The sequence below is a fragment of the Peribacillus deserti genome, from assembly GCF_016909175.1.
Taxonomy (GTDB): domain Bacteria; phylum Bacillota; class Bacilli; order Bacillales; family DSM-1321; genus Paraperibacillus; species Paraperibacillus deserti.
The window spans coordinates 1-115,343 of sequence record NZ_JAFBFI010000010.1; the positions used below are offsets into that span (position 1 = coordinate 1).

The 115,343-nt window shown below is 40.1% G+C and carries 117 protein-coding genes, 1 tRNA gene, 1 pseudogene and 2 riboswitches (1 of these 121 running past the window's edge); of the genes and pseudogenes, 79 read left to right on the forward strand and 40 right to left on the reverse strand.

Annotated features, from left to right (window positions below; translation table 11 throughout):
• Positions 1–114 precede the first annotated feature (114 nt).
• Entirely contained in the window at positions 115–792 is a 678-nt protein-coding gene (locus tag JOC77_RS21605) for a lytic transglycosylase domain-containing protein (protein ID WP_338047218.1), read from the reverse strand.
• Between the two features lie 41 nt (positions 793–833).
• On the reverse strand, positions 834–1,412 hold the full coding sequence (locus tag JOC77_RS11690; RefSeq protein WP_204543469.1) for a CYTH domain-containing protein: 579 nt from the start codon (positions 1,410–1,412) through the stop codon (positions 834–836).
• A 184-nt stretch (positions 1,413–1,596) separates the two neighbouring features.
• Between JOC77_RS11690 and yjbM the strand changes: the two genes are divergently transcribed.
• From yjbM to JOC77_RS11705, 3 genes are read left to right on the forward strand one after another with little or no spacing between them, the layout of a single operon-like run.
• Positions 1,597–2,229, forward strand: a complete 633-nt coding sequence (yjbM, locus tag JOC77_RS11695; RefSeq protein ID WP_204543471.1) for a GTP diphosphokinase — start codon at positions 1,597–1,599, stop codon at positions 2,227–2,229.
• 27 nt (positions 2,230–2,256) lie between these two features.
• A complete protein-coding gene (locus tag JOC77_RS11700) occupies positions 2,257–3,051 on the forward strand; it encodes an NAD kinase (RefSeq protein WP_204543473.1) in 795 nt (264 codons plus the stop codon).
• A gap of 12 nt (positions 3,052–3,063) precedes the next feature.
• On the forward strand, positions 3,064–3,990 hold the full coding sequence (locus JOC77_RS11705; RefSeq protein ID WP_239558733.1) for an RluA family pseudouridine synthase: 927 nt from the start codon (positions 3,064–3,066) through the stop codon (positions 3,988–3,990).
• Between the two features lie 413 nt (positions 3,991–4,403).
• On the opposite strand, the gene JOC77_RS11710 is transcribed toward JOC77_RS11705, so the two are convergent.
• Positions 4,404–4,892, reverse strand: a complete 489-nt coding sequence (locus JOC77_RS11710; RefSeq protein WP_204543475.1) for a CarD family transcriptional regulator — start codon at positions 4,890–4,892, stop codon at positions 4,404–4,406.
• A gap of 137 nt (positions 4,893–5,029) precedes the next feature.
• Entirely contained in the window at positions 5,030–5,770 is a 741-nt protein-coding gene (gene prpE / locus JOC77_RS11715; RefSeq protein ID WP_204543477.1) for a bis(5'-nucleosyl)-tetraphosphatase PrpE, read from the reverse strand.
• A gap of 356 nt (positions 5,771–6,126) precedes the next feature.
• Here prpE and mgtE point away from each other — a divergent pair, with 356 nt between their 5' ends.
• The 3 genes from mgtE to JOC77_RS11730 all read left to right on the forward strand — a co-directional run bounded on the left by mgtE (position 6,127) and on the right by JOC77_RS11730 (position 9,411).
• Positions 6,127–7,500: a magnesium transporter gene (gene mgtE / locus JOC77_RS11720; protein WP_204543479.1), complete on the forward strand. Its 1,374-nt coding sequence runs from the start codon at positions 6,127–6,129 to the stop codon at positions 7,498–7,500.
• A gap of 270 nt (positions 7,501–7,770) precedes the next feature.
• Positions 7,771–8,547, forward strand: a complete 777-nt coding sequence (gene fabI, locus JOC77_RS11725; protein ID WP_204543481.1) for an enoyl-ACP reductase FabI — start codon at positions 7,771–7,773, stop codon at positions 8,545–8,547.
• 123 nt (positions 8,548–8,670) lie between these two features.
• On the forward strand, positions 8,671–9,411 hold the full coding sequence (locus JOC77_RS11730; protein WP_204543483.1) for a CotO family spore coat protein: 741 nt from the start codon (positions 8,671–8,673) through the stop codon (positions 9,409–9,411).
• A 605-nt stretch (positions 9,412–10,016) separates the two neighbouring features.
• Here the strand turns inward: JOC77_RS11730 and JOC77_RS11735 are convergent.
• Complete coding sequence (locus JOC77_RS11735; protein WP_204543485.1) at positions 10,017–10,628, reverse strand: CotY/CotZ family spore coat protein; 612 nt, start codon at positions 10,626–10,628, stop codon at positions 10,017–10,019.
• A 120-nt stretch (positions 10,629–10,748) separates the two neighbouring features.
• Here JOC77_RS11735 and JOC77_RS11740 point away from each other — a divergent pair, with 120 nt between their 5' ends.
• From JOC77_RS11740 to JOC77_RS21610, 14 genes are all read left to right on the forward strand, one after another.
• Positions 10,749–11,108: a DUF1360 domain-containing protein gene (locus tag JOC77_RS11740; RefSeq protein ID WP_204543487.1), complete on the forward strand. Its 360-nt coding sequence runs from the start codon at positions 10,749–10,751 to the stop codon at positions 11,106–11,108.
• Between the two features lie 609 nt (positions 11,109–11,717).
• On the forward strand, positions 11,718–11,987 hold the full coding sequence (locus JOC77_RS11745; RefSeq protein ID WP_204543489.1) for a hypothetical protein: 270 nt from the start codon (positions 11,718–11,720) through the stop codon (positions 11,985–11,987).
• A gap of 58 nt (positions 11,988–12,045) precedes the next feature.
• Positions 12,046–12,999, forward strand: a complete 954-nt coding sequence (locus tag JOC77_RS21735; protein WP_204543490.1) for a glycosyltransferase family protein — start codon at positions 12,046–12,048, stop codon at positions 12,997–12,999.
• Between the two features lie 140 nt (positions 13,000–13,139).
• On the forward strand, positions 13,140–14,234 hold the full coding sequence (gene wecB, locus JOC77_RS11755; RefSeq protein WP_204543492.1) for a non-hydrolyzing UDP-N-acetylglucosamine 2-epimerase: 1,095 nt from the start codon (positions 13,140–13,142) through the stop codon (positions 14,232–14,234).
• Entirely contained in the window at positions 14,224–15,210 is a 987-nt protein-coding gene (locus JOC77_RS11760) for a polysaccharide biosynthesis protein (RefSeq protein WP_204543494.1), read from the forward strand. The genes wecB and JOC77_RS11760 overlap by 11 nt, the downstream gene beginning before the upstream one ends.
• The gene (locus tag JOC77_RS11765) at positions 15,207–16,037 is read left to right on the forward strand and encodes a dTDP-4-dehydrorhamnose reductase family protein (protein WP_204543495.1); all 831 of its coding nucleotides are present in this window, start codon (positions 15,207–15,209) and stop codon (positions 16,035–16,037) included. Before JOC77_RS11760 ends, JOC77_RS11765 begins: the two co-directional genes overlap by 4 nt.
• Entirely contained in the window at positions 16,030–16,947 is a 918-nt protein-coding gene (locus JOC77_RS11770) for an NAD-dependent epimerase/dehydratase family protein (protein ID WP_204543497.1), read from the forward strand. The genes JOC77_RS11765 and JOC77_RS11770 overlap by 8 nt, the downstream gene beginning before the upstream one ends.
• On the forward strand, positions 16,944–17,666 hold the full coding sequence (locus JOC77_RS11775) for a glycosyltransferase family 2 protein (protein ID WP_204543499.1): 723 nt from the start codon (positions 16,944–16,946) through the stop codon (positions 17,664–17,666). Before JOC77_RS11770 ends, JOC77_RS11775 begins: the two co-directional genes overlap by 4 nt.
• Before the next feature lie 46 nt (positions 17,667–17,712).
• Positions 17,713–18,324 (forward strand): adenylyl-sulfate kinase, encoded by a 612-nt coding sequence (gene cysC, locus JOC77_RS11780; RefSeq protein WP_204543501.1) that lies wholly within the window; start codon positions 17,713–17,715, stop codon positions 18,322–18,324.
• 149 nt (positions 18,325–18,473) lie between these two features.
• Complete coding sequence (locus tag JOC77_RS11785; protein WP_239558727.1) at positions 18,474–18,956, forward strand: sporulation protein; 483 nt, start codon at positions 18,474–18,476, stop codon at positions 18,954–18,956.
• Positions 18,957–18,972: 16 nt separating this feature from the next.
• Positions 18,973–19,443 (forward strand): stage V sporulation protein AC, encoded by a 471-nt coding sequence (gene spoVAC, locus JOC77_RS11790; protein WP_204543502.1) that lies wholly within the window; start codon positions 18,973–18,975, stop codon positions 19,441–19,443.
• 4 nt (positions 19,444–19,447) lie between these two features.
• Positions 19,448–20,467 carry a stage V sporulation protein AD gene (spoVAD, locus tag JOC77_RS11795; RefSeq protein WP_204543504.1) on the forward strand — a complete coding sequence of 340 codons (1,020 nt, stop codon included), beginning with the start codon at positions 19,448–19,450 and terminating at the stop codon, positions 20,465–20,467.
• A gap of 42 nt (positions 20,468–20,509) precedes the next feature.
• Entirely contained in the window at positions 20,510–20,866 is a 357-nt protein-coding gene (gene spoVAE / locus JOC77_RS11800) for a stage V sporulation protein AE (RefSeq protein ID WP_204543506.1), read from the forward strand.
• Between the two features lie 115 nt (positions 20,867–20,981).
• Entirely contained in the window at positions 20,982–21,107 is a 126-nt protein-coding gene (locus tag JOC77_RS21610; protein ID WP_204543512.1) for a YjcZ family sporulation protein, read from the forward strand.
• A 92-nt stretch (positions 21,108–21,199) separates the two neighbouring features.
• On the opposite strand, the gene JOC77_RS11810 is transcribed toward JOC77_RS21610, so the two are convergent.
• A complete protein-coding gene (locus JOC77_RS11810; protein WP_204543514.1) occupies positions 21,200–22,030 on the reverse strand; it encodes a hypothetical protein in 831 nt (276 codons plus the stop codon).
• Positions 22,031–22,367: 337 nt separating this feature from the next.
• On the opposite strand from JOC77_RS11810, the gene spoVIF reads away from it, so the two are divergent.
• Positions 22,368–22,625, forward strand: a complete 258-nt coding sequence (gene spoVIF, locus JOC77_RS11815; protein ID WP_204543516.1) for a sporulation-specific transcription regulator SpoVIF — start codon at positions 22,368–22,370, stop codon at positions 22,623–22,625.
• Positions 22,626–22,660: 35 nt separating this feature from the next.
• On the opposite strand, the gene JOC77_RS11820 is transcribed toward spoVIF, so the two are convergent.
• Positions 22,661–24,955, reverse strand: coding sequence for an ATP-dependent helicase (locus tag JOC77_RS11820; protein ID WP_204543518.1), 2,295 nt, complete (start codon positions 24,953–24,955; stop codon positions 22,661–22,663).
• Between the two features lie 188 nt (positions 24,956–25,143).
• Here JOC77_RS11820 and JOC77_RS11825 point away from each other — a divergent pair, with 188 nt between their 5' ends.
• Positions 25,144–25,449 (forward strand): hypothetical protein, encoded by a 306-nt coding sequence (locus JOC77_RS11825; RefSeq protein ID WP_204543520.1) that lies wholly within the window; start codon positions 25,144–25,146, stop codon positions 25,447–25,449.
• Between the two features lie 190 nt (positions 25,450–25,639).
• Positions 25,640–26,419, forward strand: a complete 780-nt coding sequence (locus JOC77_RS11830) for a hypothetical protein (RefSeq protein WP_204543522.1) — start codon at positions 25,640–25,642, stop codon at positions 26,417–26,419.
• A 108-nt stretch (positions 26,420–26,527) separates the two neighbouring features.
• On the opposite strand, the gene JOC77_RS11835 is transcribed toward JOC77_RS11830, so the two are convergent.
• The 4 genes from JOC77_RS11835 to JOC77_RS11850 form a co-directional block, all read right to left on the reverse strand.
• The gene (locus JOC77_RS11835; protein WP_204543523.1) at positions 26,528–26,950 is read right to left on the reverse strand and encodes a GNAT family N-acetyltransferase; all 423 of its coding nucleotides are present in this window, start codon (positions 26,948–26,950) and stop codon (positions 26,528–26,530) included.
• 3 nt (positions 26,951–26,953) lie between these two features.
• Entirely contained in the window at positions 26,954–27,469 is a 516-nt protein-coding gene (locus JOC77_RS11840; protein WP_204543525.1) for a YjcG family protein, read from the reverse strand.
• 86 nt (positions 27,470–27,555) lie between these two features.
• The gene (locus JOC77_RS11845; protein ID WP_204543527.1) at positions 27,556–28,284 is read right to left on the reverse strand and encodes an alpha/beta hydrolase; all 729 of its coding nucleotides are present in this window, start codon (positions 28,282–28,284) and stop codon (positions 27,556–27,558) included.
• 465 nt (positions 28,285–28,749) lie between these two features.
• Positions 28,750–28,977 (reverse strand): WYL domain-containing protein, encoded by a 228-nt coding sequence (locus tag JOC77_RS11850; protein WP_204543529.1) that lies wholly within the window; start codon positions 28,975–28,977, stop codon positions 28,750–28,752.
• 196 nt (positions 28,978–29,173) lie between these two features.
• On the opposite strand from JOC77_RS11850, the gene JOC77_RS11855 reads away from it, so the two are divergent.
• The 3 genes from JOC77_RS11855 (at position 29,174) to treR (ending at position 32,333) form a co-directional block, all read left to right on the forward strand.
• Positions 29,174–29,245: transfer RNA gene (locus tag JOC77_RS11855), tRNA-Val, on the forward strand.
• A gap of 844 nt (positions 29,246–30,089) precedes the next feature.
• A complete protein-coding gene (gene treP, locus JOC77_RS11860; protein ID WP_204543538.1) occupies positions 30,090–31,523 on the forward strand; it encodes a PTS system trehalose-specific EIIBC component in 1,434 nt (477 codons plus the stop codon).
• A 93-nt stretch (positions 31,524–31,616) separates the two neighbouring features.
• Complete coding sequence (treR, locus tag JOC77_RS11865; protein ID WP_204543540.1) at positions 31,617–32,333, forward strand: trehalose operon repressor; 717 nt, start codon at positions 31,617–31,619, stop codon at positions 32,331–32,333.
• Between the two features lie 626 nt (positions 32,334–32,959).
• Here treR and JOC77_RS11870 read toward each other — a convergent pair.
• The 5 genes from JOC77_RS11870 to JOC77_RS11890 form a co-directional block, all read right to left on the reverse strand.
• Positions 32,960–33,622, reverse strand: a complete 663-nt coding sequence (locus JOC77_RS11870) for an amino acid ABC transporter permease (RefSeq protein WP_204543542.1) — start codon at positions 33,620–33,622, stop codon at positions 32,960–32,962.
• 12 nt (positions 33,623–33,634) lie between these two features.
• Positions 33,635–34,273 (reverse strand): amino acid ABC transporter permease, encoded by a 639-nt coding sequence (locus JOC77_RS11875; RefSeq protein ID WP_204543544.1) that lies wholly within the window; start codon positions 34,271–34,273, stop codon positions 33,635–33,637.
• Positions 34,274–34,357: 84 nt separating this feature from the next.
• Complete coding sequence (locus JOC77_RS11880; protein WP_204543546.1) at positions 34,358–35,161, reverse strand: transporter substrate-binding domain-containing protein; 804 nt, start codon at positions 35,159–35,161, stop codon at positions 34,358–34,360.
• Between the two features lie 14 nt (positions 35,162–35,175).
• Complete coding sequence (locus JOC77_RS11885) at positions 35,176–35,904, reverse strand: amino acid ABC transporter ATP-binding protein (protein ID WP_204543548.1); 729 nt, start codon at positions 35,902–35,904, stop codon at positions 35,176–35,178.
• 313 nt (positions 35,905–36,217) lie between these two features.
• Complete coding sequence (locus JOC77_RS11890) at positions 36,218–37,165, reverse strand: ABC transporter substrate-binding protein (RefSeq protein WP_338047219.1); 948 nt, start codon at positions 37,163–37,165, stop codon at positions 36,218–36,220.
• Positions 37,166–37,367: 202 nt separating this feature from the next.
• On the opposite strand from JOC77_RS11890, the gene JOC77_RS11895 reads away from it, so the two are divergent.
• Genes JOC77_RS11895 through JOC77_RS11910 form a run of 4 tightly spaced genes read left to right on the forward strand, consistent with a single transcriptional unit; the run spans position 37,368 to position 40,943 of the window.
• The gene (locus JOC77_RS11895; RefSeq protein WP_338047220.1) at positions 37,368–38,402 is read left to right on the forward strand and encodes a FecCD family ABC transporter permease; all 1,035 of its coding nucleotides are present in this window, start codon (positions 37,368–37,370) and stop codon (positions 38,400–38,402) included.
• Between the two features lie 5 nt (positions 38,403–38,407).
• Positions 38,408–39,409: a FecCD family ABC transporter permease gene (locus tag JOC77_RS11900; protein WP_204543549.1), complete on the forward strand. Its 1,002-nt coding sequence runs from the start codon at positions 38,408–38,410 to the stop codon at positions 39,407–39,409.
• Between the two features lie 12 nt (positions 39,410–39,421).
• Positions 39,422–40,207 carry an ABC transporter ATP-binding protein gene (locus tag JOC77_RS11905; RefSeq protein ID WP_204543551.1) on the forward strand — a complete coding sequence of 262 codons (786 nt, stop codon included), beginning with the start codon at positions 39,422–39,424 and terminating at the stop codon, positions 40,205–40,207.
• Between the two features lie 13 nt (positions 40,208–40,220).
• Complete coding sequence (locus JOC77_RS11910; RefSeq protein WP_204543553.1) at positions 40,221–40,943, forward strand: (2Fe-2S)-binding protein; 723 nt, start codon at positions 40,221–40,223, stop codon at positions 40,941–40,943.
• Positions 40,944–41,628: 685 nt separating this feature from the next.
• On the opposite strand, the gene JOC77_RS11915 is transcribed toward JOC77_RS11910, so the two are convergent.
• A complete protein-coding gene (locus JOC77_RS11915; protein ID WP_204543555.1) occupies positions 41,629–42,357 on the reverse strand; it encodes an NAD-dependent protein deacylase in 729 nt (242 codons plus the stop codon).
• Between the two features lie 238 nt (positions 42,358–42,595).
• Between JOC77_RS11915 and JOC77_RS11920 the strand changes: the two genes are divergently transcribed.
• Positions 42,596–42,868 carry a hypothetical protein gene (locus JOC77_RS11920; protein ID WP_204543556.1) on the forward strand — a complete coding sequence of 91 codons (273 nt, stop codon included), beginning with the start codon at positions 42,596–42,598 and terminating at the stop codon, positions 42,866–42,868.
• An 88-nt stretch (positions 42,869–42,956) separates the two neighbouring features.
• Here the strand turns inward: JOC77_RS11920 and JOC77_RS11925 are convergent, their stop codons facing one another.
• On the reverse strand, positions 42,957–43,625 hold the full coding sequence (locus JOC77_RS11925) for a C40 family peptidase (RefSeq protein ID WP_204543558.1): 669 nt from the start codon (positions 43,623–43,625) through the stop codon (positions 42,957–42,959).
• 522 nt (positions 43,626–44,147) lie between these two features.
• Here JOC77_RS11925 and JOC77_RS11930 point away from each other — a divergent pair.
• Both JOC77_RS11930 and JOC77_RS11935 read left to right on the forward strand, forming a co-directional pair.
• Positions 44,148–44,681: a Rok-like winged helix domain-containing protein gene (locus JOC77_RS11930; protein WP_204543560.1), complete on the forward strand. Its 534-nt coding sequence runs from the start codon at positions 44,148–44,150 to the stop codon at positions 44,679–44,681.
• A gap of 188 nt (positions 44,682–44,869) precedes the next feature.
• Positions 44,870–45,085, forward strand: a complete 216-nt coding sequence (locus tag JOC77_RS11935; RefSeq protein WP_204543562.1) for a hypothetical protein — start codon at positions 44,870–44,872, stop codon at positions 45,083–45,085.
• 258 nt (positions 45,086–45,343) lie between these two features.
• Here JOC77_RS11935 and JOC77_RS11940 read toward each other — a convergent pair whose 3' ends face one another.
• Positions 45,344–45,796: a hypothetical protein gene (locus JOC77_RS11940; protein WP_204543564.1), complete on the reverse strand. Its 453-nt coding sequence runs from the start codon at positions 45,794–45,796 to the stop codon at positions 45,344–45,346.
• Positions 45,797–45,940: 144 nt separating this feature from the next.
• On the opposite strand from JOC77_RS11940, the gene JOC77_RS11945 reads away from it, so the two are divergent.
• From JOC77_RS11945 to JOC77_RS11965, 5 genes are all read left to right on the forward strand, one after another.
• Positions 45,941–46,252 (forward strand): hypothetical protein, encoded by a 312-nt coding sequence (locus JOC77_RS11945; protein ID WP_239558728.1) that lies wholly within the window; start codon positions 45,941–45,943, stop codon positions 46,250–46,252.
• Between the two features lie 12 nt (positions 46,253–46,264).
• Entirely contained in the window at positions 46,265–46,588 is a 324-nt protein-coding gene (locus tag JOC77_RS11950; RefSeq protein WP_204543566.1) for a hypothetical protein, read from the forward strand.
• A gap of 18 nt (positions 46,589–46,606) precedes the next feature.
• On the forward strand, positions 46,607–50,233 hold the full coding sequence (locus JOC77_RS11955) for a cupredoxin domain-containing protein (protein ID WP_204543567.1): 3,627 nt from the start codon (positions 46,607–46,609) through the stop codon (positions 50,231–50,233).
• Positions 50,234–50,306: 73 nt separating this feature from the next.
• The gene (locus JOC77_RS11960) at positions 50,307–50,723 is read left to right on the forward strand and encodes a hypothetical protein (protein ID WP_204543569.1); all 417 of its coding nucleotides are present in this window, start codon (positions 50,307–50,309) and stop codon (positions 50,721–50,723) included.
• Complete coding sequence (locus JOC77_RS11965; RefSeq protein ID WP_204543571.1) at positions 50,720–51,466, forward strand: hypothetical protein; 747 nt, start codon at positions 50,720–50,722, stop codon at positions 51,464–51,466. The genes JOC77_RS11960 and JOC77_RS11965 overlap by 4 nt, the downstream gene beginning before the upstream one ends.
• A 28-nt stretch (positions 51,467–51,494) precedes the next feature.
• Here JOC77_RS11965 and JOC77_RS11970 read toward each other — a convergent pair whose 3' ends face one another.
• Together JOC77_RS11970 and JOC77_RS11975 are read right to left on the reverse strand one after the other, a co-directional pair.
• Entirely contained in the window at positions 51,495–51,947 is a 453-nt protein-coding gene (locus JOC77_RS11970) for a hypothetical protein (protein WP_204543573.1), read from the reverse strand.
• Positions 51,948–51,951: 4 nt separating this feature from the next.
• Positions 51,952–52,371, reverse strand: coding sequence for a hypothetical protein (locus tag JOC77_RS11975; protein WP_204543575.1), 420 nt, complete (start codon positions 52,369–52,371; stop codon positions 51,952–51,954).
• Positions 52,372–52,486: 115 nt separating this feature from the next.
• Here JOC77_RS11975 and JOC77_RS11980 point away from each other — a divergent pair, with 115 nt between their 5' ends.
• The 15 genes from JOC77_RS11980 (at position 52,487) to JOC77_RS12050 (ending at position 69,195) form a co-directional block, all read left to right on the forward strand.
• Complete coding sequence (locus JOC77_RS11980) at positions 52,487–53,191, forward strand: hypothetical protein (protein WP_204543577.1); 705 nt, start codon at positions 52,487–52,489, stop codon at positions 53,189–53,191.
• 218 nt (positions 53,192–53,409) lie between these two features.
• Positions 53,410–54,234 (forward strand): M55 family metallopeptidase, encoded by an 825-nt coding sequence (locus JOC77_RS11985; protein ID WP_204543579.1) that lies wholly within the window; start codon positions 53,410–53,412, stop codon positions 54,232–54,234.
• 13 nt (positions 54,235–54,247) lie between these two features.
• On the forward strand, positions 54,248–55,177 hold the full coding sequence (locus tag JOC77_RS11990) for an ABC transporter permease subunit (RefSeq protein ID WP_204543581.1): 930 nt from the start codon (positions 54,248–54,250) through the stop codon (positions 55,175–55,177).
• Positions 55,174–56,133 carry an ABC transporter permease gene (locus JOC77_RS11995; RefSeq protein ID WP_204543583.1) on the forward strand — a complete coding sequence of 320 codons (960 nt, stop codon included), beginning with the start codon at positions 55,174–55,176 and terminating at the stop codon, positions 56,131–56,133. Before JOC77_RS11990 ends, JOC77_RS11995 begins: the two co-directional genes overlap by 4 nt.
• 4 nt (positions 56,134–56,137) lie before the next feature.
• Positions 56,138–57,136 carry an ABC transporter ATP-binding protein gene (locus tag JOC77_RS12000; RefSeq protein WP_204543585.1) on the forward strand — a complete coding sequence of 333 codons (999 nt, stop codon included), beginning with the start codon at positions 56,138–56,140 and terminating at the stop codon, positions 57,134–57,136.
• A gap of 36 nt (positions 57,137–57,172) precedes the next feature.
• A complete protein-coding gene (locus tag JOC77_RS12005) occupies positions 57,173–58,801 on the forward strand; it encodes a peptide ABC transporter substrate-binding protein (protein WP_204543587.1) in 1,629 nt (542 codons plus the stop codon).
• 143 nt (positions 58,802–58,944) lie between these two features.
• The gene (locus JOC77_RS12010) at positions 58,945–59,865 is read left to right on the forward strand and encodes a S66 peptidase family protein (RefSeq protein ID WP_204543589.1); all 921 of its coding nucleotides are present in this window, start codon (positions 58,945–58,947) and stop codon (positions 59,863–59,865) included.
• Between the two features lie 47 nt (positions 59,866–59,912).
• Positions 59,913–60,992: a mandelate racemase/muconate lactonizing enzyme family protein gene (locus JOC77_RS12015; protein ID WP_204543591.1), complete on the forward strand. Its 1,080-nt coding sequence runs from the start codon at positions 59,913–59,915 to the stop codon at positions 60,990–60,992.
• Between the two features lie 17 nt (positions 60,993–61,009).
• Positions 61,010–61,933: a C40 family peptidase gene (locus tag JOC77_RS12020; protein ID WP_204543593.1), complete on the forward strand. Its 924-nt coding sequence runs from the start codon at positions 61,010–61,012 to the stop codon at positions 61,931–61,933.
• Between the two features lie 3 nt (positions 61,934–61,936).
• The gene (locus JOC77_RS12025; RefSeq protein WP_204543601.1) at positions 61,937–62,947 is read left to right on the forward strand and encodes an ABC transporter ATP-binding protein; all 1,011 of its coding nucleotides are present in this window, start codon (positions 61,937–61,939) and stop codon (positions 62,945–62,947) included.
• A 12-nt stretch (positions 62,948–62,959) separates the two neighbouring features.
• Positions 62,960–63,748, forward strand: coding sequence for a serine hydrolase (locus JOC77_RS12030; protein WP_204543603.1), 789 nt, complete (start codon positions 62,960–62,962; stop codon positions 63,746–63,748).
• 285 nt (positions 63,749–64,033) lie between these two features.
• Positions 64,034–66,283, forward strand: a complete 2,250-nt coding sequence (locus JOC77_RS12035; RefSeq protein WP_204543609.1) for a phosphodiester glycosidase family protein — start codon at positions 64,034–64,036, stop codon at positions 66,281–66,283.
• A gap of 176 nt (positions 66,284–66,459) precedes the next feature.
• Entirely contained in the window at positions 66,460–67,713 is a 1,254-nt protein-coding gene (locus JOC77_RS12040; RefSeq protein ID WP_204543616.1) for a M24 family metallopeptidase, read from the forward strand.
• A 120-nt stretch (positions 67,714–67,833) separates the two neighbouring features.
• Complete coding sequence (locus tag JOC77_RS12045; protein ID WP_204543618.1) at positions 67,834–68,547, forward strand: DUF459 domain-containing protein; 714 nt, start codon at positions 67,834–67,836, stop codon at positions 68,545–68,547.
• A 96-nt stretch (positions 68,548–68,643) separates the two neighbouring features.
• Entirely contained in the window at positions 68,644–69,195 is a 552-nt protein-coding gene (locus JOC77_RS12050) for a M15 family metallopeptidase (RefSeq protein ID WP_338047221.1), read from the forward strand.
• A 69-nt stretch (positions 69,196–69,264) separates the two neighbouring features.
• Here the strand turns inward: JOC77_RS12050 and JOC77_RS12055 are convergent, their stop codons facing one another.
• The gene (locus JOC77_RS12055; RefSeq protein ID WP_204543620.1) at positions 69,265–69,687 is read right to left on the reverse strand and encodes a pyridoxamine 5'-phosphate oxidase family protein; all 423 of its coding nucleotides are present in this window, start codon (positions 69,685–69,687) and stop codon (positions 69,265–69,267) included.
• 150 nt (positions 69,688–69,837) lie between these two features.
• Here JOC77_RS12055 and JOC77_RS12060 point away from each other — a divergent pair, with 150 nt between their 5' ends.
• The 3 genes from JOC77_RS12060 to JOC77_RS12070 all read left to right on the forward strand — a co-directional run bounded on the left by JOC77_RS12060 (position 69,838) and on the right by JOC77_RS12070 (position 72,714).
• A complete protein-coding gene (locus tag JOC77_RS12060; protein WP_239558729.1) occupies positions 69,838–70,569 on the forward strand; it encodes a gamma-glutamyl-gamma-aminobutyrate hydrolase family protein in 732 nt (243 codons plus the stop codon).
• A 210-nt stretch (positions 70,570–70,779) separates the two neighbouring features.
• A complete protein-coding gene (locus tag JOC77_RS12065; protein WP_204543622.1) occupies positions 70,780–72,273 on the forward strand; it encodes a UDP-N-acetylmuramoyl-L-alanyl-D-glutamate--2,6-diaminopimelate ligase in 1,494 nt (497 codons plus the stop codon).
• 114 nt (positions 72,274–72,387) lie between these two features.
• A complete protein-coding gene (locus tag JOC77_RS12070) occupies positions 72,388–72,714 on the forward strand; it encodes a DUF3243 domain-containing protein (protein ID WP_204543624.1) in 327 nt (108 codons plus the stop codon).
• A gap of 31 nt (positions 72,715–72,745) precedes the next feature.
• Here JOC77_RS12070 and JOC77_RS12075 read toward each other — a convergent pair whose 3' ends face one another.
• Complete coding sequence (locus tag JOC77_RS12075; protein WP_204543804.1) at positions 72,746–73,324, reverse strand: ElyC/SanA/YdcF family protein; 579 nt, start codon at positions 73,322–73,324, stop codon at positions 72,746–72,748.
• A 31-nt stretch (positions 73,325–73,355) separates the two neighbouring features.
• A complete protein-coding gene (locus JOC77_RS12080) occupies positions 73,356–74,141 on the reverse strand; it encodes a GNAT family N-acetyltransferase (protein ID WP_204543626.1) in 786 nt (261 codons plus the stop codon).
• A gap of 418 nt (positions 74,142–74,559) precedes the next feature.
• On the opposite strand from JOC77_RS12080, the gene JOC77_RS12085 reads away from it, so the two are divergent.
• Positions 74,560–75,093 carry a DUF2179 domain-containing protein gene (locus JOC77_RS12085; protein ID WP_204543628.1) on the forward strand — a complete coding sequence of 178 codons (534 nt, stop codon included), beginning with the start codon at positions 74,560–74,562 and terminating at the stop codon, positions 75,091–75,093.
• A gap of 65 nt (positions 75,094–75,158) precedes the next feature.
• On the opposite strand, the gene JOC77_RS12090 is transcribed toward JOC77_RS12085, so the two are convergent.
• The 6 genes from JOC77_RS12090 to JOC77_RS12115 all read right to left on the reverse strand — a co-directional run bounded on the left by JOC77_RS12090 (position 75,159) and on the right by JOC77_RS12115 (position 80,059).
• Positions 75,159–75,818 carry an ABC transporter permease gene (locus JOC77_RS12090; RefSeq protein WP_204543630.1) on the reverse strand — a complete coding sequence of 220 codons (660 nt, stop codon included), beginning with the start codon at positions 75,816–75,818 and terminating at the stop codon, positions 75,159–75,161.
• Complete coding sequence (locus JOC77_RS12095; protein ID WP_338047222.1) at positions 75,818–76,741, reverse strand: glycine betaine ABC transporter substrate-binding protein; 924 nt, start codon at positions 76,739–76,741, stop codon at positions 75,818–75,820. Before JOC77_RS12095 ends, JOC77_RS12090 begins: the two co-directional genes overlap by 1 nt.
• Positions 76,742–76,757: 16 nt before the next feature.
• Entirely contained in the window at positions 76,758–77,402 is a 645-nt protein-coding gene (locus JOC77_RS12100; protein WP_204543632.1) for an ABC transporter permease, read from the reverse strand.
• 1 nt (position 77,403) lies between these two features.
• On the reverse strand, positions 77,404–78,570 hold the full coding sequence (locus JOC77_RS12105) for an ABC transporter ATP-binding protein (protein WP_204543633.1): 1,167 nt from the start codon (positions 78,568–78,570) through the stop codon (positions 77,404–77,406).
• 212 nt (positions 78,571–78,782) lie between these two features.
• A complete protein-coding gene (locus JOC77_RS12110) occupies positions 78,783–79,103 on the reverse strand; it encodes a hypothetical protein (protein ID WP_204543635.1) in 321 nt (106 codons plus the stop codon).
• Positions 79,104–79,234: 131 nt separating this feature from the next.
• A complete protein-coding gene (locus tag JOC77_RS12115; protein WP_204543637.1) occupies positions 79,235–80,059 on the reverse strand; it encodes a glycerophosphodiester phosphodiesterase family protein in 825 nt (274 codons plus the stop codon).
• A gap of 182 nt (positions 80,060–80,241) precedes the next feature.
• On the opposite strand from JOC77_RS12115, the gene JOC77_RS12120 reads away from it, so the two are divergent.
• The 5 genes from JOC77_RS12120 (at position 80,242) to JOC77_RS12140 (ending at position 83,002) form a co-directional block, all read left to right on the forward strand.
• Positions 80,242–80,388, forward strand: coding sequence for a hypothetical protein (locus tag JOC77_RS12120; RefSeq protein ID WP_204543639.1), 147 nt, complete (start codon positions 80,242–80,244; stop codon positions 80,386–80,388).
• A 453-nt stretch (positions 80,389–80,841) separates the two neighbouring features.
• Complete coding sequence (locus JOC77_RS12125) at positions 80,842–81,060, forward strand: DUF1659 domain-containing protein (RefSeq protein WP_204543641.1); 219 nt, start codon at positions 80,842–80,844, stop codon at positions 81,058–81,060.
• Positions 81,061–81,091: 31 nt separating this feature from the next.
• The gene (locus JOC77_RS12130; protein ID WP_204543644.1) at positions 81,092–81,310 is read left to right on the forward strand and encodes a DUF2922 domain-containing protein; all 219 of its coding nucleotides are present in this window, start codon (positions 81,092–81,094) and stop codon (positions 81,308–81,310) included.
• A gap of 70 nt (positions 81,311–81,380) precedes the next feature.
• Positions 81,381–81,530 carry a YvrJ family protein gene (locus JOC77_RS12135; RefSeq protein WP_204543646.1) on the forward strand — a complete coding sequence of 50 codons (150 nt, stop codon included), beginning with the start codon at positions 81,381–81,383 and terminating at the stop codon, positions 81,528–81,530.
• A 158-nt stretch (positions 81,531–81,688) separates the two neighbouring features.
• Positions 81,689–83,002: an MFS transporter gene (locus JOC77_RS12140; RefSeq protein WP_204543648.1), complete on the forward strand. Its 1,314-nt coding sequence runs from the start codon at positions 81,689–81,691 to the stop codon at positions 83,000–83,002.
• A gap of 101 nt (positions 83,003–83,103) precedes the next feature.
• Here the strand turns inward: JOC77_RS12140 and cspD are convergent, their stop codons facing one another.
• On the reverse strand, positions 83,104–83,307 hold the full coding sequence (cspD, locus tag JOC77_RS12145; RefSeq protein WP_101641245.1) for a cold-shock protein CspD: 204 nt from the start codon (positions 83,305–83,307) through the stop codon (positions 83,104–83,106).
• 453 nt (positions 83,308–83,760) lie between these two features.
• Between cspD and JOC77_RS12150 the strand changes: the two genes are divergently transcribed.
• From JOC77_RS12150 to JOC77_RS12175, 6 genes are all read left to right on the forward strand, one after another.
• A complete protein-coding gene (locus tag JOC77_RS12150) occupies positions 83,761–84,387 on the forward strand; it encodes an FMN-dependent NADH-azoreductase (RefSeq protein WP_204543649.1) in 627 nt (208 codons plus the stop codon).
• A gap of 248 nt (positions 84,388–84,635) precedes the next feature.
• Positions 84,636–86,213 (forward strand): peptide chain release factor 3, encoded by a 1,578-nt coding sequence (locus JOC77_RS12155; protein ID WP_204543651.1) that lies wholly within the window; start codon positions 84,636–84,638, stop codon positions 86,211–86,213.
• Positions 86,214–87,153: 940 nt separating this feature from the next.
• The gene (nhaC, locus tag JOC77_RS12160) at positions 87,154–88,572 is read left to right on the forward strand and encodes a Na+/H+ antiporter NhaC (protein ID WP_204543653.1); all 1,419 of its coding nucleotides are present in this window, start codon (positions 87,154–87,156) and stop codon (positions 88,570–88,572) included.
• Between the two features lie 238 nt (positions 88,573–88,810).
• Entirely contained in the window at positions 88,811–89,182 is a 372-nt protein-coding gene (locus JOC77_RS12165) for a hypothetical protein (RefSeq protein ID WP_204543655.1), read from the forward strand.
• A 239-nt stretch (positions 89,183–89,421) separates the two neighbouring features.
• Positions 89,422–90,195, forward strand: a complete 774-nt coding sequence (locus tag JOC77_RS12170; RefSeq protein ID WP_204543657.1) for a TerC family protein — start codon at positions 89,422–89,424, stop codon at positions 90,193–90,195.
• 423 nt (positions 90,196–90,618) lie between these two features.
• Positions 90,619–91,272, forward strand: coding sequence for a protein kinase family protein (locus tag JOC77_RS12175; RefSeq protein WP_204543659.1), 654 nt, complete (start codon positions 90,619–90,621; stop codon positions 91,270–91,272).
• Positions 91,273–91,552: 280 nt separating this feature from the next.
• Here JOC77_RS12175 and JOC77_RS12180 read toward each other — a convergent pair whose 3' ends face one another.
• Positions 91,553–92,950 (reverse strand): amino acid permease, encoded by a 1,398-nt coding sequence (locus JOC77_RS12180; protein ID WP_204543660.1) that lies wholly within the window; start codon positions 92,948–92,950, stop codon positions 91,553–91,555.
• 618 nt (positions 92,951–93,568) lie between these two features.
• On the opposite strand from JOC77_RS12180, the gene JOC77_RS12185 reads away from it, so the two are divergent.
• The 3 genes from JOC77_RS12185 to JOC77_RS12195 all read left to right on the forward strand — a co-directional run bounded on the left by JOC77_RS12185 (position 93,569) and on the right by JOC77_RS12195 (position 96,726).
• Complete coding sequence (locus tag JOC77_RS12185) at positions 93,569–94,714, forward strand: DUF5667 domain-containing protein (RefSeq protein ID WP_204543662.1); 1,146 nt, start codon at positions 93,569–93,571, stop codon at positions 94,712–94,714.
• Between the two features lie 120 nt (positions 94,715–94,834).
• Complete coding sequence (gene sigI / locus JOC77_RS12190; protein ID WP_338047223.1) at positions 94,835–95,587, forward strand: RNA polymerase sigma factor SigI; 753 nt, start codon at positions 94,835–94,837, stop codon at positions 95,585–95,587.
• On the forward strand, positions 95,584–96,726 hold the full coding sequence (locus JOC77_RS12195; protein WP_204543666.1) for an anti-sigma factor domain-containing protein: 1,143 nt from the start codon (positions 95,584–95,586) through the stop codon (positions 96,724–96,726). The genes sigI and JOC77_RS12195 overlap by 4 nt, the downstream gene beginning before the upstream one ends.
• A 125-nt stretch (positions 96,727–96,851) precedes the next feature.
• Here the strand turns inward: JOC77_RS12195 and JOC77_RS12200 are convergent, their stop codons facing one another.
• A complete protein-coding gene (locus JOC77_RS12200; protein ID WP_204543668.1) occupies positions 96,852–97,043 on the reverse strand; it encodes an alpha/beta-type small acid-soluble spore protein in 192 nt (63 codons plus the stop codon).
• Between the two features lie 303 nt (positions 97,044–97,346).
• Between JOC77_RS12200 and JOC77_RS12205 the strand changes: the two genes are divergently transcribed.
• A complete protein-coding gene (locus JOC77_RS12205; RefSeq protein ID WP_204543670.1) occupies positions 97,347–98,180 on the forward strand; it encodes an NAD(P)/FAD-dependent oxidoreductase in 834 nt (277 codons plus the stop codon).
• A 22-nt stretch (positions 98,181–98,202) separates the two neighbouring features.
• Entirely contained in the window at positions 98,203–98,355 is a 153-nt protein-coding gene (locus JOC77_RS12210) for a hypothetical protein (protein ID WP_204543672.1), read from the forward strand.
• Positions 98,356–98,422: 67 nt separating this feature from the next.
• Here JOC77_RS12210 and JOC77_RS12215 read toward each other — a convergent pair whose 3' ends face one another.
• Positions 98,423–99,745, reverse strand: coding sequence for a (Fe-S)-binding protein (locus JOC77_RS12215; protein ID WP_377337344.1), 1,323 nt, complete (start codon positions 99,743–99,745; stop codon positions 98,423–98,425).
• Positions 99,742–101,154 (reverse strand): annotated as a pseudogene (glcD, locus tag JOC77_RS12220) (glycolate oxidase subunit GlcD). Before glcD ends, JOC77_RS12215 begins: the two are co-directional and overlap by 4 nt.
• A 183-nt stretch (positions 101,155–101,337) precedes the next feature.
• Here glcD and JOC77_RS12225 point away from each other — a divergent pair.
• On the forward strand, positions 101,338–101,499 hold the full coding sequence (locus tag JOC77_RS12225; RefSeq protein WP_204543674.1) for a hypothetical protein: 162 nt from the start codon (positions 101,338–101,340) through the stop codon (positions 101,497–101,499).
• The gene (locus tag JOC77_RS12230) at positions 101,499–101,663 is read left to right on the forward strand and encodes a hypothetical protein (RefSeq protein ID WP_204543675.1); all 165 of its coding nucleotides are present in this window, start codon (positions 101,499–101,501) and stop codon (positions 101,661–101,663) included. The genes JOC77_RS12225 and JOC77_RS12230 overlap by 1 nt, the downstream gene beginning before the upstream one ends.
• A gap of 537 nt (positions 101,664–102,200) precedes the next feature.
• Here the strand turns inward: JOC77_RS12230 and JOC77_RS12235 are convergent.
• Both JOC77_RS12235 and JOC77_RS12240 read right to left on the reverse strand, forming a co-directional pair.
• Entirely contained in the window at positions 102,201–103,949 is a 1,749-nt protein-coding gene (locus tag JOC77_RS12235; protein WP_204543676.1) for a B12-binding domain-containing radical SAM protein, read from the reverse strand.
• 638 nt (positions 103,950–104,587) lie between these two features.
• On the reverse strand, positions 104,588–105,640 hold the full coding sequence (locus JOC77_RS12240; protein ID WP_204543677.1) for an acyltransferase family protein: 1,053 nt from the start codon (positions 105,638–105,640) through the stop codon (positions 104,588–104,590).
• Positions 105,641–105,927: 287 nt separating this feature from the next.
• Between JOC77_RS12240 and JOC77_RS12245 the strand changes: the two genes are divergently transcribed.
• Together JOC77_RS12245 and JOC77_RS12250 are read left to right on the forward strand one after the other, a co-directional pair.
• Positions 105,928–108,114: a PAS domain-containing sensor histidine kinase gene (locus tag JOC77_RS12245; protein ID WP_204543678.1), complete on the forward strand. Its 2,187-nt coding sequence runs from the start codon at positions 105,928–105,930 to the stop codon at positions 108,112–108,114.
• 2 nt (positions 108,115–108,116) lie between these two features.
• Positions 108,117–108,617 carry a methylated-DNA--[protein]-cysteine S-methyltransferase gene (locus tag JOC77_RS12250; protein ID WP_204543680.1) on the forward strand — a complete coding sequence of 167 codons (501 nt, stop codon included), beginning with the start codon at positions 108,117–108,119 and terminating at the stop codon, positions 108,615–108,617.
• 385 nt (positions 108,618–109,002) lie between these two features.
• On the opposite strand, the gene mtnA is transcribed toward JOC77_RS12250, so the two are convergent.
• The 3 genes from mtnA to JOC77_RS12265 form a co-directional block, all read right to left on the reverse strand.
• Positions 109,003–110,052 carry an S-methyl-5-thioribose-1-phosphate isomerase gene (mtnA, locus tag JOC77_RS12255; protein WP_377337378.1) on the reverse strand — a complete coding sequence of 350 codons (1,050 nt, stop codon included), beginning with the start codon at positions 110,050–110,052 and terminating at the stop codon, positions 109,003–109,005.
• Positions 110,053–110,071: 19 nt separating this feature from the next.
• Entirely contained in the window at positions 110,072–111,277 is a 1,206-nt protein-coding gene (gene mtnK / locus JOC77_RS12260) for an S-methyl-5-thioribose kinase (protein ID WP_204543683.1), read from the reverse strand.
• Between the two features lie 179 nt (positions 111,278–111,456).
• A riboswitch (SAM riboswitch) is annotated at positions 111,457–111,604 on the reverse strand.
• Positions 111,605–111,691: 87 nt separating this feature from the next.
• Positions 111,692–112,477, reverse strand: a complete 786-nt coding sequence (locus JOC77_RS12265) for a carbon-nitrogen family hydrolase (protein WP_204543685.1) — start codon at positions 112,475–112,477, stop codon at positions 111,692–111,694.
• Between the two features lie 115 nt (positions 112,478–112,592).
• Here JOC77_RS12265 and JOC77_RS12270 point away from each other — a divergent pair, with 115 nt between their 5' ends.
• Together JOC77_RS12270 and mtnW are read left to right on the forward strand one after the other, a co-directional pair.
• Positions 112,593–113,768, forward strand: coding sequence for a pyridoxal phosphate-dependent aminotransferase (locus JOC77_RS12270; RefSeq protein WP_239558730.1), 1,176 nt, complete (start codon positions 112,593–112,595; stop codon positions 113,766–113,768).
• A gap of 197 nt (positions 113,769–113,965) precedes the next feature.
• Positions 113,966–114,117: riboswitch (SAM riboswitch) on the forward strand.
• Positions 114,118–114,205: 88 nt separating this feature from the next.
• Positions 114,206–115,343, forward strand: partial view of a 2,3-diketo-5-methylthiopentyl-1-phosphate enolase gene (gene mtnW / locus JOC77_RS12275; RefSeq protein ID WP_204543687.1) — the 5' portion only. Its footprint extends 110 nt past the window's final position; only the first 1,138 of its 1,248 coding nucleotides appear in the window; the start codon lies at positions 114,206–114,208; the stop codon falls past the right edge of the window.

The following is a 115,343-nucleotide window of genomic DNA, read 5'->3' on the forward strand; positions in this document are numbered from 1 at the left end:
GGATTAAATAAAATGACCCCGGTACAATACCGGGATCATTTATTAGCAGCATAGGGCCTTTTTATTAAACTGTCCATTTTAGGGGTTACAGTTCAAGGGTGGCGGGCATCTTAATTAAGCGTTATAGAAATTCATGACCTTTGCTACATAGTTTTGAGTTTCTTTAAAAGGGGGAATTCCGTTGTACTTATTCACATTTCCCGGACCGGCATTATAGGCTGCCAAAGCCAATTCATTGTTTCCGTTATATTGATCAAGCATCTTGCGCAAATATTTGCTTCCCCCCATGATATTTTCATAAGGATCCAAAATATTATTTACGCCGAGCTCCCGGGCTGTCCCAGGCATAAGCTGCATCAATCCCGAGGCACCAGCAGGGCTTGATGCAAGGTGGTCAAAATTAGATTCCTGTTTGATAACAGCTTTAATCAGCTTTGAGGGAATATTATATAAAGCAGATGCTTCATCGATGATCGAATCAAATTTCCCGTTTGCAGACTCTTTTAACTTAACTGGTGCCATCAGAGGAGGCAGAGAAGGAGAAAAGCTTAATGCATGGCTGACTTGTGTTTTTTCTTCAACCATCTCTATAATATTTTCCAGAGTATTCAATGTTTTTCCAAGCATGGAACTGCCTTGTGATGGATCTTTGCTTTGTTCGTTTAAAAAACTTCCTAATAACTCCTGAAATAAGCCGGCTGTTGTGGATTCAGCGCCGTTTTTTGATTGATTTCCGGACAAATTTTGAAGGGAATGAATATTTAGTAAGGATTGCAAATCCTGAATCTTCACGGAATCACCGCCTGTCAATTTATACATTCTATAATTAAGCTCTAACGGCCAAATTTTGCTTGATAAAATCGTTTAACTTTATTTTCGGCTGCTCTTGCAGGAATGTTTAGTGTTTTTAATAATTGGTAAAAATTGCTTTCTCCCTTTTTGAAATCCTGCACTTCATATTCTAATTCATAATCCTCATTTCCTAAATAAGTACTATGATCAAATACAAGGATCCCAGCTTTGTATGGAACCTCCGCTCTAGCCGTTCTAAGAGTTCCAAAGTACTCCAGTTCAACTGGATTAATATGCAATGATTGAATAATCCGATAAACAGCTCCATTTGGAATAACGCCGCCTTTAATGATATTTCCTGCTTTTTCTTCTGCCAATGGTTCGTGGGATTCCAGTAAGCCATGATCAGCAGGCTGTTTTAAGGTGAGTGTAAAGTTTCCTTTTTTATGGCGGATTCTAAGTGCACATCCCTTTTCTTTTAGCTGAAAAGAAGGCGTATCGAAATAATGATTTTCCTGGACGATAAAATCTTTTTCTGAAATACCAAAGTGTTGAACCGTATGTTTAAATTCCTTCTGGGTAAGCAGATTTTTAAACTCTATTTCCAGCTCCTGATTCATGTGATTTCCTCCGGACATTAAATATAGGGTAAGCCATATACATTATCCCCTTCAGAAATAGAAACATCAATCCTTATGAAACAAGATAAGGATATGGTAAAATAATACCGTCTAATTAGCTGCTGTTAACAATGTAAAAAGCGAAAAGAAAAGAAATAGAATGGGTATAATGGCAGGTGGGTATATGAAGCACTGGGACGAATTTCTATCCCCGTATAAACAGGCAGTAGAAGAGTTAAAGGTAAAGTTGAGAGGCATGAGAAGCCAATTCGAGCTGGAAAACAGCCACTCACCAATTGAATTTGTGACTGGAAGGGTAAAGCCGATAGCAAGTATACTGGACAAAGCAAACCAAAAAAACATTCCCCTTGAAAAACTGGGCAGCGAGCTTCAAGATATCGCTGGACTCCGGATGATGTGTCAATTCGTTGATGACATTAAAGGAGTCGTTGAGCTTCTAAGAAAGAGAAATGATTTTGAAATTGTCGAAGAGCGCAATTATATCTCTCATAAGAAAAAAAGCGGGTATAGATCTTATCATGTTGTGATCAAGTACCCTGTCCAAACCATTAACGGGGAAAAAAAGATACTGGCAGAAATTCAAATCCGGACATTGGCTATGAATTTTTGGGCAACAATAGAGCATTCTTTAAACTATAAATATAAAGGCCAGTTTCCTCAGGATATAAAAATGCGCCTGCAAAGGGCAGCAGAAGCTGCTTTCTGGCTTGATGAAGAAATGTCGTTAATACGTTCAGAGATAAAAGAAGCACAAAGGGAGTTTTTAAGAAAAACAGACAGCAAGAACCAAGAATAAATTGATTACATTGAAGGGTGGGAGTCCATGAAGTATGCAATAACATCGAAAGGCGATTCCAAATCAAATACGCTTATGCATAAGATGCGGACATACCTTAACGATTTTGATTTACAATATGATGAAAACCAGCCGGATATGGTAATATCTGTCGGCGGGGATGGAACATTGCTGTATGCCTTTCACCGTTATAAGAACAGGCTGGACAAAACAGCATTTGTTGGAGTACATACAGGCCATTTAGGGTTTTATGCGGACTGGACTCCGGATGAAGTGGAAAAACTGGTTATCGCCGTGGCGAAAACACCTTTTCAGGTTGTTGAATATCCTTTGCTTGAGGTTATTATCCGCTATCAGCATGCAGGTAAAGAATCAAGATATCTCGCCTTGAATGAATCAACTGTAAAATCAGTTGAAGGCACGCTGGTTATGGATGTAGAAATCCGCGGCCAGCATTTTGAGACTTTCAGAGGTGATGGCTTGTGTATTTCCACACCATCAGGGAGCACGGCATACAACAAAGCATTAGGAGGAGCGATATTACACCCCTCCATACCGGCCATTCAGCTTGCGGAGATGGCATCTATAAATAACCGGGTTTTCAGAACAGTCGGGTCTCCGCTTGTCCTCCCGGCACATCATACCTGCATGTTAAAGCCTGTTAATGATGTAGACTTTCAAATTACGGTAGATCATCTAACTCTTTTGCATAAGGATGTTAAATCCATTCAATTTAGAGTGGCAGCAGAAAAAATTCGATTTGCCCGTTTCAGACCATTTCCTTTCTGGAAGAGGGTAACAGATTCATTTATTAGGGAGTAGGTATAAGTGGCCATGCCCGAGGAGAAGATGACTGGAACGCCATTTAGTCTGGAATGGACAGTCCAGGAATGTGATAGTGGAAAGCTGCTTCGTGATTTTTTGGGAGAACAGCATATATCAAGGTCATCACTGACAGATATAAAGTATAACGGCGGCAGCATTTTAGTCGGACAAGAAGAAGTGACGGTCCGTTATGTATTAAAAACAGATGACAGGATAGAAGTGATTTTTCCTAAAGAACAAATAAGCGCGGGTTTAACAAAAGAAAACCTGCCGCTTGATATTATCTATGAAGATCATTATCTGCTAGTAATTTCTAAGCCGCCTTTAATGAACACAATTCCATCAAGAGACCGGCCGGCAGGAAGCATTGCCAATGCACTTGCTGGTTATTATGACAGAACTAACATCTCGTCCACCATCCATATAGTAACGAGGCTCGATCGAGACACATCGGGAATTATGCTCGTAGCCAAGCATCGACACGTACATCATTTATTGAGTGAGCAGCAAAAAAAAGGCTCTGTTAATAGATATTATGAAGCAATCGTCGAAGGAGTTATTCCGGAATCAACCAGGATGATCAATGCGCCTATTGGCAGAAAAGAGACAAGCATTATCGAGCGAGAAGTACGAGAAGATGGCAAACCAGCCTGTACAACCGTTGAGGTCCTCGAAAAGCTTCCTTGTGCCACTCATATCTTACTTAAGCTCATGACAGGCAGGACTCACCAAATTAGAGTCCACATGTCACACATCGGTTATCCTCTAGCGGGTGATGATCTGTATGGAGGAAGCCGGAAGCATATTAAAAGACAAGCACTCCATTGCAGTAAGCTAGCCTTTTACCATCCCTTTCTAGAAAAAGAGTTAACGTTTACAAAAGAACTGCCCCAGGATATGAAAACATTGATTGAGGATTTACGGAGCAGGAGCTGACTATTTAGGTTTGTGCTGCTGTTCCAGTTTCGTGGTTTATTCGGTGCTGGGGCAGCGCTCAGATGATGGATTTAGCTGAGCAATAAATAAGTAGAATTGCGGTACAATTAATAGAACCAAACCGAATTGATGTGGGTATATTCGGTTTTGGCGCATATTTTGAAGATCGGCGCATTTAATTCTAAAATGCGCTCATTTTTTTTAACAGTGTAATTGATGCGGCGCTGCAACTAAATCAATAGCAGAAAGTACCAAAGAGGCAGCGGCTCATTTATTGCGAAAAACGCTGCTTTTTTGAACACAATTTATCATGCCGGCTTAGCTGAAATTCCTCCATTTTTATATACAAAAAAACAGACCATATGAGATAGAGGTCTGCCGGTTATTGCGTATGAAGTTCAGGTGTATCCATTTTATAAAGCTGTGTTTAGAAGTTCTGCAGCCTGGTTATTGGATATTCCTTTAATGAATTGAAGCTCACTGACTAAGAACTTGCGTGCTTTTTCGAGCATTTGTTTTTCGCTCGGGTTCAGTGCCTTTTCTTTGTTGACGAGCATCAAGTCGCGGACAACTTCAGCGCCATCCTGCAAATTGCCTGTTTTCATTTTGTCCATGTTTGTTTTGTATCGCTGTTTCCAAGACAGGGAAGTATCCCTTTCGCCGTTTTTAAATATAGTTAAGACGTTATCCATAGCAGGTGAGTCGGCAACAAAACGAACACCTGAGGTAGAGATTTTACTTTCAGGAATCATCAGCTGCATATCATTCACCGGGAATACAATGATGAAATATTGCTCCTTCTTGCCAAGAATCTCTTTTTCTTCCATCGATTGAATAACACCCACGCCTTGCATTGGATATACAATGTTATCTCCTACTTGATACAAAGAATCCACCTCCAAATTACCTTCTTTGTTAATTATATCACATATTTCACTTTCTAACAAATTTTATATAATACCATATTTTTTGAAGGGATGTCAATGAAATTTGTGGATTTTTTAGCCGTTTTTTTGACTTAAAGCCATCAATCCATGCACTAGGTTATTTCTCTGAATTTCTCCGGTATATACGGCATGGTGGATGGTACGGATACTAGTGTCCGTTCAGGATACCTTAGACATGTGAGCTCTCCGCCGAAAACGGCACCTGTATCGATATTGTATGAATTATTCACAATTCTAGCTGTTTTAACTGGGGTATGACCATATACGATGAGAGCCTCTCCCATATAGTTCTTAGCCCAGTCCCGCCTGACAGGTGTGCCGTCCGGATTGGTTTGCCCTTTGATATCTCCGTATAGGACAAACGTTTTAACTTTGGAATTTGCTTTTCCTATGAAATCTTCACGTATGCCAGCATGGGCGATAATTAATTTGCCCCTATCGAGGACCTGGTACAAAGGTGACTTTTCATATAGCTCCCTAAACTTACTGCTTATGTTTTGCTTTTTTGGTTTTGGCAGGCTTTCGTATTCGGCTGCAGTCGTTTCAAGACCATGAACGATTTTTACGTTATTGCCTTTGAAAAATCGATAAAGTTTATCACAATGATTTCCGGGTACATAGTAAGCGTTATTGTGATTGATAACTAGCTGCCAGACTACTTCGACAACCTTTAGTGATTCAGGTCCCCTGTCCGTAAGGTCTCCCACAAAACCTAGTTTTCTGTTTTCGGGATGTTTAGGCAGTCCGTCTTCCCACCGGTAGCCAAGTTTAACAGTAAGCCGGTAAAATTCATCAAAGCAGCCATGGATGTCTCCGATGATATCGATTTTCACTCTTTTGCCTCCTAAAAGGATAATATATTCTCTTTCATAAGAGCCATATGCTGGATGCTGTAAAAAAGCAGCTTCCGTTTTTGTTATAAATATTATAATATCTTAGCGTGAGGTTTTTATCCTGGATGACTATTTGGTATTGTAAAAAAGTACGTTTGGCCAAAAAAAACGGTCTGATCATCCGAGAGGGTCGTGAGCACCGTCCTTTTTTAAAGTTCGGCAGGAGAAGTCTGCTGACGAACGTAAGTACAGATGGTAGATAAACTTCCTGGCAGATTAAATAATTTCGCAATAATTCATATTGAAGATATAGACAATAACTTAGAATCGTGTGTTTATGAGAGGAGGGGAATGTGATGGCTGAACAGAAGGAGAGATTAGAGGAGCAGACTAAAGAAAAAATGATGCTGGATGCGCTGGAGAATGGCCATATTGATTCCTTTCGTAATGAATTTATGGAAATGCACCCGTACGATCAGGCTAAATTCTTTGGCCAGCTTGAGGAGGAGTTAAGGTCAAAGGTCTATCATTACCTGTCTCCTGAAGAGATGGCTGCCCTTTTTGAAAATCTTAAATCAGAAGAAGAGGAATATAGTGATTTCTTATCAGAAATGAGTCCAGCCTATGCCGCGGATATGCTTTCTGAAATGTATGCCGATGATGCGGTAGATGTATTAAATGAATTGGATAAAGAGCAGGCTATCAGTTATTTAACAATTATGGACAAGGAAGCGGCAGCTGAAATCAAAGAGCTGCTTCACTACGAGGAATATACGGCTGGAAGCATCATGACTACGGAATATGTAGCTATTGCTGCAAATCAGACAGTTCGGTCAGCTATGTATATTTTAAAGAATGAAGCTCCTGAAGCTGAAATTATCTATTATCTATTTGTTATAGATGAAGACAAAAAATTGGTAGGCGTTATTTCTCTAAGAGATTTAATAGTTGCCGATGACGATACGATGATCCACGAAATCATGAGTGAACGGGTTGTAGCGGTTTCTGTAAGTGAAGACCAGGAAGAAGTAGCAAGGAAAATGAGGGATTATGACTTTCTGGCAATGCCGGTTGTTGATTTTCAGAATCATTTAATGGGGATTATTACAATCGACGATATTGTGGATGTAATGGAAGAAGAGGCTTCAGAAGATTACTCGAAGCTTGCAGGGATGCCTGATATGGACCATGCAGATAAAGGTGCCTTCTCAGCTGCTAAAAAAAGGCTGCCCTGGCTTGTTATTTTGTTATTTCTGGGTATGTTTACAGCGAGTTTGATTGGCCGTTTTGAAGATACATTAAACCAAAAAGCCATTCTGGCTGTCTTTATGCCATTGATTGCAGGGATGGCCGGCAATACTGGGACACAGGCCTTGGCGGTCGTTGTACGGGGGATTGCAACTGGAGATTTGAGGACCGAGAGTAAATGGAAGCTGATTGCAAAAGAAGGCGGAACGGGCCTCTTGATTGGCCTCAGCTGCGGTGTGCTGGTCACTTTTGTTGTGTATTTCTGGCAAAATGATTTTTACCTGGGACTGCTTGTTGGAACAGCTATCATTGCCACTCTTTTTGTTGCTACATTGGCTGGCTCTTTAATTCCGCTTATTATGCATAAGATGAATATAGATCCGGCAGTTGCATCCGGCCCTTTTATAACAACAATTAATGATATTATAAGTGTTTTAATTTATTTCGGAATGGCAACCCTGTTTATAAGTTATTTAAAATGATCCGCAGGTCAGGCCTGCGGATTTTTAATTCAAGCTCTGTTAAACTTGGCTGTTGATTGCAGCGAGAGGCACTCGCTTTTTCGCGGGCGGTCCGGGATCCTCCTCGGTGTATACTCAAAATGCCAAAATCACCAGTGAACCGTAACACGAGTTAATTAATTGGCGGATTAATACCTTCAAAGCGAAAATGCTTTTTTCTTTTATAAAAGTTGTATATAATAAATTTAGGACTAGGTACTAATAACTTGTTATAAAATAGGAGGATATCATATGGGCTTCTCTTTAGAAGGAAAAACATACGTAGTAATGGGCGTTGCCAATAAAAGAAGTATTGCCTGGGGGATTGCACGTTCGCTGCATACGGCCGGGGCTAAATTAATTTTTACATATGCAGGAGAAAGGCTTGAAAAAAGTGTCCGTGAATTATCAGACACTTTGGAGGGGGGGAAATCCCTTGTTATTCCTTGTGATGTAACCAGTGACGAAGACATCCGCAAGTGTTTTGAAGAAATTAAAGCGCAGGCAGGTGTAATCCATGGAATTGCCCACTGTATTGCTTTTGCTAATAAAGAAGAATTAACAGGCGAATATATGAATACTACCCGGGATGGTTTCCTTCTGGCTCAAAATATAAGTTCTTATTCCTTAACAGCCGTTGCCAAAGAAGCACAGGGGTTAATGGCTGAGGGAGGAAGTATCGTTACATTGACTTACCTGGGAGGAGAGCGTGTAGTCAGCAACTACAATGTCATGGGAGTTGCAAAAGCCTCTCTTGATGCGAGCGTTAAGTACTTGGCAAATGATCTGGGACCAAAAGGCATTCGTGTAAATTCCATTTCAGCCGGGCCAATCCGTACGCTGTCTGCAAAAGGCATTAGTGATTTCAATTCCGTCCTGAATGTTATTGAGGAGCATTCACCGCTTCGAAAGACTACTACTCCTGAAGAAGTGGGTGATACAGCTGTCTTTCTATTCAGCGACATGGCCCGCGGTATAACAGGTGAAAATATCCATGTAGACTCGGGTTATCATATTTTATCTAGATAATATTGAAACGGCGGCAGACTAGAGGTCTGCCGTTTTTCTTTTTGTCATAGGATAAGCTGACCCTGAATAGGATGTAGGAAGAAGCATGCCCTTTTGTGCATATTCAGGTAAGGAGGGAAGGTAATGACGGAAAAGAAGGATGTCCGAGAACAAAAACCTTTCATGTATATAGTTCAGCCAAAACTGGCTCCGCCTAAAACTTCAGTTCAATCCGAGATTAGAATAAAAAAGACACACCATGATGAAATAATTGAAGTGGAAGACATTCAAGGGCCATTACAAACTTTGCAGAGTGTCCCAGCTAAATCTGAAGAAGCGATCGAAAGCTCGCAGCAGTTACCAGCAGGGATTGAAATTGACTATATAGATGAATCTGTTATAGAAGCCGAGCTGCAAGTTGACAATGTAACTGTAACTGAAGAAGAAAAAGATATTGATGAAATTAACGTGATCAGCATAGCAAAAGCAACAGAAATCCCTGAATTATTGGAGCCTCAGGAGCTCACAGTTGAAGACCCTCAAGGGTTAAATGGCCATACTGATGCAGCGCAGGAAGAAGTAACGTTCCGAGTAGTCCATACCAGTGAAGCACTTGAGACAGAAAAAGAAGAGAAAAAAGGACCGCGCAAGAAAATTGCAAAGAAGTTTACAGATATGTCGACAGATGAGCTCCTTGAATATTTAATTAGAATCCCAAGAATTGTGCCTAAACCCTTTTGTGAAATAAAAATTAATGGAAGAATTATTAGAGGACAAATTGAAAAGAAGAAGGGCGACACGATCTATATAAGGCCTTCTTATGGCATTAATTTAATTGCAGCCACAAAAGAGGATATTGAATATATTACATTTTTAAACTTTTAACCTAAATTGTATGAAGAGTGTTTTCTATAGGAAATACTCTTTTTTTCTTGCGGCTTTCGATTTAAAGGGGACTTGCACTGCTTATCCATCTTTTTTCCGAAAAATAGGTGTTTTGTCCAAACACTTCAATGAAACAAGCCATATATATAGTATTAGAAAAAGAGAAACTTCCGCTAAAGGTAAGGGTCAGACAACTTTAGGTGTAGGCTTATTTATTTAAGTGATGAACCCCTATCCTAGTAGGATGAAGCACGATCAACGAAATTTAATGAAAAAAACCGAGGCTGCTATCCTCAGGTTAGGTGCTAAGTAAACATGAATCCTTGTGGTCCTGGTCATAGGAGACTCAACATCAACAAGTCAAATGAATAAACCGAGGCTGCTATCCTCAGGTTAGGTGTTAAGTGAACATGAATCCTTGTGGTCCTGGACATAGGAAAATCAACATCATCAAATCAAAGGGAAAACCCAGAGGCTGTCATCCTCAGGTTAGGTGCTAAGTGAATATTAATCCTTGTGGTCCTGGTCATAGGATGAATCAACATCAACAAATCAAAGGAAAAAAACCCGAGGCTGCTATCCTCAGGTTAGGTGCTAAGTGAACATTAATCCTTATGGTGGTCGTGGTCGTCATGGTCGTGATCATGGTCATGATCATGGTCTTCAGTTGTCATAGCGTCAGCTTTTATAACTGTAGTTGCTGGCAGGCAAGTTACAGAGCAGAAGCAGCTAAGATCTACAGTAATACAAATGCCAGTAGATAGTAAAGGTTCGTCAATGTCACCAACAATGGTCTGAACCTTTCCAACTAAAGTGTTTTCCTTAGCAAGATGCTTTCTGTCTTCAATTAAGCAAGGTGTGGTTAATATCTCAAGAACTGCACAGCAGTTTTCGGCATCCACATCTACTGCTTTAAAGACTGTTGTTTCAAATGGAACCAGCTGTGTATAAGGTGTTCCTTTATGCTTGGGTTCTCTGCGAAACCCGATGCCAACAAATGGAAGGCCGGTGCTCTTGCTGGTAATCATAACCGGAATTGTATTGAAGGGGCTTCCGCCGCCTATTTTTCCACCGCCAAGTAATTCAATTATAGATTTATTGCAGCTTGTTGAACAATTCGCTTCAGTCTCAGGATTAACTTGGTCCTGCGCTTCAACAATTGCTAATAAAGTATCGCATACACAATTTGAAGTTTCAAAATTGGAACCGCAACTCATGGTTTCTCCTCCTTGGTAAAAGTTAATATTTTCATTTATAGACTATGAAAATGAGGATAAGGTGGTATAAGTCATTCGCCCATTTTTTTCAATTTCTTATTTCTTAAGGAGTTTTCATTTATGCTTTTAGACGTGAATTTGTGGCTTTTATTCATTATAGGTTTGGCTTCTTTCAGATTAACAAGGCTGCTTGTTTTCGACAAAATCACCGAATTTATCAGAGCGCCTTTTTTTGATGAAATAACAGAAACAGATGAACACGGCAATGAAGAGGTGTATATAATACCTAAAAATAAAGGGCCTAAGAAATTCATTGGAGAGCTGTTAAGCTGTTTCTGGTGCACAGGAATCTGGGTCAGTGCCTTTTTATTAGGGGTTCATTATTTTATACCGGTTCTTGGAGATCCGTTCATATTAATTTTCGCCGTAGCTGCAATAGGATCTCTGCTTGAAGTAATAAACATGAAACTGCTGGGCTAGTAAATGAAACAAGAAAGATTTGAGAGTCATAATGTAGATTAAATACCATAAGGGGGATTATAATATGGAGAAAAAAGCAGCGTATTCACATCTCGAGAAATTTTTAGCAAAGCAAAAGCCAGTAAAAATTAAAAAAGATGACTGCGGATGCGGCAAGAAAAAGAAATAACATAAGTACTGTCTCTCTTGGAGAGGCAGTTTTTTATTTAGATATAAGGAACAAAACACGAGCCTTAAATAAATTCGTTCTATTATATAGGAAACGGTGAGACTTTAAAATGATCCTTATCGGACAATTTCTTACGGTGAGTTCAAATGCACTTATTAAACGATCCAGCAGTTTCTTTGCGACTTTCTAACTCTTTAGACATCTGCAAAAAAACTTCTATATAACATAACCTTAATTAAATTTCAGTTCAAAATTTTTTACATAAAGTAGAAATTTGTATGGAAATGTTACAGAGCCATTCTCCATGCATAGGCTTGTTCATCATTATTTTAAATAAATACAAAAAACGGGTACTCATCCAAACATTTATTTTTTTAAAACATATAAAAAGATAGAGCGGTAAATAGCTCAATAAAAGAATAAGAAGGGAGTTTTACAGAATGTCACATACTTTTCCAGGATGTTTCGGAGATGGTAGAAGAGCAAGACGATTTTCTTTTAGAGATTATCTGGTTTACCTTTCTCGCAGACAAATTATCATCGACGAAATCATAATTGGTGACGATGAAGGAGCAAGCGAAGCATATAATGGTGGTGTAATTACTTTTGTAGGCCAAGACTTTATCATTTTTGACCAGGTAGGATCTGCAGGGGTTGGCAATCTTTCGGTTCCAATAGATAAAATAATCGGCCTAGTTCCACGGATTTAAAGATTTGGGAGGTACCTGCTGTTGCAAGGACCTCCTGTTTTTAATAGGAGGAATTAATGTGAGTCATGCTTTTAACCTTTTGTTTACCACGAAAAGATTTACTAACAAAGCTGAAAAAAGTACGGAGTATTTAATAGAGGAGCTCTCAAAGCAGACAAATTTAATGATTTGGGATAAAGACGGCGATATACAGGATGTGCTGCAAAGCTTACCTCATCAGCCCCATTTTATTTTAATGAATGATTATAAACCGGATTATAGTCCATACATAAATGGACTGCCTTCAACATCTATTCCTTATGGCTGCCTTATGCACGACCTGCAATACCGAAAATCTGCTAGAGCCAAATATATAGAAAAACAAAATATAAAATATATTTTTACCATTTACAGAGAGGCTTCCTTAAAGTATTTTCCACAATTTCGTAACCGCATGATTTGGTTCCCGCATCATGTTCCACTGAATGTATATAAGGATTATTCACTCACAAAAGATATAAACTGGCTGATGGCAGGAGCCTTGTTTGACCACATTTATCCGGAAAGAGCCGCCATGTATGAAAAGATGAAAAAGGAGCCAGGCTTTGTTTATTTGCCTCATCCTGGATACAAGGATATCCGCTCGAAATCCGCCTTCCTGCTAGGGGAAGATTTCGCAAGGGCAATTAACCGTTCCAAGATGATGATCACCTGCGATTCCATAGAGGGATTTCCTGTTCTTAAATATTATGAGGCTCTTGCATGCAATACTCTGTTACTAGCGACTCCTTCCAAAGAATTGGAGGATCTGGGTTTCATAGATGGAAAAACATTTGCCGCTGTTAATTCTTCTAACATCCTTGAGAAAGCCTATTATTATTTAAACCATGAAGAAGAAAGAACAAAAATGGCTCATAACGGCTATGAATTAGTGAGAGAAAAGCATTCAACTGAACGGAGGTCAAAAGAATTGGTCACGTTCCTTCAGGACATCATTCAGGGAAGACGGGTAGGCACGCTTGCCGATTATTAGTAATAAGCGTAAATCAGACTTTTATTCTTTGCAATAGCCTTTTTTCTATTTCTAGGTATTCAAACTATACCGTACAAGCAGAGAAACATAGGTTATAGCAAACTGAAAAAATCCTAAATACAAGGAGAACAACGCCTGACATGAAAATTATGACCATTCTTGGAACCAGACCTGAAATCATCCGTCTTAGTCTTATTATTCAAAAGCTGGATCAGCATGCCGGCTCACATATTTTAGTTCACACCGGGCAGAACTTTACTCACACCTTGAGCGATGTTTTCTTCCAGGAGCTGAAAATTAGAACGCCTGATTACCATCTCGGCTTAAAGACCCAGTCTTTAGGAGAACAATTAGGGCGCATGTTTGAAGAACTGGAAAAAATCATTGTTAAAGAAAAGCCTGATCGAGTTCTTGTGTTAGGTGATACAAACAGCGCGCTCAGTGCGGTGCTTGTCGAGAGACTGGGAATTCCTGTTTTCCATATGGAGGCAGGGAACAGATGCTATGACCTTTCTGTTCCAGAGGAAAAAAACAGGAGGGTAATTGATTCGGTTAGTACATTTAATCTGCCATATACTCCAAAGAGCAGAGAAAATTTGTTGAAAGAGGGGGTACCAGCTACCCGTATTTTCGTTTCGGGGAACCCTATTTTCGAAGTGCTTACTCACTATAAAAATGATATAGCAGACAGTTTGATTCTAGAGAATTTATCATTACGAGAGAACGACTACTTTCTTGCCACCATTCACCGGGCTGAGAATGTAGACTATGAAAAACCCCTCAAGGAAATCATCCGAGGACTGAACCTGGTAGCCGAAACCTACCAGAAAAGAATCATATGCAGCATTCATCCGAGAACAAGATCAAAAATAAATCAATATCCTGAAATTGCATTAAACCGTTTAATAGAATTTTATGAACCATTCGGATTATTTGATTTTATTAAGCTTCAAAAAAATGCCTTTTGCGTGCTAACTGACAGCGGCACGGTCCAGGAGGAAAGCTGCCTTTTACATGTGCCTGCAGTGACAGTAAGGAATACAACAGAACGCCCCGAAACAGTGGAATGCGGCAGCAATGTCGTATCTGGGGTTAAAGGAGAAAATATTCTGAAGGCAGTAAAGTCCATGGTAAGCCAGGAGGCTGAATGGCCGTATCCAGAAGGGTATGCGGATTTATTTGTTTCAGCAAAGGTAGTCAAATTTATATTAGGAGGTTTAGGAGTTGTTCACTAACAAAACGATACTCATAACAGGAGCCACCGGATCTTGGGGGCACGAGCTTGTTAAGCAGCTGCTAGAAAAGGATCCAGCAGAAATCAGGGTTTTTTCCAGAAACGAATCCAGCCAGGTGGCGATGCAAAGACTGTTTTCAAATTCAAAGCTTAAATTTATTATTGGGGATATTAAAGAGAAAGACGGCCTAATGCAGGCATGCCAAGATGTCGATTATCTATTCCATTTAGCCGCCTTGAAGCATGTGCCTGTATGTGAGGACCAGCCTCTAGAAGCGCTGAAGACCAATGTCACTGGAACGCAAAATGTAATTGAAGCAGCCATATTTAACAAGGTTAAGAAGGTTATGTATATCTCTACTGATAAAGCAGCCAATCCTTCCAATTTCTATGGATTTACCAAAGCAATGGGTGAAAGGCTGATCATCCATGCCAATACTCTAAAAACAGAGACGAAATTTGTTTGTGTCCGCGGCGGAAATGTTCTGGGTACCAACGGCAGTGTTATACATGTATTTAAAAAGCAGATTGCTGAAGAATCCAAAGTAGGCATTACGGATATGAGAATGACACGCTTTTTCTTAACAATAGAAGAAGCCATTAAATTGCTCTTTAAAGCATCTTATGAAAGTCTCGGCGGAGAAATCTTCGTTATGAAAATGCCGACCTGCCGTATCTTAGACCTGGCTTCGGTATTAATTGATGCTTCTGGAAAGAAAGATGTGGAAATAGCCGAGCTTGGCATAAGGCCGGGAGAGAAGCTCCATGAAGTTTTATATTCTAATTATGAAAGTGTTAATACGGTCGTTTATGACGAAAATTACTATGTGATTCTCCCTTGCATAACGATTCCTGGTTTAAAAGAACATTATGCCGGCTACCAGCCTGTCAGCCATGAAAACTATGATTCTAGTGAAGAGCTCATGAATAAGGATGAAATTAAGCAGCTGCTGGTTAAAGGCAGGTTTTTAGAATGAAAATTCTTGTCCTTGGAGGACAAGGTATGGCAGGCCATGTGATTACAGATTTTTTTAAAAGGTCGGATGATTTTCAGGTTTTTTATACGTCTAGGGATCCCAATGATTCGAATTCTATTTATGTAGAGGCAGAAAATTTTCAAGCGCTGGCTCATATTATCAAAGACATGCAGCCGGATATTGTAGTAAATGCGATTGGGGTGCTTAATCAGTTTGCAGAAAGCAACATTGTAAATGCGATTAAGATCAACAGCTTGCTGCCGCATTTTTTAGCCAGGGAATTAGACAAAAATGGAGGAAAGCTGATTCATATCAGTTCAGATTGTGTGTTTTCCGGTAAAGAAGGCAGCTATAAAGAAACGGATGTACCGAACGGATCCACGGTTTATGCAAGAACCAAAGCACTGGGGGAAGTGGCTTATGGAAATCACTTAACCATTCGGACTTCCATCATTGGACCCGAAAAAAAGGAAAATGGCATCGGTTTATTCTTATGGTTTATGCAGCAAAAGGGAGAAATAAACGGGTATAAAAAGGTCCTGTGGAACGGTGTAACAACACTTGAATTAGCTAAAGCAATTAAGGCGGCAGTCTGCCAGAAAATTAAAGGACTATACCATCTTGCGGCCCCAGAGGTTGTTTCTAAGTATGAATTACTGGTTCTTTTTCAGAAGATCTTTGAGAAAAAGGATGTCGTAATAAAACCTGAGTATAGTCAAATGATTGACCGTACCTTAGTAAATACCCGTACTGACTTTGATTTTTCAGCATCTGATTATCAGACCATGCTGCTGGAATTAAAAAATTGGATGCATAGTTATGGCTGAGAGAAAGAAAGTGCTGATTACTGGGGCAGCAGGTTTTACGGGGCAGCATGCCTGTGAAGCTTTTCTCCATGCTGATTTTGAAGTTGTTGGCCTCTCACGAACCGCTTCAGCAAGAACACTCCCTTTTCGTATGGAAATATGTGATCTGAATGATGAAAGAAGTATATCTGAATTAATCCAAAAAATTCAGCCTCATTATGTCCTGCACTTAGCTGGGAAGAACAGTGTTCAGGGATCTTGGGAAGATCCCGCTGAATACATCCGGAGCAATGTGATGGGGACGGTTTACCTTCTTGAAGCCATTCGTTCGGTAAAACCGTTCCCCCGGACACTTGTTGTAGGCTCAGCCCTGGAATATAATCCACTTCTTTTAGATAAACCAAAACATCCATACGCCATATCAAAAACGCTTCAAATCATGACAGCCCAAACCTGGGAGCTTTTATTTCAAATGCCTGTAATGATGGTTAGGCCAACGAATTTGATTGGTCCCGGGCCATCCGCTGGAGTTTGTTCAGTTTTCGGAAAGAAAATTGCAGCTATGGAATTTGGAACAGAACCTTCTATCTTACATGTAGATGATCTGGGAGCCAAGAGAGATTTTCTGGATGTCAGGGATGCAGTGTCAGCTTACATGGCAATCTTGATAAAAGGGCAGCCAGGAAATGTGTACAATCTGGGTTCCGGAGTGCTTACATCTATCAAAGACCTGGTTTGCATTTTTAAAAGACTGACACCTATAGATTTTACATGTATTTCCAGGGAGGACTCAAGTCCATCTGTTAACCAAGAGCCAGGACTATCCCTGCAGCAAATGTTAAACCTTGGCTGGAAGCCAAATTATTCTCTGCAGCAGTCGGCTGCTGATATCCTGGATTATTTCCGTGGACAACAAAGAGGTGCAGAATGACTCAAGAGAGCCCAAAGGTTTCAATTATCATTCCTTTCTATAATTGCCCTTATATAGATAAGGCAATAGAAAGTGCGATCAGGCAGACGTATCCTAACAAAGAAATTATCGTTGTGAATGATGGATCAAACACATTCCTGGATAAGATCAATCCTTTTCTAGGAGAGATCACCCTTCTTCATAAGCCCAATGGAGGGACTGCCAGTGCGCTAAATACCGGCATCAAAAGATGCAGCGGCGCTTATTTTGCCTGGCTAAGTTCCGATGATCAGTTTTTACCTGAAAAGCTTGAGATCCAAATAAAGCACATGATAGAAAAAGGAAGTAAAGCCTCTTTTACTTCCTTTTATACCATGGACGAGAACGGTTTGGTTACTTCAGGTCCAATAAGGCAGCATGACCATGATGATTTGCTGTTACTTAAAAAGCTTCGCTCCCATTGTCCAATCAACGGCTGCACCGTAATCCTCAGCAAGGATGTGTTTGCAGGGTGCGGTCTGTTTAATGAAGCACTAAGCTATACCCAGGATTATGAATTCTGGATTCGGACAGCCTTACAATATTCATTTTCTTATATCGACGTGCCGCTGACTAAATATCGCGTTCATAACTCTATGGGAACCAGAAGATTTAGGAAAGGACTTCGACATGAAATCCGCCAAGTAAAAGCGATGTTCAAGGGAAAATTGAATGAAGCGATAGCGGGAAGAAAGGCCTGAGGGGGAATATGATTATTAATTAAAAGGAGGCTTAACAGCTGCAAACATGAACAATTCCAATCATATTCAATGGCAGCAGCCTCTGATAAAAAAGGAAGACAGAGAGCGGCTGCACGGACATCGCGGCGTAGTTATATGGCTGACTGGATTATCAGGATCGGGAAAATCCACCATTGCAATTGCGCTGGAAAAAGCGCTGCATGAAGCGGGTATCTCGACATTCTTGCTTGATGGTGATAATATCCGCCATGGATTAAATTCTGATTTGGGATTTAGCCGTAAAGACCGGACTGAAAATATCCGCAGGATTGGTGAGGTTGCAAAACTGTTTATGGAATCAGGGTGTGTAGTTCTTGCTTCATTCATTTCTCCTTATGAAGCGGACAGAATGAAAGTAAGGTCTTTGTTCAATTCTGGGGAATTCATTGAAGTTTATGTAAAATGTTCGCTGGCTCAATGTGAAAAAAGAGATCCAAAAGGGCTTTATAAAAAAGCCCGCAGCGGCGAAATACTGACCTTCACTGGAATTTCGGATCCTTATGAAGAACCAAAAAATCCGGAAATTATCATTGATACTGAAGCCTTGCCTGTACAAGAAGCTGTCCGTATATTGAATGAGTTCCTAACCGAACATGGCTATTTTACAAAACCCGGATAACCGGGTTTTTGTTTGCTTCTAAACAAAACAAAATGAACGGTTTTCGCTAATGGGATTAACTTCCATGAACCGTTAGTTATAATACCCTGATTGTTGACTAAAAATAAAACAGCGATTAAGAAACCATTCTTACATAGGAAGTGAATAAAATGATGAAGCAATTCAGGAAACGATGGTTTTGGATTGCATTTTTTTCCGTTCTTTTGCTGGCGGGATGCAGCTCTCAGGACGGACAACAAAGCAGGACAGCACTATTTAAAAAGGTCGATCCCGCTCCTATATTAATTTCACCTAAATCCTCAAAAGACACGGGAGAGCTAAATGATATTAAAAAAACGGTCGTGACTGATGACAGTACGTATGATGTGGCGGTTGCCAGAAAAGATAAAGAGGTCCTTGTAAGCTATAAGGTAAAGCATAGCCAGAGATTTCAAATGAAAAAAATTGAAAAAGAATTAACAAAGAAGCTGGAAAAGAACTACCCGCACTATACCTTCTCTGTATCAAGCGATTATAAGATCTTTCTTGAAATCGTGAGGCTCGGCGAGAAGCTTGAGAGCAAAAAGATGGATAGGAAAAAAGCGGAAAAGCGTTTCGGGGAAATTAAAACATTGAAAGATGAATTAACTTAAAAGAGGAGATAAGGATATGGCAAAAAAGAAAAACTTAAATCCTGACCAGCAAAAGTATCAGCAGCTGCAGAAGAAACATGAATTAAAAAGGCCAGTTTTAATGAATTGTATTAGAGCATTTTGGGTGGGTGGACTTATATGTTTAATTGGCCAGGCAATCACCTATTTTTATATTTATTTTTTTAATTTTACGGAACAAACCGCAGGAAATCCAACTGTTGCAACCTTAATATTTATTTCAATGCTTTTAACCGGCTTTGGAATTTATGACCATTTAGGACAATTTGGGGGAGCAGGCAGTGCGGTTCCCGTTACTGGGTTCGGCAATGCGGTCATTTCGGCGGCCATTGAGCATCGTTCAGAAGGGTATGTGCTTGGTGTAGGAGGAAATATTTTTAAGCTGGCAGGTTCGGTCATTGTCTTCGGTGTCTTTTCTGCCTTTGTGGTTGCACTGATAAAAACCCTTATTGGAATGATTGGAGGTTAAACACATGCTTACTGGTAAACATACCTGGGTTTTTAATAACCGGCCAGTCATCTTGACTACAGGAGTATCGGGCGGCCCGTTTGAAGCCAAAGGACATTTAGCAGATGATTTTGACATTCTTCATGATGACTTATATATGGGGAAGGAAACCTATGAAAAAGCCCATCAATTCCTGCTCGAGGAAGCGGTTGGAAAAGTGATGGAAAAAAAACAGATGTCTAAGGATGATATTCAGTTTTTTCTTGCAGGTGATCTTATAAACCAAATTACTCCATCGAGCTTTGCTGCATCCACTCATGGCATTCCTTATCTAGGTTTATTTGGTGCCTGTTCCACGTCCATGGAAGGGCTGGCCTTATCATCCTTCATCATTAATTACGATGGTGCAGAATATGTAATTACAGGTGCTTCAAGCCATAATGCGGCTGTGGAAAAACAATTTAGATATCCAACTGAATACGGAGGCCAAAAGCCTCCGACAGCGCAGTGGACAGTAACCGCTGCCGGAGCGGCTCTCATTGGTAAAAATAAAGAAGAAGAAAATCATCCTTGTGTCACTTCTGCAACGATAGGAAAAGTGATTGATATGGGACTCAGTGATCCCTTTAACATGGGAGGGGCTATGGCACCGGCAGCTGCGGATACCATCATCAAGCACCTGCAAGACTTAGAGGTTGGTCCTGATCATTACGATTTAATTGTTACGGGGGATTTAGGGCAGATCGGCCAGAAAGCTGCACTGGATTATATGGCCAAACAGGGTGTGAAACTAGATCCAGAAAAATTCCGTGATTGCGGACTTATGATTTATAAAGAAGACCAGGAAGTTTTCTCTGGAGCAAGCGGACCTGGTTGTTCTGCTGCCGTGTTTTATGGCCATTTATTAAAGAGAATGAAGCAGGGCGAATTTAAACGAATTCTAGTAGTTGCAACAGGTGCATTGCTGTCGCCGCTATCCTTTCAACAGGGCCAGAGCATACCGTGTATTGCACATGCTGTTGCTATTGAATATGAGAATAAATGATGTGGTTCGGGGGACAACACGAATTACAATAGGAGGTATTTGATGCTAGCCATGTTTTTTTGGGCGTTTGTTGTCGGAGGAGCATTCTGTGTAATCGGCCAGCTCTTGTTCGATATTGCTAAGCTTACTCCAGCCCACACACTCAGTTTAATGGTGGTTATAGGAGCGGTGCTTGACGGGCTCGGATTATACGAACCATTAATGGATTTCGCCGGCGCAGGAGCGACCACTCCCATCACAAGCTTTGGAAACTCGCTCGTCCATGGAGCGATGCAGGAAGCAGAAACGCATGGACTTGTAGGGGTAGTAACAGGCATGTTCGAAGTTACAAGTGCCGGCATTTCTGCTGCAATCATTTTTGGATTTATTGGAGCCTTACTCTTTAAACCAAAGGGCTGATAATAAAAACCTGCAGCCAGTTTATTTTGTACCAGAAAATAGGGAAACGTCCTACACCTAAACACCTCTGCATTCATATTCTATGTATGAGCTATATGAAAGCGGGGTGATATATATGTTTGGAGGCTACGGCTGCGGCGGTTATGGCTATGGCGGCGGATCTGGAGGATACTCTGCATTTGTCTTGATCGTTGTTCTATTTATCCTTCTAATCATCGTAGGAGCATCTTTCTATGGATAATGCCAGAACACAAAACGGAATGGAAATCATTCCGTTTCTTTTTGCTGAAAAAAAGTTCCCGCCTAAATGGAGGGAACTTTTTTTGGCCTTAATTATTGTAGAGTTTCCACAGTAATGACACAGCCGACTAATTTCTTCAGGAAGGAGCGGAAATCCTTTTTATTTCTAGAAAGAGGACTGAATTTCTCAAATCCATAGCCCGCTCCGTTGAAGCCTTTTTTCTTCTTTTTAAATACAGATGAAGAAGATTCAGACGATCCGAAGCTTGAGGAAGAACAAGATGATGAGCCAAAGCTGGAAGATGAAAAATCAGACGACTTAAAGCTGGAAGATGATTTTGGACTGCTTGAGCTCATACTTGAAGAGTCAAAAATCATGCTTGAAGAATCGTGTTTAGAGCTGGATGAACTAGGTTTGAAGCTGCTGGATGAGCTGTGGTGTTTAAAACTGCTGGATGAGCTATGATGTTTAAAACTGCTTGATGAGCTATGATGTTTAAAGCTGCTGGAAGGGCCAAATGATGAGCTGCAGGATGATGAGAAGCTGCTGCTTGAAGAAGATTCACAATCACAGTGGAAGTGATTCTTTCTGCAGAATTTACATGTATGAACAAACATGGCTTTTTTTACTGCAGCAGCCTCTTCTTCCTCTTCCTCAGCTGCTGCTGCCTCTGCTGCAGCTTTCACTCTAAATGGTTTTGCTGAATCAAAAATGCTTTTTTGATCTGCAGCTCCTGGTTCTTCAACTGGTTCTTCAGGCTCCGCCGGCTCTTCACCTAACAGCTGAGCCGCGCAGTCAATATTGACGTTCTTTATTTTATCTAAAGGAATGATATGGGTTACAGTATCCTCCTCCAGCTGAATGAAATTTTTCCCCACCTTCTTTAAAATCCCTGTAATAGTCGTACCATTTTCAATGGGCATAGTATTTCTCCTTTCTAACGGTTTCACATCATATTATGAAAAATGACTTAATTTGGTGCGGACAGGGACCCAGTTTTTTATAAAAATAGCTCTGTAAAACAGTTGTTTCCGCTTCAGGCACTCGCTTTCCGCGGGCGGTCCGGGAGCCTCCTCGGCGTTATACGCCTGCGGGGTCTCCCTTGACCTGCTTTTCCCGCAGGAGTCTCGCGCCTGCAGCGAGGATCAACATAGTGCCAAAATTAACAATGAACTTTAACATTGGCATATAAATAAAAAAACAAAGCACAAAAACAAGGATCTCTCATAGGATAAGAATACAGAGAAGGAGGGCGAAGAAATGGATAATAATTTCTTTAAGAATCTGGAAAAGAAAACCGGGGTAAACATGAAGGACATACTAGAATTAGCGAATTCTCTGCAGGGAGCAAATTTTCAGGATGAAAAAACGGTACGAAACGTTATTAAAAGAGTGTCAAAAATAGCAAATAAGCCGATCAATTCGGAGCTGGAAAATAAAATAGTAGATTCAATTGCTAAAGACGGCAAGCAGCTGGATTTCAACACCATCTCAAATATGCTGAACAATAAAAAATAGAAAAACGGGAAATGCGGATCCCCCCATTTCCCGTTTTATTTTTTATTGAGCCCCTGGAGGAACCTTGAAGGAGCTGCTGTTTTGCCTCTCCTTGTTTCAGGTACAGAGAGAAATAATTCGTCTTTCGCCCGGGTTGCTGCTACGTATAAAAGCCTGCGTTCCTCCTCAAGGGGAGAAGGATCACCTTTTCTGTATGAATCCAAGGAATAGTCATGGGGAAGTCCGCCATCTACATTACCTAAAATATAGACTTTCCCATATTCCAGGCCCTTTGCCCGGTGTATCGTTGTAAGCTGTATCGCATTGTGAAAATGCTTAGACAGCTTTTTAACTTCCGTATTCATGGCCCTCATATGATCAGCATGATCTAAAAGCTCCCGTGCTGTTTGAAACCTTCTTGCCGCCACCTTCAAATCACGAACATCATCCGAGCCCTTTTCTGCAGAGCTGCCCTCATTTCCCCGCTTTTTAACAAAGTCCTGATATCCAAGATCTTTTTCAACCATTTCCAGCGCAATAGACGGCTTTACATCCTTAAGACGCCTGACTTGATCTGGAAGCATTTTTAGCTTTTTTTCTTGAAAGGCAAATCCAGTTTTAACTTCTGAAAGTGCAGTGAGCAAAGAACAATCATTTAATATGGACTGTGCTTTGATTTGCTGAAGTACATTCTGTTTTAGGAAAAGAGAAGGCAGGATATCGGCAGCTGCCTCAGTATCATCAGGATCAAGGCTGAGCTTTAAAAAGGCAAGCATCCCTTTTACCATTCTGCGGCTGTAAAAGGATTCTGCATCCTGGTCAATAACAAATGGCAGATTACTGTGAGCCAGCCTTTCAAAAATAGCCCGCGACATAGAATGAGTTCTATAAAGAATAGCAAAGTCACCTGGGTTTTCACCTCTTGTAATTCTCTCTTTCAAGTCGGTAACAATCATGGTTGCTTCCTGTTCTTCATCGAAAGGAAAAAATAGGACGGGGGGTGCTCCATTATTGTGCTGGGCCGACATTTTCTTTTCCAGCCTATTTTTATTCCTCGTAATAATCCGGTTGGCTGTAGAGACTATTTCGTGGGCAGACCGATAATTATTGGTCAATTTAATTACATTTGCTCCTTCAAAATCTCTTTCGAAATGTAGGATAAATTCCGGACTGCTTCCGCGGAAAGCATAGATAGACTGATCATCATCCCCAACGGCGCAGATGTTCCGGGTGGAGCTTGAAAGCAACTTAATTAATTCATATTGGACAGTATTGATATCCTGAAATTCGTCTATAAGAAAATATTTAAAACGGCTGCGGTAAAAATCCAAAATATCCGGGCTGCTTTTTAGTAAAGAATAGCAGCCTATTAACATGTCATCAAAATCATATTTATGATGCTGATTTTTATACTCCTCATATCTCTTATAAAGAAAAGCACATTTTTCCTCCCAGTCATCCTCGGGTTTGATATCTTCAGGAAAAAGGAGGGAGTTTTTCCATAATCCAATCTGCTGCAGTGCGCTGTCAAAAGGAAATTCCTTCTCATCCAGATTTCTTTCTTTACCTGCCAGTTTGATAATGTGTTCTTTTTCCCATTCCCGTTTTAATAGAGATTCCTTGTTCCATCTCTGCGGCTCATGGAATAGAAGAATTCTATAAAAAATACTATGAAAGGTCCCGCAGACAAGTCTGTTTATTTGCTGCGCTGTGAGTCCTGGATATTTATTAAGACGATCCTTCATTTCCCTGGAAGCTTTTGCAGTAAAAGTTACCAGCATGATGCTTGCAGGATCGATATTTAGTTCAGTCAGCATTAAAGCGGTTCTGACGGTAAGTACTCTCGTTTTACCGCTGCCTGCCCCGGAGAGGACAAGCACAGGGCCCTCAATAGCCGAAACGGCCTCTGTCTGCTGAGCATCTAATTCAATGCCTGATTCTCTTAATTGCTTTAAATAAGAAGAGGAAGACAATCCTTTTTCCTTATCCGCTGATCGGAAAGGAGGATTATCTTTAATACGTGAAGTTGGTTTCCAAAGAGTTTTTATGACGGCAGTTTGTGTAATCGACCTCGATATTGGCACTCTAAATCCGTTTCTTTCTATGTAAGCATCCTCTTTAGGCTCGTCGTGGGAAGAGAGAGAAACTTCCATAGATTCCGTACAGTCCTGTGAATGATTGGAATGGAAAAAGGAAGGTTCCTGAACGATGCCAAGATAAAGCTTGACAGCCTGTCTGCAAACGCTGCAAGCAAGCATTCCTTTTTGGCCATCATCATAGACACTCTGGAGTCCTTCATGACCATAAGTTTCTAAATCTATCAATGTGTCTTGTTTATAAGCCTTTTTCATTGAAAATAACCTCTTTTTCTAAAAACAGTCAATCCTCATCATAACAAATCAGATGAGAAATCTAAAGACTATCACTATTTTTTTAAAAATTAAGGTTTCGACAGACATAAATCATGGTAAAGAAAAAGAAAAGTTTACTATACATACTCATACTTATTAGAATAACCAAAAGTTTGGAGGGGAATATAATGATTTCTATTAATCCAGTGACGGATTTTCAATCTTCTCAATATGCTGCCCGCACAATAGGGGAAATAGAGAGTGCTCAAAGCTATATCAGCGGAGCAAGACCGGTCTTTTCAGTAGATTTGAACCGGAAACAAGAAGAGCGAAGACACGATAACGAATTTTACGCGGATATTAATAGTGATGAAGAAAACCATACCTATCCTTTTATAGCCAAATCAACACGGAACAAACAGGTTCCTATGCATGTGCTGCAAAAAGCAGTTGAGATTACGGGGAAAGGGAAATTTGTAAATAAGTATATATGAAGGGAAATTAAACCCCGCCAGCTAATATAAGCTGGCGGGGTTATTATTTGTGTCTATTTAAATTCTCTGTTACATAGACGCATTCATTAAAAAACTACTTAAAAAAGGCTATTAACCTGCTCGATTTGCCCATACAAAAGATGTCCTTCTCAATATAATAATACAGAAAATAAGAATTGGAGGAGATATTATGAGTAGTAACTCATGGAGAAGACATGGCGATTCGTTTAAGAAAGATCATAAAGATCATTGTAATCATTGTCATGACAAAGGCTGTAATGGATGTAAAGACAAAGGAAAATCTTTATTTACAGAAATTGATGTAGATCAATCTACAAATGTAGACTTTAACCACAATAATAAACATAATCATATGCACCACGGTAATATGCACCACGTTAAAGCCCCAGTGCATACTCTTGGCCAGGTTAAAGTTTGCACAGATGACGGGGATGATAAGGTTCTAGTTCAGGCAACTGTGGAATGGACACCGAGAGATCTTCCGGGTATTCCTGGTAATTTTGATTTAGTATCTGAACAAGAATTTGCTTTTCCAGTAGCAATAGAAGGTACCTTTACACTTTTCAGAAGTTGTGGACATGGTGATTTCGTTCCTATCTTTCAAACGAGAGATACTTCTCCTATCTGTGCAATACCTGGAGAGCTCGAAAGAGATGGCGGCGAATTTGAGTTTGAATTTGAAATAGAAGAGGATACTCCTCTGAGATTTAGCACAATCACTACAAGCTTCAACTTTGTAGATAAAAATCCTTGCTGTGGAGAAAATCGTTATTTCTTGACATTGGATCTACATTTCTGTCACGATCCTATTGTTGCTATTGAAAATTCTTCAACTGATATAATGCAGCCGTTTTCCACTCTATTTGATCCATTGAAAGCTAATATAGGATCGAAAGTACTAATTGCAATTGACATTGAAGACAAAGACAAAAAACACGGTCACAGCTAAAATTAGGGTTATCCCTGGTTTTACAGAGGAATAATGTACATTATTCCTCTTATTTTAATTTATATAATAAAAGGCATTCCAGTTTTGCTGGAGTGCCTTTTATAATTTTTAAAGTATTTTTGCCATGCTTTTATGTGGAATCCCCGCATCCATAAACTCTTCTGAAGACACTTCATACCCCAGTTTTTCATAAAAAGGAATAGCGTGTGTCTGAGCATTGAGTTTTAATTTTGAAATTTCCTGCTGTTTCGCATATTCTTCGATTCCATCCATAATGGCTTTTCCAGCGCCTTTTTGGCGGGCAGAGGAGAGGACGCAGATTCTTTCGACCTTTCCGATTCCATCTAATATACGGAATCGTCCAGCACCGGCAGGTTTGTCATTTATAAATAGAAGAAAATGAGTGGAATCCGCTTCGTATTGATCAATCTCTTCCTCTAATGGTACATTCTGTTCTTCCACAAAAACTTCTTTGCGGACTGAGTAGGCTTGCTGCAATTCTTGTTCTGTTTCAACTGCTTTTACTTTCACGATTTATTGTTCCTTTCCAAGACGGAATGTTTCATATACAGTCCATGAACCATTTTCAAGCTGATATAGCAGGTGGATACGGTCAATTTCTTCCTGATGGGTGATGTTAAGCATTTTAAGCTGATTTAACACATCAGAATGCTCATCGTCCGATAAGTTTTGTCCCAGAGTAATATGAGGAATAAAGGCATAATCAGGCGAATCATCAAAGAAATTATCATGTAGAGAACTATGCAGCCCTTCAATTGCCTCATTGGGTTCCACCTTTAAGTAAATAACATTATTTACAGGCTGAAAAGAGCTTACTTTTGTCACATTTAATTGAAAGGGCTTAAATTTCTTTGAAATGGAATCTAACTGTTCAGCGATCTCTTTTATTCTGTCGTCGGTCGCTTCGAATGCAGACTTAAGTGTTAAATGCGGAGGAATTAATGCATAATGTGAATCATACCTTTTACGGTAAGAATTCACTAAATCTTGCAGCTTTTTCGAAGGAAAGATTACAACACCGTATTTCATTAAATGACCTCCCAGAAATAAATATCTATAGTTATATTATTATAACAAATTATTTGAATAATAAGCTAATTTAATGGAAATGTAAATTAAATGCCTAAAGTATTAATCAATGCCCGCTTTAAGTCCTTCTGCCAGAACTTCCAGGTATGCTCTCCCTCAAATTCTTTATAGAAGAATGAAAAATTCCTCCGAGAAAGCAGTTTATTCAGTTTCCGGTTAGGTTCAATAAAATTTTGTTTCTGCCCATCAGTTGTCGGTACATCTGTTTCCCTGATTCCAATAACATGGTATATATCAAGAAGAGAAGGATCTGCAAATTCCTCTGCTGCAAGCATCACTGTATCATTGACAAAGGGAGATTGCATAATCACATGTCCGAATGTGTGCGGATATTTCAACGCAGCCTGTAGAGCCACAGTTGCCCCTAATGAATCTCCTATCAGAACACGGCCCTTTGCCATACTATAGGTAGGGAAAGATTGATCCAGGTAGGGAACAAGTTCGTGAGCGAGAAAGCGGATATAAGCACTTTGTTTGTCACCTTCTGGATGATATTTAGAACGGCGGTCATGGACGTTTTTATAAGGAATACCCACGATTATTATATTTTGAATTTCTTTTTGATATAGAAGTTCATCTGCCACACGGCCTATACGCCCAAGCTGAAAATAATCCCGGCCGTCCTGGGCAATGACCACTGTATATTTGTATAGTGGTGAAAAACTTTCTGGGAAATAAATTAATAATTCCATTTCTTCTTTAAGTGAGCTGCTATACAGCTTATAGTCTTTTATAGTTCCCTGAGGTGCAGGCATAGAATCCTCCTAAAGCGTTATAGAGTGTGAATAAAGTTAATTTTATCTTATCATATCAAAGGGTTGTGTGCTTCTTTGTAAGGCATGATTGATTATAGATTCAATAAGGTAAAGAATCTGTTTCCATGGTTCATAATAGCTTTTGAAGGATGCTTTTATAAATTAACTTTAAAAAAGAATAATTCATTTTATTAATAATTGAGGGGAAATAAGGTGAGTCCGACTATTCAGAAATTATTTCAGGATATACGTTTAGAAACAATAAAAATAATTAAGCGTAGAAGAAAGTGAAAAGAAGAGGTCCCGCGCAGGTTTTAACATACTATAGCTGGAATGCAGCACATAATGTTCTTGATCAATATCTACGGATTTTTTTAATATTATTGACGAAAATACCTCTTAACCCATAGAGAGTGAACGCAGCAGGTGTAGATCTATAAAGGCAGGTCGTTGGCCTTTATGGGTTCAGTTAGCATGAAGTTTATAATTTTTTGATCGCACCGGACTGGCGGAAAGTATATTGCTCATTTTAAACGTTCTTTTTTGTCTCCTAAGGAAACAGAAAGCTTTTATATGAGTCCTTGAAATCGCTAAAACCTGAATTTTACGTTGTGAAAGGCAATGGTCATCCGCCATGTAAATGATTTCTACCGGATTATTTTCCTTTAAACAGCGTACTAAAATTCCATTCATCCTAAATTACCTCCCATGCTTAAGATTTTATACATCTATTATATACGAACATATGTTTTTATTCAACAAAAAAGGAATATATGTTCGTATATTTGTAAAGGTGTAATATTGGACAAAAGGTATTATGAAATAATGAAATCAAAAAGGATTTGACTTTTAGTAAGGAATCCATATAATTAAATATATATTAATAAGCGATCTGATAGTTCAGCGGGAGAACACTACCTTGACAGGGTAGGGGTCGGGGGTTCAAATCCCTCTCAGATCATACTAAAAACCCTTGATAGTTCAAGGGTTTTTTCTTTGTGTATCAAAAAAAGAGTGGAGTAAGGCCACTCTAAGAAGATTACTTAAATTTAGTATTTCCTGAGGAATTTATAATCTAAATCGTACGCTCGTTAATTCACGCGGGCACTCTTCAAACCCGCCAATAGTAAGTCTACAGCGAAATAAAACTCTTAGAGTCAGCGTAAATTCCCCTGTTCCAACAACTCTTACACTGTTTCGATTATTAGGTCCTTGGATTTGCGCATCACCTGAAATACGATTAAGTCTCCATTGATATTATGGTTTATGTACTTGTCCTATTAAAAAAAATTAATCTATTAAACCAAATGTGTTTTGCACTATAGGTCATCACATTTACAATTTTAACAATTGTATAAGCTTTATAATATTTTCCCGTTTTCTTTCTATTTTTTCTGCTAGACTGGCTCAGTACTATATAAGTTTTCCCATTTTGACTAATAGTGGTGCAATCATACAAATCTAATATTCATACGAATGTTAGAACGCGGAAAGAAATTTGTTGAAATAGTAAGGACGAAAGCCTGTTTCAGTAAAAGCTCCAGTACTTATAAGAGAACTGGAGCTTCTTTTTTTGTGTTTAATTTTGGTATGATTTTCCTAGAGGAAATCTTTTCTTGAAATAATATTCATTTTTGACGTTGACAAACATGTATATACAGGATAAGATGAAAGCGTAAACAAAAAGCTTGTATATACAGGGAACGCTGGGTTGTAAGCGGAAACACTTCCTGGGCATACAAAGCTATGAAAATATTAGAAAAGAAAGAATTGGACTATAGTCTAATTTACCAGGGGGTAAAGGAATGAGTAAGTATACAGATCCAGCTAAAGAGTTACTGGAACGCATTGGAGGAAAAGACAACGTTGCTGCAGTCACACATTGTGCAACAAGAATGCGTTTTGTTCTAAAAGATCCAAAAAAAGCTAATATTGAAGAAGTAGAAGCGATCAAGCTTGTAAAGGGAACCTTTACGCAAGCAGGTCAATTCCAGGTTATCATTGGTAACGAGGTTTCTTCTTTTTATAACGAATTTGTCAAATATGCAGATATAGATGGTACATCAAAGGAAGAAGCAAAAGTGGCTGCTAAGCAGAACATGAACCTCTTGCAGCGAATGATTGCTCATCTTGCTGATATATTTACGCCATTAATTCCGGCGCTTGTAGTCGGAGGTCTAATTTTAGGCTTTAGAAATGTAATCGGTGACATAAAGATGTTTGAAGACGGAACGAAGTCTCTCGTAGAGATTTCTCAGTTCTGGGCAGGTGTACATGCCTTTCTATGGTTAATTGGTGAAGCTGTTTTCCACTTCCTGCCTGTAGGTATTACATGGGCAATTACTAAGAAAATGGGAACTTCTCAGATTCTTGGTATCGTTCTTGGGATTACGCTTGTATCTCCTCAGCTTCTAAATGCATATGGAGTAGCGGGGGCTAAAGATATACCAGTATGGGATTTTGGATTTGCACAGATTGAAATGATTGGATACCAGGCACAGGTTATTCCAGCTATTCTTGCAGGTCTTGTACTTGCTTTCTTAGAACGTAAACTGCGTGATATCGTTCCAAATGCTATTTCAATGATTGTAGTACCGTTCTTATCATTAATTCCAACAGTGCTGATCGCACACACAGTTTTAGGACCTATCGGGTGGAAAATGGGCTCATTTATTTCTGATGTTGTGTACTCTGGTTTAACTTCATCATTCGGCTGGTTATTTGCAGCCATCTTTGGATTTGCATATGCGCCGCTTGTTATTACAGGTCTGCATCATATGACCAACGCTATTGATCTTCAGCTTATGAGTGAACTTGGTGGAACAAACCTGTGGCCAATGATCGCTTTATCAAATATTGCCCAGGGCTCTGCAGTACTTGCCATGATTTACATCAACAGAAAGAACGAAGAAGAAAAGCAAGTTTCAATCCCGGCTGCTATCTCTTGTTACCTTGGGGTCACAGAACCAGCCATGTTCGGTATCAACCTTAAATACGGATTCCCGTTCTTAGCAGCAATGGTTGGTTCACTGGCCGCAGCAGTTATTTCTGTAGGAAGCGATGTAATGGCTAACTCAATTGGTGTAGGCGGCCTGCCAGGTATCCTTTCCATTCAGCCTCAGCACATGGGAACATTCGCGATGGCAATGGTTGTGGCAATTGTTATCCCATTCATTCTGACAATCGTATTAGCAAAAACAAAAATGTCTAAAGTTACTTTCAGCAAAAAAGCAGCTTAAGCAAAAAAAGAAGGAGGGAGATTTTTCTCCCTCCTTTGTTATTGCCGTCATTTCTCTAAATTGCATTTGGTAACGAACGATGGGGGAATTAATATGACTACCAAATATTTAATGATTTTCAGTGAAATTGCTGAACAAATTGAAAGCGGTGCCATTTCAACTCATACTCTTTTACCCTCCGAGAACGAATTAAAGGACCGCTTTTGCACTTCAAGGGAAACAATAAGAAAGGCGTTAACTCTCTTATCACAAAAAGGCTATATCCAAAAAATAAGAGGAAAAGGATCTCTTGTAATCGATAGAAGCAAATTTGATTTTCCTGTTTCAGGCTTAGTCAGTTTTAAAGAACTTGCAGAGAAAATAGGCAGCAGACCGAGAACAATAGTAAATGAGCTGTCATTGTTAAAACCTGAGGGCTATATTAAACAGCAGCTGCAATTATCCAATAAAGACTCTGTTTGGAAAATAATGAGAACAAGAGAGATTGGCGGAAAGAAGATAATTTTAGATAAGGATTATCTCAATAAGAAATATGTTCCGGAATTAACAAAAGAAATCTGTGAAGATTCTATTTTTGATTATCTCGAGAAAGAGTTAAACCTCTCAATAAGCTTTGCTAAAAAAGAAATTCTTGTGGAAGAACCATCCATAGAGGATCGAGAGCTGCTGGATTTAGAGGGATTTCACAATGTAGTTGTTATCAAAAACTATGTATATTTAGATGATGCCTCACTTTTCCAATACACAGAATCAAGGCATAGACCCGATAAATTTAGATTTGTTGACTTCGCTCGCAGATCCCATGTATAGAAGCAGCTACAATACCTGTTAATAAATTATCGAATGTAATTAAGAATGCAAAAGAGCCTTTTATTAGCAAAAAGGCTCTTTTTTAATACTGTTTTTTATCTATCACTAGCATCAAACAGCATTAAAAAAATTAATGCTTGTTACAAGAACATCTGTTGTGGTGGTCATGCTTGCATTTATGACATCCATCATGATGAATAGGCTTGCTAGAGTGGCATTTATGTTTACCACCTTCTATACATTTGCGAAAACAGTGTCTAAAACTATGATGGTTTGTCAGTGAAGGCTCATGACATTTCGCCCAGCAGAATCCAAAGTTATTATTACTCATCTTCCAACCTCCTTTTACTAGTATCCTATGAAAATATATATAAATAGAGAGGGCTAAGTTCTCTGTAAAAAAGCCTTTTTTTATCATATACGGTTAAAAGTTTGCCATTTAAAAGCTTCTTTCATTTAGAATCAGAGTTGAAATTTTAAAGTGGAGGAACTTAGGGGTGAGAAGATCGTATGAGGCATATGGAAGAGACTGGTCGCAGCTTATAATAAGGTAGAGGATTACTAGAAGAATTATTTAGAAGATAGTATCAAACAAAAAACCGGCCCATTTATCTGAGCCGGTTTTTCTAACTTTGCCTTAGTTCTAATCTTCGGGCAACTAGTGACAAAGCATAATTAACAATAAAGTACATGAACGCTACAAGTACAAAAACAGGTATCACATAAGAACCTTTTTGAGCGTAAATAATTTGGCCGTTGTGCAGTAAATCCGGAAGAGCAATGACTACAGCGAGCGATGTATCTTTAAGCAAAGAGATGAATTGGCTGACAATGGGCGGAACCATTCTCCTCAGAGCCTGAGGCATAACGATATAGCGTAATGTCTGAATGTAATTTAAGCCAGAAGAACGTCCTGCTTCGATTTGTCCCTTTTCAATGGAGTTGAGTCCGCTGCGGATGATTTCTGAAAGCATGGCAGACTCAAAAACAGTAAGGGCCGCAATGGCTGCTGTTGTAATTTCCATTTCAATTCCGATTTCGGGCAATGCAAAATAGGTGAAGAAGATAATAAGCAGCAATGGAAGGTTCCGGATCGTCTCAACAATAATGGCAAGTATGTGCGATACAACAGGAATCTTTGCATACCTTAAAGTCCCCACAATGCCGCCGATAATGAAGCTGAGTACAATGGAGATGGCAGCAACCTTTAAGGTGACCCAAAAGCCCTCAAGTAAAAATTTGAAATGATCAAGTGTATATACTTCAATGAACGGTGCTAAAAAATCCATCTAGGCACCTCCTCAATTGCTTCTGGCCAGGCGTTTTTCTAGAAAACCTACGCCAAAGCTCAAAGGGATAGTTAATATTAAATAAAATAAGCCGACAATAATATAGGTATCAAAAGGTGAGAACGTTTTTGCATTTATTAAATCTCCCTGATACATCAAATCGCCGCCTGCCACTACAGCTAACAAGGATGAATTTTTAACTAAGTTGATAAATTGGTTGCCAAGGGGCGGTATTACAATTTTAATAGCCTGCGGGAGGATGATCAGCCTCATTGCCTGCCCATAACTTAGCCCTGAAGAGCGTGCTGCTTCCATCTGTCCTTTTGGTACCGACATGATCCCGGCCCGTATGGCCTCGGCAATGAAAGCCGCTGTATAAACGGTCAATCCTATCGTTCCGGCAGTCATCCCGCCAAAGTTGCCGGCTAAATATGTGAAAAAGACGATAACCAAAACAGGGATATTACGGATAAATTCAACATACGCTGTACCTAGCCAATTAAGCGGTTTAAAGGGAGCAATGCGCATAACAGCTATGAGAGTTCCCAATAGAAAGCTGCATAATAAAGCTATTAAACTGGCATAAATGGTAATTTTAAATCCTTCTATATATGAATCCATATTATTCGTTAGTATAGAGAAATCCAGCAAACGATCTCCTCCTAATTAATCAGGATGAGCAGGTCCGTATTGGTACGAACTGCTGCCCATCCTGAAAAGAAAGCTGTATTAATTTTACTCTTTAATCCACTTGCTCTTAATTTCATCATACTTGCCTGAATCCTTCAGGCTTTTCAAGGCTTTATTCAGCTCATCAACAAGCTCTTTGTTGCCTTTTTTAACAGCTATGCCATAAGGTTCTTCTGTAAATGTACCGCCTACCAGTTCATATGAAGGATCTTCTTCAGCCATTCCATAAAGGATGGCATCATCGGTTGTTAAGGCGTCACCTTTATTAGATTTTAAAGCAGTAAAGGCTTCTGCATAGTTTTCATATTCCAGTACTTGTGTTTCCGGTGCTTTTTCACGAATATTGACTGCTGATGTGGATCCTTTAACAGCGAGCACTTTTGTACCTTTTTTCAAGTCCTCAAGCCCTTTGATCTTGCTGCCCTTTTTCACAAGCAGTGATTGGCCTGCATCAAAGTAAACATCAGTAAAGTCAACTTCTTTTTTCCGTTCTTCATTGATTGTCATAGTAGCGACAACCGCATCAATTTTCCCATTATTCAAAAGTCCTACCCTTGTTTTAGAAGTAACCTCTTTGTACTCAGGTTTAACATCAGAGCCAAACATTTCTTCGGCGAGTGCTTTAGATAGATCAATATCAAATCCTTCCACTTCACCAGTTGAAGGATTTTTCAATCCAAATAAGCGAGTATCATGTTTTACACCAAATACAATTTTCTTTTCGTCCTTGATCTGGGCAAGAACATCCTTGCTGCTTTCTTTTGAGTCTCCGCCGCCGCATGCGGCAAGCATAAGTGCAGCCATCGATGATACGATCGCCATTTTAAAAGTCTTTTTGTTTTTGAACATTTGTTTACCCCCTATTAATGATTTAATATACGGCTGAGAAATAAGCGAGCCCGTTCTTCACGCGGATTCTCATAAAACTCAGCCGGAATTGCTTCTTCTAAAATCCGGCCTTCATCAATGAAGACGATTCGGTCGGCAACTTCCCTGGCAAAGCCCATTTCATGGGTTACGACAACCATCGTCATGCCTTCTTTGGCAAGTGCTTTCATAACATCAAGAACCTCGCCGATCATTTCTGGATCAAGTGCTGAGGTGGGCTCATCGAAAAGCATAACTTCCGGTTTCATGGCCAGTCCCCGGGCTATCGCTACACGCTGCTGCTGGCCTCCGGAAAGCTGGGAAGGAAAAGAGTCAGCCTTATCTAATATGCCTACCTTCTCCAGATAATGCCTGGCTGTTTCCTTGGCTTCCTTATCGGATAGACCTAATACTTTCTTAGGAGCCAGAGTGATATTTTCAAGAACTGTTTTGTGAGGATATAAATGAAAGTGCTGAAAAACCATTCCAATATTTCGTCTAAGCTTATTGATATCCGTATTTTTATCCCCTACTGAGATTCCATTTACAGTGAGAGTCCCATCAGATATTGTCTCTAGATGGTTAATACAGCGAAGCATTGTGCTTTTTCCTGAACCGGAAGGGCCTATTATTACAACCACTTCACCCTTATTGATTTTAAGGTTAATATCTTTTAAAACCTGAAAATCCCCATAAAACTTATTTACTTTGTTAAACTCAATCATCCCTGACCTCCCGATATAAAACGTAATAATATGTATGTACTAAGGTTATCAAAAATTTCAGAATTAAATAAATTATAGAATATTAGTAGTGAACTAGTCAAATTACGACAAAACTATGGAAAAAAGCTGAGAGTTATCGATAAAATTTAACGTATTAATGAAGAAAATAGGTAGGGAGGAGTGCAGGAATTGTTTCGAGGATCGTTAGGGAAGGGGTTAAGCTTTTTACTCAATAATAAATGATTAGGTCACTTTATCCATTAAAAAAAGCTTGCAGGAAAGATACTTTCTCTGCAAGCTGGTTAAGCCTATTTTATTTAGCAAGTGACTTGGTAATTTGATCTATAGTAAGCTCATTGGCAATTACACCATTGATGGTCCAATGACTCGGATCTTCCATGTCATATACATGACCTTGCTTAGCAGCACTAAGTCCTTTGAATACAGAGCTTTCTTTAAGCTTTGTTAATCCGGCCTCGCCAGGCTTGCTAACGAGAAATAAATGATCTGCATCAAGCTCTGACAATGATTCCAGTGATAATGGCTGCCAGCTGGCTTTCGCTTCTGGTAAATTTTTTACCATTTGTGGCTGTGTGACACCTAAATCGCCATAGAGGACGTTTGCTGCAAATCTGGTATTTTCAAACAGGTAATATTGATCTCCGGCAACCCAAATAATTGAGGCTGACTGCCCGCCAATTGCTTTTTTAATATCTTCGGAAGCTTTTTTTGTTTTTTCCTCGTATCCTGAAAGTCTATCTTCTGCTTCTTGTTGTTTTCCAACGATCTTGCCCATTACTTGAAGCTGTTTCTTCCAATTAGAGCTGTCCTCATCTTTGTACACATAAGTTGGAGCGATTTTTTTATATTCTTCATATTGTCCTTTTTGAATAGAAGCCTTAGAGCTAAAAATAATTAAATCTGGATTTGCTTCAATCGTCTGCTCAAGCGGGAGATCCCAGCTGATTTTTGGCACATCCTTTAAGTCGGTTTGAAGATAATCCAGCACGGCTGTGCCAATTGACCACTGAGCTGCTGGAGTTATTCCAAGCGCCACCAGGGAATCTTCCATATAAGGAGCAAGGATTCTTTTCGTATCAGCAGGTATAGTCACTTTGCCCATAGCATCTGTTAAAGCTGTATCTTTTTCCTGGTCATTTTTTGGCTTGCTAGACTCATTAGAATTCCCGCAAGCTGCTAAGAGCATTAAAATGCTTAGTATAACCGTAAATAAGCCTATAAATTTAGTATGTATCCGCACGTTTGTCTTCCTCCTAATTTATACAATCTTCATGAAAATGATAATCATTATCACAGATAAAGTCAATAGAGTTAGTGAAATGTACTGGTAATTGATGATATTTAACCAATATACCTTGAAACTATGGTGATATAATCATATACTTAATTCATTGAAAACGGTTCTCATTAATTAATTTATATCATATAAAGAGGTAGAATTTGTGGTAAGAAACTCTAAAAATACTAGTTTACCAGCAGGACGCAGCGGACGTACAGGAAAGGTCATGATAATCGGGTCTGCTGCTGTTTTGTTTGCACTTGCAGTTTCCGTAATGTATGGGACAACAAATATAGATGCAGCCACTGTGTGGCGGGCGGTTTTTGATTTTAATCCGCAGAATACACAGCACCAGGTTATCAGGGAAATACGGCTGCCAAGGGCTCTTACAGCTGCTTTAATAGGAGCCTTTCTAGCGCTTTCAGGAGCTATTATGCAGGCGTTGACCCAAAATCCGCTTGCCGAACCGTCTTTATTGGGCATCTCTTATGGTGCGGCTCTTGCACTCGTTACCGCCCTTACTCTGTTTCCTGGCATTTCTTCTTCTGGATCTGTTCTGGTATCAATGGCCGGGGCAGGCCTGACGGTTCTGCTGGTCTTTTCATTGGCAGCTGTATCCAAAGGGGGGATGGCCCCTGTAAAGCTTGCTCTAGCCGGGGTAGCCATCGGCATGTTTTTAAGCTCTTTAACATCGGTGATCGCAATCCACTTTGATGTGGCAAAAGATTTGAGCTTTTGGTATGCAGGCAGTTTAGCGGGCTCTAGCTGGAATGGTGTAAAAATGCTTCTGTTCGCGGGAGTATTTGGAATGCTTATAGCAGTCCTCCTCGCTCGTTCTTTAACATTGCTTAATCTGGGAACAGAAGTTACAAAAGGACTTGGTATTAATGTTCGTTTCGTTAATTTTCTGGGGGTACTGGCAGTTCTTTTGCTCACAGGAAGTTCAGTTGCTATTTCCGGGACAGTGGCCTTTGCAGGACTGGTTATCCCGCATATCAGCCGCATGCTTACAGGGCCGGATTACCGGTATATCCTTCCAGTATCGGCAGTACTTGGCAGTTTGCTGCTGATCCTTGGGGATATTGGTGCAAGGATGATTAATCCTCCTTACGAAACGCCGATTGGTGTGGTGACTGCCGCTGTCGGAGTGCCATTTTTTCTTTATCTAGTTAGAAGCGGAAGGAGCAGATTCACATAAAAAACATGCAAGCTAGGTTTAAATGGAGTACGCTCATTCTGCTTGTACTCCTTGTACTTTCCTGCCTTATTAGTTTGAACCTTGGCGCGGTCTCCATTAAACCATGGGAAGTGATTCATACCTTTTTAGGAAATGGATCAGATAAACAAGAATTGATTTTATTTCAGTTTCGGCTCCCTGGAATTATTTTAGCGCTGATGGTTGGTGCAGGAATGGCCATATCCGGGACGATCTTACAAAGTATTACACGCAATGAACTGGCGGACCCTGGAATACTCGGGATTAATGCAGGATCAGGTCTGGCAGTCATTATTTATATTACTTTTTTTCAAACAGCAGCAGGAGGGCTTACCTTAGTAAGTACTTTTATACTGCCCCTGTTTGCTTTCCTAGGAGCTATTTTGACGGGCGTGCTGATCATGTTTCTCGCCTGGAAAAAGGGAATAGACTCGATTCGATTGATACTGGTAGGCATTGGCGTCAATGCCGGATTGAGTGCGTTTATTATCGCATTTCAATTAAGGCTGGATCCGCATGATTTTGTAAAGGCAATGGTTTGGTTATCCGGGGATTTATGGGCAAAGCAGTGGCCATATGTTTGGGCACTTTTGCCGTGGTTTATTGTATTATCATTGTTTACTTTATTAAAGACACATACACTTAATATCTTAAATTTAGGAACCCAAGTCACAACAGCTCTCGGAATTCGTTCTTTGCGTGAACGGATCATTCTTCTTATCACTGCTGTTGCACTTGCCGGTCTATCGGTGGCTGCAGGAGGGGGCATTGCTTTCTTGGGGATGATAGCCCCTCATATTTCGCGCAGGCTTGTCGGTCCAAGGCATCAGCTTCTGATTCCAACAGCTGCACTTATTGGTGCGATTGTTTTAATAATGGCTGATGCCATCGGAAAGAATGTGTTATTGCCAACGCAAATTCCAGCTGGGCTGATTGTGTCGCTTGTAAGTGTTCCATATTTTGTAATTTTGTTAATGAAAACCAAATAAGGAGGATGGCGGATGAAATCCCTGTCAGCAGAACAATTAACCATTGGCTATGAAGAGCGGATCATTGTACAGAATCTTAACCTGGATATAAAACCTGGTAAAATTACCGCAATAATTGGACCGAATGGCTGCGGGAAGTCCACCATTCTAAAAACAATGGCAAGGCTTCACCCGGCATCATCAGGTGCTGTATACTTGGACGGCAAAATGATTCACAAAACACCTACGAAGGAAATTGCCAAAAAACTTGCCATACTCCCTCAATCACCAGAAGCTCCGGATGGTTTAACTGTGTTTGAATTGATTTCTTACGGCCGCACACCCCATCAATCTGGTTTATCACGTTTGACCCAGCACGACCAGACAATGATAGAATGGGCCTTAGATGTTACGGGGTTAAAACACCTGCAAAATCAGCCTGTCGATACACTTTCTGGCGGTCAGCGGCAGCGTGCCTGGATTGCTATGTCCATAGCCCAGGAAACAGATTTGCTTCTGTTGGATGAGCCGACCACATATCTGGATTTAGCACATCAATTAGAAGTGCTTCACCTTCTGGAAAAACTGAATCGGGATGATAAAAGGACCATAATTATGGTGATCCATGATTTAAATCAGGCTGCTAGATTTGCACATCAGCTCGTGGCCTTGAAACAAGGGGAAATTGTGAAACAAGGTACACCTGATCAAGTAATAAATACTGAAATTTTAAGACAAGTGTTTAATATTGAGACAGACATTGTGACGGACCGCCGGACTGGAAAGCCGGCCATGCTTTCATATGAATTAATTAAGTAAAGGCGGGATAAGGATGCTGCAAAAGCAAAAGGAAGCCATTTGGCAGGAGCTTGAGCGTTTTAATGTGGTTTTTGATGAGAAGGTTCCTCTTTCGGCCGCTCTAGAGGACTTAAGTGCTTTATTTGATCTGGTTTCAAAAAGAAATGGAACAGAAAAACCTTTTGCTATTGCATCAGTCCTTATGAGACATACCGCATTTATCTTCGTCGCCCAGCTCTATATTCTAAGTAAATATCGAATGATATGGACAGGAAATATGAATGAGATTCGTGTGATAGACCGTGAGATCAGAGGAAGATGGCTGCCGCAATGGTTGTTTCCAGAAGGAAACTGGAGGACTGCTTCAAGCGGGGAAGAAGTATCTTCTGCTCTAAAAAGGATTATCAGCAAAGACTGCCGAAGCCTCGTTAAATCGGTTGCCAAGCATACTAATTCATCGCCGAGCGTACTTTGGGAAAATGTGTGGGGATATGTTCTTTGGATGTATGTCCAGTTAATGCAATCTGGAGAAGACGCTGACCGTGCCCGGAATGACATCACATTACTACTTGAACCGGACATTTGGCAGGGTATGGAAAGCCGCTCGCCATTCTCAAAATTTTTAAATGGACAGACACCAGAAGAAAGCATGGCAGCTTATGCGCGTGTAACGTGCTGTCTGTATTATTTAATTCCAGGCAATGAAAGCTGCTCTTATTGTCCCAGATTATCAAAGGATCAGTGTCTTCAAGATTAAGTTCAGAAATCGGATGAAAGAGCAGCTGCCATGCTGGTCTTTTTTATATTGGCTATGTTAAGCCTTTCGCTGCCGCTTGTCTTATGTCTGGCTAACGCATAAGGGCGACTATGCTTCTGTCTTCGCTGTCGCTTGCCAATCAGCAAGTCTTCTTTATCAGGTGTCTGACTTTCGCTTTGGTGTGGCTTTTTAACTAGACTCTTCATCACAGTTCTTTTAAAAGAACTACCTAGAAAGTCACCGTCCTCCGCTTTTCGTGTTGTCCAGCTCCGGACTGACACTTTCTGTCATAAGCCAATCTCCATCAAAAGGCAAAAAACGCCTTTGCTGCCGCTCGTCTTATGTCTGGCTAACGCATAAGGGCGACTATGCTTCTGTCTTCGCTGTCGCTTGGGCAATCAGCAAGTCTTCTTTATCAGGTGTCTGACTTTCTATAGAGTCGTTTAGTAACGAGTTTGTTCATCACAATACTCTAAAGAGAACTAGCTTGAAAGTCACCGTCCTCCGCTTTTCTATTAAGGGAGACCCCGCAGGCTTCTCGCTCCCGGACCGCCCCCGGAAAGCGAGTGCCTCTCGCTGCAATCAACAGGCAAGTATAACAGAGCTTTTATATTGAGGAGACTGCAGATTCTTTTTGAATAATAGTGGATCGGGAATAAAGCTGCCTTGCTTCCATCTTGGTATATTAAAGGGCTTTCTTCACTTGTTCCACGGTTTGTCCAATTCCGGCATAAATGCACAAGTCAAATAAATGATCATATTTGGTGTGTTCTTTATTAATAAGAACCATGGGTATCTCAGTCGCGCTTATTAATTGCGGAATGGAATTTATCGGGCCAACTTCTAGTGAAGAGCCCATTACCATGAACAGATCGGATTGATAAGCAGCCTCTATTGAATCGTTAAAATAATGAATGGAATCGCCAAACAGAACCACATCCGGCTTTAAAATAAAATGGCAGAGTTTATTATTTTTTAATACGGCGGTGCAGCGTGGTGTTTCATGTTCATTTATATAGTCCAGGTCATACGTTGTACCGCATTTTGGACATTCTGCGGTTTTTAATGTTCCGTGTACTTCGAATACTTTCTTTGTGCCAGCCTTTCCGTGAAGGCCGTCTATGTTTTGGGTAATGACCGTGACGTCCTTGCCTTTATTTTGAAGATCTGTGATAAATAAATGTCCCCGGTTCGGTTCATATTGATTCAATAGCTTCATTGCAAATATTTCCTTATAGGCTTTCCAGAAACCAATCGGATTTCTCCGAAAGAAAGAGAGAGAAATTAAACTTTCAAAACTTTTATTATTTGTCCACAATCCATTCCTGCTCCTGAAATCAGGCAGATTTGATTCTGTACTGATTCCCGCACCGCTGAAAACTGTAATCTTTTTTGCTTCCATAATAGAGTCCATGAATGATTCCCCTCTTTTTTCCTGGTAATTTTAATCTGTTATGGTTTTTAAAAGCAAAGATCTTTTCCATTATACTATTCCGTTTCTACCTGACAAAAACCGTAGAGTAAGGTGTATAAAGCTGTTAACCAGTTCAACCATTGGCAGACTTATTTATTGAGTCAGGGAGTTTACAAGCTTATTCTAAACAAGATCCTATATGAATAAACTGTATACATCCTATACTAGGGGGGACGTAATGAGTACTATTTATGAAAAGTTTGATATTCTTTCTTTAAGAGATATACACCGGCAATTAAATGAAATTCAACTCCTTGCCTCAGCTGAAGAAAGCAAGGATAGAGAGCTCCGTTACATTTTGCATCATGTTACAAGAGCAGCAGGAATGCTATGCAGTATATTAGAACAGCACCTTGAAGGGAAAATAGACATAGATGACCCTCTAGAATTTATTGAGAATAAAGTGGGGGAAGCATTAATGTCAGCCAAAAGAATGGAAGAACGAATGTAAGTTCAGTCGTTTTGATGTGTAAATCAAGCGCTCCTTCAGCAAAGAAAGACCCGCATTCAGATTGAATGCGGGTCTTTTGATTTTTATGTTAGATGCGTTTTGCGCCAATGAATTTAGGCTTCCAGTAAGTATTGCTTGTCTTAGAATAAGAAACTCCGTTTGAAGATGCAGCGTGAATCATTGTGCCGCTTCCTACATAAATAGAAACATGTGTAGGTCTAGATGCCTTATTGGGTGCAAAGAACATTAAGTCTCCAGTTGCAGGCGAGCTTACCCGAGTTCCTTTTGTATACATTTCAGCAGCAGTACGAGGAAGTACTTTTCCTGCTTTGCCAAAAGAATATTTTACAAGTCCTGAGCAGTCAAATCCGTTTGTTGAAATGCCTCCCCAACGGTAAGGAGTTCCCAGTTCACTTTTTGCAACCGCAATAGCTTTAGTACGGTAAGATGCTGGAGCAGGAGCTGGAGCAGTTGTCTTTTTAGTAGTCAGGTACTTTGAGTTGACATATCCTGACTTAGTTCCCGCCTTAATTTTAGACCAGCCTTTTGACTCTGTATATACGGATACCGAAGTATTTTTTGATAGTTTTGTAACAACCGAAGAATTAGTAGTAGCACTTTTACGAACATTTAATGTGCCTGAGCCGACGTTAACATATTTAGTAGTGACTTTAGTACTGGCAGCAGCTTCATTCGCTAATGGTGTAACACTGCTTATCATGAGAGCAAGTGACAAAAATGCAATTATTTTTTTCAATTTAGTAGTTTACCCCCTGCTGTGATTTGCTAAACCTATTATAAACAAAATAACGTAACATTCTCATCACAGTAATATTACGGTTATATTACAAATAATAGGGAAGGGAGTCATATACTGATAAAATATGTAGAATTACGAAAAAATGTATGGGAAGATTAAGCTAGAATTATTGAAATATAGTTGTGATATAAAAGATTAGTGATAAAGCTGGGCAAAAATTATTCATTTATAAAAGTAATAAAACATAGATTATTTTAAAACGGGAATACAACGCAGTAAAAGCATATTTTCATTTTCTTGTATTATAGAAGCGGAAAGAATGTATCGAAAAATTTTATATGGATGCGGCAACCTCTGACCAGGAGTTTGATAATTAAAGATTAGTATGCGATTTGGAACAATATTATCATATTTACATACTGAGTAATCGGGTGATATTATTAAGAAAATGCTTACATAAAGGCGAAATATATAAAGCATAATACATTTTCCTGCCTTATTTAAAAGGAGAAAGAGTCTATGTTTAACGAAAGAGATGCACTAAAACTTCGGCTGGAACAATTATTAATTGTGGAAGAGAAAACAATTAGAGAGTTTAGAGAAGAACGAAGAGAAATACTAGACCGTTTAAGGGAATTAGATGGATTTGAAAGACAAAACAAAGTGTACGAGAATAGCGCTGCAGATTCATCAAGAGATTCATACCAATCTGACAAGACTTTATCACCTGTTGTAGAAAAATCCAGACAAACACTGGCGGAGGCTGTTGAAAGCATTCATGAGGGAAAGAAGCAAAGCAGTGGGACTCAGCCTGCAAAAGAAGGCAGGCAAAATAAGGGGTATCATAAAAAAACCTTACTATTAAGAGATGCTACTATGAAAATCCTGCAGAGCCACCGTACCGCGATTCCTTTAGGACAGTTAAAAAAAGAGCTGGAACTAGAGACTGGTGTTGAGATCAAAAATATTTCGTTATTTATGACCAATTTAGCCAAAAAAGAGAGCAGCTTAAAAAAAGCCACTCATGGTCAGTATATGTACATAGGAAATTAAATTGAGAAATTGGGAAAGTGATTTATGACAATTTAAATCTCTTTCCTTTTTATTTTGGAAATTTTTCTTGTATTCCATGAAAAACGGTATATATTTATGAATTTTATATAGAAACAGAAAAATTGTCGTTTCTTAGGCTGTGTTACATTTATTTTATCCCTATAACTAAAAGGCCAGGTGAAATGGTGATGGAATTTAATGAGAGAACAGCATTAAAAATGAGGTTAGAACAATTGTCTCAATATGAAAAGGATGTGTTCGAACAAATCAGACTCGAACGGACAGACATTCTACGGAGGGTAAAAGAGTTAGAAGTGATAGAAAATGAAAGTGCAAATTATCATTTTACTAAGCAGGCTAATAATGGAAAGATTTTTTCAGCTTTAGTTTATCTAAAAAGATAGAATCCATATGGCTCCGAGAAAATCGGGGTCATTTTCTTTTTGAATACGATTCTTTTTGATATGTAAAATAGAACGGGAAAGTACTTAAAGGGAAAGTGTGCGGAGGGGGAACCACCGCTTTTTTCTATTTAATTGTACCTATTCATCACCGAACTTTTTCTAGATAGTCTTTAAGCGCTACAAACTAGGGGACTTTATTTCCGTTCTATATAACTGCCAAAACAGCTGGTTTAAAATAACAGGGGGCAGCCCCTGTTATTAATGTTTTATCACCCTTCTGCGAGACTTGCATATCTTGCAGAAGCAGGCTGCATGATGCTTGAGATTTTTATGGTGCTTGCATTTGCAATGTTTATGGTGCTTACATTCAAGATGGTCATGGCATTTATCCACAAGCATAATTTTTTTAATATTATCGATCGGGATAATTTTAATTAAATCTTCTTTAGGGCAATGCTCTTTATCCTTCTTACATGAACAAAGTTCTACAAAATTAGAACCTACCATAGCCACTTCACCTATAATTACTTCATTTTCCGGCTCGGATAAGAATATTTCAACACATTTGCCAATCATTTGTTTAAGCCGAAAATTAAGCCCCCCTTCCAGCCCGGCCAGCCTAATCAAAAAATCATCGTCACAAAACTTATGATTTACCAGGATGTCAAAACCGATCGAGGAACTCTCATGATGTTTTCTTTTTCTTCCCATTTCACCGCTCCTTTCTATATATCCTTCAATAAATAAGTTATTTTCAGATGTACAGTTTGGTTACCTTTTTCATTGAAATGTGTTCTAATCCATGGAATAAAATTGTAATTATAATTTGAAGAACTTTATAAAAGAGGTGAGGATATGGCACAGAGTGAAAATAATCAAGCTTCTACTATAAGTTCTGGAGCTTTAGAACTTATTAATGAAAACCTTGGTCGAGACATACTTATTGTCGTAAGTGCCGACCAATTAAATATTTTCGGGCAGACATTCCGGCCAATCTTTGTAGGAAAACTTATTCAGGCTGACGAGGGGCATATCACTCTGTGGCCGGTGCAGATAAAGATGTCTAATGCACCAAACTTTGAGTTCCCGACTCCTTTAATGTTTCCTGTTGAAGCAGTAACAGCTATAACCAGTTTTGATAGGGATATTAAATTCCCTATATCTTAGGAGGTGAAGCTATTGTCAAAAGAAAAAACTAGAAGCTTACATGCACGCGGGGGAAGCAGTACAGATCTTCCATCCCCAAGTGAAAGAGCTCATGCCGCTTTTATAGAATTTCTTGAACAAAATATCGGCAAACGGGCTCTCTTCTTAACAGCTGAGTTTCCCTTTCTATACATTGGAGAAATCTTAGAAATAATTGAGGACTATGTACGTGTACTGGTGGATACCACTGAACAGCCAGTCTTCGAAGATAGAAGGTGGATTATCCATATTGATGCGATTCGCGTGCTATATGTAGAAACCGAAGGCTTCCCGGACATTCCGGAATTGAAAGACTGACAGCGAGGTGAGTACACCATGAAGCGGTTTTTTCACATTGTGGCGATTCCCATCCGAATCGTGTATAACAACTTTGGCGACCATGACCCAAACGGCCGTATGTATGTGTTAAAGGAAAATGAAAAAAAAGTAAAAAAGTTAGTCAAAGAGAATCCGTTTACTCCTGTTGAATTAGTGCAGCCTTTGGCTATCCGTGCGAATGCAGGCGATATTATAAAAATTTTATTTGAAAACAAGCTTGAGCACGCTGCAGGCATGCATTTTCAGCAGGTGACTTATGATGTAAGAAAATCAGATGGAACGAATTCCGGCCTTAATCCGGATACCCTGGCAGAGCCGGGATGTACTATAAATTATCATCTTCGGGCGGAAACAGAAGGAATTGCTTATTTTTCTGACTTAGGAAATCCTTTAAGCAGTGAAGAAGGAACAAACATCCACGGCTTGTTTGGAGCCATATTTATACAGCGAAGGGGATCTACATGGACAGATCCAGTCACCGGCGGTTCAATCAACAGCGGAGTTTTCGCTGACATCCATCATCCCTTCTCCCCATCCTTCAGGGAATATGGCTGGTTCTTCAATGACGAGCCCGAACAAAAGGATCTGACTGGAAATGACCCTGTCGACCCTATGACCGGTCAGTCTGCTGAGTCTGTTCATGCGGTCAATTACAGGGCAGAACCTCTGGGAAACAGGGTCAGGCTTATTGAGGCTGGAGTGGTCGGTCCAGGCTGTGATGGGGAAGAAGTCCACCATGATTCCTGGGTATTTGGGGATCCGGCGACACCTATCTTAAGAGGATACGTAGGTGATCCAGCAACGGTCAGGCTTGTGCATGGCGGTGTCAAGGAGACTCATGTTTTTCATTATCATGTCCACCAATGGCTTCAGGAGCCGACTGATGTAGATTCTGAAATTGTGGATGCCCAGGCAATCAGTCCGCAGAATTTCTATAACGTATCTCCTCTATATGGATTGGGAAGCCTTCAGGGAGCAATTGGCGATGTGATTATCCACTGCCATTTATACCCACATTTCATGGACGGGATGTGGGGAATTAACCGAATCTTTGACACTCTTCAGGATGGTTCGCAGTGCTATCCGAACGGTGTACCGATCAAGCCGCTGCAGCCTCTGCCAGACAGACCGGCACCGCCTAGACCTACAAAAGATAAACCTGGATTTCCAAACTTTATTCCAGGAAAAGTGGGCTGCAAAGCACCAAGGCCGCCTCTCGGGATTGTAGGAGGGCGCGGATTGACAGAGCTTGAAAGAAATGCCGCAGTGCCCAATGCCCGTCCTGGAGCAGTTTTTGCTGAGTCATGCCTTGGAAATCCGATCGTCAAAGAATTTAATATTTCAATTATAGAAATGCCCATTCAATATAATAAGCAGGGATGGCACGATCCGAAAGGACGATTCTTTATTAAAGATGAGGATATTGCGGATGTTTTATCAGGAAAAAAAGAGCCGGAACCATTGGTTATTCATACTAATGCAGGCCGCTGCAATAGGATTAATTTAACCAACCGCCTGCCGCAGGTCTTAGACGGCGATGCCTTTCAACTGGCAACAAGGACATATGAAGCGGCTCCTCATGTACACTTTGTTAAATTTGACCCGCTGGTTGCTGACGGTGCTAATGTAGGGTGGAATTATGACAGCAGTGTTCTCCCAGGTGAAACGATTAGGGTAGAGTGGTTTTCCGATGCTGAATTGAAGGCAACTTTTTTCCACGACCATTTATTTGCTAATTCCCATCAGCAGCATGGGGTGTTTGGGGCTGTCGTTATTCATTCCCGGTTCTCACAATTCTTTGATCCGAAAACAGTAGAAGAAACCGACAGAGGCACCCAGGTTACGGTAGATCACCCAATAATACCAAGCCACAGGGATTATACTTTATTTATTCATGACTTTGCCCTTCTGTTCGACAAGGACGGCTGTCCTATAGAACGTCCTCAATTTCCTGGCTCTCTGGATGATCCGGGTGTATTCGGGGTTAATTATAAATGTGAACCGCTGCAGTTCAGGCTTGGTAAAGATTGTGACCCTGCTTATTCCTTCAGTTCCTTTGTGCATGGAGATCCAGTCACTCCTATTTTAAGAGCGTATGAAGGAGACCCGATTCGCATCAGGCTCCTCGATGGCGCTCATGAAGAGTCACACAGCTTCAATCTCCACGGGCTGAGGTGGAAGCAGGAAAGAAGAGACCTTGATTCGCGCTATGTTTCACATCAGCATATCGGTATTTCAGAATCCTTTACAGCTGAAACATTTGTGCCCCGGAGCGGAGATTATCTGTACGCCTATGAAGATGTGGAAGATGTGTTTAATGGATGCTGGGGCATTTTAAGGGCGTATGATCAATTAGTTGATGATTTAATGCCATTAAGTGACAGGCCGCTTCCTCCAAAAAGAACCAGGCCGCTCCCGAAAAAAGGAGATCCAATTCCAAAGCGCATTGTAAAATTAGATCCTGAGTCTCGTGCAATGCGCCTAAGGAAATATGATATCGTCGCCATCCAAACTCCAATCCTGTATAACAAGTTTGGCGATCATGACCCACATGGTATTGTTTTTGCGCTTTCAAAAGATAAGGATGGCATATTATGTGGGAAAGTAAATCCAGAGCCGCTTGTCATCAGGGGGAATTATGGTGATTTAATACAAATAAAACTGACCAATCTGCTCGATCCTAAGCTATTTCATAACCAGAAAGTACATGGTTATCCTGTGATAAAGGCGGACGCTTTTTACCCTACTTCGCCAAGGATATCCATACATCCACAGCTCGTGGATTATGATATAAAACACTCGAGCGGTGACACGGTAGGGTTCAATCCAGATCAAACCGTCGGGCCAGGCGACTCAATTACTTACTTTTGGGAGGTGCCGACCGGTATCGGAGCTTGTAATTTTTGGGATATGGCAGACCTTCGCAACCATAGGCATCATGGTTCCTTTGGAGCTTTTATTGCCGAACCGCGGGGATCTAAGTATTTTGACCCTTATTCAGGAAGCAAGTTAAAATCCGGAGCAAATGCGGTAATTATTAATCCGTTTTTACCAGACTTCCGGGAATTTGTCATCATACTCCATGATGGCATCCGCTTGTTAAATAAGCAGAATCAGCTGATTATCGATCCTGCGGAAGGAATTCTTAACGGATTGGAGGAGCTGTTTGATACGGAAGATCAGGGGTCTAGAGGGTTTAACTATCGAACAGAACGTTTGATTAACCGTTTTGAGAAACATCCGGTTCTTAAAGACTGGGCGGATTCGGAGGTCTTTGGCGACCCTGCTACTCCAGTCTTCGAGGCTTATCCTGGTGATCCGGTTACAGTTAGGTTATTGACCCCGGCCGATAGAAGGAGAACAAACACGTTTGTAATACATGGGCATATCTGGAAGGACGACTGGCAGGATATGAATTCAGAATTCAGGGGAGCGAAAGGGCAAAATATTGCCGGAGAAGCTTTTGATGCACAATTAGCAGGCGGAGCCGGAGGAATCGGCCAGTTTCCCGGGGATTATCTATACCGGTCAGGAAATATCCGCTGGAATTTAGAACTGGGCTTATGGGGGCTTATCAGAGTACATGATCGATTAATGGAACATCTTATACCTTTAGATAATTAAGTACTGAAATAAGGATGGCTCCGGCCATCCTTATTTCATAGAGAGCTTCCTGTTAGTTCTGAGGAGGAGAGGTATGTATACAATTCCTTTTTTTGTGGATTTGCTGCTTATAGGTTGTTATTACACTTTGTTACGCAGGCGGAAAAAGGTGATGGGGCTGTCCTCAGGAATGAATACAGCGATGTTTATGCCGCTCTTTTTCTCGCTTTTTTTCTCCTTTATGCTCATGGAACAATTTCCCTTTAATTATGTGCAGAATGTTTTTCTATCTGTAACAGGAAGTATGTGCATCGGGTGGGTCTTCGGAAGGCTTAAGGATGAACAAACTCTGATTATTGGTATTGCCAACGGGGCAGTGATGGGGATGATGACTCCTATGCTCGCAGGAGTGGTTCTGTATGACAGATGGTTATTTTATATTCTTCAGCTCCTTTTTATCTGCATATTAATTAGTATTGCCTTTGAAAAGAAGAGGAGATGGGAACCTTGAGATTAAATGAATATGCAAAACAATTATGGTCCGAAAGAGAACGCGAAATCCTTAAATCTAATGTTGAATTGGAACTGGATGCAAAAGCAGGAGGAGGATTGACATCAACCTTTGAAGGTTCATATGAAGAAATCAAGGCAGTGCAGAATTTTATGCACTCACAAAATCTTATGAATATCGGGAAAGCATTGCCCCAAAGAAAAAAGGTGCTCTACTTAAAAAATTTCCTCAGCGAAAGAAGGAACCAGCAGGTTGAGATTTTTTACCGCGTATCCAGTGAGGCTGAATGGCTTTCGGGAAGAGTAGTAGTAGTAGGCCGGGATTTTACTGTTCTCGTATCAAAAGGGGACAGATATTGGCTGCCATATTCATCTATTGAATTAGCCCGTATCCCATCAGGTTATCCGGATACCGATTACTCCCATACGAATATTATATATGACAACGATATTAGAAATTCACTGCTGCTTAATTTCGGGAAAACAGTTTCCGAAAAGGAGACTCTTAAACAAATATTCTATGAAGAAACGTTAGCGACCAATTTGCGGACCTGGCAAGGAGTCAGAGTTACAGTCTGGTCTGATGAAAAAGAATTATCAGGAAAAATTCAGGAGACATCCGATTCAGAATTTCTTTCTTTGAAAAAAGCAAAGGAACAATTTCAGATTCCCACTAAATCTATCATTCTAATAAAGACTGCGTCACCTTTGTCCTCTTTCTTACACTATATTTTTGGAAAATAAACATGGGGATACCTCATTGATGGTATCCCTAAACTTTGTAAATATAAATAAATAAACTTGTTAAGAACGCAGTCAGACAAAAGCCGAGAAAAGTAAGGGATAGACTATTAGCAAGGGCTCCGCCTGATGCTGCAAACCCGCAAAGCTCAGATGATACGATCGGCGTAGATATCATAGGACCCATAATTCCGAAATAACTGCTGGTAACCGCACCGATGGAAAAGGTAAAAAAGTTAAATAATGAGCCAATTAAGCCGCCGAGCACTAAACCCAGTACAGCTGATATAAGAATAGAGGCAAAAATATTTACTCCGAGAAAGAAAACAACCATGCCATTTACTATACTGGCGAGAGCAGGCAGGGTGAAAAGCATTGTGAAAATAAAACGCGAGTCCAGTAAATGCCTTTTTGGTTTGTAATACGCATACACTTTCCACGTCAGAGCAAAATTAAGAACAATAAATATGATAAGCCAGTACACACCATTACACCTCCCTTTTTAATGAGGTGGAATAAAGAACAGACAGAAGAAATCCGCTGAAAATCACTTCTAAAAGAAAAAAAAGGACAGATGCCTGGTTGTGATCGATCAGGCCGCCGATCATCGGCCCCATAAACCCTCCCATAATTCCTGAGACAGTTCCAGCATATAAACTTTGAAAATCCAAGGACAGGCCCAGAGTAATTCCTGTAAAGATACCAACCGCTGTTGAAGCGAGCACAGCATGTGTGTAATCAGGCAGAAGCTGGGCCAGAAGGATCCCCGTTAATAAGGTATTCGAAAGACTCGCAGAAATGGTCAACGCCATTGAAAAGTGGTATTGAATATGTCTTTTTTGTTTATATATCAGTACGTATACGGCCATATAACATATTAAATGAATCCCCAAAAACACATATATCATATCCCGCCCCCCAGACATAACTTACGGTATACATATGTTATTCATCATAAAAAGAGACTGAAAAACAACACCCTTTTTCATTTTTGACAATAAGATATGAAAGGAGGTGAACTAGTTGAAAAAAAATAAACGGAGATTTTCCTGCTCGCCTGAAGAAAAAAATCAAATTTTCATTCCGGATTGTGATGCAAAACGGATTCCTTCCCCTAAACTTCCATCCCCGACCACCTGCCTGCCTGATGAGGAGCTCGAAGAATTAGAGCGCAGTATAGATAAAGCCAATGAGATTCTGCTCTCCTTAGGGACACCTGAGGAAGAGGATAGGAACCAGGCCTTTTTTGATTCATTGCGGAGATTCAAGGCGGCCAAAGTTACCATCGATATAACATGTCCGGAACCAATTAAGGTCGAGGGCTGCCTGGAGGCGGCAGGCCGGGATTTTTTACTGCTTAGCTGCAGCACATCCGGTGGATTCAGAATCATTCCATTTGAGCATATTAATAAAATAAAAATCAAGAGTAAACGCCATGTGAAAAATGAACGAGAACTCCTTGATATTGATCCGCGGCTTAGGAGAAAACTCGTTTTAAACTTTGGAGCGACAGTTTCCAGATCCCCTTTCCTAATAAATGAATTCTTCGGCCTTACCCTGCCGATTATGCTGCTATTATTTAGGAAGAAAGTGATTACAGCTATATTGCCAGACGATCAGGTTGAAGGAGTCCTGGCACGCGTGGATAATGAAACAGTCTGCATTGTAAACGGCGAAAAAAGGACGGTTGTTCCTATTCTAAATGCATGCGGGTTCCTAATTGAATAATAGATAACAAGTGGATGGCATTGCCATCCAAATTTATTTTGTCCACAATATATTCCTGTGAATTTTTCAAAGGCACGTTTCGAAATGAATTTCTATTTCAATCTTTCTTGACCTAACAATAAAATAAAACTCCGAAGCCATCCGAATCCTATTGTCAGAATAGAGTTTATATTTTATAATTTTAAGAAAATTAGTATAAATATTCAGGAGGAAGCATCATGAAATTGTACATGTCTGTCGATATGGAAGGCATCACCGGCCTGGTTGATCATACACATGTGGATTCATCAGGGCATAACTATGAGCGGGGCCGTCATATAATGACCGAAGAAACGAATTATATCATTACCTCTGCTTTTGAAACTGGCTGTTCTGAAGTGGTTGTAAATGACAGTCATTCTAAGATGAACAACCTCCTTATTGAGAAACTTCATCCTGAAACTCAATTGATTACAGGAGACGTTAAGCCCTTTTCCATGGTTCAGGGGCTGGATGCAAGTTTTGACGGAGCTATATTTGCCGGTTATCATGCCCGTGCATCCCAAAGAGGGGTAATGTCGCATTCAATGATCTTTGGAGCGCGCAATTTTTACATAAACGATACGGTTGTAGGAGAATTAGGCTTCAATGCATATGTAGCCGGCTATTATGATGTACCGCTTATCATGGTTGCCGGAGATGATGGTGCGGCAAGGGAAGCTGAAGAGCTCATACCGAATATCACAACTGCAGTAGTGAAGGAGACCATCTCACGGTCAGCTGCTAAGTCATTGACCCCCGCAAAAGCAGGACAGCTGTTAACGGAAAAAACAGCAATTGCCCTGCAAAATAGGGATCGCGTTAAACCACTTACACCTCCGGACAGACCGCTTCTTGCTATTGAATTCGCAAATTACGGACAGGCCGAATGGGCTAACTTAATGCCGGGAACAGAAATTATTCCTGGTACAACGACAGTCCGCTTTCAGGCAAAAGATATTCTAGAAGCCTATCAAGCTATGCTTGTCATGACCGAGCTTGCCATGAGAACAACATTTTGTTAGGAAGTGAAGGACAGTGAATTCATACTTCGTTAAACGTCTTATCTCTATGTTGATTACATTGTGGCTCATCATTACACTGACTTTTTTCTTAATGCATGCGATCCCGGGCAGTCCTTTTACATCGGATAAGAACACGAATGAAGCTGTGCAGAATAACTTAAAGTCTTTCTACCATCTGGATGAGCCGCTCTATGTCCAATATGGGGCTTATTTGAAATCACTTCTGACATTAGACTTAGGGCCATCTATTAAACAATCATCTTTTACAGTAAATGATTTAATAGGAAGGGGAATTCCGGTTTCCTTTGAATTGGGGTTTTGGACTCTTCTCGTAGCTGTGGTTTCTGGGATATTGCTTGGAGTAGCTGCGGCTCTCAGGCATAACGGGATTATTGATTATCTGGCTATGACTTTTGCCGTGCTGGGTATTTCTGTCCCGAGTTTTGTTATGGCAACACTATTAATCCAGCAATTCGCAGTTAACTGGCCGATTCTCCCAGTCGCAACATGGGCAAGCCCAAAACATATGATTCTGCCCATTCTCGCACTCGCCACAGGGCCTATGGCCATCATCGCTCGGTTAACCCGCTCGAGCATGATAGAAGTTCTGGCCCAGGATTACATACGTACAGCAAGAGCCAAAGGGCTTTCTCCTGTAAAAATCGTGTTTAAACATGCACTTAGAAATGCACTGATGCCGGTAGTCACTTTATTAGGTGCATTAGCAGCGAGTATTCTGACAGGTACCTTTGTAATCGAAAAAATATTTGCCATTCCTGGGATGGGAAAGTATTTCGTAGAAAGTATAAATCAACGCGACTATCCAGTAATTATGGGAACGACCGTTTTTTACAGTGTTGTGTTAATCATTATGCTTTATTTAGTCGATCTAGCTTACGGGATTATTGATCCACGGATTAAGCTTGGCAAAAAGGAGGGATGACAGTGGCACTTAGGAAACAGCAGGAAACTCATGAAGCAGCTGTGATTCCCGATGAATGGTTCGTCCCGAAAACAAAAAATAAAGGGGAAGAAGAAGCGGTTGTAAGACCCAGTCTTTCTTATTGGAAGGATGCCTGGAGAAGACTGAAAAAAAATAAGCTGGCAATGGCTGGTTTACTATTTTTAGTATTTCTTACAGTTATGGCGGTCATAGGACCCATGATTTCTCCGCATTCTGTAGCGGAGCAGAATTTAAGGAACCAAAATCTTCCGCCATCAGGCGATTATTGGTTCGGCACCGACAAACTGGGAAGGGATATGTTTGTAAGAGTATGGTATGGAGCCCGCATTTCCTTATTTGTTGGCGTTGTAGCCGCTCTTGCAGACTTTATCATCGGTATTATTTACGGCGGTGTTTCCGGCTATAAGGGTGGAAGAACAGATCATATTATGATGAGAATTGTAGAAATTCTTTATGGCCTCCCTTATTTGCTTGTTGTAATCCTGCTAATGGTTGTTATGGGCCCAGGACTGCTGACAATTATTGTTGCTCTTTCTGCCACAGGGTGGATCGGCATGGCCAGGATTGTCAGGGGGCAGGTTCTTCAGATTAAGAATTATGAATATGTACTGGCTTCTAAGACATTTGGTACAAAAACAGCAAGAATTATAAGGAAAAATCTTCTGCCGAATACGATGGGGCCAATTATTGTACAAATCACCCTTACTGTCCCTTCTGCTATATTCGCAGAAGCATTTTTAAGCTTTCTTGGATTAGGCATACAGTCCCCTTACACAAGCTGGGGCATGATGGCAAGTGACGGGCTGTCTTCTATCCTTACGGGACATTGGTGGCGCCTGGTATTTCCTGCATTCTTTATATCAGCAACCATGTTTGCGTTTAACGTAGTAGGTGACGGCCTGCAGGATGCCCTGGACCCTAGGCTGAGGAGGTAACAGTATGAAAAAAGTGCTTCAGGTAAACGACCTTCATGTTTCATTCAGAACATATGGAGGAGAAGTAAAAGCTGTCAGAGGAGTTACTTTTGACTTGAATAAAGGCGAAACCCTGGCCATCGTCGGCGAATCCGGATGCGGGAAAAGTGTGACTTCCCAAAGCATAATGAGGCTGATTCCAAATCCTCCCGGAAGAATTGTCAGCGGTTCTATTCTTTTCAAAGATAAAGACCTTACGAAGGTTTCGGAACCTGAGATGCGGAAAATCCGCGGTGCGGATATTTCGATGATCTTTCAGGATCCAATGACTGCTTTAAACCCGACGATCACAGTGGGTGAGCAGATTATAGAAGGAATCAGGCAGCATAAGAAAGTAACAGCTGCAGAAGCAAAAAACGCTGCTGTGGATATGCTTGATTTAGTAGGGATACCAAGTCCTGAAGCAAGGCTGAAGCAATATCCGCATCAATTCAGCGGCGGCATGAGGCAGCGTATTGTTATTGCCATGGCTTTAGTTTGCCAGCCGGAGGTATTGATTGCTGATGAACCAACCACCGCACTTGATGTAACCATACAGGCCCAGATTCTAGAGCTGTTCAGGGACATACAAGAAAAGACTGGGGTATCCATCATCCTGATCACCCATGATCTAGGAGTGGTAGCTCAGGTAGCAGACCGTATTGCTGTAATGTATGCCGGCAAGATCGTCGAAACGGGCAGCCGCAGGGAAATTTTCTATAATCCCCAGCATCCTTATACAAGAGGGCTGCTCAGGTCAGTGCCGAGGCTTGATATTGAAGGTGCAGATCTTGTCCCGATTGGGGGTTCGCCTCCTGATTTATTTTCTCCGCCTGCCGGCTGTCCCTTTGCAGCTCGCTGTGAATATGCGATGGATGTATGCGACCGGGTGTATCCTTCCGAGACCCGCTTAAGCAGCAATCACCAGGTTGACTGCTGGCTGCAGGATGAGCGGGCCAAAAAATTAATGGCAGCAATGAATTAACATTATAGCAGTTAATAATGAAGAGGGGGAACGTAAATGAAAAAGGTATTAACATTGTTAATGGCAGCGCTATTGATCTTTAGTCTTGCTGCCTGCACGGCGAAAGATAATGCCGGCACTGAGTCGAATGGGTTAAGCGATGAGAAAAAGGGCGATAAAGAAAAGGTACTTAACTTAAATAATGGCACAGAGCCTACTTCATTCGACCCGGCTCAAGGTTTTGACGCAGTATCATGGAATCCTCTAAACAACTTAATGGAAGGTTTAACCCGCCTGGATGATACACATGAGCCAAAAGCAGCGACAGCTGAAAAGTGGGACGTATCAGAGGATGGGAAGGTTTATACATTCCATATCCGCAAGGATGCAAAATGGTCAAACGGCGATGATGTAAAAGCACAGGATTTTGTTTATTCATGGCTTCGTCTAATGGATCCTAAAACAGCATCCCCAGCTGCATTTTTAGCTAACTTTATTGAAGGTGCTGAAAGCTATAACGCTGGCAAAGGAAAAGCTGAAGACGTAAAAATTAAGGCTGTTGATGATAAAACCTTTGAGGTTACTTTAATCAGCCCTCAAGCATACTTTTTAAGTGTTATTTCAAACCCCTGCTTCTTCCCGATCAATGAAAAGGTTGCAGCAGAAAATCCAAAATGGTTCGCTGAAGCAGCTTCTTTTGTAGGAAATGGACCTTTTGCCCTGAAATCATGGGAGCATGACAGCAATTTCGTCATGGAAAAGAACAAAAATTATTGGGATAACAAAACGGTTAAATTAGATAAAGTACATTGGGATATCATTAGTGACACTAATACAGAGTATCAGATGTTCGAAACAAACAAGCTGGATTCATCCAGTGTTCCTCCAGATAATGCAGAACAGCTTCATAAAGAAGGAAAAGTAAAATCCTCCGGTCAGGCAGGCACTTACTTCTTCCGCTTTAATGTAACGAAAGAGCCGTTTACTAACAAAGATATCCGTAAAGCCTTTGCTATGGCTGTCAATCAGCAGGACATCGTGGATTTTGTAACAAAGAATAAGGAAAAGCCAGCATACGGATTCGTAGCATATGGGTTTAAGGATGCTGATGGAAATGACTTCCGTAAAACAAGCGGAGATTTGCTTAAAACAAATATTGAAGAAGCTAAAAAGCTCCTTGCAAAAGGAATGAAAGACGAAGGCTATAGCAAGCTTCCGGAAGTAACATTGCATTACAGCACGAGCGATACACACAAGGCGATCGCTGAAGCGCTTCAGGATATGTATAAAAAGAACCTGGACGTTGATGTAAAGCTGGCAAATATGGAGTCTGCTGTATTCACCGAAGAACAGACTGCATTGAAATTCCAGCTGTCTAGAAGCTCTTTCCTGGCCGACTATAGCGATCCTATCAACTTCCTTGAAAACTTTACGACCGGTCTGGCGATGAACCGCACAGGCTGGAGCAATAAAGAATACGATAAACTGATTAAAGATGCTAAGAACGAAGCGGACGAAAAAAAGCGTTTCGATCTTATGTACAAAGCTGAAAAGCTCTTAATGGAGGAAGCTCCTATCTTCCCTCTTTACTTCTATAACAATTCATATTTACAAAGTGATAAAGTGGAAGGCATCGTCCGACATCCAGTTGGATATATGGAACTGAAATGGGCAGATAAGAAGTAATAAGAGAAAAAAGGGGGGTGTTCGCTTTGAACATCCCTTTTTTATCCATATAAGTTTTGTGGAGGTCAGACTGCTGTTTCCGGAAAACATTCAACCGCAAAAAAAGCTTTAACTTCAATTTAATAGGTAAGGAGAATGTTGATATGACGATGAAGCCTAAACACCTTATTAAAGGCGACACAGTTGGAATCATTGCACCTGCCAGCCCGCCAAACCAGGAAAATCTCCAGCGCTCGCTTGCTTTTTTAAAAGATCTGGGCCTTCATGTGAAATTTGGCAGACATGTTCACAATGAGTATGGATACCTTGCCGGCTCTGACGATGAAAGACTGGAAGACCTTCATAATATGTTTAAAGATAAAGAAGTGAAAGCTGTCATTTGTGCCGGCGGAGGTTATGGCACCGGCCGTATTGCGGCTTCCATAGATTATAAGCTTATAGAGCAGAACCCAAAGATATTCTGGGGATATAGCGATATTACGTTTCTGCACACAGCTATCTACCAGAGAACCGGCCTCGCCACTTTCCATGGTCCTATGCTTGCTTCTGATATTGGCAGGGAGGAAGCAGACGATCTTTCAAAAGCATCCTTTAATCAATTGTTTGAGCCCGCCCCATTTACTTACTCGGAAACAATGTCCTCTCTTGAAACCATAGTGGAGGGGAAAGCAGCGGGAACGATCATTGGCGGTAATCTATCATTGTTAGCAAGTACCATTGGCACCCCGTTTGAAGCAGATACAAAGGATAAAATTTTATTGATTGAAGATATAAATGAAGAACCCCGGGCTGTAGACAGGATGCTGAATCAGCTGCACATGGCAGGCAAGCTTACAGAAGCTGCCGGATTTTTACTGGGTGATTTTAATAATTGTGTTCCACAAAGAGAGCAATCCCTGTCCCTTGAGGAAGTGTTGGACCATTACATCAAGCTTGCAGGAAAGCCTGCTATTAAAGGCTTCTTAATCGGACATTGCTCTCCGCATTATGCGATCCCTCTTGGTGTGACGGCTTCCATGAATACAGGGGAGAAAAAGGTTGTTATTGAAAGCGGTGTTCAATAAATGAATGATGCGCTTTTTTAGAAAATCGGACAAAAGGATGACTCAGTATGAAAATTAAACAGATAGAAACGTTCCGGGCTGCCGTACCGCTTGTCAAACCGTTTAAAACTGCCTTGAGAACGGTCGAAGTAGCACATGCCATTATCGTTAAAATCACCTGTGATAATGGGATTGAAGGGTTCGGGGAAGCACCTCCGACCCTCGTTATTACTGGTGATAGTCTGGAAAGCATCGAATCATCTATTAATCTCATTTTTAAACCATATCTTTTTAATAAAAATCTTTTAAACTATGAAGCTGTTTTTCAGGGGATGCATGGCATTCTTATTGGGAATCCGAGCGCAAAAGCAGCGGTTGATATGGCTCTGTACGATTGCTTATCCAAACATTCCGGAGTTCCTTTATATCAGTATCTGGGAGGATACAAATCAGAGATAGAAACTGATTATACGGTCAGTGTTAACAGTCCTGAAGAAATGGGCGAAGATGCGGGGAAATATGCAGCACAGGGGTTTAATATTCTTAAAGTCAAAGTAGGGAAAGATGCTTCGATTGACCTTGAAAGGATTAAGGAAATAAGAAAGACAGTTGGGACCGGCATAAAAATCCGGCTGGACGCTAATCAGGGATGGTCTCCAAAAGAAGCGGTATCCATTATCCGGAAGATGGAGGATGCAGGACTTGATATTGAACTGGTGGAACAGCCTGTAGCAGCAGCTGATATTCTTGGACTAAAGTTTGTAACTGACTCTGTTGACACGCTGATTATGGCTGATGAGAGTATATTTACGCCAAAGCAGGCTTTTGAGGTGCTGAGAACGAGAAGTGCGGACTTAATAAATATTAAGCTGATGAAGGCGGGGGGAATTTACCAGGCAGAGAAAATAAATGCCTTAGCTGAAATCTGCGGAGTGGAATGTATGGTAGGAAGCATGATTGAAACAAGGCTCGGAATTACGGCTGCAGCCCATTTTGCAGCAAGCAAAAAGAATATTACCCGGTTTGATTTTGATGCCCCTCTGATGCTTGCTGAGGATATAGTGGAAGGCGGCATTCAATATACCGGAAGGAAGATTACGTTTGCACAGGCACCTGGACTGGGCATTACCAATGTTTTAAGGAATTAGGAAGGAGGATTTAAACGATGGAAAATAATAAATGGGTAGTTAATGTTCCTGTAGCAACCGTGTGGACTAACTATAACTCTGCCAGGGCACTGGATAAACTGGCTGTTCAAAATCCGGTTCAAATTCAAGAATGGCTTGAGGGCCTTACATACGAAACAAGTCTTGAGCTTTGCAATAATAATCTTGTACAGACGCAGGCTTTGCTGGGGGAAGAGGTTCTCATAACAGAGGAAAAAGAAGGCTGGTCGCATGTAGTATGTTTATCTCAGCCATCTTCCAAGGACGAACGAGGCTATCCAGGATGGATTCCAACCGTACAGCTTACCAGGAATCAAAATTGGAGCTTAAGTGAGGGACCGGCAGCTGTTATACAAAGCAAAAAAACCCTGCTTACGACTGATAAAGGCGATGACTTGGAAGTTTGCTATCAAACGATATTGCCTCTTATTTCCCAGGAAAATGGAAGGGTGCGCGTGAAAATTCCGGCAGGAAGCGGAGAGCTTAATGAAGGAGATGTAAAGATATATATGTCCCTGTCTTCTATACCAAAAGGAAATGGAAAAGGAATTGTTGAGGCAGGCGAACAGTTTGTCGGACTGCCCTATCTCTGGGGTGGTGTAAGCAGCTTTGGCTATGATTGTTCTGGTTTCAGCTATACAATGTGCAAGGCAAACGGATATATCATTCCAAGAGATGCACACGACCAGCTGAACACTGGTTCAGAAGCAGATTTGAACAATCTTCTGCCAGGAGATTTATTATATTTTGCTTATGAAGAGGGCAGGGGAAGCATCCATCATGTTGGGATCTATTATGGAGATGGAAAGCTTCTTCATTCCCCTAATACAGGTAAGTGTATTGAAATTATACCGCTCGCAGGAACTCTTTATGAGAAAGAACTTTGTGCAGCCAGGCGTTATGGAGCAGAGACGGAGGAATAAATCATGAATCAGCAAGTGCTCTTGGAAGTCAAACATCTTAAGAAGTATTTTCAGTTGGGAAAACAAGAAACATTAAAAGCAGTCGATGATGTGTCCTTCCAAATTTTCAAAGGAGAAACCTTTGGTATTGTGGGAGAGTCAGGCTGCGGGAAATCAACAGCTGGAAGGACGATTATTGGTTTATATGACCGTACAGAGGGCGAAGTCATTTTTGACGGAAAAAATGTCCATACTCTGAAAGAAAAAGAAAAATATGCTTTTTACCGGCAGATGCAAATGATTTTTCAAGATCCGTACGCTTCATTAAATCCTCGGTCTACCGTAATGGAAATCATTTCAGAGCCGATGGAAGTACACGGCTTATACCGCAAAAAACAAGAAAAAGTACAGCGCGTGTATGAACTGCTCGAAGATGTAGGCCTAAATAGGGACCATGCTAATAGATATCCGCATGAATTCAGCGGAGGACAAAGACAGCGGATTGGAATCGCAAGAGCCCTGGCACTGGATCCAAAATTTATCATTGCAGATGAGCCGATTTCCGCGCTGGATGTATCTGTACAAGCGCAGGTTGTAAACTTACTGAAACGCCTGCAAAAAGAAAAAGGCCTCACTTTTCTATTTATTGCCCACGATCTTTCGATGGTTAAACAAATAAGCGACCGGATCGGCGTCATGTACTTAGGCAATTTAGTCGAATTAACAACCAGCAGCCAGCTTTATAAACGTCCGCTTCACCCTTATACTCAGGCTCTTTTATCAGCGAATCCAATTCCAGATCCTGATGTAGAGGATTCACGCGAACGGATCATATTAAAGGGAGAACTGCCAAGCCCGATTAATCCTCCCAGCGGTTGTGTTTTCAGGACCAGGTGCCCTCATGCTATGGAAGTGTGCGGTCAGAAAAAACCTATATGGCAGGAAGAAGATGCTCACCACTTTGTAGCCTGCCATCTATATAACAAAGAAATTATGGCAGGGAAAGACTATTCCCAAACTGCCGCATCTAAATAAGGGGGCAGCAGTATGGTTGTAACTTCTCTTGATAAAATACTGAAGGAACAGCTGAATTTGACAGCTGGAAGAGTCAGTGTGACAGTAGAGATTCACGGCGAAAGATATGAACATAACAGCAAAGAAGTGTTTCTCTCTGCAAGCCTTATAAAACTTCCGATTTTAATTGCAGCTTACCGGGAAAGTGAAAAAGGAAAGTTATTCCTTCATCGTCCCATTAGTGTGCCACACGAGGAGAAAACGGGTGGATCAGGAGTCATTCAGGTTCTTTCAGAAGGGATAACGTATACGATCAAAGATCTATTAACCTTAATGATTATCATTTCAGACAATACGGCCACAAATGTATGCATAGATTTGATTGGCTTAGAGTCTATTAATAGAACAATAAGAGAAATGGGTCTGGAGCAGACGGTTCTTGGACGAAAGATGATGGACTGGGATGCGGTTAAGGAAGGAAAGAATAATTACATTTCAGCGAGCGACATGCTTCTCTGTCTGAAAGCAATAAACCAAGAAGGCTATCTTACAGAAAATAGCCGGAGCGACATATTAAAAATTATGCAATCACAGCAATTTAGTGATAAACTGCCGGCACTTATAGACCGAGAAAACGTAACGGTGGCTAATAAAACGGGAGAATTGCCTGGAGTGGAGCATGATTGTGCTATTATCAGCTTTAAAGAAAAAACGGCGTATGCAGCAGTATTAACGGACGGCCTCAAAAACCAGGAAGAAGGACGGATCGTGATCAGGAATATTGGAAAAGCTGTTTGTGATTATTTAGTAGCAGAAGGTTGATAACCAGAGTGGACCCCTTAAGATAGGCTTAAGGGGTTTTTTTGCATTAAAGAGTAAAGTAAAAAAATCTTCTAAAATATCAGAAGTAATTGCATATATATTACTCAACTTAATGCTTTATGCCGGAGACACATCAAAAAGTTCATCTTAAAGAGTGAAATTAACTATGTAATTAGTCCTGTTTCAAGGATTAAATTGGAAAAACATCGAAGAAACTCTATGATTCTGGTAATATTATCTATAAACATGGTAATAAATTCTTAGAATTAGATAGGGGCAGCAGGTATGACAGACCTTTTCATGAACAAAAGCAAAAAAAGATTCGTTATTTATTCGGCAATATTCCTTTTGATCCTTTCTTTAGTGAGTCTAGGGGCAGGACTGGTTGCTAGTGCTTTCGATTTATCTGCATTTGCCATTTCAAAAAAGAACAGTTACCCAGTGGGACCCGGAGTCCATCATACAAGGTATAGTTTAAAAAGCAAGACGAATATTGAGGCAGTAAACACACTGGAAGTTGACCCCAAAAACCCATATATTAAGCTGGAAGTTACTTCAGCGAAAGGTCAGGTACTGGCACTGGATACGGTTAGAAACCAGGCAAAACAGATTGATAAAACAGGATATAGGGTTATAGCCGGTTTTAACAGTGATTTTTATAAAACGGCAGCACCTTATACGGGCCAGCCTATTGGCGTACAAATTTCTAATAAAGAAATAATTACAGCTCCAACAACCTCAAAAAGCGTTCTTGGTATAACGAGTACAGGTCAGGCAAATATATCTAGCGGGGTAAAAATGACCGCTAAGCTGCAGGTCCCAGGAACAAGCGGGTACAAGCTGTCTGGCATTAACCGTGCTAGAAATAAAGAAACACAGCCAAACAGCATTATATTATTTACCTCAAAATTTAGTACATCGACTAAATCTTCGGGTGACGAGGTTGAGTTTGTATTAAATCCGAAGAAGGATTTTCTTACCGCCAATGAAACTTTGTCTGCGACAGTGGAGGATATTCTATATGACCAGAATTCAAAGATTCCTAAGGGTAAATGGGTTTTATCGGCATCAGGAACACAAGCAGACCAGCTATTTTATAATCTGAATGTCGGGGAAGAAATACAATTTAAAATTAACTTCAGCCATGGACTAGATCAGGCGGTTCAGGCAGTTTCCGGTGGAGATCTCATTGTAAAGGACAAGAAGATCACCCAGGAAGCAGATAAGGATAAGTATGAGAGGCATCCGCGAACATTGGCAGCTGTCAAACAGGGAAAGCTTTACATAACTGCTATTGACGGCCGGCAGCCGGGCTACAGTGATGGCATTACAGTAGCCGAAGGTGCCAGTTACTTAGCAAAGCAAGGCATGGAATCTGCCATGAATATGGATGGAGGGGGTTCGACGACCTATGCAATGCGTTTGCCGGGGGACCAATCTCTTTCTATATTGAACAGACCTTCAGACGGATTTGAGCGGACGGTTTCCAATGGGCTGATGGTGGTCTCAACAGCTCCTGTTTCTGGGATGGCAAAGCTGACATCCACTATAGGAGATTCTATTAAAGTTTTAGCAAAGGCAAAGGTGGCTTTACCTCTGAAAGGGCAGGATAAGTATTATAATGGTGTATCTGTAAATCCAAGAACGATTACATGGACAGCTCAAAGCCAGATTGGCAAAGTTGACGCTTCGGGGTCCTTTACGGCTGGATCAAATGCGGCTAAAGGTAAACTTACCGCAAAGAGCGGAACCGTTACCAAGTCTGTAAGCATAGAGGTTGTAAAAGAGCTGGCGTCTATTTCCCTTACACCAAATACTGCAATTATCAACCCCGGAAGCATAAAAACCTTTAAAGCAAGGGGATATGACAAGCAAGGCAATGAAGTCCAGCTATCTCCAGAATTATTAAAGTGGGAAACTAAAGGAAATATTGGAAAACTGGATTCAAAAGGAACCCTATCGGCCAGCACCAGTATACAGGCAGGGAAAATTGCTGTTTCTTTTGGTAAAGTGAAGACTGAAGCGGTCATCAACGTTGGAAAACCTCCAGTGTTAGTGGAGGATTTTGAAGATATGAATGATTTGTATACTACAGCCGCAAGAGCAGCAAATGTTAAAGCCTCTCTTACCAACCGGCCAAATCCAGTCAAGGAAGGGACTCATGCTGCAGCAATGACGTACGATTTTACCGGAACAGCGGGAACTTCTGCGGCTTATATGAACTTTAAAGGAAAAAGCGGGACTGCAGGCAGGTCTATTGACAGCCGGCCGGCTAAACTTGGAATGTGGGTATATGGAGATTCCAAGAATCATTGGCTTAGAGCGACCTTACAGGATGCGAAAGGAAAATCGTTCACTATAGATTTTACTGGGCCAGGAAAACTTAATTGGCAGGGGTGGAAGTACGTATATGCTCCGGTACCAGCAAATATTACTGGACCTATAAAATTAACACAGATTTATCTAGTAGAAACAAGCAGCACAAACAAAAATAAAGGGACTGTCTATTTCGATACCCTTAAGGCGATATATTAGAACATAATAGGACTGTAAAGACCTCCATCAGGAAAAGAGGTGCCAGTTTAAACTCATATTAAGACAACCGGAAGACAGTCTAAGCCCGCTGACTTTGTCTTAAAACTTGGCAGGCGCAACTCCATTATAAGGTTTGGCGCCTCTTTAAATTTCAATAAATAAGGGAGGGGAAAATTGTGAAAAGCCTTATGAGCAAGAAACAATTAGGAATACTTCCATTAAAGGAAAGGGACCGCCTGACCGATTCATGGCTTTTACATAGGCTGGAGTTTCTTTTGCCCGTAATTATGGAAAAGCATGAGGCCGATATGTGGATTCTGGCAGGGCGGGAATATAATGAAGATCCGCTGCTAGAAACCTTTTATCCTTCTGCCATTGATAGTTCAAGGCGGTTGACTTTAATTGTATTTGTAAAAAATACAGAGAACCAGATTGAACGGCTGGTGATCCACTCAAATTCAAAATTTGAACCATACTACTCTAGAGTATGGGATCATAAAAGGGAAACTCAATGGGAATGCTTAGCGAGGATCATCCTTGAAAAAAAACCAAGGTCTGCTGCACTAAATTATTCAGATATACACGGAGCCTGTGACGGGCTGACACATGCCCTTAATCAAAAAATCTATAACATATTGGAAGGTTCCTCTACAGTCAATGTGATTAGTTCTGAAAAAATGGCAGTCGAGTGGCTGGAAACCAGGACGGCACCTGAGCTTGAAGTCTATCCTCATATCGCTGAAATGACCAGGCTAATTGCAGCAGAGGCTCTGACTACAGCAATTACTCCAGGTGTTTCCGATACAGAATCTGTAGTGGAATGGATCAGACAAAGAGTCTTCGATTTAGGGCTTAACACTTCTTTTTACCCAACTGTAGACCTTCAAAGACAAGGGGAGAATAACAGCCGGATAGAAGCACTCATTCTTCCCGGAGATATTGTTCACTTAGATTTCGGTATACATTATCTTGGACTGGCGACCGATACACAGCTGCTGGCCTATGTGCGGAAAAAAGGTGAGAATTCAGCCCCAAATGGATTAAGAGATGCAATGAAGACGGCTAATCGAATGGAAGATATTATTTCTGGAAATTTTGATGAAGACCAATCAGGCAATGATGTTTTTCAGCGGTCTATTTTGCAGTCTGATAGTGAAGGAATTAAAGCTATGATTTATTCCCATCCGCTTGGATTTCATTGCCATGGAACAGGTCCGTTGATTGGTTTATTTGACCGGCAGGGAGATATACCCGTTCGAGGAGAATATTCCATAAAGAACAACACATGTTATGCAATGGAATTTAATGTATGTCAGTACGTACCGGAATGGGAACAGGAAGTTACTCTTTATATGGAAGAATCCATATCGTTTGCTGCTGGGCGCGTGTTCTATTTAACGAGCAGACAGACTGAATTTTATCTCATTTAATCGTTAGTTTTAATTCCCTCTTTAAAGCAAAGAGGGAATTTTTTTCTTGTTAGAAATTCATTTGTTTGGGGTAAATAAAACGAAAATACTAACTTATATTTCAGTCAGAAAGGAAAAGCTATGAAAAAGTTTAATTTAATTATCCTTCCCATTTTAGTGATCATTGCCGGTTTGGCGGCTTATATCCTTAATAAGCCAGAAGAAGAAAAAAATGAAAAAGTCATAACTGCTCTGGGAGATTCCCTCACATATGGCCTGGGAGATTCTAAAGGGCACGGATATGTAACATCGCTTCAGAAAAAATTAAATAAAGAACATCCTGATCAAACGTACAATGTAAAAAGCTTTGGGGTAGTGGGACAAGAATCAGGCGGTCTATTGAAGAGACTGTCTGATCCAAAGGTCAGTAAAGCGGTGCATAATTCGGATTACATCATTGTATTTATTGGGACAAATGATCTTGTAAACTCTTCTAAAGGCAATGATTTAAAAGGCCTGCCACCCAGAAAGCTTGAAGAAGCTAAACAAAATTATTTGGAAAACCTGGATCATATTGTAGATACGGTGGAGCAATTAAATCATGATGTTCCCATCATCCTATTAGGGTTGTATAATCCTTATCCTAATAATGGGGAGAAAATAGAAGCTTATATAGATGACTGGAATCAGTCGGCAAATCAGTTAGTTAAAGATGAAATGCGAATTACTTTTATTTCTACCAATGATTTATTTAAAGGAAAAGAGAAAAAAGATTATTTCTATGATTCACTTCATGTAAACGATAAGGGATATGATTTAATTGCAGAAAAAATTATAAATAGTTATCGATTTTAGGAAGTCCTGGGCTGCAGCGGACTTTCTTGTGTGAATTTGCCCAAAGATGATAGAATAATAGTTATATATTTTATAGGGACAGAAAGGGTTTTATAGGTGAAAACTAAACGGGCTGTATCATTATTGCTGGCAGCTATCGTAATAATGCTTATAGCATTTTATTATAAACAGCAACCCGGACCGGTTTCATCCCCTGAACACAATGCGAAATCAATGCCTGTCGAATTACATCCCGTCGTAAGCGAAAAAAAAGATGAGTTGATTTCCGAGTCAGCGAAATATGGAATTACCATTGTAATTACTGATGGCTTTCGCAGTATCGAGGAGCAAAATAAACTGTATGAAAAGGGCAGGTCTGGCTCTGGCAGTATTGTGACCAATGTGCGCGGAGGAGAATCCTTTCATAATTTTGGCCTTGCTTTTGATTATGCTTTGAAGAATAAATCTGGGCAGGTTATTTGGGACACGGGGTATGATGGGAATGAGAATGGTCGATCAGATTGGTTTGAAGTCGCTGAGATCGCTAAAGATATAGGTTTTGAATGGGGAGGAGACTGGGAGAAGTTTAAGGATTTCCCCCATTTACAAATGACATTTGGGCTGTCGATTAACGATCTAAACAGGGGAGAAAGGCCGGAAGCCATATAGAATAGAACGAAAAGGGATAGCTATTTGAAAAGCCATCCCTTTTTTCTATTACAGCGGCCATGGAGAGCTTTAAAGCTCTAGAGTCTGAGGTGAGTTATCCTTATAGTTCATCAGGCGTATCATAGAAGGCTTGATTTCTAATACAATATAATCCGGATCATCCTTGCCTTTAAACCACGGTTTAAGGTGTTCATTCCAGAGTTTTTCCTTTAAATCCGCATCATCTTTTATAACGGCTTCTCCTTCGATTTCGAGGTAAGAATCACCAAACCCTTCACCCTGGTAGCCAAGTAAAATATGGACGTATGGGTTGTTATCAATTTCATCTGCTTTATGAGTGTCCTTGCTGGTTGGAGTATATAAGGTAAGCTCGCTGTTAAAGAACGTCATATAACGGGAATGCGGCTTGCCGTTTCTAACCGATGACAGAGTACCGACAGCATTCTTTTCTAGTAGTCCTATGATTTTTGTTTTTAATTCTTGTTGATCCAAGAGTACCACTCCTTTTTATTTAGTCTTACTTTATATTCCTTCTTTTGTTTGTAATTAAACGAAGAACTTTTATTGGCAGGAAAGCAGGAACATTACAAGGAATACAATACAATATAATAATATGGTCTAAAAGCAGGGGAGGAATTGAAAATGATGAATACGAGAAAACCTATCATCGGGATTACAGCTACAACTTTAGACATTTCTGGATTTGACTCTGTTTACCTTCATTATAGCTATGCAGAATCAGTCATTAGAGCTGGCGGAGTTCCTATCGTTATTCCTATTGGAAATGAGGAGCTTGCAAAAGAATGGGTCCTTATGTGCGATGGTATTCTGTTAAGCGGAGGGGAGGATATGGATCCGTTTCACTTTGGGGCTGAGCCTCATCCGAAGCTTGGAAAAGTTACTCAGGAACGAGATCAAATCGAATTGGATTTGATTCATTATGCCCGTTCGGAACAGCTTCCTATATTCGGGATTTGCAGAGGGATCCAGGTACTGAACGTTGCTCTAGGCGGGGATTTGATTCAGGATATAGAGAGTGAAAAGCCAGAGTATATCAAGCATACTCAAATAGCTGCACGTGCAGCTGCAACTCACAGTATTACTATTGAAAGAGAAAGCTTGCTACACCAAATTACAGGGAAAGATGAACTGCGGGTAAACAGCTTCCACCACCAGGCTGTTGGAAAGGTTGCGCCCTCCTTAAAGACTTCAGCAGTGTCAAAGGATGGTATCATTGAAGCCGTTGAAGCTGCAGAACCAGGCCTCGGCTGGATGCTGGCAGTTCAATGGCACCCGGAGGACATGACTGGTGTAAATCAGGAAATGAATCAATTATTTACAGAATTTATTAATGTGTGTAAATTAAACAAATAAAAGTCTAAGATAGTGGACCTATATGGCCCGCTATCTTTTTTAGTTAGGAGGACATGCAAAAATTACATAAAAAGGTTATTTTACAATAATAAATGAGAGGTTCGATATAGTTATTATAAGTGTACAGAGGGTATAGAAAGTTTGTGTTGTGTTTACCTTACAAATAAGCTGACTTTTAATATTAAAGTTACACAGACAGGAGATTGTAAAATGAAATTAGCCGAGCTGAAAGCTGCCATTGCCGGAAGCATTATACAGGACTCTGTTACGGAGGAAATAAGTATTCAGGGCTTGCAGATACATTCAGGCCTGATTAATCCCGGTGATATGTTTGTGGCTATTTCAGGCTATACAAGAGATGGGCATGAATACATACAAGAAGCAATCGAGAGGGGAGCAAGTGTAATTATAGGAGAAAAGCCGCTGCAATTAAATGTCCCCTATATTCAAGTGGAAAACAGCAGAAAAGCTCTCCCAAGGCTGGCTGGTGCTTTTTATGATTATCCTTCAAGCAAGCACAAAATGATCGGCATAACAGGAACTAACGGAAAGACTACTATATCCTATATGTTAAGACACATTCTTAATTATGCTGGTATATCATGTTCCGTGTTTGGGACCATATCTTACATCATTAATGGAGAAGAATATCCTCCCACAAACACAACTCCAGATGCCTTAAAGCTTCAGGAGCTGCTGGCGATGAGCAATGATGAATATGTAATCATGGAAATTTCTTCTCATGCTCTAGAGCAGTCCCGGATAGATGGTTTAACGTTAGATTACGCACTTTTTACTAATCTTGCCCATGATCATTTAGATTACCACCATACAATGGAAAATTATTTTAGAGCCAAGCAGCGGTTATTCAATTTCTTAAATCAAGATGGCCAGGCAATTATTAATTCTATTGATCCTTGGGGAAGAAAATTAACCTCTATATTAAAAGAAAAAAAGGTTCCTGCAAAAATAGTAGCGAAGGAAGGTAAGGGGGATTTACTAATTGAAGAACTTTCGCCTGAAGGAAGCGGTTTTCGAGTAAGCCTAAATGGAAAATCCTATCCCGTAATTCTTGCTTTTCCGGGCAAACATAATGTTTATAATGCGGCTATGTCTATTCTAACCTGCTATGAAGCAGGCATTCCCATAGAAACTATTATTGCTGCGTTAGACAGTTTTAAGGGAGTCCCGGGCCGTTTTGAGATGATTGAGCATCCATCTGGTGCCAGGTTTGTCGTAGACTATGCACATACAGAGGATGCAATAGAATATTGTTTAAACACAGCTAAAGAAATGGGAGCCCAAAAAGTGACACATATTTTTGGTTTCCGTGGCGGTCGGGATCAAACAAAGAGGGGAAATATGCTCGATGCTTCCCTCATGTACAGCGATGAAGTTTATTTGACCATTGATGACTTAAATGAAGTTCCGCTTGAAGCTATGCTGAAAGACCTAGAGGCGCTTAAACTGAAGACAAGTAGCGGTCGCGTTCAAGTTATTTCAGATCGTACAGCCGCTATTAGAAAAGCTTGGCTTCAGGCTAAAAAGGGGGATTGGGTTCTGATTACTGGCAAAGGCCCGGAGTTATATAAAGAAGACTTTCTTCTTCCAGTAAAGTCTGACTTACAAGCTCTCGAATATTTGAACCATGAATTTCAAGCTCCATATAAAACAGGTGCTCAGCTTCAAGGATTATTTAAATGATTAGATGACTAAGGAAGATATTTTGTATAAGTAATATTTAATTTTTGTATAATGTTTGAAGCATGAAAAAAAAGGATATTAAATAAACAACTTCAGAAAAGGAGATGTTTAATAATGAGCCAATTAAATGGAAACAGCAATACTGAAACCGAAGGCAGAGTGGAACAAAAACTAAACAACATGAGTGAGGAAACAAAAGAAGATATTCTTTCGAATTTTGACAGCTTTAAATCGTATTTAAGTGAAAAGGTGTCAAAAGGTGAAAGTCTTGGATTAGGTGAAGAACAGCTGGCTAAATTAGCACAAAAAGTAGCTGGGTACCTGGCTGAACATGAAGAACCTCGCAATAGAGAGGAATACTTGCTTCAGCAATTATGGAAAGCAGGCAACGAGGAAGAACGCCATAAGCTGTCACATATGCTGATTAAGCTGGTACAATAGCAGGCAAAGAGGGACTGAGTTCAGTCCCTTTTTATATTTTCCCTGTTAATAAGTATTTTGTTAATGCTAAATATTCACGTACATAAGATTTTGGTATCGTAATAAGGGGAGTTGGAGCCGGCAGCCCTTTTACGTTTAATCCCTGTTTTTCAGCCATTTTTACTGCTCTATATAGATGAAAATCATTTGTTACAAGCAAAACAGGTTCACTATGAGCTGGGATCAGTTTTTTTGTGAATGTAATATTTTCATAGGTGTTTCTTGAACGTGATTCCATGATGATTCTGGTTTCATCGATTCCTGCAGTGAGCAGCCCCTGCTTCATGGCTTCTGCTTCAGAAACAGGTTCATCTGTACCCTGTCCACCTGAAACGATTGCCTTAGTATTCTGGTTTGCAAGCAGGTAGGCGGCAGCAGCATCTATCCGGGATTGAAGGGAAAGGCTGGGCCCATCTGTTTTAACACGTGCACCAAGCACTATGATGTAATCTGCATCCTTAGGGACGGGTTTATGAGAGTATTGATATATTTTATATTGTAGAATGGCACAATATAGGAGTGCTGCTGCTCCTGATAAAAGTAACAGTTTTAATCCTTTTTTTCTTTTAATTTCTGTTCAGCTCCACTTCATGTATCTTTTGCTATCTAAACATAGTCCATTTTCCGATATCTTTGAAACCCAGCCTGTGGTATATGCTGCCAGCTGCCGGATTGTCGTAGAATAAGCATACTATTTTATTTTCATTTTCCATTAAGTCTTTCAAGAGGGCTTTTAAAGTTTCAGAAGCATACCCTCTATTTCTGTATTCAGGATGTGTACACACTCCAACAACCATAGCGGAGAAAGAATTTTCAGCAGCAGTTGATGAACAAGCTGTCATTTTTCCATCTTCTTCTATATAGTATGTTCTACCCGTTTTCGATTTCATTGCCTGTACAAGTATCTCTCTTCTGGAAGGTGTAATGGCAAATTCTTTAATCGTACTTCTTAATTGCATGATTCTGTCGACATCTTCAAAGCCTGCGATCTGTACTGATTTTGAAGCTGAGGTCCCAGCAGCAGGGCAGATGCGGCATTCAGCAAAGTACATTTGTTTTTTCTCGCCAAGGTTCAAACCTTCAAGGGATTCAAATTGTGCCATTACTTCAGACTTTCCAGATAAATGAATGGTTCCCTCAGCCGGGAGAAGACTGGCATACCCTGCAGCATTAAATTCTTGTTGGGCATAAACTAGATATGAGTCATGAAATCGAAGCATGATACTTATTAGATTCTGTTTTTTATCAAACTCGCCCCAGATCTGCTGGAAATCTGATTCATATCCGAATGCTTCAATATCTCCGATGATAAATAAATTAAAAGATGGCTCCTCTTTTAAGAAAGAGAAGGTTTGACCATGATCATTTTCAGTTAATCTTCTAATCATATGCAGCAGCTCCTATTTTTCTATTTATCTTAAAGAAATTTTTGGAAAGTAGCAATACTCAACTAAAGTAGAGTATGTCCGTTTTTCTCCTTCATTTATGGGTAAAAATATAGAGACTTCCTTGCCATTCTGTATCCGTTTTTTAAAATAAGGCTATGTTAAAGTTTATTGTTGTTTTTGCACTATATTGATCTTCGCTGCAGGCACGAGACTCCTGCGCGAGAATTGGGTCAAGGGAGACCCCGCAGGCGTAAACGTGAGAGGAGGCTTCCGGACCGTCCGCGGATAACAGGCAGGTTTAACAGAATGAAAATAAAAAAAGAATGAAAAAAATATAGGATCTATGATAAAATTTTATTGAAATAGTTATATTGTTCACTTGTTGTAATGTTAATTATATAGCGAGAGAGGGTTTAACTTGAAAGAAATTATCTTAATATTAATACTTCAACTGGTATATGTACCGATTCTAACTCTTCGGACCATATTTATGGTTAAAGGACAAACCCTTTTTTCTTCCCTTTTTGGTATGGTGGAATCCCTTATATATGTATTTGGACTTTCACTTGTGTTTTCAGGGGATCAGAGCGGATTAGCAATGGTGGTTTACGCAGTAGGGTTTGGACTAGGAATATTAATTGGCGGCTATGTAGAATCTTTACTTGCGATTGGTTATACCAATCTTAATGTAAAACTTGCAAATTATAATGAAGCCTTAATTAAAGAGCTCCGGGAACTTGGTTTTGGTGTTACTGTATTTGAGGGTGAAGGCAGGGATGGCAAGAGATATCAGCTGGAAATCCTAACCAGGCGTGACCGGGAAAAGGAGCTTATGAAGATTATAGAAGAACACGAGCCTAGAGCCTTTATCATTTCCTATGAACCACGAAAGTTCAAGGGAGGATTCCTCTTGAAAGGAATGAAAAAAGCAAAAGGCAACAGGAATCACTAGAGACAGGCAGTCAGCCGGCCAAATAAAAAAGCAGCTATCGAAGCTGCTTTTTTTGTTAAGTACATTTAAGGCTGGCTGGTTTTCGGTTTTGTGCTATATTTCATGTTTCTTTCCATTCTGCCAAGTATAAGGTCAGCTATGATTGCCAGGAGGCTCGCGGGGATGGCACCAACGAATATTCTCATGTCATTACGGGAGTTAATGCCCGAAAAAATTTCCCTGCCTAGTCCGTCTCCTCCGACAAAAGGAGCGATGGTTGCTACTCCGACAGCAATAACCGCCGCAATTCTTAATCCAGCCATGATAAATGGCATGGCTAATGGGAGCTGAACCTTTAACAAAAGCTGGAGGTAAGTCATGCCAATGCCGTGCCCGGCCTCAACTAAGGACTTATCTACTTGATCCAGACCAACATATGTGTTGCGGATAATAGGCAGCAGGGAATAGAGGAACAGCCCTGCAACAACCGTATAAAAACCAAGACCGAAATATACCATCAATATAGCCAGAAGTGCAAGGCTCGGTATAATTTGTATAATGTTAGCAAGTGCCAATATAAAAGGTGCGGCTTTTTTATACCGTGCACAGACGATTCCGAGGAGAGTACCTGCAATTAAAGCCAAGAATACCCCGCATACAACCATTAATAAATGCTGACCTGTGTATAAAAGCAGGAGATCATAATTTTCTTGAACATAGGAAATCATATCTTTTATTGTCTGCATCAGCTTTCCTCCTTATCATCGAGAAGGCCCTGCTGCACAAGATATTCTCTTGCAACATCCCGTTCGCTTCTATGTTCAATATCCACCTGGTAATTCAGGCTTGTCATCGTTTTTTCATCTATTTTGCCTGTGAGTGTATTTAAAATTTCTGTTAATTCAGGATGCTTTTTAAGTGTATCGTTTCTCGCGAGTATAGAAGCATCGTATGGCGGGAAAAACTTCCTGTCGTCTTTTAAGGTTTTCAAATTGTATTGAAGCAGACGTGGATCTGTTGAATATGCAAGAACTACATCCATTTTCTTGCTGGCAGCCGCTTCATAGACTAAGTTAACATCCATTGGATACGTTCTTTTAAATGTAACGCCATATGCTTTTTTAAAGGCAGGGTACCCATCAGTCGGTCTTTCCATCCATGATGAATCAACCCCGAATTTCATATTTTCTTCACTTTTCTTTAAATCTGATATCTTTTCTAATCCTCTTTGTTTGGCCAAGTCTTCTCTTACAGTTAAAGCATAGGTGTTTTCAAAACCAAGCGGATCAAACCATTTCATATCATAATATTTATTAAAACCTTTTTTGGCTTGTGAAAGAACTTCTTCGCGATCTGTTGTGGTTTTCACGGGAAAGAAATTGTTATAAATCATTCCTGAATACATCAACGACATATCAAGATCTCCGCGATCCAAGGCTTTAAGGATTAAGGAAGTCGACAGGAGATCAGGGGTGATATCCACCTGTATATCTGTCCGGTCTTCTATTAATTCTTTATAAACTGCAGCCATAATTTTTGTTTCCGTGTAGGTTGCTGCCCCGATATTTATTGTATCTTCCTTGGGATTGCAGGCAGATAAAAGAAAGATGGAAACAAAACTTACAGCGAGCATTAGTCTGCTGGCTTTTTGCATGTTATTCTTCTTCACCCCAATTATGAGTCTCTTACTCTTTTATCGTTCTGTCTTTTGAAATAAAGCCTAATATCAGGTCAGCTGCAAGTGCCAGAATAATGGCGCTGACCGTCCCTGTGAATATTAAAAAGTTATTGTTATTCGCCATCCCTGCGATGATTAAATCGCCCAGTCCTCCGGCGCCGACAATAGCCGCAAGAGTCGTCCAGCTTATTATATATACGGTTGTCAGACGGATTCCTGACAGGATATACGGCCTTGCGAGAGGCAGTTCGATTTTCCATAATCTTTGAAACGAGCTATATCCCATTCCACGGGCTGCTTCAATAATATTTGAATCAACTTCCTTAATTCCTGAATAGGTATTTCTTAATAAAGGCAGAAGGGAATAGAGGAATAAGGCTAGGATAGCGGGATTTCTGCCGACTCCAAGCAGCGGAATAAGCATCGCAAGCAGTGCAATGGAGGGAATGGTCTGAAAAATATTGGCCAGCCCGAATGATAGGGAACTCGCAAAACCATCCTTAAAGCGGGTCAGGATGATGGCTGTGCTAATCGCCACAATACAGCCAAGAATCACTGCAGAACCAACAATAATAAGATGCTCTCCAGTCCGGGCCAGAATATCCGGATATCGTTCTTTAAGAAAAGTTATATATTCAGTAATCATATTCATGTTATAAAACCTCTTCTGCCACGGGATAAACTTCAGACATTAACCGGACTATACTTCCTCTGGTTACAGCGCCAACAAGCACATTGGCGTCATTTACAACAGGAACATAGGGAGCATTGTTTTGTCCCATAAACTCAAGTGCAACTGTAAATGGATCATCCGGTTTTACAGCAAACTTAAATGACTGCATCACATCTGCAAGGACTTTTGTTTCATCACTGATTTCGCTTAGTACATTTAGAATAGGGGCATATCCCAGTAATTTTCTATTTTTATCGACAATAATTAACGAATCCACTCTGCGCTGCTCCATTAGGTTCAAGGATGAAGCGAGGCCTCGTGACGGTGATGCCGTTACAGGTTTATCTATCATCACATCTTTTACTGATGGCACTCCTTCAGCATCAAAAGAATTCAAGAAAGGATTCTCCCTATGCTCAACTAATCGCTTTTTACCGATAAATTCTTTAACAAAATCATTGGCAGGATGGCGGAGAATCTGCTCCGGAGTGCCGACCTGCACTACCTCGCCAGCTTTCATCAGCACAATATTATCAGCAATCTTAATGGCTTCATCCATATCGTGTGTAACAAAAATAATTGTCTTTTGAATGTTTTCCTGTAAGTTTGTTAATTCGTCCTGCAGCTGTTCCCGGCTGATGGGATCAAGAGCGCTAAAGGGCTCATCCATTAAAATAATATCGGGTTCTGCAGCAAGGGCGCGAATAACACCGACACGCTGCTGCTGGCCGCCGCTAAGTTCACCTGGATACCGATTTTTATATGTTTCAGGAGGGAGATTTACTAAAGAGAGGAGTTCATTCACTTTATTTTGGATCTTGTCTTCATCCCATTTTAATAATCGAGGTACAACTGCTACGTTTTCTGATATGGTCATATGTGGGAATAAGCCTATATTTTGAATCACATAACCGATTTTTCTTCTTAGCTGAACAGGATTCACACCGGTGATATCCTCACCATCGATAAATATCTTTCCCTCGGAAGGAGTAATCAGCCTATTGATCAGCTTCATCGTTGTCGATTTTCCGCAGCCGCTGGGTCCAATAAATACATGGATTTTTCCAGCTTCAAGGTCGAGGTTAATATCTGTTAGAGCCTGGAACCCGTCCGCATATCTTTTATACACTTTTTCTAATCGAATCATCGTTCTTTTTCACCCCAAAATTAATAGTAACAAGATATAAATCATTCTCTTGGCAGGAGCCAGTATCATACTTTAAGCGGCCCCGTTCAAAACAGTTTATTTTTTAAAAATATTATCATGATAAAATTGTTTACCCTGTCCCTCATATAGACAAACATAAATCATGTTAAAAATCGTTAAAAACAAAGGGGAATTTTTTATTTTAAAATAACTTAAGAGTTAGCTGTAATAAAATACCGGAAATATAATCCTAACTGTTCCCATTTTTCAGGATAGTGATATCTGAATTTAGCAACTGCATCATCTGAATAAAAAAGGAGAAACTCAAAGCGCGTTCCATTCTTTTCAAGGTCATACAATAGAGCATGAAGAATTGTATAATAATCTTTTATTTGATAGGGATTAAGCTTGATTGTCTGAAGGTTGTTTTCAGAGATATATTTCCTGATGCCATTGACCTGTGTATGCGTACTAAGTGTTTTATCCAAACCTTGAATCGTTATTCGTTCGTTAATATAATATAGACCTTCCACCATATCCTCCTAGAGAGCATAATGGGAATAAGTCTTCCCCTCAGGATAAACTTTCATACTTTTTCCTTCCGTTTGGTGTACGAGAAAAAGCCCAGTCTTCTGCAAGACGGGACCCTTAAAAGTGCATTTATTCAATGAAACAAGTCAGGATAATCTGTAATGAGGCCCTCTACACCAAAATGGCGAAGCTTTTCCGCAGCTTGTTTATCTCTGACAGTCCAAACTAGTACTCCAAGTCCAAAGGAATGGATTCTTTGTATTAGACGCCTGTTAACCATATTGATTTTTGGATTTATAAACTGAGCGAATTCAGAGATTCGTTTGATTTTCTTATTACTTAAGCCAGCCGGGTGTTTTTTTACAAGCATTCCGATTGGTATATGCGGCGAGTACTCACGAAAGGTTTTTAAAGCATTTTCATTAAATGATTGGACAATGACAGGATACTTCAGGCTGCTGGAGAATGAAACCCTAATTAATGCTTCTGCTAACTTCTTTTCAATGCCGGGATAGAGTGATGGTTTTTTCATTTCTATGATAAGACCGGCTTTCCCATTATAACGTGTAAAAATATCTTCTAAGCAGTGTATTCTCTCATTCTTGTATTGTTCATGAAACCAAGATCCAGAGTCTAAACGTCTTAAATCCTGATAAGTCCAGTTTTTCACAAAACCCTTTCCGTTAGTGGTACGATCCAAGGCTGGATCATGAATAACAACCAGCTTCCCATCCAGACTCAGCTGTATATCCAGTTCTATATAGTCCGCTCCCTGTTCAATAGATTTATCAAAGGCTGCGAACGTATTTTCAGGACAATAGCCAGATGCCCCTCGATGGGCAATAATAAAAGGCTGGCTGGGAGGTGATGCTTCACTCCTCCAAATTATTTTTTTTAAATAATTACTTAGAGAGAAACGGCTTAAAAGGGCGGTACATCCAATTCTCACAAGCTTCACTTATGATCACACCTCAAGTAAATTTTTTTCAGGGTAAAATACAAAATTCAAAATGTCAATCTGAAAGTGAATGGTCAAAAATTCTATTTGCAATTTAATTATGACAGGCATATAATTCTAGTTATTATGCAGAGTGAAATTTCATTTACCAATTAATGTCAGGGAAGAGAAGGGTAAAATATATGCCAACAGTTAATGAATTGATTAAAACCTTGCTAAAAAAAGGAATAAAAGCTGAGAAAGTCATCTCCAGAAAGAAACTGTTTGCCAGCTTACTATCTCAAAATGATTGCCATATGTTAAGTGAAAAGGCTAAAAATAAAGTTTAAAACTAGATTAGGATTGTAATAGAGGAACTGGAATAAGAAAAAGTCTAGTTGTTTTTTAGATGAACATTTCAGATAAAAAAAATTTGTGTAATTATTTAACTAAGTTAAGTTTTCTGCTGTCGTCGCATTTGTTTACTTCTATATTATTAAATGTAGAGCAGGATTAATGAGTCTTCTTCAAGGGTGCTATGAGTGCAGCTTCTCCGGCGGATGCTGGATTAAATGCACCGTGCGCAAATCCGGTTACGCTCTGATTTTGACCAGCATACATACACGAAAATGGCTGATCCTAACATCTTGGGTCAGCCATTTTTTTAATACACTACTGGACGGGCCTTGCTTGATGACAGCCTCAGTACCAAACGATACAGCAGCGGTTTTATATTACTTTTTACTGCATGCCCCTTTTTGCCTCCAGCTCTTTATATAGAGAGTGAAAGGGGGTGAACAAAGATGGCAAATCAATCATTAATCTCATCTTCATTGCAATACTCAGTTCAAGCAGGATTAAATGACAAAAACGAACCTATTTTCAAAAAGAAGACACTTCCAAATGTAAAGCCTGCTGCTACTCCAGATCAGCTTCAGCAAACTGCACAGGCTTTAGCAGGGCTTGGGAAGTTTCCACTTGCTGATGTAACAAGAGAAGATGTACAAAGCATTAATGCGTAAACATGAAAAGTAAATTAGAGGAGGAATGGAAATGGCAAAAACTTTGGAACTGGTATTTATCACAGCTGATGGCAAAAATTCGAAGATATCTGTTGAGGATCCACAAGAACCAGTTGATGTGAATGCTGTCAAACAAGCAATGGATTCAATTCTTGCAGCGAACATTTTCATGACAAGTTCAGGCGATTTGACTGCTAAGAAGAACGCCAGAGTAATCGACAGGACGGTTGAAGAATACGAAATGAGCTAATGGAGGAATGAGCCATTCTGCATAGTCTCGGGGATGGCTCTCCAAATAATTGTCTAAAGGAGGATTTGCTTTGGAGACGCTGATAACTTTTGTCAGCGAGGTAGGTTTCCCAATAGTTGTTTCTTTATATCTGCTTTATCGTGTTGAATCTAAGCTGGATATTCTCATTCAATCTATTCAAAATCTTCCCTTGCTGTTGAAAGATAAACAACTTCATTAAAGTGAAAAAAAGAAACTCATCAGTTTTGAGTTTCTTTTTATTGCTGCTTTTAAAAGATCATTATATTCATAATGCAGGGCAGTAAATAATAAATAATTAAAAAGGATTTAGGGCGTAAAAATGGAATTAGTAAAAGCAGTAATAAAAGGAGGGATAAAATGGAACCAGAGCTTGAAAAGAAACCTGTTATAAGGTCAAGGAAAGCAAGCTTGTATTTTACTCTGCCCATTATTTCGTGGGCGCTGTATGATTTTGCCAATACGATATTTTCTTCCAATATCAACACTATATTTTTCCCTTTCTATATACAAGAAGCAATCGGTAACAACGAAGTGCTTGATCAAATTGCAAGTACATTTATTTCCTATGCAAATGCTGCAGCCAGTTTATTTCTTGTTTTATTTTCACCTTTATATGGAGTGATGATCGACCGAAGCGGCAAAAAGAAAAAGTATATGATTCCATTTACCTTGATCGCCGTTGTCTCTACTTTCTTAATGGGTGTGTTTGGAAACTGGAACTCTGGGAGTACTTGGGGAGGGCTGCCGGTTTCTCTCGGCCTGGTGATTATCTTTTTTATCATAGCAAAGTTTTTTTACCATTCAAGCCTCGTTTTCTATGATGCCATGATTGGGGATATCGGAAAGAAAGAAGACCTCCCGCTTATTTCAGGATTCGGGGTTGCGGTCGGTTATATAGGTACTCTGTTAGGACTTGCGGTTTATCCGCTGGTAGGCAAAAGCGGTAACGAAGATGCGTTCATTCCAACTGCCATTCTATTCCTGCTTTTTTCACTGCCTTTATTTTTCTTATATAAAGATCCAGAGACAAGCCGGCCTGCACAAAAGCAGTCTTTTTTCTCAGGCTATAAGGAAATCTTCCACACGTTCAAGGAAATGAAAAGCTATAAAAATATCTTTACCTTTATGATTGCGTATTTTTTCTTAAATGATGCAATTTCCACCACGATCGCTATGATGGCCGTTTATGCGGGCACCGTAGTAGGTTTTTCTTCAGGCGCTTTTATTCTTTTATATTTAGTATCCACCATTTCGAGCATAATAGGGTCCTTTATCTTTGGTTACATTACGCGGGCAAAGGGAGCAAGAAAATCCATCATTTATGTAGCCGTTTTACTCCTTGTAGCACTTGCAGCAGCAGTGCTGGCACAGGACCCGCTATGGTTCTGGGCTGCAGGCAGTATGTTTGGAGTTGCTCTGGGATCTATGTGGGTAACGTCGAGAACCTTCATTGTACAGCTGACACCTGAAGAAAAAAGAGGCCAGTTTTTTGGACTTTTTGCCTTTTCAGGAAAGGTTTCTTCCATAATTGGACCATTAATATATGGAAGCATTACCTTGATTTTTGCAGATTTGGGGACTATTGCAAGCAGAATGGCCTTGGGGTCTTTAATGATTCTAACCTTAATCGGCCTAATCATTGTTGTTAGAATGAAGGAAGAGACTTCATAAGAAAACCCTGCGGATCCGCAGGGTTTTCATTGTCTGAAAAAATAAAGGACGCAGCCATGAAGGATGCATCCTAATCAGACGTTATAATTTATATGTTTGAATTATAATTTTACAACGTTTTTAGCTTGAGGTCCGCGGTTGCCTTCTTCGATTTCAAATTCAACCTCTTGGCCTTCGTCAAGAGTCTTGAAACCTTCGCCTTGGATAGCTGAGAAATGTACGAATACATCGTTTCCGCCTGGTACTTCGATGAAGCCAAATCCTTTTTCGCCGTTAAACCATTTAACTTTACCTGTTACTGTCATTCTAAAAATCCTCCTAAAAATAAAACAAAAATTTAATATGCTTATTTTATTTCTAAAAATAAAAATTCACATATTATCAAGCATCATAGCATAGCAAACTACCAATCTCCTGTGATGTTTGATAATATGCAAATTCGTTATTATTTGGTTATTCTGACTAAATTATATAATAAATGCCTAAAAATAACAAGGAAACATTGCATCTTTAAGTGAATATTCAGTTGATTTTGTTTTTGGTTATTATGATGAAATGAGAAGCTGAATTTGCACTAAGAATTGCTTATTCTGAAGTACGAAAAAATGGTATCTCTTTAAATCAAGTACAAAGCCATAACTGTGTGAGGAGCAGACTGTTTGACTTTTGATAAATAGTTTTATATGATTTATTTTGTATTCGAGATAAATAGATTAAAAGTTTATTTTGGATGCGAAAAATATCCTTGAGGTGACATCATGACTAAAGTTTTGTACGTTAAAGCAAATCCGAAAGAAGATCAATTCTCGTTTTCTGCACGAGTAGCAAATGAGTTTATTAACACTTATAAAGAAAAGAATAGCAGCGACGAAATTGAAGTGCTTGATCTGTACAGCACAAACCTGCCATTAATTGACCGTGATGTTTTGAACGCATGGGGCAAGATCGCTGCAGGCGGCGAATTAACTGAAAATGAGAATGCAAAGGTTTCTCGATTAGTTGAATTAGTGGACCAATTCTTGGCTGCTGATAAGGTAGTGTTCTCTGCTCCAATGTGGAACTTTGGATACCCTCCATTGATGAAGGCTTATTTAGATGCTCTATGTGTAGCAGGCAAAACGTTTAAATATACAGAAAACGGCCCTGTTGGACTTGCTGGTGATAAATCAGTCGCACTGATTGAAGCACGCGGAGGCATTTATTCAGAAGGTCCTGCTATGGAAGTGGAACATACGGAAAGCTTCTTTAAAACGATAATGGGCTTTATCGGAATTAATAATGTCCAGACTGTACTTGTTGAAGGTGTAGCAATTGACCCTTCTAAAGCAGAAGACATTGTAGGCGAGGCAGCCTCTAAAGCAATAGAGCTTGCAAAACAATTCTAATATCCTCTTTAGGTAAAGCAGTGAACCTGGTTCACTGCTTTTTAATGTTCTATCTGCGTAAACAGAAATCTCTCCTTATAGCTGACCCTCAAAAATTCTTTCCAGAAGATCCATTACTTTTTCTCTACATGAATCTGTATTTTTTTTCAATTATCTTCCCCAATTTATGCCCATAGAAAAAGGAAGGGGAATATGATATAGTTGTTTGATGAGTATTTTGAAAGATATATATAGGAAGGAAAGAAATAATGAAAGCTTCTGTTAAGGATGAGGTACAATCCAGAAGAACGTTTGCAATTATTTCCCACCCCGATGCCGGTAAAACTACGCTGACCGAAAAGCTGCTGCTTTTTGGAGGAGCGATTCGTGATGCGGGTACTGTAAAGGCACGTAAAACGGGAAAATATGCTACAAGTGACTGGATGGAAATTGAAAAGCAGCGTGGAATCTCCGTAACTTCAAGTGTTATGCAATTTGATTATGAAGGATTTCGCGTCAATATATTAGACACCCCTGGCCACCAGGATTTCAGTGAAGACACATATCGTACTCTTACTGCTGTAGACAGCGCAGTCATGATTGTAGATTCCGCTAAAGGAATTGAGGAGCAGACGATCAAGCTGTTTAAAGTTTGCCGTATGCGCGGGATTCCGATTTTTACTTTTATTAATAAAATGGATCGACAGGGAAAACCTCCTCTTGATTTGCTTGCGGAGCTTGAAGAAGTACTTGGTATTGAATCGTACCCAATGAACTGGCCAATTGGCATGGGCAAGGACTTTATGGGAATTTATGACCGTTACTTCAATCGAATCGAACTATTCAAGGATGAAACAGATAATCCGTTTATTCCGTTAAATGAGGATGGAGAACTTGAAGCGGGTCATGAGCTGGCAGATTCTCAATTGTTTGAACAAACATTAGAAGAAATTATGCTTCTTTCTGAGGCAGGAAATGAATTTTCTGAGGAACGGATCGCGAATGGGACCTTAACTCCAGTATTCTTCGGCAGCGCACTAACGGCTTTTGGAGTTCAAACATTCCTGGATACTTATTTGCAATTTGCTCCGCAGCCTCAGCCAAGAAATTCAACTTCTGGAGAAATTAATCCTGTAAGCGATGATTTCTCAGGATTTATCTTTAAGATTCAGGCTAATATGAATCCAAAGCACCGCGATAGAATTGCCTTTCTGCGTATTTGTTCAGGCCAGTTTGAACGGGGCATGACCGTGTTCCAGAGCCGGACAGGAAAGCAGATCAATCTGTCTCAGTCTACTCAGTTTCTTGCTGACGACAGGAATACGGTTAATGAAGCTGTCAGCGGAGATATCATTGGGCTGTATGACACAGGCAACTATCAAATAGGGGACACTATTACAACGAACAAGGATATGTTCCAGTTTGAAAGACTGCCGCAGTTTACTCCTGAAATGTTTGTCCGTGTAACCGCCAAAAACGTAATGAAGCAAAAACACTTCCACAAAGGCATCCAGCAGCTGGTCCAAGAAGGGGCCATTCAGCTATTTAAAACCGTCCGGATGGAAGAATATCTGCTAGGTGCAGTCGGACAGCTTCAATTTGAAGTGTTCGAACACCGGATGAAAAATGAGTACAACGTGGATGTCTTAATGGAACGCGTAGGGACCAAAGTAGTCCGCTGGGTTGATGACGAGAAAATAGACGAAAACCTCTCCAATTCCAGAAGCGTCCTGGTAAAAGACCGTTTCGATAAATACGTTTTCTTATTCGAAAATGAATTTGCACTAAGATGGTTTACAGATAAAAATCCGGATATTAAATTATACAATCCAATGGATATGAAGTAATTTAGAAACTGGAGCAAAAACCTTAAATGGTTTTTGTTCCTTTTTTGTTTGTACAAGATAAAGGTGGGCCTGTTTTTTTATGCCGTTGCCTGAGAACCCAATAATTTAAGAAATCCCCCCTTAAATTCAGAAAACCCTCCTTAATTTTAGGCTCTGTTAAAGCTCATTATAGATTTGGCACTATGTTGATTGGAACACGGATACGCGAGACTCCTGCGTGAAAAGCGAGCATCCTTCGCTGCAATCAACAGGCAATTTAACAGAGCAATAATTTTAAAAACATCTTAAATCTTGGGAAATCCTCTTAAATCTCAGAAAACCCTCTTAAATCTCAGAAAACCCTCTTAACCACTGGAAATCTATAAATTTCACCTTAAAATGATTAGAGCATTCCACAAAGACCCGTGACATAGCACAGGCCGACGTATTTGAAGAAAAAATTAATAAAGTATCCAGATTTCTGAGCCTTAAAGGTCCACTGACTAATGGTTCCTCTAAATATTTTGCTTTTACTTAGAATAAAAGACTGAAAACGCACCATGAAAAGCTGGACCTCAAAATTGATCAGCACAAGCCTAGGGATCAGATATCCCAAGTGCTTGCAGCACAGCTCCTAATATATTCATTGACAAAACTCAAAAACTATATTATTCTACCAATATACTTTAGTGCTTAAAAGCGTTTAAGTGTGTTAGTATCCGTTAGCAGAAAGCTAGTAATTTAATTGCGGGCAGCAGGCAGAGACCGAATGGAAGCTGAAAATTCGGGCAGCAGTTTTAATGAAATACATCTGCAAAGAAAACGGACATTTTTAAAGTGGGTAAACAATTATGTTTATCAAATAGGGTGGTACCGCGGAGCTTCTTCGTCCCTATATGCAGGCGATAGGCTTTTTTATTTTGCCTGAAAGTAAAGACTGCACAAGGAAAGGGAGAATATCATGCTGGCAGATCAGTCTATTTTAAAGCTTTCGTTCAAAGAAGCATTGATCATTTTTATTCTTATTTTATCAATCATCAGTTTCGGGATTATTGGGTTAAAAATGGTGCCGCATTTGCCGATCATAGCGGCCATTGTGGGTTTACTTATATATGGAAAGCTGAAGGGCCTTCATTTCAGTGTAATGGAAAAAGCGATGGCTCAGGGGGCCTTCTCAGCCATGGGAGCTATATATATCTTTCTGTTTATCGGGATGCTCATCAGCAGCTGGATGATGAGCGGGACAATCCCTACAATTATGTACTATGGATTTGAGTTTTTAAGTGGTTCTGCGTTTTATGCCATTGCGTTCTTAATAGCTTCCCTGGTGGGACTCTGCATTGGCAGCTCCTTAACTACATCAGCCACTATAGGAGTTGCGTTTATTGGGATGGCTGGAGCAATGGATGTTTCAATGGCCATTACTGCTGGTGCGATTGTATCGGGTGCCTTTCTAGGGGATAAAATGTCGCCGCTATCTGATACTTGTAATCTTGCTTCTGAAACAGTAGGCGTAAACTTATTCGAACATGTACGGAATATGTTATGGACTACTGTTCCGGGATTTATCATCTCGTTCATCATTTACTTTTGGCTGTCACCAAGTATTGATTCAGGCCAGGTAAAAGAAATAGGAGTTTTCCTGGAATCACTCAAAAGAGAGACAAACGTAAGTATCATCAGCCTGTTTCCATTTGTCTTAGTTGCTATTATGGCCTTGAAAAAGGTTCCGGCTGTGCCGACACTGGCAGCAGGTATAATCTCAAGCTTAGTAATCGCATTTACTGCGGAAGCAAACATAACTTTAGCATCAGCAGGGCAGGTTTTGTTTTCAGGGTACAAGCTGGACAGCGGAATCAAGGAGCTGGATTCCATCCTCTCACGCGGCGGCATGGAGAGTATGATGTTTTCCATTTCACTTGTGCTGCTTGCACTTGGTATGGGCGGCTTATTATTTAAATTTGGCATTATCCCTGCTTTGCTGGATAAAGCAGCTCACCGGCTAAAAAAAGCTGGCAGGCTCATTACGGCAACAGTATGCACAAGCATCGGAGTAAATGTCCTCATTGGGGAGCAATATTTATCCATATTGCTGCCGGGGAAAACGTTTCAAGCAAGCTATGAAAAGGCAGGCTTAACTAAAAAAACTCTGGCGCGGGCATTAGAAGACGGAGGTACGGTTGTTAATCCGCTCATTCCATGGGGGGTATCTGGCGTTTTCTTAACACAAGTATTAGGTGTCTCTACTATGGAATATGCTCCATTTGCTTTCTTTTGCCTGCTTTGTCCGCTGCTATCCATTCTTAGCGGGTTCTCAGGAGTAGGAATTTCTTTTAAAAATCCACAACCAATACCAAATGATGTGCTCATGAGTAAATAACTCATGGGCTTTTTATTTAGTTTACTTCAGAAAAATGAGCGGAACATGCAGTATTTAATTAGAATATTCAAGAGAAAAAGGCCATTCAGTAACAGGAGAGACGATAAAATTTGATGGGCCTTTTTATTTTGAATTTTTTACATGCGCTCCGTTTTTCGCCGATTATCCCGTTTTAGGCTCATCCTCTGCAGCGGTTAATTTGGTTCCAGTCGACTATATTATCAAGGCTGATGCATTTTTGAGCCTCAGTGATAAAGGAATACATAAAACTTATCACTTAACAGATCCTGATCCATATACTGTAACAGAGATTTATTCCTTGTTAACCCATGCTTACTTGAAACGGAAACCAGCAGGTAAAATACCAATAGCTGCAGGGAAAGCTGTTCTCCCCATAAAGCCCTTACGAAAATTTTTAGGAGTTGAAAAGGAAGCACTCGATTATTTTACCTGGAATGGCCGGTTTGACTGCAGTCAGGCACTCGCAGATTTAGCGGGTTCTGGTATATCTTGTCCCAATTTTAAAGATGGGATTGGCAGTTTGGTGGAATTCTTTTCAATAGCCGGTATCAAATTCCCATTCGTTAAAAAGTTCTTGCGAAAATTCTGAGTTCAATTATAATAATAAATAACTAAAAGAATATGAGTACTTCTCAAAGGGGAGTAGCGTTAGGGTAACACCTAAAACAAAGTCGTCAATTCATGGACCTGTTCCATCGGCTTTGTTGACATGAATTCATGTTTAGCAAGACCTTTGCCACTGGCAGAGGTCTTTTTATTTGTTTCCAGACTTTGGACCGAAGCTAGTATCAGTGCAGAGGCAAAATAAAACTATTGGAGGTAGCAAAGATGGAAGCATCAGTTTTATTGGAGTATGGATGGGTATTGTTAGTGCTTATCGGGCTGGAAGGTATATTAGCTGCAGATAATGCAGTAGTTATGGCAGTTATGGTAAAGCATCTGCCTAAAGAACAGCAGAAAAAGGCTTTGTTTTATGGTCTTATGGGTGCGTTTGTGTTCAGGTTTGCAAGTTTATTCCTCATTTCTTTCCTTGCGGATGTGTGGCAGGTTCAAGCCTTAGGCGCTCTTTATTTATTATTTATAGCAACCAGCCACTTGTATAAGAAGTTCGCGGGAAGAGAGCAGGTAGCCCACAAACCTAAGGAAAAGAAATCCTCGTTCTGGATGACGGTATTAAAGGTTGAATTAGCGGATATAGCTTTTGCCATTGATTCTATGCTTGCAGCAGTTGCACTTGCAGTCACGCTGCCAAAAACAGGCTGGTTCTCAATTGGCGGTGTAGATGGAGGGCAGTTTACAGTGATGTTCCTTGGAGGGGTAATTGGTCTTGTCATTATGAGGTTTGCTGCCAATTATTTTGTAAAGCTGCTTCAAACAAGACCTTCACTAGAAACGGCTGCTTTTATCATTGTAGGGTGGGTAGGAGTCAAATTGGCTGTGTTTACTATGGCTCACACGAAAATTGGAATTCTTGATCATCATTTCCCAGAATCAGCTCCATGGAAATTTACGTTCTGGGCAGTTCTGATTGGAATTATCATCGTCGGTTTACTTTTTTCAAAGAAAGAGGGAGACCAGGCAAAAGAGGCAGAAAATCATTAAGGCCATGAAAAGGGAGACTCCGAAAAAGAGTCCTCTTTTTATTTTTCTATAACTGTAGACACAGAGGTAATAAGAACTTTACAATATTTGTAATGAAAACGATAAAAGTGCAAAAGCATGTTTTTCCCTGCGCTTCACCTGCGGATGATCTGCAGGATAAATTAGAGTTACAGTGAGATTTTTATGCCAGCTTGATCGTATAGAATATGCTTAATATAACGATCTCTATACAGCGACAAACTATGGTATGATATTTTGAGCTTATAGAATGATCAAAAACAGTCATAATTATGGATAGGCAGTTATAATCAGTTTATACTTCTCGTTATCAAAGACAAAAAAATTAAACAAGCTTCATAAACAAGGCAGTTTTCGAAAGCCTGCTTTGTGTGCATGGTAAAGCTGGGCTAAGAAGGGGAAATTATGCAAATAGAAGAATTTAAAGATCTGATTGAAAAAAGCCTGCTTCCCAATATAGACCTTAAGGCAGACAGTCCCTTTGATCCTATACTAGTCCGTAATTACAGTGCTTCCTGGAAGCTGCTGGGAAATGGAAATTATGCAGCAGTTTTTGTACATAGCTCTAGGCCAGAATGGGTTGTGAAAGTGTATGGAAGAAATCAGGAGGAATTAAAAAAAGAGATACAAGTCTACCAAAAACTCGGCAGTCATCCTTCCTATTCCTTTCTATATGGATATGGAAAAAACTATTTAATACTCAAACGGATAGACGGAATCACCTTATTTAACGCTCTGGTAAAAGGAGTCCCTATTCCGGAATCTGTAATAAAGGAAATAGACACCGCCCTTAAAGATGCGAAGACTAAAGGGCTTAATCCATATGATGTACATGGGAAAAATGTGGCGATGAACGGCGGCAGGGGATATATTGTCGATATCTCTGATTTCTATAAAAAAGGCTATTGCAGCAAATGGGATGACTTAAAAAAAGCGTATTATCGTATTTATAAACCATTTATTTTTAAATTTCATCCGCCTTTCCCTTTTGCAATAGTGGATTCGATCCGAAAGGGCTATCGATTGTATAAAAAAGTAAAGCGTAAGAAGTACTGCTAACCTGCGTCTCCATACCACAATAAACAAAGTCTTCATGTCCATAAAAAATCAAAGCTGCCTGCAATTATGCAGACAGCTTTTTTTACGTTTGACTTAGATAAAGTTCATTGTTAATTTTTGCACAGGTTGATTGGAGCGGAGGGCGCTAGACTCCTGCTCAGAAAAGCATGTCAAGGGAGACCCCGCAGGCGTACACGTGAAGAGGAGGCTCCCGGACCGACCGCGGAAAGCGAGTGCCTGCAGCGGAAATCAACATCCAAGTTTAACAGAGCCTTACGTATTAATCTACGCTGATCTCTGCTTTTATGGAAGAAGAGTTCTTTCTCCGGTGAAACCCTTTGCCATAGAAAAAACATACTAACATAATAATCCAGATTGGTCCTACGATTAACGCGATACGAGTATTCGGAAAGTAGGCCATTAGTGCAATTACAACAGCTAAAAAGGCGAGCGATATATAGGAACTGAATGGATAAAAAGGCATTTTATATTCCATTTTGCTCAGTTCTTGCGGGCTCAGAGATTTCCGGAATTTCATCTGGGAAATCAATATCGTTGCCCAGGTCCAAATCGCTCCAAATGTGGCAATACTCGTTACCCATGCAAATACCTGTTCAGGCACTAGATAGTTTAAGCATACCCCAATCAGCAGCGCTCCTGCTGAAACGAGCACAGCTGTTGAAGGCACTCCGCTTTTATTCACCATACCGTAGCTTTTTGGAGCTTCACCTTGCTGCGCAAGGTTAAACAGCATACGCCCGGTACTGAAGATTCCGCTGTTGCATGAAGAAAGTGCTGCTGTCAGCACAACAAAATTGATAATGCCTGCAGCCCCTGGTATCCCGATTTTTTCAAATGTAAGAACAAATGGGCTGCCCTCTTCTCCAATTTTATCCCAAGGATAAATCGACATAATTACCGTTAACGATCCTACATAAAAGATCAATATTCTCCAAAATACAGAATCGATGGCACGTGAAAGTGACTTTTTCGGATTCTTTACTTCCCCAGCCGTTACACCTATCATTTCAACGCCAAGATAAGCAAACATTACCATCTGAAGAGACATTAGCACTCCGGAAATCCCGTTAGGAAAGAATCCGCCATGTGCAGTCAGGTTGCTTAGCCCTGTAGCTGCACCGCCGTTTCCTAATCCAAAAAAGATCATGCCGGCTCCTACAATAATCATAAGCACAATCGTAACAATTTTAATAAGTGCAAACCAGAATTCGAGTTCTCCATAGGCCTTAACAGCCAGGAAATTTACTGCAGTCATAATTATTAAAGCACCCAGTGCCCATAACCAGCGGGGAGTTCCTGGAAACCAAAATTCCATATAGATCCCAACTGCTGTAATTTCTGCCATACATGTGACAACCCAAAGGAACCAGTAATTCCAACCAGTAATATAACCAGCCAGCGGGCCGATATAATTATTGGCATACCGGCTGAATGAACCGGCAACCGGGTTTTTAATAGCCATTTCCCCAAGTGCTCTCATTATGAAGAAAATAACAAGGCCTCCTAAAGCATAGGCTAATAAGATCCCTGGTCCCGCAAGCTCTATTGCAGAAGCAGAACCAAGAAATAAGCCCACCCCAATCGCTGCGCCCAGTGACATTAATGTAATATGTCTTTCTTCTAGACCCCTCTGTAAACCACTATTTTTACTGCTCATAAATTTCTCCTCTCGCTGTTAATCTACTTTTTAAGTATTATCTTACAATAAAAAGGAAAACGCTTACAAAGAGATATTATCAGAAAAATCACCTATTTGTCTAATAATATTTCATACTAGAATGATATATATCGATAGTATTTTTGTAAAGTAATTTCCTATAAAAACTAGAATCAGCCATAAAGAATGAATGGCGCTGAGCTTAAAGCCGCAGAAATTGTATGAGACTGTAAATTCCTGCTGAAAGCACCCCCAAGAAAATGAACCACTGTTCGAATGCTATAGTGAATAGTTTGTCAGATACCAGGAGGTGCGGATCAGCGCATGATTGATATAGACCAGCTGCTTGAAGCCACAAATTCAGAGCTTGATATAAATGAATTTAACTTTCATTCGATAGATATTGATACTTTACTTGATAAAACAGCAGATTGGTAAGAAAGGTTTCTCTTCATGTATGGAGAGAAACCTTTTTTTAAAAAATAGTTTACGTATATAGAAAGAGGGTAAATAGATTGGTTTTAAATATTTTTCGGTTGTACCCCCTAAAATAAATAACAAAAGCCGAATTGATTTGATGAACGTTCAAAATACATAAAAATTATGGGGTGTTTGAGAATGAAAAAAGATTCGGCCAAAAATGAAAAGAATACACAGAAATTAGCTAAAGCAGCATTAGCGCTTGTTTTAACAGGTTCCATTGGGTTATCGGGAACTCTTGTTCATGCAGAAGAAAATGAACAAAAGAAAGAATACGAAACAGTAGATTTGGAAAAAAGCAGTACAAGTGATGCGGCTGAATCAGGAAAGGTCCTAAAAAAGGATGAAGAGACTGGGTTGGTTCCAGGAGACTTCTTCTATTTTACGAAAATAGCCTTAGAGAAAATAAAATTGGCATTGACAGTTAATGATGAAAAAGAGGCTAAACTTTTATCAGAATATGCGGCCGAAAGACTGGCAGAAGCAGAAGCGCTATTTGCAGAAGGAAAACAAGCAGAAGCGATTGAAACAATCAAAAAGGCTGTTCGTGATATGGAAAACTCAGACGAACTTATAAAAGAAGATGAAAAGGATTCAGAAGAAATTAAACAAGAAGAAAAAACTAAAGATAAAGCTGAAGCAGTAGATGTAGAAACGGATGATTCAGAAGTAAAAGAGGGAGCAGCAGATGCTGACAAAAAATCTGAAGTTGTTTCCCAAAATATTATTGCATTGAAAGCAGCTCTAGAAAAAGTGGAAAATCCAACTGCAAAAGCTGCTCTGCAAAAAAATATTGATAAAACATACGAGCGCTTAGCGAGAAAGCTTGAGAAATGGGAAGCAAAAAAAGAAGAATCTGAAAAGAAAACTGAAGAGCAAAAGCAAGAAACTCCTGTAACACCAGCAGAAACAGTACAAGAAACTCCTGTATCACCAGCAGAAACAGTAAAAGAGCCTGTTGCAGCTGCGAAAACTGAACCAGCTGTGACAGTTCCGGCAGCAGAAAAAGAAGAGGCGACTGTTAAAGCTGTCACACCGGTAAATCCAGTAAAACCAGTAAATCCAGTAAAACCTGCTGCTCCACTGAAAGCTTCCCCTAAATCAGTCAAGCAAGAAATAAAAGCTAAAGAAAAAGCAGTAAAAGTAGAATACAAAGCCAAACAAAAAGCTGTTAAGGACGAATACAAACAAGTGAGACAAGAATTAAAACAGCAAAAGAAGGCAGTGAAACAAAAGGCTCCAAAACAAAAACAAGAAAACAAAGGTCAAGAAAAACAAAAATAATTCTGGCTAAATTACTACCTGCTTGTTTATGAAAAGATAGTTCTTTAGGAACTATCTTTTCAAAAGCCTATCCTTAGAATGTAATATTGTACTCTATGATATAATGTTCGGTGGATAGGGGTGAGACTAATGCTAAGTTTGTTATTTACTGCGTTTAAAAGAAATCGCTCTTTAGATGAGACCATTTCTAAAATACAAGAGGGTGACCAGTCCCTGCGCAATGAATTAATTGAAAGCTTTAAACCCTTTATTGCCAAAACGGTTTCGTCTGTTTGTAAACGATATATAAGTCAATCTGATGATGAATTTAGCATTGGTCTTATAGCGTTCAACGAAGCAATAGAAAAATACAGCCCGGAAAAAGGCCGTTCTCTTATTGCATTCGCAGATACATTAATCAAAAGGAGAATCATTGACTATCTTAGAAGCCAGTCTAAGCAGAGACATCTGGTTGTTGATCTTGCCAGCAGTGATGAGCAAAAGGAACAAGAACATTATTTAGAAACGGAACAATCTTTAAATGAATATCATCTAAAGCAAGAAGCTGAGAGAAGAAGAGATGAAATTATTAAATTCCGTGAAGAGTTAAATGAGTACGATGTTCAGTTTGCTGATTTAGCTGAAAACAGCCCGAAGCACACAGATGCCAGAAAAACCGCAATATCCATTGCTGAACAAATCGCTTCCGATGCCGTATTAACAGCTTATCTAAAAGAAAAAAAACGTCTGCCCATCAAGCAGCTGGAAGATATAGTTTCAGTCAGCCGAAAAACATTGGAACGAAACAGGAAATATATTATCTCTATTACACTCATCCTTTCTGGGGATTATGTGTTTATGAAAGACTATATTAAAGGGGTGCTGGAAGAATGAAGGGCATTATTTTAGATGTCGGCAGCGACTTTATTACATTATTAACCCCTGATGGCCAATATTTAAAAGCCCAGAAGCAGCAGAAAGAATATTTTATCGGAGAAGAAGTTTCCTTTATCCCTGCTTCCAGCCCGGACACCAAGAAAAAGAACAAAGGTATATCAGCTTTTTTTCGCAGAAATTCGGTACTTCTTACTTCTGCAGCTGCTTTCCTGTTAATGCTGTCCCTGCTGCCAATGCTCTTCTCGGATAAAGCTTCTGCTTATATGACCATTGATATCAATCCAAGCCTGGAACTTGGACTGAATGACGAGCTTCAGGTCATAGATATTGAGGGCTTGAATAAAGAAGGCAAAATCATATTGAAAAAGATTACGAATTGGAAAAAGGAAAGTGTGGGGCTGGTAACCAATAAGATTATTGAAGAAAGTAAAAGAACTGGTTACCTTGCTAAGCAAGAAGAAATCGTGGTTTCTACTGTGATCATGAAAGATGAAAAACGCGAAATGGACAGTAAGCTGGATAATGCATTGAATTCTTCTCAAATAAAGCAGCATAATCCAGATGCTAAATTTACCGTGGTTAAAGCTTCTCTATCTGACCGAGAAAAGGCTATAGAAAAGGGAATTTCAACAGGGAAATATGTAAAATCTCAAGAACAAAAAGAAAAAAAGACTAAAAGGCTTATTAAACCAGTCGATTCTGTAAAAGAGTCTAAACAGCTGCATGATAAGACGAAAAAGAAATCAGAACCAGCTACGAAACAGAAAAGCAAAAAACCGGCATCGAACAGTACTGTTCCTTCACCAGAGGCAAAAGTAGAAGAAGGAAAAAATAATCGAGCCGTTTCACAGCAGCAGCCTAACAAAAATAAAGCTCAAAATAAAGTAAACCAAAACAGCAGTAAAACGAATCACGAGGATCACAGCAATAACCAGCGATATAAAAAAGACAACAAAACTGACATAAAGAGAGAAAAAAAGTTAGAGCCCGCTGAAAAAAAAAGGGTAAAGTCTCGCCCCGCCAACCATAATAATGGTAAAAAAAATCAGACTCAGGCATCTAAGCAGGATACTGAGCCTCACATCCAGACTGTCTCTAAGAAATACAAGGAACATAAACACTCTAAGGGTAATTAAATTCAGGAGAACTCCCGCAGCCGGCAGGCAGCAGGGAGTTCTTTTTTATATAGGGGTCAGCCAAAAAGAGTCAGATTTTAATTAAAACCTGAAGTTTATTTGAAATTCACGTGTATTCAGTTAGTTTACAGTTCGCCTTTAAGCTGGGATTGTGCTTGAGCAACAAGTCGTTTTGTAATTTCTCCGCCAACAGACCCATTAGCACGAGAAACTGTTTCAGCACCAAGCTGCACACCAAATTCCTGGGCGATTTCGTACTTATATTGATCTAAAAATTGTTCAACACCTGGTACTAGCAAAGAGTTTCTACTTGGCATGGTTCTTACCTCCATATAAAGCAGCATCAGAGAAAAACTCTCTGTACAATTAGTATAGGACAGGAAGGCTTTAATTATTTCGTTTTGAATACTATTCTTTTTGGGTCAATTACCTTTATTTGATGGAAACAGGACATATACTTTTCGGGAAAAAGCCAAGTATGGCTCTTGTTTTAAAATCAGATACTAAAAGGGTGGGGTGAGAGCAATTGAATTTAGTTTCCGGTAATTTATATTGGGAGAAAACCCTGGATCAGCCTGAACCTTTTCCTGTCCTTTCAAGAAGACCTGATATGTGATGTCTTGATTATCGGGGGAGGCATAACTGGAGCGCATTGTGCCTATTTCCTGAGTAATACTGGATTACGTGTAGTGGTTGTGGAGAAAAGGAAAATTGGAAAAGGGAGTACATCTGCAAACGCAGGTCTTCTTCAATATATCAATGATAGGTCCCTTACTGCAGCGATCCATAGATTCGGGGAAGACAAAGCTGTCAGACATTATTCACTTTTCCAAAAGGCGGTACAGATTGTAAGAGAGGAAATTATTCCTAAAATCGGAACCGGCCTGGATTATTGCACCAGAAACAGCCTATATTTTGCAAGCACCAAGGCCGATGAAGATTTTTTAATTAAGGAGTACCAGACATTAAAGCAATATAAATTTCCAGTTGAATTTTACACGAGAGAAATGATACAAAAAGCTTTTTCATTTTCAAAGCCTGCCGCACTTGTTTCGAAATCGGAGGCAGAAATAAATCCCCTCAAATACACCCACGCTCTTTTTAAATTTGCAGCAGAAGCCGGGGTCAAAGTGTATGAGGAAACAGAAATAATCGGCAAAACAAGGAGCTCAGAAGATTATCATGTAGTTACTTCTAATGGACATACCATCAGGGCAAAGTATCTCGTATACTCAATTGGGTATGAGGCCAGTCATCAAATTTCTGTAACCAATGCCTTTCTTACTACTTCTTATTGTATTGTAACCAATCCATTAAACATTAAAAATTGGAAAGACCGAATGCTAATATGGGAAACGGCGAGACCATATCTTTATGTAAGGACCACTCAGGATAACCGAATTATAGCAGGCGGGCTTGACGAAGATACCGATTTAAAAGATTGCCTATCATAAAAAGCATCCTGGCTGTTTTTATTTGATGGGGTATGGAGGAAGCGGTACGATCGATGGAATTATCCTCTCTAGAATCGTAAAAAATCTCATCATAGACGGTTTTGATGACGATTTTAATTTGTATGCAGCTTGTTTCGGAGAACCAGAGGCCATAAGATTAGAAAAGATGACTTAGATCCAAGCGTTCTAAGTCATCTTCTATTTTTTTTGTGAAGGGCCCAAAATCGGTTTGGTGGAAAATTTCACTGAACCGCTTCTAATAGTAGATCGGCAATATGCACAGCTTCCATTTGGTCCGACATGCCTTCTCTTACTATGCCGAGCTTCATCTGGAGCAGGCATCCTGGATTAGCCGTTACAACTGTATCAGCACAAGATGCTTTGGTATGACCCATTTTTGTATCCAATATTCTCATAGACATTTCAGGTTCCACAATATTATATATTCCTGCCGATCCGCAGCAGCTTCCGGCATCCTTCATTTCTTTAAAGGTGATGCCGTTTATGCGGCTTAATAGCAGTCTTGGTGCACTAAAGGTTTTCATAACATTCCTGAGGTGGCAGGAATCCTGATAGGTCACAATTTGATGATCAAGCTTTAATTCAGCCTTTTTATGAAAATCTAAATCGACCAGGATCTCAGTAAAATCTTTTATTTTTTCCGTGAACTGTCTTGCCCGTTCGGCCCACTCGGGGTCCCCGGATAATAAATGATGATAATCAATAAGGAAGGCGCCGCATCCGCCTGCATTCGTGATGATATAGTCTACATTTAACTCTTCGAACGCTTGAATATTTTTTTTGGCAAGTTCTATTGATCCCTGTTTTTCTCCGCTATGTCCGTGTAAAGCACCACAGCATGACTGGTCTTTAGGAATAATAATTTCACATCCAGCAAGCTGCAGTAATTTCAGTGTCGAGTTATTTGTGTCCATAAACATGGTTTCCATCAAGCATCCGCTGAAAAAGCCTACCCGTGCGCACTTCTCTCCAGCAGGTTCTAAATATCGAGGACGATTCATCATATCCTTCTTTGAAGGAACCTTTGGCAAAATCTGTTCCATAGATGCAAGATGTACAGGGAACAGCTTCATAAAACCAATCTTGCGCACGATTGTCTGCAGCCCGGATTTTTGGTAAAAACCCAGCAGTCCAGTTACCGTCTGCATTCGATCCTGGTGAGGAAATAAACCTTGAAAAATAGCTTTGCGAATCGTGTTTACCGGAAGTGAGAGGTTTTTATAATCCTGAATGATATCTCGGGCTTCTTCCAGCAGATGTCCATATTTTACTCCGGCAGGGCACACCGGTTCGCAAGCCCTGCATCCAAGGCATAAGCCCAAGGATCGGTCAACATCATCATCCCATTCGATCATTCCATCCCTAACAGCCTTCATTAATGCTATTCTGCCTCGGGGAGACTGTGCTTCATCATAGCCAGAAGTAATATAAGTAGGGCATGCTGGCAGGCAAAAACCGCATCGCATACAATTTAACAGTTCATCTTCATCCATCCGCTCCCTAAAACCTGTTTGTATCGCATATTTCTCTTCTAGTGCAGTCAATTTGAGATCACCACGCGTTTTCTTGATTCTTTAGCAAAAATTTTTCCTGGATTCATAATGTTAAGAGGATCAAATGAGCTTTTAATTGCTTTCATCGCTTCAATGCCGGCGGCTCCCAGTTTTAATTCAAGAAAGGGTGCTTTCATTTCTCCGACTCCATGCTCTCCTGTTATCGTCCCTCCAAGAGAGACCGCTTTTTCAAAAATCTCAGCAAATGCTTTTTAAACCCGTTCAATTTCTTCTTGGTTTCTTGAATCTGTTGGGCATGTCGGATGCAGGTTTCCGTCACCGGCATGGCCAAATGTACAAATGTTTACATTGTATTTTTCAGCTATCTCGTTAATCGCTCTTACCATATTTGCGATCTCTGATCTAGGCACGGTTGCATCTTCTAGTATGGTTGTCGGTTTCAGCCGGGCGAGGGCAGATAGAGCCGAGCGGCGGGCAGTCATCAGGGCATTCGCTTCTACTTCGTTCTGGGCTATCTGGACTGAGACAGCCTCGTTCTGCCTGCATATTTCTGCTATGAGTGATATGTGCTTTTCCACCAGATCGGGTGGTCCATCCTGTTCAATTAATAACACCGCTTTTACATTGGTAGGAAGTCCAACCTTCGCAAAATCCTCGACTGCTTCAAGAGTTGGCTGGTCCAGAAATTCCAGAGTTGCTGGGATAATTTTATGAGCAATGATTTTGGAAACCGACTTTGCAGCTGCTTCCAGATCCTGATATAGGGCCAGCATTGTCTGTTTCGTTTCCGGCATGGGAATCAGTTTTAATGTTGCTTCGCTAATGATGCCAAGGGTACCTTCTGAACCGACAAATAGACGAGTCAAATCGTATCCGGCCACATCTTTGGCAAGTTTTCCTCCTGTCCGGATGATATCCCCATTGGGAAGAATAATTTCCAGTGCCATTACATAATCCCGGGTGACCCCATATTTAAGTCCTCTTAAGCCTCCGGAATTTTCATTAATATTTCCTCCAATGGTTGAAATCTTCATTGAACTGGGATCAGGGGGATAGAAAAGATTTTTCTCCTCCACCGCCAAAATTAAGTCCTGCGTGATGACACCCGGCTGTACAGTCACAGTTAGATTTTCTTCATCAATTTCTAGAATTTTGTTCATGTGTTTAAAAAGCATTACAATTCCACCATGAGTAGGGCAGGTTCCAGCACATAAATTTGTTCCCGATCCTCTTGGTACAAGAGGAATTTTGTATTTACTGCAAATTTTTACAATGCTTGCTATTTCGGCTGTATCCCGCGGACTCACTACAGCGTGGGGCATGGCCTGAAATTGCGGGGTGGCATCATAGGAATAGACAAGGCACCCGGCCTTTGAATCATCAAAATTCTCATGACCTACCACTGAGACAATCATTTTCTTGACTTCTATCGGCAGCATAAACATCCTCCGTAAAAAACATATGTTTTATTAATTATACAAAATATCAAAGGCTCTGAAACGAATTTTCTCTGAATAAATCCTTTTTTAATGAAATTTTATTTCATTTAATTCGCTGTCCATACATTAGCAGGAATAACCTATAGCTATTACGAGTCATTCTAACGATAAGGAGGGATATGGATGCCGAAAAGAAAAGCAGAATACGATGCAGCCGTAAAAACGAGCAAAACCCCAAGAAAGAATTTGCAGGAGGCCGAATTTTCAACGGAATATGCACATGGTGAGAATCCGATGAAGGGTGCAAACCGAAATTCAAAACAGGGAAGAAAGGGAAGATTATAGTGGAACAACATGTTCGTTATCAAAGAAAAGCCGGCTTGTCAGGCATACGGGAAGAATTCGGTACAGAACTGACCGGTGATATGAATGCATCAAAATTGTACGAAACTCTGCAAGTAGCCCATGACAAGAACACGGATAAAGAAAATTATAACAAGAATGAATAAAGGAGCCAGCGTTAAAGGCTGTGTGAAAACCAAAACCATTCAAATTCCAGAAAATGCGTAAGAACATAAAGAAAAAGCTGAAGGAGTTTTTCCTGCAGCTTTTTCTATACATATATACAGTCTGTACCGGCTCACCTGCCTCTTTCAATGGGGAACAGAATCTCTTACATAAGAGCAATACGGGGTAATCAGTTCTTAGTATAAACAGGTATAATTCATACACAAAACCTGATGAATCTCAAAATGATTGCAAATCTTTATCAAGATCATGACAATATGAAAAAGATGGTTACTTCTTCCCGGTTTTTCGTTCATGTATCAGTTTGTTTAAACTATCATCTTCCATTCGTTTTAGCCTTCAGATTCTAAGGAAAGTTGAAGGTTCTGCTCAGGCAAGATTAAGTAAAACAGCGCCTTTTGTGAATGCCCGGCAATCATTACTGCCTCATTTGATTCACAAACTAATAGCGTTGAAAAATCCCCCTTGAAAAAATCAAGAGGGATGGAATGTAAGAAGTATGAAAATTGCTTAAGCTATTAGCTCACACTTTCTTTCATTCCTGATTCAGAAAGAGTGAACAGTTTCGCACCTTCTCCAGATGGCTGGAAGTAGGCAACTAATATCGTCGGTGCTTCCGTACCCCGATCGAGATTGAACGAAACTTTTTCGAGCATTGTATGTTTATGAAGATCTTTCTCGCTTAAAGATAATTGCTCGAACTCTTGCCCCAGCAGTCCAGGGTTGTTCAAAATTTCTTTATAAATCAAACTCCTGTCTTCTTTTGACAGACTGGTTTCCCACCATGGCTTTCTTGGCTTATACTTATGGCTGGATAAATAATCATATTTCATAAGGCTTTCAATTATATCAAGGTCAATATTCTGCTTTGAATGAAGAAACTCATTAAGCCTCTTAAATAAATCTTCCAGCTGGTGGCCGATACGGGACCAGCCTTTATTTTCCCAGAACTCGCCAAATTCCTGGAAGAAATCAAATGGAGAAGGAAAAGCTTTGGAAACTAGATATTCAATGGTATGATCCATCCTATGGTCATTCCAGTATTTTTCAAGAACATCCTCCACTTGTTTAATCCTGACAATATCATCAAAGCTGAGGATATTATTTCCAAGAATTTCGTAAGGCGACTGGTCCATGAAAATGTAGCCATGCCTCTCTGCGCTAAGCCTTAAGCCTGTTCCTCTAAGCATTTTTAAGAAACCAAGCTGCAATTCTTCAGGCCTTAATGCAAACACATCATTGAAAGTCTTTTTAAACGTGTTATAGTCTTCTTCCGGAAGTCCAGCAATTAAATCCAGATGCTGGTCAATTTTCCTGCCGTCTCTAACCATGTTCACGGTACGTTTAAGCTTTTCCCAGTTCTGCTTCCGCATTACCAATTCATTAGTCGGGTCATTGGTGGATTGGACGCCAATCTCAAATCTGAATAATCCTTTTGGTGCATTTTGGTTAAGGAATTCAATGACTTCAGGCCTCATAATGTCACCGGTTATTTCAAACTGAAATACAGTTCCGGGCAGATGCTCATCAATTAAAAACTGAAACATCTCCAGTGCATAGCTGCGGCTGATGTTGAAGGTGCGGTCCACAAACTTCAAGGTCTTGGCGCCATGACTCATCAAATATCTAATATCATCTTTAATTTTTTCCCTGTCGAAATATCTTACTCCTACTTCAATAGAAGAAAGACAGAATTGGCAGCTAAAAGGGCAGCCTCGGCTTGTTTCCACATAGACAACTCTTTTCGCTAAATGTGGAAGATCTTCCTCAAATCTGAATGGAGATGGCAGCTCACGCAAATCTAGCTTTGAAGCCTGCGGCTGTATGATGTTTTTTTCAGCTTTACGATAAGCAAGACCCGGTATTGCCGTATAATTCTTCTCGCCGTGCAGCTGATGAAGCAGGTTTTTAAAGGTAGCTTCTCCTTCTCCTATTACAATAAAATCAACTTCTGGGATTCTCGCCAGCCACTCATTGGTGTCGTACGTTACCTCTGGCCCCCCCAGAATAATAATAAGCTCCGGCTTTATTTTTTTTAATATGGAGATGACTTTAATGGTTTCTTCGATATTCCATATATAACAGCTGAACCCTATAATATCCGGGTTTTTATTGTATAAATCTGAAACGATATTAATAGTAGGATCCTTAATGGTATATTCACAAATATCGACATTGAAATCCGGTGCAGCATAAGCTTTTAGATAGCGGATGGAAAGACTCGTGTGTATATACTTGGCATTTAATGTAGTACAAATAATATTCATGTGTTCTGCGCTTAGAAACGCATGACACTCCTCTCAAATATAATAAGATTAAACTAACTTCTAATTATATCATTTGAGCAGAGAGTTTATACCTTAATAAACGAAATATATAGTTGAACATGCTGGAAAGGTTTGTCTTTTTCTGCTGAAGAATTTGGAAGTCTAAGCAAGGGCTGCTTCTCGAGTTAATTAATTACGTGCAGTGAAGGTAAATCTAGTGAAGGACTCAAGCAATCGGCTGTGAGAGCATTTATGAGCGAAACACGAAACGCGGGGATGCTTAATCTCGGTATAATGGAAGGAAAGAAGAAGCATTTAGATGTATACAGAGGAATTGAGCGGGTAAGCGGCACAATCCTATAGAATAGCACTATTTATTACATAAGGAAACTAATGTCGGGTAAACGATTCTATTCTTTAAATTTGATGTAAATCCTTAGTAAAGCTCATAAATTTTTTACTGATTTTTGTGATGGCGCATTCTGACGTAATTAATTTTGTATCTGATGATTCATTTTTTTTATCCAGTGTAATGATTATATCGGCGATACATGCTTTGTCAGGAATTTTAGCAGTACCTTCAGATAAGTAAATCTGATCAAAAAAAGCGTCTCCCAATAAGAAAGACGCTAAAGTTATCAGCCATGAAATGGCTTCCTGAGCTGGTTTTTAAAGAAATGTGCATAAACCTTTATCTTTACGCTTAATTGTTTAAGTTTTGTTGTTTTTAACTCAATCATGGGCTGTGCCATGGAAGCGATGAAATCACTCGAGAGCATGATGGTCAGAATCAAAGAGATTCCAGCGAGCATAATAAAGTTTTCTGCATCGGTGAATAGGCTGTGAACCTCGCTCGCTTTAAAGAATTTAATGAAGAATCCATGAAGAAGATATACATATAACGTTTGTTTTCCCCAATTAGTGAAGAAGAATTTTTTGTTTGGTACGAATGAGAAAAAGCTGAGTACCATCATTAAGCTGAGACCGTATAAACCAAGTCTCTTAAACATTGAAAAAATACTCGTTTCTTCGAGCTGGGCATAGGGCTTTGAACCAAGCAGCCATTTATAATCCATGTCTTTGTTTACGTAAAACCATATAAATACGGCCGCAAACGTTATTGCTGATACAACCCTGGCGCGATTGCTCATTAATTTCTTGATATCATCTTTACCAAGATGATATCCAAGGAGGAAAATAGGGAAGAACACAAGAGTTCTCGATAAGCTTAGGAAATTAGAGATTTCATTAATATATCCGGCCGCTAGTGCCAATCCTAATGCCACTCCCAGCCCAGTCCATCGCTTAAGTCTGGCAAATAGGGGAAGCATTAAATTCCAGCAGAATAAACTGATTAAAAACCACAGTGCCCATTGCGGGTCGAAAAGATTAAAAGTAATCTCTGACTTATTGTACAAATAATAATAGTAAATCGTATAGATGATCTGGAAGATCAGATAAGGAAGAATTAATTTTTTTGCCAGTTTTCCGGCATAGCCTTTTTCATATATTCCCTTCGCAAAGAAACCAGATACTAGTATGAAGCCGGGCATATGGAAAGTATAGATGACTTTATATATGGTATAGATTATTTCATTTTGTTCGATATACGTCCTCAACAAATGACCAAACACCACAAAGACCATTAAAATGAATTTAGCGTTATCGAAGAAGTAATCGCGCTGTTTCATAGCTTCCTCCAATTTTAGGCTTTATCGATTATTTCGATTCTTTCTAGCTTCTTTACCCGCTTTGAAAATGAAAAAACGTTTAATTTGCTATTGGCAAGTTTTACTGATATCAGCTTTAAAACTATATTCTCCTATCTTTGAGCTGTTTTTAAAAGGAGTTTAGCGAAATTAGTTATTATTTCCTGTTTTACTGCAAATGAATAGGATTTTTGTAAAAGAATGTAGAACTAGTACCTTTAAGAAAAGGTTTCAGTAATACTTTTACTTCGATTTTGCGGAGGGGTTTTATGTCTAATACTTTGGAGACAGACGCTCTACATGAGTGCCAGTCAGAACTAAATTCTTTAAGGCAGCAGATTAAAATGTATTATGATTTTTTTGGAGTCATTTCTGATGCCCTTATTATAGTTAATAAAGATAACAAAATAGTATATGTGAATAACCTGGCCTGCAGTTTATTTATGCTGCGGGAAAAAGAGCTGTTTCATCTCAATCTTGATAGATTCCTGCAGCTAGTACCAAAAGATATACTGGACTATCAAACAAATATGCTTATTAAAGAAGGTGTATTTACAGATGAATGGACAATTAAACTGGCAGACGGCACTATTAAATATGTAGAATATGTGGCGACACTCGATCGTCTGGAAGAAAAACGGATTTATCGGATTAAAGATATAACCACTCAAAAACGGAAAGAACAGGAACGGAATATTTCCGTTCAAATGTTTGCAGATCTGTTTAATCAGGCTGTGGATAATATCGTAATCTATAACAAAGAAGGAATTATTGTAGATGTGAACCCATCCTTTTGCCGGACAGTAGGGGAATCAAAAGAGCATTTAGCAGGAAAATATATTGATGAGTTTGTGTTATCTGACTATTTGAATCGCTGGCAAGAGGGAAAACTGGAAGTGGATCAGGAGGGTTCTGTAAAAGGGGAAGTTGTCTTTACCCACAGCAAAGGATATACACATTATGAATATACAACAAGCACAAATATGTTAAACGGCCTTTACATGAGCATCATGAGGGATGTAACCGAAAAGCTGAGCATAGAAAAACAATTAAAAAAGAGTGAAAGGAATTTCACAGACCTGTTTGAACAGGTATTGGATGCTATAGTATTTTGGAATAAGGATGGTGAAATCCTGCATGTTAATCATTCAGCCGCCAAAATTTTTGAAACAGACAGAGAAGATTTAATAGGATTGAAATTAACAGATTTTGTCCTAACAAAAGATGCACGTTATTATTTTCTTCTTAATGAGCTGTTTGAAAAAAAAGCCATACGTGCTGAAACGTTTTTTTTAATGCCAAATGGCCAGCGGAAGCTTCTGGAGTTTACGTCCAGGCTCCATGATGAAGATGATCATATTATTACGATCTTCCGAAATGTCAGCGAAAAGTATCAAATGGAATTGCAGCTTCGCAAGAGTGAGCAAAAGTTCAGAAAGGTTTTCGAAGATTCTATTGATGGCTTGATTTTGTGGGATAGTTCAGGAAAAATCGCTGATATAAATGAATCAGGATTGAAAATATTAGATATTCCTCAGAAAATGTCTGCTCGTTCGGTGTATGATTTAATTAATTTACAGCCTGAGAATGCCAGGAATTTCGAACAGTATTTAAATGAGTTGAATCAAAATGAATTCAGCAGTACCATTATTCCAATTCACTTTAAAGATGGTATTATTAAGCATATTGAATTTTCAACCCGGATCAACACAGGTCTTAGCCTTACTGTGTTCAGGGACGTTACGGAAAGGCTTGAAATGCAGGAACAGCTGAGGAAATCTGATACCCTTAATGTGGTGGGTGAACTGGCTGCCGGTATAGCCCATGAAATTAGGAATCCAATGACTGCACTAAAAGGTTTCATTCAGCTTCTTCAGGGAAGCATACAGGATGATTTCTCTACATACTTCCGAGTGATCACTTCTGAATTGCAGCGAATAGAAACGATTATCACTGAATTTCTGGTACTCGCGAAGCCTCAGGCAGTAAAGTTTCTTCAAAGGGACATAAATGCAATTTTAATAGAAACGATTGAACTCTTAACAGCTCAGTCCTTGATGCAGAATATCCAGTTTGAGACTTGTTACAATAGTGAAATAGAAAATATTTATTGCGAAGGCAATCAGCTGAAACAGGTGTTTATTAACATTATTAAAAATGCTATAGAAGTGATGCCAAATGGCGGAACGATCAAAGTGGAAACTGATACATATAAGGAGAAGTATGTGTGCATATCCATAAGCGACCAGGGCCAGGGTATTCCTGAAGAAAAAATAAAAAAACTGGGAGAGCCCTTTTATACAACGAAAGAAAGAGGTACAGGCCTCGGACTTATGGTAAGCTATAAAATTATAGAAGAACATAAGGGCTGGATAGATGTTGAAAGCAAGCTGGGTTCAGGTACGACTTTTCGCATCTTCCTGCCGCTTGATGGACGCCGGAAGGGGAGTCTTTAACATTGTATTTTTGGAGAACCTATCATCATCCTTTAATCGGTGATTTATTTTTCATAGGAACAGAGTCAGGCTTGACTGGAATTTTCCTAGGGGAAGAACTATTTACTAAGGCTAAAACAAAGTTTTCTCCTGAATATAAGAAAGAACACGGTCTATTTGATCATCTTAATGATGCCCTGGAGCGTTATTTTGCGGGTGAAGATATTCGGTTTGATGTGCCTCTGCAGATTGAAGGAACTTTATTTCAAAAAGCAGTGTGGGAGTATATGCGTATCATCCCTTACGGAGAAACGAGATCCTATAGTGAGGCAGCTATTGCCATTGGAAGACCCAAAGCTGTCAGGGCAGTAGGGCAGGCAAGCAGGGTGAATCCTTTCCCGATCATCATTCCATGCCACCGGCTCATAGGAAAGAATGGTTCTTTAACTGGATATGCTGGCAGTAAAACCGATTTAAAAAGAAATCTTTTACATTTGGAAAGTACTTCCGGCTTACTGTTTTAACACCTAAAGTTCAATCCCCTTATTTTTAAATAACATATTTCCAAGGTTTGATCAGTGAGTATGATCAGCTCATAATGTATCTAAAAAAAAATAGGCTCTTTTCTTAAAGATTGTTGTTATTTAATAAGTTTTACAAAGTCATCTCATTGTTAAATTAGGTTGATTGGAGCGTAAGGTGCGAGACTCCTGCGGGAGCAGCGGGACAGGTGTGACCCCGCAGGCAAAGCCGAGGAGGCTCACCGCCCGCCCCGCGGAAAGCGAGCATCCTGGAGAGGAAATCAACCTCCTTGTTCGATAGCAACAAAGTTTGCGAAAACAGCCAAAAATAAAACGGTTTACATGATCCCTATTTGAAGGACTTAATGTAAACCGTTTTATTTTATATTTACAACGTTATATGTTGGTGAATATTTTCTTCATAATCAGGATAGATAATTCCTTTTTCGGTAATGATGGCTGTTATTAACTCATTAGGAGTCACATCGAATGCCGGATTGAAGACTGCAACATCATTTGGAGCAATTCTAGTGTTCCCGATATGAGTAATTTCTTCTTCTTTTCTTTCTTCTATTGGAATGATTTCGCCTGTTGCTAAAGTCAAATCAAAGGTGCTCGAAGGAGCGGCAACATAGAATGGAATCCCAAAGTGCTGAGCCAGCACCGCAAGACCGAATGTCCCAACTTTATTGGCCGTATCTCCGTTTGCAGCTATACGGTCCGCGCCGACAATTATGGCGTTGATCTCTTTGGTTTTGATCGTATGAGCAGCCATGCTGTCAGTAATAAGAGTTACATCAACACCAGCCTGCATCAATTCCCAGGCTGTAAGGCGCGATCCTTGCAGAACAGGACGTGTTTCACAAGCGTAAACCTTTAAAGGAATATTTTTTTCTATTGAAAGGTGAAATGGAGCCAGGGCTGTACCATACCGGGCCGTTGCTATGCCGCCTGCATTGCAGATTGTCATTACCTGGCTTCCGGGCTTAAGTAAGGATAGGCCATACTCGCCAATTTGCCGGCAGGTTTCTTCATCCTCTAAAAAGATTTTTAGTGCCTCGTGCACAAGATTTGTCTTTGCCTCGTTAACTGTAGTTGACTCAATCAATACAGATTCCATTCGATTAAGAGCCCAGAAAAGGTTTACAGCAGTAGGTCTTGAAGAGGCAAGGTAGGATATAGATTCTTTTACTTTTGCTATAAATACTGGGAAATGTTCTTCATTTAATGCATTGGCAGCCAGGGCAGCGCCAAAAGCAGCAGTGATTCCGATTGCAGGAGCGCCTCTAACTTTTAAGGTAACAATGCTATCAAAGACATCTTCGAGGGTATAAAGATCCAAAAATTCAGTTTTTAAAGGAAGTTCTTGCTGGTTTAATATAGTGATATGTGTTTCATTCCATTGAATGGAATAAGGAATGTTTAATTTTTGCATGATGTATCTCCTCCTGCGGCAATTAAGATAAGCTGGCAGCAAGCAATTGGTCTTTTACTATCGTTGTTAACGATTCAATCTTTGCTTCCTGTTGTCTATTCATGATCAATGCTCTGCCTAGCTGAAGAGCGGTCTTTTTTGCAAGGATGCGTTCACCTTCATTCGAAATGCCGTCTAAATCTTCAACATGAGCAAGGCCGATTGTTCTACGGATTAACTCACAACCGGCAAAGCCAAGAGCATCTGTAAATATTTTCTGAAGGGTATACTCTAAATAGCCTTCTGTCTTACAATACACCTCTTTGCTTTCCTGTTTCCAAAGCGTGGAAAATTCGGCTTCAAAGGTCAGCCATACATCGTGAAGATGCGTAAAAATGACTTCTTTGGAACTACCTTTCCTAGTGATAGCCTGAAACAGAAGGTTAGCAAAATATAGGCCTAAATCAAAACCTGCCGGACCGTAAAAAGCGAATTCAGGGTCTATTACTTTTGTTTCCTGGGCGCCTGCAAATATACTGCCGGTATGCAGATCTCCATGAAGAAGGACTTCCTGTTCAGTCAAGAAGCTCTTCTTAAGCTTAGCAGCTTCAAGCTTAAGCCGTTCATCAGACCATAAATTCTTCACAGCTTCAGTGAGCGCCTTTTCAAAGTCATTGGTTTCCGCATCAAAAAAAGGATCTGTGAAGACTAGATCTTCGGTGATTTTACACAATTCAGGGTTGGTAAACTGCTTAGCAAAATCTTTCTTTTTACCGGGCTCTAAATAAAAGTCGGATGTATAGAAAAAAGTTTTAGCTAGATATTGGCCAATATGTCTGGATAGGAGAGGATACTCTTCACCTGCAATAAGACCTTTTCTTGAAATTTTCAGATAGGATAAATCCTCCATCACTGTGACAGCCAGCTGTTCATCCGAATAGTAAACTTTAGGCACCAATTGCGGGCAGAAGCTGCCGAAGATCTTCAGCGCGTTGGCTTCAATAACCGCACGTTTTAAAGTGAGCGGCCAGCTTTCGCCGACAACCTTTGCATATGGCAGAGCCTGTTTTATAATGACGCCCCTGTTAGATGAAGTGTCTGCGATATGGAAAACATAGTTTAAATTGCCGTCTCCGATTTCATTACATGTAAGAACACTATTTTCAGTAAATAATCCTAATCTGTTAACAAGTGCGATTGCAGAACTAGAATTTAATGGTTCATATATTGGCTGTATCTTATCTCCCATCTTAACCTACCTCCTGGATATAATGCGGATGCGAAACTCCGCGTTCAATTTCTTAAAAAACTATAGTTTTAAAAGGGTGCCCGTTCATGTGAACCTGGCAGAAATCGATAAACTATAACGCAGAAACATAGAAAAGCCTCTTTCTCACAAAGAAAGAGGCTGGAAGATTGGCTTCGCACCTCTTATCTGTCAGAAAAGAAAATTTCTGCAGGAATTAGCACCGTGCCTTAAAAGTACAGGCGAATAGATCGCCCCATTTCACAATGGTATTACGGTCGGTTGCTGGGCTTCATCGGGCCTTATCCCTCAGCCTGCTCTTGATAAGAGTTATTTAAATAGTTTGTATATTGTTCGTTGTGAATCATACCAATTTTGAAAATATTTTGTCAACCATATTTTTGAAAAAATATCCTATTATTTATAAAATTCAGTTCTTCTGTCCTGGAAAACAGGAATCAGTTTGCGTACTTCATCTACTTTTTTCAGCTCGATTTCACCTTGCAGGATCTGCTCCTGATCTCCCGCTTCTGCCAGCACTTCCCCCCATGGGTCGATAATCATGGAGTGACCTGCAAATTCGTTCTTTGGATCAGATCCGGAACGATTAACTCCCACTACATAAGCCTGATTTTCGATGGCTCTGCTTATTAACAAACTTCTCCAATGGGCAAGTCTTGGCTTTGGCCATTCTGCAGTGACGAAAATAACCTTTGCCCCTTTCGAGGTATGAGTGCGTATCCATTCCGGGAACCGGATATCATAGCAGATGAAACCTGCACACAGCTGATCGTCTAATGAGAAGAACCCATCTTTATTTCCCGGCTGCAGAAAATGATGCTCATCCATCAGCTTAAATAAGTGGAGTTTATCATATTGCTTGATTTCTTCTCCATTTTTATCGATGACTAAAAGGGTGTTGAACACTCCTTCATCCGTCTTACTCGCTACAGAGCCTCCGATTATATGGAATTTAAATTGTTTCGCACATTTTTTTAAAAAGGACAGAGTTTCCTGTGCATTTTCATCGGCTATTTCATCGAGCCTTGTTAAATCATATCCGGTTGTCCAAAGCTCCGGCAAAATAACAACATCGGGAGAATCTTCAGCAGCCCTGCTTAACATAGCTTTTGCATTTTTATAATTAACTTCAGGATTCCCAAACGATATATCCATTTGAATACAGGCGATTTTCCAGTTCATTCTAACACCCCAGCTTCAATTAATCTGATAATTTCACAGTTTATCTTTACTTTCTTACTTTTACGATATATCATTTGTGATTAGATTTTCAAGAAATTTCAGAGAAGGTGAATTTATGATTCAATTCGAAAAATCCGAATTATTAAAAGCACTTCCTAAACAGTTCTTTGCTTCACTTGTAGAAAAGGTAGGAGCCATTACAGCTGAAGGGCATGACGTGATTAATTTAGGGCAGGGTAATCCAGACCAGCCAACTCCCGATCATATTGTCAGAAGACTTCAGGAGGCTGCCCAAAACCCGATAAACCATAAATATTCTCCCTTTAAAGGCTATTCATATCTAAAAGAAGCTGCTGCTAAGTATTATAAGCGGGAGTATGGAGTTGATATCGACCCTGACAAAGAAGTAGCCATATTGTTTGGAGGGAAGGCAGGACTAGTGGAATTGCCGCAATGTCTTTTAAACCCGGGTGATACAGTACTTGTCCCGGATCCCGGCTATCCTGATTATTGGTCAGGGGTTGCCATGGCAGGGGCGCAAATGGAATATATGCCTCTTCTTGAAAAAAACGACTTTCTCCCTGATTATCCATCTATATCCAAAGATACATTAGAAAAAGCAAAGCTCATGTTTTTAAATTATCCAAATAACCCAACAGGAGCTATTGCAAACTCGAAGTTTTTTAAGGAGACTATAAATCTTGCACAGAAACATTCGATTTGCGTGGTCCATGATTTTGCCTATGGAGCAATCGGATTCGATGGCAGTAAACCGTTGAGCTTTATGCAGTGTGAAGGTGCGAAGGATGTTGGAATCGAAATTTATACTCTTTCAAAAACCTATAACATGGCTGGCTGGAGGGTAGGTTTTGCCGTTGGGAACTCTAGTGTGATAGAGGCCATCGAGCTTATTCAAGATCATATGTATGTAAGTCTGTTTCCTGCTGTACAGGAGGCTGCAGCTGCGGCATTGCTGGAATCCCAAGAATGTGTAGATCAGCTTGTAGACACCTATGAATCTCGTAGAAAGGTGTTGATTGAGGGGCTGAATGAAATTGGCTGGGAGGTATCAGCGCCAAAAGGTTCATTTTTTGCCTGGCTGAAAGTACCTGAGGGCTTTACGTCAGAAGCATTTGCCGACTATCTGCTTGAGCATGCTCATGTGGCAGTTGCTCCAGGTATTGGGTTTGGGACATATGGTGAGGGCTATGTCCGCACAGGCCTGCTTACGACAGAGGACAGGCTCCGCGAAGCAGTGGACCGAATCAGGGAATTGAAGCTGTTCAAATAAGGATTATTTGCGGCAGGTGATGGCTAAGCCGCTAAATAAAACCGAAAAGGAACGCAAATTAATCGTTCCCGAATAATCTAACAATTCTTATTTTATAAAAATTTTAGATTGACATCACCAAAAATAACTGGCATAATCCTAATTAATTTGAATGAAAACTTTTAAATTATGTAATTGTTAAAATATGAATATGCATATTCTTATTGTGAGCAGGTGGAGGGGACTAGCCCGATGAAGCCCGGCAACCGACCGTAATTCCATTGTGAAGTGGGGCGATCTTATATCGCCGGAATTTATATTCCTTAAGGCACGGTGCTAAATCTTGCAGCTTAAAGCTGAGAGATAAGAAGATGGTGTCTATCAGCCTCTTCTTATGAAGAGGCTTTATTTAATGTTAGGGAGCACACGATAGGGCTGTTTTTAAGGAGAGGTATTGAATGAGTGAAGTTATTGCTACATATTTGCTGCATGATGCAAAGGGGAATCCCGAACATAAAGCTGAAGGAGTTGCGCTTGGCTTGACTGTTGGGACCTGGACAGATATGCCCGCCCTGCAGCAGGAGCAGCTAAGAAAGCACAAAGGAAGAGTCGTTTCAGTTGAAGCTTTGGAAGAGTCAGAGAAAGCAAACCTTTATTTCGGTAAAAGAATGGGCCGCGCCCTAATTAAAATAGCCTATCCTGCCTTGAATTTTTCGAATGATTTACCTGCCATTTTAACAACTGTATTCGGTAAATTATCACTTGATGGAGAAATTAAACTTCTCGATTTGGAGTTAAAGGATGAGCTAAGGAAAGCATTTCCCGGACCCCGTTTTGGCATAGAAGGGATCAGGAGCTTAGTAGATGTAAACAACCGCCCTTTGGTGATGAGTATTTTTAAAGGAGTGCTTGGAAGAGATCTTCAGTTTCTAGAGAACCAGCTGAAGGAACAGGCACTTGGTGGAGTTGATGTGGTAAAAGATGATGAAATTCTTTTCGATAATCCTCTTACCCCATTCGAAGAAAGAATTAAGCTAAGCCGGAAGCTATTAACCTCTGTTTTTGAAGAAACAGGCCATAGAACTCTTTATGCCGTTAATCTATCAGGAAGAACATTTGAGCTTATTGACAAAGCAAAACGAGCTGCTGATGCAGGAGCTGATGCATTGCTCTTCAATGTCCATACCTATGGCCTCGATGTACTGCAGGGCTTGCGGGAGCACCAGGATATAAAACTGCCAATTATGGCGCATCCAGCTTTTAGCGGAGGTTTAACTGCTTCAGCTATTTATGGAGTATCAAATTCCCTGCTATTAGGGAAATTAGTGCGCTATGCGGGTGCGGATTTCTCATTATTCCCTTCGCCATATGGCAATGTGGCTATACCAAGGGCGGAAGCCTTAGCAATTGGAGAAAACCTGACCGTTCCCGAGAACGAATGGAAAACCAGTTTTCCTGTACCATCTGCCGGTATTCACCCTGGTATGGTTCCTAAGTTGGCTGCAGATTTTGGAATTGAGAGTGTTATCAATGCCGGCGGCGGCATCCATGGGCATCCCGATGGAGCCCGCGGAGGCGGAAAAGCATTCCGCCAGG

What these genes read in the sequence shown, in the direction of transcription:
- JOC77_RS12045 (WP_204543618.1), top strand. Translation starts at nt 67,834, where the DNA reads ATGAAAAAGTTTAATTTAATTATCCTTCCCATTTTAGTGATCATTGCC.
- spoVAC (WP_204543502.1), top strand. Translation starts at nt 18,973, where the DNA reads ATGGCAAAAAAGAAAAACTTAAATCCTGACCAGCAAAAGTATCAGCAG.
- JOC77_RS11945 (WP_239558728.1), top strand. Translation starts at nt 45,941, where the DNA reads ATGGCACAGAGTGAAAATAATCAAGCTTCTACTATAAGTTCTGGAGCT.
- JOC77_RS12240 (WP_204543677.1), bottom strand. Translation starts at nt 105,640, where the DNA reads ATGAAACAGCGCGATTACTTCTTCGATAACGCTAAATTCATTTTAATG.
- JOC77_RS11785 (WP_239558727.1), top strand. Translation starts at nt 18,474, where the DNA reads ATGATGAAGCAATTCAGGAAACGATGGTTTTGGATTGCATTTTTTTCC.
- JOC77_RS11975 (WP_204543575.1), bottom strand. Translation starts at nt 52,371, where the DNA reads ATGATATATGTGTTTTTGGGGATTCATTTAATATGTTATATGGCCGTA.
- JOC77_RS11955 (WP_204543567.1), top strand. Translation starts at nt 46,607, where the DNA reads ATGAAGCGGTTTTTTCACATTGTGGCGATTCCCATCCGAATCGTGTAT.
- nhaC (WP_204543653.1), top strand. Translation starts at nt 87,154, where the DNA reads ATGCTGGCAGATCAGTCTATTTTAAAGCTTTCGTTCAAAGAAGCATTG.
- JOC77_RS12015 (WP_204543591.1), top strand. Translation starts at nt 59,913, where the DNA reads ATGAAAATTAAACAGATAGAAACGTTCCGGGCTGCCGTACCGCTTGTC.
- JOC77_RS12065 (WP_204543622.1), top strand. Translation starts at nt 70,780, where the DNA reads ATGAAATTAGCCGAGCTGAAAGCTGCCATTGCCGGAAGCATTATACAG.
- mgtE (WP_204543479.1), top strand. Translation starts at nt 6,127, where the DNA reads ATGGCTGAACAGAAGGAGAGATTAGAGGAGCAGACTAAAGAAAAAATG.
- JOC77_RS12005 (WP_204543587.1), top strand. Translation starts at nt 57,173, where the DNA reads ATGAAAAAGGTATTAACATTGTTAATGGCAGCGCTATTGATCTTTAGT.
- JOC77_RS12235 (WP_204543676.1), bottom strand. Translation starts at nt 103,949, where the DNA reads ATGAATATTATTTGTACTACATTAAATGCCAAGTATATACACACGAGT.
- JOC77_RS11870 (WP_204543542.1), bottom strand. Translation starts at nt 33,622, where the DNA reads ATGGATTTTTTAGCACCGTTCATTGAAGTATATACACTTGATCATTTC.
- JOC77_RS12120 (WP_204543639.1), top strand. Translation starts at nt 80,242, where the DNA reads ATGCCAACAGTTAATGAATTGATTAAAACCTTGCTAAAAAAAGGAATA.
- JOC77_RS12035 (WP_204543609.1), top strand. Translation starts at nt 64,034, where the DNA reads ATGACAGACCTTTTCATGAACAAAAGCAAAAAAAGATTCGTTATTTAT.
- JOC77_RS11830 (WP_204543522.1), top strand. Translation starts at nt 25,640, where the DNA reads ATGAGTAGTAACTCATGGAGAAGACATGGCGATTCGTTTAAGAAAGAT.
- JOC77_RS11900 (WP_204543549.1), top strand. Translation starts at nt 38,408, where the DNA reads ATGCAAGCTAGGTTTAAATGGAGTACGCTCATTCTGCTTGTACTCCTT.
- treP (WP_204543538.1), top strand. Translation starts at nt 30,090, where the DNA reads ATGAGTAAGTATACAGATCCAGCTAAAGAGTTACTGGAACGCATTGGA.
- JOC77_RS21610 (WP_204543512.1), top strand. Translation starts at nt 20,982, where the DNA reads ATGTTTGGAGGCTACGGCTGCGGCGGTTATGGCTATGGCGGCGGATCT.
- JOC77_RS11985 (WP_204543579.1), top strand. Translation starts at nt 53,410, where the DNA reads ATGAAATTGTACATGTCTGTCGATATGGAAGGCATCACCGGCCTGGTT.
- JOC77_RS11995 (WP_204543583.1), top strand. Translation starts at nt 55,174, where the DNA reads ATGACAGTGGCACTTAGGAAACAGCAGGAAACTCATGAAGCAGCTGTG.
- wecB (WP_204543492.1), top strand. Translation starts at nt 13,140, where the DNA reads ATGAAAATTATGACCATTCTTGGAACCAGACCTGAAATCATCCGTCTT.
- JOC77_RS12125 (WP_204543641.1), top strand. Translation starts at nt 80,842, where the DNA reads ATGGCAAATCAATCATTAATCTCATCTTCATTGCAATACTCAGTTCAA.
- JOC77_RS11700 (WP_204543473.1), top strand. Translation starts at nt 2,257, where the DNA reads ATGAAGTATGCAATAACATCGAAAGGCGATTCCAAATCAAATACGCTT.
- JOC77_RS12105 (WP_204543633.1), bottom strand. Translation starts at nt 78,570, where the DNA reads ATGATTCGATTAGAAAAAGTGTATAAAAGATATGCGGACGGGTTCCAG.
- spoVIF (WP_204543516.1), top strand. Translation starts at nt 22,368, where the DNA reads ATGGATAATAATTTCTTTAAGAATCTGGAAAAGAAAACCGGGGTAAAC.
- JOC77_RS11735 (WP_204543485.1), bottom strand. Translation starts at nt 10,628, where the DNA reads ATGAGTTGCGGTTCCAATTTTGAAACTTCAAATTGTGTATGCGATACT.
- JOC77_RS11845 (WP_204543527.1), bottom strand. Translation starts at nt 28,284, where the DNA reads ATGCCTGCACCTCAGGGAACTATAAAAGACTATAAGCTGTATAGCAGC.
- JOC77_RS11840 (WP_204543525.1), bottom strand. Translation starts at nt 27,469, where the DNA reads ATGAAATACGGTGTTGTAATCTTTCCTTCGAAAAAGCTGCAAGATTTA.
- JOC77_RS12010 (WP_204543589.1), top strand. Translation starts at nt 58,945, where the DNA reads ATGACGATGAAGCCTAAACACCTTATTAAAGGCGACACAGTTGGAATC.
- JOC77_RS11825 (WP_204543520.1), top strand. Translation starts at nt 25,144, where the DNA reads ATGATTTCTATTAATCCAGTGACGGATTTTCAATCTTCTCAATATGCT.
- treR (WP_204543540.1), top strand. Translation starts at nt 31,617, where the DNA reads ATGACTACCAAATATTTAATGATTTTCAGTGAAATTGCTGAACAAATT.
- JOC77_RS12025 (WP_204543601.1), top strand. Translation starts at nt 61,937, where the DNA reads ATGAATCAGCAAGTGCTCTTGGAAGTCAAACATCTTAAGAAGTATTTT.
- JOC77_RS12130 (WP_204543644.1), top strand. Translation starts at nt 81,092, where the DNA reads ATGGCAAAAACTTTGGAACTGGTATTTATCACAGCTGATGGCAAAAAT.
- JOC77_RS11745 (WP_204543489.1), top strand. Translation starts at nt 11,718, where the DNA reads ATGTCACATACTTTTCCAGGATGTTTCGGAGATGGTAGAAGAGCAAGA.
- cysC (WP_204543501.1), top strand. Translation starts at nt 17,713, where the DNA reads ATGAACAATTCCAATCATATTCAATGGCAGCAGCCTCTGATAAAAAAG.
- JOC77_RS11730 (WP_204543483.1), top strand. Translation starts at nt 8,671, where the DNA reads ATGACGGAAAAGAAGGATGTCCGAGAACAAAAACCTTTCATGTATATA.
- JOC77_RS11775 (WP_204543499.1), top strand. Translation starts at nt 16,944, where the DNA reads ATGACTCAAGAGAGCCCAAAGGTTTCAATTATCATTCCTTTCTATAAT.
- JOC77_RS12070 (WP_204543624.1), top strand. Translation starts at nt 72,388, where the DNA reads ATGAGCCAATTAAATGGAAACAGCAATACTGAAACCGAAGGCAGAGTG.
- JOC77_RS11820 (WP_204543518.1), bottom strand. Translation starts at nt 24,955, where the DNA reads ATGAAAAAGGCTTATAAACAAGACACATTGATAGATTTAGAAACTTAT.
- JOC77_RS11705 (WP_239558733.1), top strand. Translation starts at nt 3,064, where the DNA reads ATGCCCGAGGAGAAGATGACTGGAACGCCATTTAGTCTGGAATGGACA.
- cspD (WP_101641245.1), bottom strand. Translation starts at nt 83,307, where the DNA reads ATGACAGTAACAGGTAAAGTTAAATGGTTTAACGGCGAAAAAGGATTT.
- JOC77_RS12200 (WP_204543668.1), bottom strand. Translation starts at nt 97,043, where the DNA reads ATGCCAAGTAGAAACTCTTTGCTAGTACCAGGTGTTGAACAATTTTTA.
- JOC77_RS12245 (WP_204543678.1), top strand. Translation starts at nt 105,928, where the DNA reads ATGTCTAATACTTTGGAGACAGACGCTCTACATGAGTGCCAGTCAGAA.
- JOC77_RS11880 (WP_204543546.1), bottom strand. Translation starts at nt 35,161, where the DNA reads ATGTTCAAAAACAAAAAGACTTTTAAAATGGCGATCGTATCATCGATG.
- spoVAE (WP_204543506.1), top strand. Translation starts at nt 20,510, where the DNA reads ATGCTAGCCATGTTTTTTTGGGCGTTTGTTGTCGGAGGAGCATTCTGT.
- JOC77_RS11885 (WP_204543548.1), bottom strand. Translation starts at nt 35,904, where the DNA reads ATGATTGAGTTTAACAAAGTAAATAAGTTTTATGGGGATTTTCAGGTT.
- JOC77_RS11940 (WP_204543564.1), bottom strand. Translation starts at nt 45,796, where the DNA reads ATGGGAAGAAAAAGAAAACATCATGAGAGTTCCTCGATCGGTTTTGAC.
- JOC77_RS11910 (WP_204543553.1), top strand. Translation starts at nt 40,221, where the DNA reads ATGCTGCAAAAGCAAAAGGAAGCCATTTGGCAGGAGCTTGAGCGTTTT.
- JOC77_RS11920 (WP_204543556.1), top strand. Translation starts at nt 42,596, where the DNA reads ATGAGTACTATTTATGAAAAGTTTGATATTCTTTCTTTAAGAGATATA.
- JOC77_RS12150 (WP_204543649.1), top strand. Translation starts at nt 83,761, where the DNA reads ATGACTAAAGTTTTGTACGTTAAAGCAAATCCGAAAGAAGATCAATTC.
- JOC77_RS12185 (WP_204543662.1), top strand. Translation starts at nt 93,569, where the DNA reads ATGAAAAAAGATTCGGCCAAAAATGAAAAGAATACACAGAAATTAGCT.
- JOC77_RS12170 (WP_204543657.1), top strand. Translation starts at nt 89,422, where the DNA reads ATGGAAGCATCAGTTTTATTGGAGTATGGATGGGTATTGTTAGTGCTT.
- JOC77_RS12060 (WP_239558729.1), top strand. Translation starts at nt 69,838, where the DNA reads ATGATGAATACGAGAAAACCTATCATCGGGATTACAGCTACAACTTTA.
- JOC77_RS11935 (WP_204543562.1), top strand. Translation starts at nt 44,870, where the DNA reads ATGGAATTTAATGAGAGAACAGCATTAAAAATGAGGTTAGAACAATTG.
- JOC77_RS12175 (WP_204543659.1), top strand. Translation starts at nt 90,619, where the DNA reads ATGCAAATAGAAGAATTTAAAGATCTGATTGAAAAAAGCCTGCTTCCC.
- JOC77_RS12100 (WP_204543632.1), bottom strand. Translation starts at nt 77,402, where the DNA reads ATGAATATGATTACTGAATATATAACTTTTCTTAAAGAACGATATCCG.
- JOC77_RS11690 (WP_204543469.1), bottom strand. Translation starts at nt 1,412, where the DNA reads ATGAATCAGGAGCTGGAAATAGAGTTTAAAAATCTGCTTACCCAGAAG.
- mtnK (WP_204543683.1), bottom strand. Translation starts at nt 111,277, where the DNA reads ATGGGAGATAAGATACAGCCAATATATGAACCATTAAATTCTAGTTCT.
- JOC77_RS12180 (WP_204543660.1), bottom strand. Translation starts at nt 92,950, where the DNA reads ATGAGCAGTAAAAATAGTGGTTTACAGAGGGGTCTAGAAGAAAGACAT.
- JOC77_RS11740 (WP_204543487.1), top strand. Translation starts at nt 10,749, where the DNA reads ATGCTTTTAGACGTGAATTTGTGGCTTTTATTCATTATAGGTTTGGCT.
- JOC77_RS12270 (WP_239558730.1), top strand. Translation starts at nt 112,593, where the DNA reads ATGATTCAATTCGAAAAATCCGAATTATTAAAAGCACTTCCTAAACAG.
- yjbM (WP_204543471.1), top strand. Translation starts at nt 1,597, where the DNA reads ATGAAGCACTGGGACGAATTTCTATCCCCGTATAAACAGGCAGTAGAA.
- JOC77_RS11810 (WP_204543514.1), bottom strand. Translation starts at nt 22,030, where the DNA reads ATGCCCATTGAAAATGGTACGACTATTACAGGGATTTTAAAGAAGGTG.
- JOC77_RS12030 (WP_204543603.1), top strand. Translation starts at nt 62,960, where the DNA reads ATGGTTGTAACTTCTCTTGATAAAATACTGAAGGAACAGCTGAATTTG.
- JOC77_RS11930 (WP_204543560.1), top strand. Translation starts at nt 44,148, where the DNA reads ATGTTTAACGAAAGAGATGCACTAAAACTTCGGCTGGAACAATTATTA.
- JOC77_RS11765 (WP_204543495.1), top strand. Translation starts at nt 15,207, where the DNA reads ATGAAAATTCTTGTCCTTGGAGGACAAGGTATGGCAGGCCATGTGATT.
- JOC77_RS12020 (WP_204543593.1), top strand. Translation starts at nt 61,010, where the DNA reads ATGGAAAATAATAAATGGGTAGTTAATGTTCCTGTAGCAACCGTGTGG.
- fabI (WP_204543481.1), top strand. Translation starts at nt 7,771, where the DNA reads ATGGGCTTCTCTTTAGAAGGAAAAACATACGTAGTAATGGGCGTTGCC.
- JOC77_RS12090 (WP_204543630.1), bottom strand. Translation starts at nt 75,818, where the DNA reads ATGCAGACAATAAAAGATATGATTTCCTATGTTCAAGAAAATTATGAT.
- JOC77_RS12080 (WP_204543626.1), bottom strand. Translation starts at nt 74,141, where the DNA reads ATGATTAGAAGATTAACTGAAAATGATCATGGTCAAACCTTCTCTTTC.
- JOC77_RS11850 (WP_204543529.1), bottom strand. Translation starts at nt 28,977, where the DNA reads ATGAATGGAATTTTAGTACGCTGTTTAAAGGAAAATAATCCGGTAGAA.
- JOC77_RS11905 (WP_204543551.1), top strand. Translation starts at nt 39,422, where the DNA reads ATGAAATCCCTGTCAGCAGAACAATTAACCATTGGCTATGAAGAGCGG.
- JOC77_RS11960 (WP_204543569.1), top strand. Translation starts at nt 50,307, where the DNA reads ATGTATACAATTCCTTTTTTTGTGGATTTGCTGCTTATAGGTTGTTAT.
- JOC77_RS12225 (WP_204543674.1), top strand. Translation starts at nt 101,338, where the DNA reads ATGCCGAAAAGAAAAGCAGAATACGATGCAGCCGTAAAAACGAGCAAA.
- spoVAD (WP_204543504.1), top strand. Translation starts at nt 19,448, where the DNA reads ATGCTTACTGGTAAACATACCTGGGTTTTTAATAACCGGCCAGTCATC.
- JOC77_RS12140 (WP_204543648.1), top strand. Translation starts at nt 81,689, where the DNA reads ATGGAACCAGAGCTTGAAAAGAAACCTGTTATAAGGTCAAGGAAAGCA.
- JOC77_RS11770 (WP_204543497.1), top strand. Translation starts at nt 16,030, where the DNA reads ATGGCTGAGAGAAAGAAAGTGCTGATTACTGGGGCAGCAGGTTTTACG.
- JOC77_RS12195 (WP_204543666.1), top strand. Translation starts at nt 95,584, where the DNA reads ATGAAGGGCATTATTTTAGATGTCGGCAGCGACTTTATTACATTATTA.
- JOC77_RS12000 (WP_204543585.1), top strand. Translation starts at nt 56,138, where the DNA reads ATGAAAAAAGTGCTTCAGGTAAACGACCTTCATGTTTCATTCAGAACA.
- JOC77_RS12155 (WP_204543651.1), top strand. Translation starts at nt 84,636, where the DNA reads ATGAAAGCTTCTGTTAAGGATGAGGTACAATCCAGAAGAACGTTTGCA.
- JOC77_RS12265 (WP_204543685.1), bottom strand. Translation starts at nt 112,477, where the DNA reads ATGAACTGGAAAATCGCCTGTATTCAAATGGATATATCGTTTGGGAAT.
- JOC77_RS11915 (WP_204543555.1), bottom strand. Translation starts at nt 42,357, where the DNA reads ATGGACTCTATTATGGAAGCAAAAAAGATTACAGTTTTCAGCGGTGCG.